The sequence below is a fragment of the Streptomyces aquilus genome (assembly GCF_003955715.1).
Taxonomy (GTDB): domain Bacteria; phylum Actinomycetota; class Actinomycetes; order Streptomycetales; family Streptomycetaceae; genus Streptomyces; species Streptomyces aquilus.
In genome coordinates this window covers 6,149,192-6,262,766 of record NZ_CP034463.1, presented here as the reverse complement: position 1 = coordinate 6,262,766, position 113,575 = coordinate 6,149,192, and the positions used below count along the sequence as shown (strand labels likewise).

Annotated in this window: 106 protein-coding genes, 3 tRNA genes, 1 pseudogene and 1 riboswitch (2 of these 111 cut by a window edge); of the genes and pseudogenes, 38 read left to right on the top strand and 72 right to left on the bottom strand. The window is 70.3% G+C overall.

The features are described from left to right. The 8 genes from EJC51_RS28915 to EJC51_RS28880 form a co-directional block, all read right to left on the bottom strand. Positions 1-663, bottom strand: the 5' portion of a protein-coding gene (locus tag EJC51_RS28915) for a UDP-N-acetylmuramate dehydrogenase (protein ID WP_126273766.1). The gene continues 393 nt to the left of window position 1, outside the view; 663 of the gene's 1,056 nt are visible here — the first part of the coding sequence; it begins with the start codon at positions 661-663; its stop codon lies beyond the left edge, outside the window. 454 nt (positions 664-1,117) lie between these two features. Next, the gene (locus EJC51_RS28910) at positions 1,118-2,560 is read right to left on the bottom strand and encodes an MFS transporter (RefSeq protein ID WP_166682914.1); all 1,443 of its coding nucleotides are present in this window, start codon (positions 2,558-2,560) and stop codon (positions 1,118-1,120) included. Positions 2,561-2,638: 78 nt separating this feature from the next. Continuing rightward, positions 2,639-3,208, bottom strand: a complete 570-nt coding sequence (locus EJC51_RS28905; RefSeq protein WP_207924783.1) for a TetR/AcrR family transcriptional regulator — start codon at positions 3,206-3,208, stop codon at positions 2,639-2,641. 115 nt (positions 3,209-3,323) lie between these two features. Next, on the bottom strand, positions 3,324-3,752 hold the full coding sequence (locus tag EJC51_RS28900) for a MaoC family dehydratase (protein WP_097267757.1): 429 nt from the start codon (positions 3,750-3,752) through the stop codon (positions 3,324-3,326). Positions 3,753-3,760: 8 nt separating this feature from the next. After that, the gene (locus tag EJC51_RS28895) at positions 3,761-4,213 is read right to left on the bottom strand and encodes a MaoC family dehydratase N-terminal domain-containing protein (protein ID WP_126273764.1); all 453 of its coding nucleotides are present in this window, start codon (positions 4,211-4,213) and stop codon (positions 3,761-3,763) included. A gap of 190 nt (positions 4,214-4,403) precedes the next feature. After that, complete coding sequence (rpmG, locus tag EJC51_RS28890; protein ID WP_003948671.1) at positions 4,404-4,568, bottom strand: 50S ribosomal protein L33; 165 nt, start codon at positions 4,566-4,568, stop codon at positions 4,404-4,406. Between the two features lie 90 nt (positions 4,569-4,658). After that, positions 4,659-4,731, bottom strand: a tRNA-Met gene (locus EJC51_RS28885). A gap of 46 nt (positions 4,732-4,777) precedes the next feature. Next, positions 4,778-4,850: transfer RNA gene (locus tag EJC51_RS28880), tRNA-Thr, on the bottom strand. Positions 4,851-5,088: 238 nt separating this feature from the next. On the opposite strand from EJC51_RS28880, the gene EJC51_RS28875 reads away from it, so the two are divergent. Further along, positions 5,089-6,345, top strand: a complete 1,257-nt coding sequence (locus tag EJC51_RS28875; protein ID WP_126273763.1) for an amidohydrolase family protein — start codon at positions 5,089-5,091, stop codon at positions 6,343-6,345. Between the two features lie 298 nt (positions 6,346-6,643). Further along, positions 6,644-7,300 carry an NAD(P)H-binding protein gene (locus tag EJC51_RS28870; protein ID WP_126273762.1) on the top strand — a complete coding sequence of 219 codons (657 nt, stop codon included), beginning with the start codon at positions 6,644-6,646 and terminating at the stop codon, positions 7,298-7,300. 94 nt (positions 7,301-7,394) lie between these two features. On the opposite strand, the gene EJC51_RS28865 is transcribed toward EJC51_RS28870, so the two are convergent. Then, the gene (locus tag EJC51_RS28865; protein ID WP_126273761.1) at positions 7,395-7,607 is read right to left on the bottom strand and encodes a hypothetical protein; all 213 of its coding nucleotides are present in this window, start codon (positions 7,605-7,607) and stop codon (positions 7,395-7,397) included. A gap of 137 nt (positions 7,608-7,744) precedes the next feature. After that, positions 7,745-7,826, bottom strand: a tRNA-Tyr gene (locus tag EJC51_RS28860). 237 nt (positions 7,827-8,063) lie between these two features. On the opposite strand from EJC51_RS28860, the gene EJC51_RS28855 reads away from it, so the two are divergent. Further along, a complete protein-coding gene (locus EJC51_RS28855) occupies positions 8,064-8,552 on the top strand; it encodes a YajQ family cyclic di-GMP-binding protein (protein ID WP_079312080.1) in 489 nt (162 codons plus the stop codon). A gap of 100 nt (positions 8,553-8,652) precedes the next feature. On the opposite strand, the gene EJC51_RS28850 is transcribed toward EJC51_RS28855, so the two are convergent. Beyond that, positions 8,653-8,919, bottom strand: coding sequence for a GlsB/YeaQ/YmgE family stress response membrane protein (locus EJC51_RS28850; protein WP_126273760.1), 267 nt, complete (start codon positions 8,917-8,919; stop codon positions 8,653-8,655). A gap of 190 nt (positions 8,920-9,109) precedes the next feature. Here EJC51_RS28850 and EJC51_RS28845 point away from each other — a divergent pair, with 190 nt between their 5' ends. Further along, positions 9,110-10,378, top strand: coding sequence for an APC family permease (locus tag EJC51_RS28845; RefSeq protein ID WP_126273759.1), 1,269 nt, complete (start codon positions 9,110-9,112; stop codon positions 10,376-10,378). A 196-nt stretch (positions 10,379-10,574) separates the two neighbouring features. On the opposite strand, the gene EJC51_RS47860 is transcribed toward EJC51_RS28845, so the two are convergent. The 13 genes and pseudogenes from EJC51_RS47860 to EJC51_RS28780 all read right to left on the bottom strand — a co-directional run bounded on the left by EJC51_RS47860 (position 10,575) and on the right by EJC51_RS28780 (position 23,101). Next, positions 10,575-10,754 (bottom strand): hypothetical protein, encoded by a 180-nt coding sequence (locus EJC51_RS47860; protein WP_165951200.1) that lies wholly within the window; start codon positions 10,752-10,754, stop codon positions 10,575-10,577. Between the two features lie 142 nt (positions 10,755-10,896). Next, positions 10,897-11,295 carry a YccF domain-containing protein gene (locus tag EJC51_RS28835; protein ID WP_126273757.1) on the bottom strand — a complete coding sequence of 133 codons (399 nt, stop codon included), beginning with the start codon at positions 11,293-11,295 and terminating at the stop codon, positions 10,897-10,899. Then, a complete protein-coding gene (htpX, locus tag EJC51_RS28830) occupies positions 11,292-12,155 on the bottom strand; it encodes a zinc metalloprotease HtpX (RefSeq protein ID WP_126273756.1) in 864 nt (287 codons plus the stop codon). The genes EJC51_RS28835 and htpX overlap by 4 nt, the downstream gene beginning before the upstream one ends. A 196-nt stretch (positions 12,156-12,351) precedes the next feature. After that, a complete protein-coding gene (locus EJC51_RS28825) occupies positions 12,352-13,863 on the bottom strand; it encodes an NADH-quinone oxidoreductase subunit N (RefSeq protein ID WP_126273755.1) in 1,512 nt (503 codons plus the stop codon). Beyond that, entirely contained in the window at positions 13,860-15,434 is a 1,575-nt protein-coding gene (locus EJC51_RS28820) for an NADH-quinone oxidoreductase subunit M (protein ID WP_126273754.1), read from the bottom strand. The genes EJC51_RS28825 and EJC51_RS28820 overlap by 4 nt, the downstream gene beginning before the upstream one ends. A 6-nt stretch (positions 15,435-15,440) precedes the next feature. Next, the gene (locus tag EJC51_RS28815) at positions 15,441-17,435 is read right to left on the bottom strand and encodes an NADH-quinone oxidoreductase subunit 5 family protein (RefSeq protein ID WP_126273753.1); all 1,995 of its coding nucleotides are present in this window, start codon (positions 17,433-17,435) and stop codon (positions 15,441-15,443) included. Further along, a complete protein-coding gene (gene nuoK, locus EJC51_RS28810) occupies positions 17,432-17,818 on the bottom strand; it encodes an NADH-quinone oxidoreductase subunit NuoK (protein WP_126273752.1) in 387 nt (128 codons plus the stop codon). Before nuoK (EJC51_RS28810) ends, EJC51_RS28815 begins: the two co-directional genes overlap by 4 nt. Before the next feature lie 244 nt (positions 17,819-18,062). Beyond that, positions 18,063-18,708 (bottom strand): annotated as a pseudogene (locus EJC51_RS28805) (NADH-quinone oxidoreductase subunit J family protein); the annotation flags it as partial. Then, positions 18,705-19,253: a NuoI/complex I 23 kDa subunit family protein gene (locus EJC51_RS28800; RefSeq protein WP_059192945.1), complete on the bottom strand. Its 549-nt coding sequence runs from the start codon at positions 19,251-19,253 to the stop codon at positions 18,705-18,707. The gene EJC51_RS28800 and the pseudogene EJC51_RS28805, both read right to left, overlap by 4 nt. A 2-nt stretch (positions 19,254-19,255) precedes the next feature. Continuing rightward, a complete protein-coding gene (locus EJC51_RS28795; protein WP_126273751.1) occupies positions 19,256-20,224 on the bottom strand; it encodes a complex I subunit 1/NuoH family protein in 969 nt (322 codons plus the stop codon). Next, the gene (locus EJC51_RS28790; protein ID WP_126273750.1) at positions 20,221-22,068 is read right to left on the bottom strand and encodes an NADH-quinone oxidoreductase subunit C; all 1,848 of its coding nucleotides are present in this window, start codon (positions 22,066-22,068) and stop codon (positions 20,221-20,223) included. The genes EJC51_RS28795 and EJC51_RS28790 overlap by 4 nt, the downstream gene beginning before the upstream one ends. Further along, positions 22,065-22,706: an NADH-quinone oxidoreductase subunit B gene (locus EJC51_RS28785; RefSeq protein WP_126273749.1), complete on the bottom strand. Its 642-nt coding sequence runs from the start codon at positions 22,704-22,706 to the stop codon at positions 22,065-22,067. The genes EJC51_RS28790 and EJC51_RS28785 overlap by 4 nt, the downstream gene beginning before the upstream one ends. Beyond that, positions 22,697-23,101 carry an NADH-quinone oxidoreductase subunit A gene (locus EJC51_RS28780; RefSeq protein WP_097267723.1) on the bottom strand — a complete coding sequence of 135 codons (405 nt, stop codon included), beginning with the start codon at positions 23,099-23,101 and terminating at the stop codon, positions 22,697-22,699. Before EJC51_RS28780 ends, EJC51_RS28785 begins: the two co-directional genes overlap by 10 nt. 228 nt (positions 23,102-23,329) lie before the next feature. On the opposite strand from EJC51_RS28780, the gene EJC51_RS28775 reads away from it, so the two are divergent. Together EJC51_RS28775 and EJC51_RS28770 are read left to right on the top strand one after the other, a co-directional pair. After that, positions 23,330-24,556 (top strand): sensor histidine kinase, encoded by a 1,227-nt coding sequence (locus EJC51_RS28775; protein ID WP_126273748.1) that lies wholly within the window; start codon positions 23,330-23,332, stop codon positions 24,554-24,556. A 131-nt stretch (positions 24,557-24,687) separates the two neighbouring features. Then, positions 24,688-26,034, top strand: a complete 1,347-nt coding sequence (locus tag EJC51_RS28770) for a sensor histidine kinase (RefSeq protein ID WP_126273747.1) — start codon at positions 24,688-24,690, stop codon at positions 26,032-26,034. Positions 26,035-26,423: 389 nt separating this feature from the next. Here the strand turns inward: EJC51_RS28770 and EJC51_RS28765 are convergent, their stop codons facing one another. Then, entirely contained in the window at positions 26,424-27,548 is a 1,125-nt protein-coding gene (locus tag EJC51_RS28765) for a quinone oxidoreductase family protein (protein WP_126273746.1), read from the bottom strand. Between the two features lie 312 nt (positions 27,549-27,860). Between EJC51_RS28765 and EJC51_RS28760 the strand changes: the two genes are divergently transcribed. From EJC51_RS28760 to EJC51_RS28750, 3 genes are all read left to right on the top strand, one after another. Then, on the top strand, positions 27,861-28,520 hold the full coding sequence (locus EJC51_RS28760; protein ID WP_279631443.1) for a LuxR C-terminal-related transcriptional regulator: 660 nt from the start codon (positions 27,861-27,863) through the stop codon (positions 28,518-28,520). 266 nt (positions 28,521-28,786) lie between these two features. Further along, on the top strand, positions 28,787-30,715 hold the full coding sequence (locus EJC51_RS28755; protein ID WP_126273744.1) for a 2-oxoacid:acceptor oxidoreductase subunit alpha: 1,929 nt from the start codon (positions 28,787-28,789) through the stop codon (positions 30,713-30,715). Continuing rightward, positions 30,708-31,787, top strand: a complete 1,080-nt coding sequence (locus EJC51_RS28750; protein WP_126273743.1) for a 2-oxoacid:ferredoxin oxidoreductase subunit beta — start codon at positions 30,708-30,710, stop codon at positions 31,785-31,787. Before EJC51_RS28755 ends, EJC51_RS28750 begins: the two co-directional genes overlap by 8 nt. Positions 31,788-31,854: 67 nt before the next feature. On the opposite strand, the gene EJC51_RS28745 is transcribed toward EJC51_RS28750, so the two are convergent. Then, positions 31,855-32,085, bottom strand: a complete 231-nt coding sequence (locus tag EJC51_RS28745; protein WP_399585775.1) for a hypothetical protein — start codon at positions 32,083-32,085, stop codon at positions 31,855-31,857. A gap of 224 nt (positions 32,086-32,309) precedes the next feature. After that, complete coding sequence (locus tag EJC51_RS28740; RefSeq protein WP_126273742.1) at positions 32,310-32,699, bottom strand: winged helix-turn-helix transcriptional regulator; 390 nt, start codon at positions 32,697-32,699, stop codon at positions 32,310-32,312. A 91-nt stretch (positions 32,700-32,790) separates the two neighbouring features. Here EJC51_RS28740 and EJC51_RS28735 point away from each other — a divergent pair, with 91 nt between their 5' ends. The 4 genes from EJC51_RS28735 (at position 32,791) to EJC51_RS28720 (ending at position 36,476) form a co-directional block, all read left to right on the top strand. Continuing rightward, positions 32,791-33,645 (top strand): SDR family oxidoreductase, encoded by an 855-nt coding sequence (locus tag EJC51_RS28735; protein ID WP_126273741.1) that lies wholly within the window; start codon positions 32,791-32,793, stop codon positions 33,643-33,645. A 115-nt stretch (positions 33,646-33,760) separates the two neighbouring features. Continuing rightward, positions 33,761-34,783, top strand: a complete 1,023-nt coding sequence (gene rarD / locus EJC51_RS28730) for an EamA family transporter RarD (protein WP_126273740.1) — start codon at positions 33,761-33,763, stop codon at positions 34,781-34,783. 114 nt (positions 34,784-34,897) lie between these two features. Continuing rightward, positions 34,898-35,383, top strand: coding sequence for a VOC family protein (locus tag EJC51_RS28725; RefSeq protein ID WP_126273739.1), 486 nt, complete (start codon positions 34,898-34,900; stop codon positions 35,381-35,383). A gap of 142 nt (positions 35,384-35,525) precedes the next feature. Further along, a complete protein-coding gene (locus EJC51_RS28720; protein WP_126273738.1) occupies positions 35,526-36,476 on the top strand; it encodes a M28 family metallopeptidase in 951 nt (316 codons plus the stop codon). Positions 36,477-36,515: 39 nt separating this feature from the next. Here EJC51_RS28720 and EJC51_RS28715 read toward each other — a convergent pair whose 3' ends face one another. Continuing rightward, positions 36,516-37,970 carry a tetratricopeptide repeat protein gene (locus tag EJC51_RS28715; RefSeq protein WP_126273737.1) on the bottom strand — a complete coding sequence of 485 codons (1,455 nt, stop codon included), beginning with the start codon at positions 37,968-37,970 and terminating at the stop codon, positions 36,516-36,518. A 215-nt stretch (positions 37,971-38,185) separates the two neighbouring features. Between EJC51_RS28715 and EJC51_RS28710 the strand changes: the two genes are divergently transcribed. Both EJC51_RS28710 and EJC51_RS28705 read left to right on the top strand, forming a co-directional pair. Next, positions 38,186-38,686 carry a DUF6668 family protein gene (locus EJC51_RS28710; protein WP_126273736.1) on the top strand — a complete coding sequence of 167 codons (501 nt, stop codon included), beginning with the start codon at positions 38,186-38,188 and terminating at the stop codon, positions 38,684-38,686. Between the two features lie 82 nt (positions 38,687-38,768). Continuing rightward, positions 38,769-39,353 (top strand): flavodoxin family protein, encoded by a 585-nt coding sequence (locus EJC51_RS28705; RefSeq protein ID WP_126273735.1) that lies wholly within the window; start codon positions 38,769-38,771, stop codon positions 39,351-39,353. 1 nt (position 39,354) lies between these two features. Here EJC51_RS28705 and EJC51_RS28700 read toward each other — a convergent pair whose 3' ends face one another. From EJC51_RS28700 to EJC51_RS28680, 5 genes are all read right to left on the bottom strand, one after another. Then, positions 39,355-40,272 (bottom strand): ABC transporter permease, encoded by a 918-nt coding sequence (locus EJC51_RS28700; protein WP_126273734.1) that lies wholly within the window; start codon positions 40,270-40,272, stop codon positions 39,355-39,357. Next, positions 40,259-41,227 carry an ABC transporter ATP-binding protein gene (locus EJC51_RS28695; RefSeq protein ID WP_126273733.1) on the bottom strand — a complete coding sequence of 323 codons (969 nt, stop codon included), beginning with the start codon at positions 41,225-41,227 and terminating at the stop codon, positions 40,259-40,261. The genes EJC51_RS28700 and EJC51_RS28695 overlap by 14 nt, the downstream gene beginning before the upstream one ends. Before the next feature lie 38 nt (positions 41,228-41,265). Then, positions 41,266-42,459 (bottom strand): LolA family protein, encoded by a 1,194-nt coding sequence (locus EJC51_RS28690; RefSeq protein WP_126273732.1) that lies wholly within the window; start codon positions 42,457-42,459, stop codon positions 41,266-41,268. A gap of 257 nt (positions 42,460-42,716) precedes the next feature. Next, on the bottom strand, positions 42,717-43,607 hold the full coding sequence (locus EJC51_RS28685) for a CHRD domain-containing protein (RefSeq protein ID WP_126273731.1): 891 nt from the start codon (positions 43,605-43,607) through the stop codon (positions 42,717-42,719). A gap of 192 nt (positions 43,608-43,799) precedes the next feature. After that, positions 43,800-44,810, bottom strand: a complete 1,011-nt coding sequence (locus EJC51_RS28680; protein WP_059192970.1) for a polyprenyl synthetase family protein — start codon at positions 44,808-44,810, stop codon at positions 43,800-43,802. A 207-nt stretch (positions 44,811-45,017) separates the two neighbouring features. Here EJC51_RS28680 and EJC51_RS28675 point away from each other — a divergent pair, with 207 nt between their 5' ends. From EJC51_RS28675 to EJC51_RS28665, 3 genes are all read left to right on the top strand, one after another. Next, positions 45,018-46,520 carry a peptide MFS transporter gene (locus EJC51_RS28675; protein ID WP_126273730.1) on the top strand — a complete coding sequence of 501 codons (1,503 nt, stop codon included), beginning with the start codon at positions 45,018-45,020 and terminating at the stop codon, positions 46,518-46,520. 19 nt (positions 46,521-46,539) lie between these two features. Beyond that, the gene (locus EJC51_RS28670; protein WP_126273729.1) at positions 46,540-48,540 is read left to right on the top strand and encodes a CocE/NonD family hydrolase; all 2,001 of its coding nucleotides are present in this window, start codon (positions 46,540-46,542) and stop codon (positions 48,538-48,540) included. Positions 48,541-48,762: 222 nt separating this feature from the next. Then, a riboswitch (cyclic di-AMP (ydaO/yuaA leader) is annotated at positions 48,763-48,945 on the top strand. Between the two features lie 3 nt (positions 48,946-48,948). After that, on the top strand, positions 48,949-49,395 hold the full coding sequence (locus EJC51_RS28665; protein WP_097267674.1) for a transglycosylase SLT domain-containing protein: 447 nt from the start codon (positions 48,949-48,951) through the stop codon (positions 49,393-49,395). Positions 49,396-49,486: 91 nt separating this feature from the next. On the opposite strand, the gene EJC51_RS28660 is transcribed toward EJC51_RS28665, so the two are convergent. Next, complete coding sequence (locus tag EJC51_RS28660; RefSeq protein ID WP_126273728.1) at positions 49,487-50,293, bottom strand: HAD family hydrolase; 807 nt, start codon at positions 50,291-50,293, stop codon at positions 49,487-49,489. Positions 50,294-50,466: 173 nt separating this feature from the next. On the opposite strand from EJC51_RS28660, the gene EJC51_RS48875 reads away from it, so the two are divergent. Beyond that, positions 50,467-51,072 (top strand): hypothetical protein, encoded by a 606-nt coding sequence (locus EJC51_RS48875; protein ID WP_165951201.1) that lies wholly within the window; start codon positions 50,467-50,469, stop codon positions 51,070-51,072. A gap of 14 nt (positions 51,073-51,086) precedes the next feature. Here EJC51_RS48875 and EJC51_RS28650 read toward each other — a convergent pair whose 3' ends face one another. Beyond that, positions 51,087-52,283 carry an FAD-dependent oxidoreductase gene (locus tag EJC51_RS28650; RefSeq protein WP_126273727.1) on the bottom strand — a complete coding sequence of 399 codons (1,197 nt, stop codon included), beginning with the start codon at positions 52,281-52,283 and terminating at the stop codon, positions 51,087-51,089. Positions 52,284-52,357: 74 nt separating this feature from the next. Beyond that, a complete protein-coding gene (locus EJC51_RS28645) occupies positions 52,358-53,596 on the bottom strand; it encodes a carboxylate--amine ligase (protein WP_126277167.1) in 1,239 nt (412 codons plus the stop codon). Positions 53,597-53,838: 242 nt separating this feature from the next. Here EJC51_RS28645 and fahA point away from each other — a divergent pair, with 242 nt between their 5' ends. The 8 genes from fahA (at position 53,839) to EJC51_RS28605 (ending at position 63,422) form a co-directional block, all read left to right on the top strand. Next, positions 53,839-55,065, top strand: a complete 1,227-nt coding sequence (gene fahA / locus EJC51_RS28640) for a fumarylacetoacetase (RefSeq protein WP_126273726.1) — start codon at positions 53,839-53,841, stop codon at positions 55,063-55,065. Between the two features lie 260 nt (positions 55,066-55,325). After that, positions 55,326-56,267, top strand: coding sequence for a M56 family metallopeptidase (locus EJC51_RS28635; protein ID WP_126273725.1), 942 nt, complete (start codon positions 55,326-55,328; stop codon positions 56,265-56,267). A gap of 164 nt (positions 56,268-56,431) precedes the next feature. Continuing rightward, positions 56,432-57,220 carry a GntR family transcriptional regulator gene (locus EJC51_RS28630; protein ID WP_097267661.1) on the top strand — a complete coding sequence of 263 codons (789 nt, stop codon included), beginning with the start codon at positions 56,432-56,434 and terminating at the stop codon, positions 57,218-57,220. 116 nt (positions 57,221-57,336) lie between these two features. Next, entirely contained in the window at positions 57,337-57,564 is a 228-nt protein-coding gene (locus EJC51_RS28625; RefSeq protein ID WP_030347217.1) for a 4Fe-4S dicluster domain-containing protein, read from the top strand. Positions 57,565-57,579: 15 nt separating this feature from the next. Further along, positions 57,580-58,923, top strand: a complete 1,344-nt coding sequence (locus EJC51_RS28620; RefSeq protein ID WP_126273724.1) for an ABC transporter substrate-binding protein — start codon at positions 57,580-57,582, stop codon at positions 58,921-58,923. Continuing rightward, positions 58,920-59,825 carry an ABC transporter permease gene (locus tag EJC51_RS28615; RefSeq protein WP_126273723.1) on the top strand — a complete coding sequence of 302 codons (906 nt, stop codon included), beginning with the start codon at positions 58,920-58,922 and terminating at the stop codon, positions 59,823-59,825. Before EJC51_RS28620 ends, EJC51_RS28615 begins: the two co-directional genes overlap by 4 nt. Continuing rightward, positions 59,809-60,609, top strand: coding sequence for an ABC transporter ATP-binding protein (locus tag EJC51_RS28610; RefSeq protein ID WP_126273722.1), 801 nt, complete (start codon positions 59,809-59,811; stop codon positions 60,607-60,609). Before EJC51_RS28615 ends, EJC51_RS28610 begins: the two co-directional genes overlap by 17 nt. A gap of 11 nt (positions 60,610-60,620) precedes the next feature. Continuing rightward, positions 60,621-63,422, top strand: coding sequence for a fumarate reductase/succinate dehydrogenase flavoprotein subunit (locus EJC51_RS28605; protein ID WP_126273721.1), 2,802 nt, complete (start codon positions 60,621-60,623; stop codon positions 63,420-63,422). Positions 63,423-63,440: 18 nt separating this feature from the next. Here EJC51_RS28605 and recQ read toward each other — a convergent pair whose 3' ends face one another. Next, on the bottom strand, positions 63,441-65,447 hold the full coding sequence (recQ, locus tag EJC51_RS28600; protein WP_126273720.1) for a DNA helicase RecQ: 2,007 nt from the start codon (positions 65,445-65,447) through the stop codon (positions 63,441-63,443). Between the two features lie 239 nt (positions 65,448-65,686). Between recQ and EJC51_RS28595 the strand changes: the two genes are divergently transcribed. After that, entirely contained in the window at positions 65,687-66,175 is a 489-nt protein-coding gene (locus EJC51_RS28595; RefSeq protein ID WP_126273719.1) for a hypothetical protein, read from the top strand. Positions 66,176-66,238: 63 nt separating this feature from the next. On the opposite strand, the gene nuoN is transcribed toward EJC51_RS28595, so the two are convergent. The 14 genes from nuoN to EJC51_RS28525 are packed head-to-tail and all read right to left on the bottom strand — an operon-like array spanning position 66,239 to position 82,296. After that, positions 66,239-67,888: an NADH-quinone oxidoreductase subunit NuoN gene (gene nuoN / locus EJC51_RS28590; RefSeq protein ID WP_126273718.1), complete on the bottom strand. Its 1,650-nt coding sequence runs from the start codon at positions 67,886-67,888 to the stop codon at positions 66,239-66,241. Next, positions 67,885-69,456: an NADH-quinone oxidoreductase subunit M gene (locus tag EJC51_RS28585; protein WP_126273717.1), complete on the bottom strand. Its 1,572-nt coding sequence runs from the start codon at positions 69,454-69,456 to the stop codon at positions 67,885-67,887. Before EJC51_RS28585 ends, nuoN begins: the two co-directional genes overlap by 4 nt. Before the next feature lie 5 nt (positions 69,457-69,461). Next, entirely contained in the window at positions 69,462-71,426 is a 1,965-nt protein-coding gene (nuoL, locus tag EJC51_RS28580) for an NADH-quinone oxidoreductase subunit L (protein WP_126273716.1), read from the bottom strand. A gap of 15 nt (positions 71,427-71,441) precedes the next feature. After that, positions 71,442-71,741 (bottom strand): NADH-quinone oxidoreductase subunit NuoK, encoded by a 300-nt coding sequence (gene nuoK / locus EJC51_RS28575; protein WP_003974374.1) that lies wholly within the window; start codon positions 71,739-71,741, stop codon positions 71,442-71,444. After that, complete coding sequence (locus tag EJC51_RS28570) at positions 71,738-72,577, bottom strand: NADH-quinone oxidoreductase subunit J (RefSeq protein ID WP_126273715.1); 840 nt, start codon at positions 72,575-72,577, stop codon at positions 71,738-71,740. Before EJC51_RS28570 ends, nuoK (EJC51_RS28575) begins: the two co-directional genes overlap by 4 nt. After that, the gene (gene nuoI / locus EJC51_RS28565) at positions 72,574-73,203 is read right to left on the bottom strand and encodes an NADH-quinone oxidoreductase subunit NuoI (RefSeq protein WP_126273714.1); all 630 of its coding nucleotides are present in this window, start codon (positions 73,201-73,203) and stop codon (positions 72,574-72,576) included. Before nuoI ends, EJC51_RS28570 begins: the two co-directional genes overlap by 4 nt. Next, complete coding sequence (nuoH, locus tag EJC51_RS28560) at positions 73,196-74,557, bottom strand: NADH-quinone oxidoreductase subunit NuoH (protein ID WP_126273713.1); 1,362 nt, start codon at positions 74,555-74,557, stop codon at positions 73,196-73,198. The genes nuoI and nuoH overlap by 8 nt, the downstream gene beginning before the upstream one ends. Next, positions 74,554-77,058, bottom strand: a complete 2,505-nt coding sequence (locus tag EJC51_RS28555; protein WP_126273712.1) for an NADH-quinone oxidoreductase subunit G — start codon at positions 77,056-77,058, stop codon at positions 74,554-74,556. The genes nuoH and EJC51_RS28555 overlap by 4 nt, the downstream gene beginning before the upstream one ends. Further along, positions 77,055-78,404 carry an NADH-quinone oxidoreductase subunit NuoF gene (gene nuoF / locus EJC51_RS28550; RefSeq protein WP_126273711.1) on the bottom strand — a complete coding sequence of 450 codons (1,350 nt, stop codon included), beginning with the start codon at positions 78,402-78,404 and terminating at the stop codon, positions 77,055-77,057. Before nuoF ends, EJC51_RS28555 begins: the two co-directional genes overlap by 4 nt. After that, a complete protein-coding gene (gene nuoE, locus EJC51_RS28545; protein ID WP_126273710.1) occupies positions 78,404-79,321 on the bottom strand; it encodes an NADH-quinone oxidoreductase subunit NuoE in 918 nt (305 codons plus the stop codon). Before nuoE ends, nuoF begins: the two co-directional genes overlap by 1 nt. Next, positions 79,318-80,640, bottom strand: coding sequence for an NADH-quinone oxidoreductase subunit D (locus EJC51_RS28540; protein ID WP_059192994.1), 1,323 nt, complete (start codon positions 80,638-80,640; stop codon positions 79,318-79,320). The genes nuoE and EJC51_RS28540 overlap by 4 nt, the downstream gene beginning before the upstream one ends. Then, positions 80,637-81,371, bottom strand: coding sequence for an NADH-quinone oxidoreductase subunit C (locus EJC51_RS28535; RefSeq protein ID WP_126273709.1), 735 nt, complete (start codon positions 81,369-81,371; stop codon positions 80,637-80,639). Before EJC51_RS28535 ends, EJC51_RS28540 begins: the two co-directional genes overlap by 4 nt. Continuing rightward, a complete protein-coding gene (locus EJC51_RS28530) occupies positions 81,368-81,922 on the bottom strand; it encodes a NuoB/complex I 20 kDa subunit family protein (protein ID WP_030494814.1) in 555 nt (184 codons plus the stop codon). Before EJC51_RS28530 ends, EJC51_RS28535 begins: the two co-directional genes overlap by 4 nt. A 14-nt stretch (positions 81,923-81,936) precedes the next feature. Beyond that, positions 81,937-82,296 (bottom strand): NADH-quinone oxidoreductase subunit A, encoded by a 360-nt coding sequence (locus EJC51_RS28525; protein WP_007383963.1) that lies wholly within the window; start codon positions 82,294-82,296, stop codon positions 81,937-81,939. A 725-nt stretch (positions 82,297-83,021) separates the two neighbouring features. On the opposite strand from EJC51_RS28525, the gene EJC51_RS28520 reads away from it, so the two are divergent. After that, a complete protein-coding gene (locus tag EJC51_RS28520; RefSeq protein ID WP_109497682.1) occupies positions 83,022-83,840 on the top strand; it encodes a C40 family peptidase in 819 nt (272 codons plus the stop codon). A gap of 289 nt (positions 83,841-84,129) precedes the next feature. Next, entirely contained in the window at positions 84,130-84,753 is a 624-nt protein-coding gene (gene def / locus EJC51_RS28515; RefSeq protein WP_126273708.1) for a peptide deformylase, read from the top strand. Here def and EJC51_RS28510 read toward each other — a convergent pair whose 3' ends face one another. After that, positions 84,754-86,064, bottom strand: a complete 1,311-nt coding sequence (locus tag EJC51_RS28510) for a geranylgeranyl reductase family protein (protein WP_373559679.1) — start codon at positions 86,062-86,064, stop codon at positions 84,754-84,756. A gap of 97 nt (positions 86,065-86,161) precedes the next feature. On the opposite strand from EJC51_RS28510, the gene EJC51_RS28505 reads away from it, so the two are divergent. Continuing rightward, entirely contained in the window at positions 86,162-86,686 is a 525-nt protein-coding gene (locus tag EJC51_RS28505; protein WP_126273707.1) for a GNAT family N-acetyltransferase, read from the top strand. Positions 86,687-86,799: 113 nt separating this feature from the next. Next, positions 86,800-87,111: a PASTA domain-containing protein gene (locus EJC51_RS28500; protein WP_126273706.1), complete on the top strand. Its 312-nt coding sequence runs from the start codon at positions 86,800-86,802 to the stop codon at positions 87,109-87,111. 31 nt (positions 87,112-87,142) lie between these two features. On the opposite strand, the gene EJC51_RS28495 is transcribed toward EJC51_RS28500, so the two are convergent. After that, on the bottom strand, positions 87,143-87,838 hold the full coding sequence (locus EJC51_RS28495) for a demethylmenaquinone methyltransferase (RefSeq protein ID WP_126273705.1): 696 nt from the start codon (positions 87,836-87,838) through the stop codon (positions 87,143-87,145). Between the two features lie 157 nt (positions 87,839-87,995). On the opposite strand from EJC51_RS28495, the gene EJC51_RS28490 reads away from it, so the two are divergent. Next, positions 87,996-89,009: a chitinase gene (locus EJC51_RS28490; RefSeq protein ID WP_126273704.1), complete on the top strand. Its 1,014-nt coding sequence runs from the start codon at positions 87,996-87,998 to the stop codon at positions 89,007-89,009. Here EJC51_RS28490 and EJC51_RS28485 read toward each other — a convergent pair. The 4 genes from EJC51_RS28485 to EJC51_RS28470 all read right to left on the bottom strand — a co-directional run bounded on the left by EJC51_RS28485 (position 89,006) and on the right by EJC51_RS28470 (position 94,457). Further along, positions 89,006-89,452, bottom strand: coding sequence for an imidazolonepropionase-like domain-containing protein (locus EJC51_RS28485; protein ID WP_126273703.1), 447 nt, complete (start codon positions 89,450-89,452; stop codon positions 89,006-89,008). The two genes, EJC51_RS28490 and EJC51_RS28485, sit on opposite strands and share 4 nt — an antisense overlap. Next, a complete protein-coding gene (gene mqnC / locus EJC51_RS28480) occupies positions 89,452-90,651 on the bottom strand; it encodes a cyclic dehypoxanthinyl futalosine synthase (RefSeq protein WP_126273702.1) in 1,200 nt (399 codons plus the stop codon). Before mqnC ends, EJC51_RS28485 begins: the two co-directional genes overlap by 1 nt. Positions 90,652-90,741: 90 nt before the next feature. Continuing rightward, positions 90,742-91,467: a prepilin peptidase gene (locus tag EJC51_RS28475; protein WP_126273701.1), complete on the bottom strand. Its 726-nt coding sequence runs from the start codon at positions 91,465-91,467 to the stop codon at positions 90,742-90,744. Then, positions 91,464-94,457, bottom strand: coding sequence for a BTAD domain-containing putative transcriptional regulator (locus tag EJC51_RS28470; protein ID WP_126273700.1), 2,994 nt, complete (start codon positions 94,455-94,457; stop codon positions 91,464-91,466). The genes EJC51_RS28475 and EJC51_RS28470 overlap by 4 nt, the downstream gene beginning before the upstream one ends. Before the next feature lie 510 nt (positions 94,458-94,967). On the opposite strand from EJC51_RS28470, the gene EJC51_RS28465 reads away from it, so the two are divergent. From EJC51_RS28465 to EJC51_RS28455, 3 genes are read left to right on the top strand one after another with little or no spacing between them, the layout of a single operon-like run. Continuing rightward, positions 94,968-95,453: a hypothetical protein gene (locus EJC51_RS28465; RefSeq protein ID WP_244362892.1), complete on the top strand. Its 486-nt coding sequence runs from the start codon at positions 94,968-94,970 to the stop codon at positions 95,451-95,453. Then, complete coding sequence (locus EJC51_RS28460) at positions 95,441-96,514, top strand: hypothetical protein (protein ID WP_126273698.1); 1,074 nt, start codon at positions 95,441-95,443, stop codon at positions 96,512-96,514. The genes EJC51_RS28465 and EJC51_RS28460 overlap by 13 nt, the downstream gene beginning before the upstream one ends. 49 nt (positions 96,515-96,563) lie before the next feature. After that, positions 96,564-97,589: a DUF8094 domain-containing protein gene (locus EJC51_RS28455; protein ID WP_126273697.1), complete on the top strand. Its 1,026-nt coding sequence runs from the start codon at positions 96,564-96,566 to the stop codon at positions 97,587-97,589. Between the two features lie 17 nt (positions 97,590-97,606). Here EJC51_RS28455 and EJC51_RS28450 read toward each other — a convergent pair whose 3' ends face one another. From EJC51_RS28450 to EJC51_RS28430, 5 genes are all read right to left on the bottom strand, one after another. Next, the gene (locus EJC51_RS28450) at positions 97,607-98,260 is read right to left on the bottom strand and encodes a hypothetical protein (RefSeq protein ID WP_126273696.1); all 654 of its coding nucleotides are present in this window, start codon (positions 98,258-98,260) and stop codon (positions 97,607-97,609) included. 41 nt (positions 98,261-98,301) lie between these two features. Beyond that, the gene (locus EJC51_RS28445; RefSeq protein WP_126273695.1) at positions 98,302-102,837 is read right to left on the bottom strand and encodes a DUF6531 domain-containing protein; all 4,536 of its coding nucleotides are present in this window, start codon (positions 102,835-102,837) and stop codon (positions 98,302-98,304) included. A gap of 95 nt (positions 102,838-102,932) precedes the next feature. Next, positions 102,933-103,406, bottom strand: coding sequence for a hypothetical protein (locus tag EJC51_RS28440; RefSeq protein WP_126273694.1), 474 nt, complete (start codon positions 103,404-103,406; stop codon positions 102,933-102,935). Beyond that, positions 103,403-103,846, bottom strand: a complete 444-nt coding sequence (locus EJC51_RS28435; RefSeq protein WP_126273693.1) for a contact-dependent growth inhibition system immunity protein — start codon at positions 103,844-103,846, stop codon at positions 103,403-103,405. Before EJC51_RS28435 ends, EJC51_RS28440 begins: the two co-directional genes overlap by 4 nt. A 228-nt stretch (positions 103,847-104,074) precedes the next feature. Next, on the bottom strand, positions 104,075-104,722 hold the full coding sequence (locus EJC51_RS28430) for a hypothetical protein (protein ID WP_126273692.1): 648 nt from the start codon (positions 104,720-104,722) through the stop codon (positions 104,075-104,077). Between the two features lie 121 nt (positions 104,723-104,843). Here EJC51_RS28430 and EJC51_RS28425 point away from each other — a divergent pair, with 121 nt between their 5' ends. After that, entirely contained in the window at positions 104,844-105,179 is a 336-nt protein-coding gene (locus EJC51_RS28425) for a hypothetical protein (RefSeq protein ID WP_126273691.1), read from the top strand. A gap of 14 nt (positions 105,180-105,193) precedes the next feature. Here the strand turns inward: EJC51_RS28425 and EJC51_RS28420 are convergent, their stop codons facing one another. From EJC51_RS28420 to EJC51_RS28375, 10 genes are all read right to left on the bottom strand, one after another. After that, positions 105,194-105,607: an SsgA family sporulation/cell division regulator gene (locus EJC51_RS28420; RefSeq protein WP_126273690.1), complete on the bottom strand. Its 414-nt coding sequence runs from the start codon at positions 105,605-105,607 to the stop codon at positions 105,194-105,196. Between the two features lie 296 nt (positions 105,608-105,903). Continuing rightward, the gene (locus EJC51_RS28415; RefSeq protein WP_126277166.1) at positions 105,904-106,365 is read right to left on the bottom strand and encodes a TadE/TadG family type IV pilus assembly protein; all 462 of its coding nucleotides are present in this window, start codon (positions 106,363-106,365) and stop codon (positions 105,904-105,906) included. A gap of 5 nt (positions 106,366-106,370) precedes the next feature. Continuing rightward, positions 106,371-106,832: a TadE/TadG family type IV pilus assembly protein gene (locus EJC51_RS28410; protein ID WP_244362890.1), complete on the bottom strand. Its 462-nt coding sequence runs from the start codon at positions 106,830-106,832 to the stop codon at positions 106,371-106,373. 3 nt (positions 106,833-106,835) lie between these two features. Further along, positions 106,836-107,285 carry a TadE family protein gene (locus EJC51_RS28405; protein WP_097274434.1) on the bottom strand — a complete coding sequence of 150 codons (450 nt, stop codon included), beginning with the start codon at positions 107,283-107,285 and terminating at the stop codon, positions 106,836-106,838. A gap of 55 nt (positions 107,286-107,340) precedes the next feature. After that, on the bottom strand, positions 107,341-107,592 hold the full coding sequence (locus EJC51_RS28400; RefSeq protein WP_059193204.1) for a hypothetical protein: 252 nt from the start codon (positions 107,590-107,592) through the stop codon (positions 107,341-107,343). Between the two features lie 86 nt (positions 107,593-107,678). Further along, entirely contained in the window at positions 107,679-108,602 is a 924-nt protein-coding gene (locus tag EJC51_RS28395; RefSeq protein ID WP_166682913.1) for a type II secretion system F family protein, read from the bottom strand. Beyond that, positions 108,599-109,594 carry a type II secretion system F family protein gene (locus EJC51_RS28390; RefSeq protein WP_126273689.1) on the bottom strand — a complete coding sequence of 332 codons (996 nt, stop codon included), beginning with the start codon at positions 109,592-109,594 and terminating at the stop codon, positions 108,599-108,601. Before EJC51_RS28390 ends, EJC51_RS28395 begins: the two co-directional genes overlap by 4 nt. A 2-nt stretch (positions 109,595-109,596) precedes the next feature. Continuing rightward, entirely contained in the window at positions 109,597-110,904 is a 1,308-nt protein-coding gene (locus tag EJC51_RS28385; RefSeq protein ID WP_126273688.1) for a TadA family conjugal transfer-associated ATPase, read from the bottom strand. Beyond that, complete coding sequence (locus EJC51_RS28380) at positions 110,901-111,770, bottom strand: hypothetical protein (protein ID WP_126273687.1); 870 nt, start codon at positions 111,768-111,770, stop codon at positions 110,901-110,903. Before EJC51_RS28380 ends, EJC51_RS28385 begins: the two co-directional genes overlap by 4 nt. Positions 111,771-111,787: 17 nt before the next feature. After that, complete coding sequence (locus EJC51_RS28375) at positions 111,788-112,510, bottom strand: hypothetical protein (protein ID WP_126273686.1); 723 nt, start codon at positions 112,508-112,510, stop codon at positions 111,788-111,790. A gap of 408 nt (positions 112,511-112,918) precedes the next feature. Between EJC51_RS28375 and EJC51_RS28370 the strand changes: the two genes are divergently transcribed. Beyond that, positions 112,919-113,575 carry the 5' portion of a hypothetical protein gene (locus EJC51_RS28370; RefSeq protein ID WP_126273685.1) on the top strand. 249 nt of this gene lie beyond the right edge of the window, so the window shows 657 of its 906 coding nt (coding positions 1-657); the start codon lies at positions 112,919-112,921; the stop codon falls past the right edge of the window.

Genomic DNA, 113,575 nt, shown 5'->3' with positions numbered 1-113,575 from the left:
CGCGCGCAGCTTCAGTACGGTCGCGCGGGCGTCGGCGAGGGGGACGCGGTCGCCGGGTTCGACGCCGAGGGCGCGGGCGGTCTCGGCGTACTTGAGAGGGGCGGAGAGGCCGCCGGCGTCCTCGAGCTCGAAGTGGACGCGGAGGACGACGTACCGGTCGGGGTCGGCCTTGAAGCGGCTGTGACGGTACGAGAAGGCGCAGTCGGCGTTGGTGAGGGTGACGGTGTCGCGGGTGACGCGGTCGTAGGCGATCACGTGGGTGATCGTGGCGGAGACCTCCTGGCCGTAGGCGCCCACGTTCTGGATGGGGGTCGCCCCGGCGGAGCCGGGGATGCCGGCGAGGCACTCGATACCGGCGAGTCCGGCGTCCACGGTGCGGGCGACGGCGTCGGTCCAGACCTCACCGGCGGCGAGCTCCAGGTGGGTGCCGTCGAGTTCGATGCCCTTGGTGGCGATGAGCAGCGCGGTCCCGTCGAACCCCTTGTCGCCGATGACGAGGTTCGATCCACCGCCGATGAGCAGGAGGGGCGTCCCGGTGTCGTCGGCCTCGCGAACGGCTTCGATCACCTCGGCGTCGGTGGTGGCGGTGACCAGCCGGGTGGCGGGACCGCCGAGACGGAAGGTGGTGAGCGGGGCGAGGGGGGCGTCGTGTCGTTCCTGCACGGGTCAAGGGTACGTGGGCGCTGCCGTTGGGCTGTGCGGGGCGGGGCGGGGCGGGGCGGTGGGGGTTCGCGTTCGCGCGGGCGGGGCGTTGTGGGGCGGGGCCGCGTCGGGGGGTGTCCGTCCTCGGAACGGCGCGGAATCGGTCACTTATGAAGGGCGCCCGTGTTGACGCGCCAACCGCTGCGGGCGGACATCCCCCGACACCTCCCCTTCCCGCCGTACCCGGGTGCCCCGCATCACTCAGCCCGTCCGGCGTTTGAGGACGAGGCCCCTTCAGGGCCGACGGGGGTCCAGGGCGCGGAGCCCCCTGGTGGGGTCGAAGGGGCAGCGCCCCTGGGGATGGGAATGGGTAAGGGCGGCGGGGGCGAAACCCATTGGCCCGCACCGCCCCGGGCGCCTGGCACGCGAACGGCCCCGCCCCCCCGTGAGAGGAGCGGAGCCGCATGCGCCCTGCTCAGGCCGCGACCGTCTCGCGTACCGACGCCATGTCCTCCACCGTCACGTCCCGTCCGCCACGCCCCCGCGGAATCAGCAGCGCCGCCACACCCGCCAGCGCCACAACCCCCGCCCCGGTCACCAGCGCGGGCCGCAGTCCCTCGACGAACGTCTGGCCGGTCTCGTATCCACCCTGCGCCGAGAAGATCGACCCCATGATCGCGATCCCCAGCGCGCCACCGACCTCACGCAGCGCGTTGTTCGCCCCGGAAGCGATTCCCTGCTCCGAAGGCCGCACGCTGGACATGACCAGGTTGGAGGCGGGGGCGAAGAACAGCCCCATGCCGATTCCGCTGATGATCAGACCGGGCAGCTGGACGCTGTACGACGCGTCGACGGTGATGACCGACGCCAGGTACCCGAGCCCCGCCGCCTGGAAGAAGAGGCCGGTGGCGACGACGGGGCGGCCGCCGATCCGGTCGGAGAGGATGCCGGCGATCGGCGCGACGAGCATCGGCATGCCCGTCCACGGCAGCATCCGCAGCCCCGCCTCGGTCGGCGAGTACCCGAGCACCCCCTGCATGTACTGACTGAGCAGGAAGATCGACCCGAACATGCCCAGGAACATCAGCAGACTGGCCGCGTTGATGCCGGAGAAGGCCCGCGAGCGGAACAGCCGCATCGGCAGCATGGGGTTCTTGGCGCGGGTGCTGTAGATCACGAAGCCGGCGAGGAGGGCGGCCCCCGCGAACAGGGCAGTGAGGACCAGTCCGTCCGTCCAGCCGTCCGCCGGGCCGCGGACCAGGCCGTAGACGATCCCGAAGAGCCCGCCGCTGGCGAGCAGCGTGCCGGGGATGTCGAGCGGGGCGCCGGTGCCGTACGACTCGGCGAGGCGGAGTCGGGCCAGCGGCAGCAGGGCGACGCCCAGCGGAACGTTCAGCCAGAAGATCCACTGCCAGGAGATGTGCTCGGTCAGGCTCCCGCCGATCAGCGGTCCGGAGGCCACGGCGAGTCCGTTGACCGCGCCCCAGATGCCGTACGCCATTCCGCGCTTGGCGGCGGGCACGGCCGCGGTGAGGAGGGTGAGGGTGAGCGGCATCATGATGGCCGCGCCGACGCCCTGGACCGCGCGGGCCGCGATGAGGCTGTCGATGCCGGGCGCGAGGGCCGCTCCCGCGGAGGCGGCGGTGAAGATCGTCAGGCCAGTGAGGAAGAGCCGTCGGCGGCCGAAGCGGTCGCCGAGCGCCGCGCCGAACATGAGGAGGACGGCGAAGGTGAGGGTGTAGGCGCTCACCGTCCATTCCAGGTCGTGCAGCCCACCGCCGAGGTCCTCACGGATGGAGGGCAGGGCGGTGGTGACGACGAGGTTGTCGAGGGCCGCCATGAACCCGGCGACGCTGGTGATGACGAGGGCCCAGACCACTCCCCCGGGTGACGTCTTCTGTGCGACTTGCTGTGACATTGCTCCCCCAGAGCTCCCGGATAGTTATCGATTACTAACTTTCACGCCCATAAAAAGGCGCCGATGACGCCTCGTGACTCACTTGTGCAGCCGACCCGTGGCCCGCGCCGACGGGTACAGCCCCTCCCACACCCGGTGCTCGGGCGGGAACCCCATCGCGACCAGGCAGTTGATGAGCATCCCGTACGCCAGGAAGTTCGTCGTCTCCCCCGCGTCGGCGCCCAGCGGCAGATGGACCGTGTCCCACAGCCGCATCCAGCCCTCTCGCACGGCCGCCCCGAACTCGTGGTCGCCCTCCTCCTCGGCGGCGCCCACGGCGACGTACATCTGCATCTGCATCAGCAGTTGCTCCGGATGCTCCGCGATGACCTTGGTGTACGCGTTCGCCATGGCATGCAGGGCTTCTTCGCCCTGGAGCCCTTCGGCGGCCTCGTCGAAGGTGCGGATGGTTTGTTCCACACACCGCTCCGCCGCCGCCAGGAAGATCGCCTTCTTGCCGGGGAAGAGCCGGAAGAGATACGGCTGCGAGACCCCGACCCGCTTGGCGATCGCCTCGGTCGAAGTGCCGTGGTATCCGCCGCGGGCGAACTCGATCGTCGCCGCGCGGATCACGCTCTCGCGCCTCTCCTCTGCGCTCATCCTGACCATGCCCAGTAAGTTAGTACTCAATCACTAACTACGTCAAGGGGTGGCGTGCCGGAGAACAGGTAAGGGGCGCCCCGCCATGGAGGGCACCCCTTACTCAGCTTCAGCATGCTGTCCGTCAGGCCAGCCGCACGACCGCCCGGGACATCCCCAGCACCTTCTGCCCGGCGCTGGTCGCGGTCAGGTCCACGCGGACCGTGTTGTCGTCGAGCTTGGCCGCGACCTTGCCGCTGACCTCGATCACGGCGCCCTGGTCGTCGTTCGGGACGACGACGGGCTTGGTGAAGCGGACGCCGTACTCGGCGACGGCCCCCGGGTCGCCGACCCAGTCCGTCACCACGCGGATCGCCTCGGCCATGGTGAACATGCCGTGCGCGATGACGTCCGGCAGTCCGACCTCCTTGGCGAACTTCTCGTTCCAGTGGATCGGGTTGAAGTCCCCGGAGGCGCCCGCGTACTGGACGAGGGTGGCACGGGTCACGGGAAAGGTCTGGGCGGGCAGCTCCGTGCCGACCTCGACGTCGTCGTATGCGATCTTCGCCGTCATCGTCTTCCTCACGCCTCCTCGGCCGCGCGCGCGACGAGCTTGGTCCAGGCGGTCACCACGTGCTCGCCGGCCTCGTCGTGGACCTCGCCGCGGATGTCCAGGATGTCGTTGCCCGCCAGGGACTTGATCGCCTCGATCGTGGAGGTGACCGTCAGCCGGTCGCCCGCGCGGACCGGGCGGGTGTAGGCGAACTTCTGGTCGCCGTGCACCACACGGCTGTAGTCCAGGCCCAGTTGCGGGTCGGCGATGACCTGGCCCGCGGCCCGGAAGGTGATCGAGAACACGAAGGTCGGCGGGGCGATCACATCGGGGTGACCGAGCCCCTTGGCCGCGTCCGGGTCGGTGTACGCCGGGTTGGCGTCCCCCACGGCCTCCGCGAACTCACGGATCTTCTCCCGGCCCACCTCATAGGGGTCGGTGGGCGGGTAGGTCCGCCCCACGAAGGACTGGTCGAGCGCCATGGACTCGGCACCTCCTGATCGCTGGGTACTGGGTTCTGGACACGGGCCGTATCGGCGCACGGAGTACTGGGGTACTGGAGTACTGAGGTACTGGAGTACTGAGGTACCTGAGTACTGGCCGGTATCGGCCCATCAACGACGCGAGGCCGCCCCCCTGACTGCTGGGGGCGGCCTCGCGTACGAGCCTGATTTATCGCGTCTCGCGGTGCGCGGTGTGCGCGTTGCAACGCGGGCAGTGCTTCTTCATCTCCAGTCGGTCCGGGTTGTTACGCCGGTTCTTCTTGGTGATGTAGTTCCGCTCCTTGCACTCCACGCAGGCCAGCGTGATCTTCGGGCGGACGTCGGTGGCAGCCACGTGAGTGCTCCTTGACGAACGGATAGGACATATTTAACGCAAAGAAGAGTAGCCGATCGAAGGACCGACCCCACAATCGGCTACTGTCAGTAGCGGTGACCGGACTTGAACCGGTGACACAGCGATTATGAGCCGCTTGCTCTACCGACTGAGCTACACCGCTGAGATGCGATCCGTCCCCGCCTCGCGACGGGAACCTCACACACCAGAGCCCCAATACGGAATCGAACCGTAGACCTTCTCCTTACCATGGAGACGCTCTGCCGACTGAGCTATTGGGGCGAGCGATGAAGACATTACACGGTCCGCAGCGGTTCACCCAAATCCGTTTCGAGGCCCCGCGCGCGCCCGCTCCGGCACCCCTCCCACCAGCCTCCGAGGCCTCTCCCGTACGGCGGACCACACCGGTACGACTATTGCGCTCCTCCGCGCCGTGAGCGGATCGCCACCCTAGGCTCGACTCACTCTGCGTGATCTTGCGTCCCCGCCACGAGCCTTGACCTTGAGCCCCTGGAGCGCGATGCCCGACAGCCAGCCGCAGCCGCCCCCCTCGTCGTCCTCGCCCGGCGCCTCCGACACCACCTCACTGCTGCTGTGCGGGGCACGGCTGACCGACGGCAGGACCGTGGACGTACGGCTCGGCGGCGGGCGCATCGAGGCGGTGGGCACGGCGGGCAGCCTGGCGGCGGGCGGCACGCGCGCGTGCGGGACACGCGTGGACCTGAGCGGCTATCTGCTCCTCCCGGCCCCCGTCGAGCCGCACGCCCACGGCGACACCGCGCTCTCCGCGGACACCGGCGGGCCGGTCTCGTACGACCCCCAGGACGTCCAGCGCCGCGCGACCGAGGCCGCGCTGCTCCAACTCGGCCACGGGGCCACCGCGTTGCGGGCCCATGTGCGGGTGGGCGACGTCCAGGGGCTGGGCGCGCTGGCCGCCGTGCTCCAGGCCCGGCGTTCGCTGCGCGGGCTCACCGAGCTGACCGCGGTGGCGATGCCGCGGCTGCTGACCGGCGTGGCCGGGGCGGACGGGCTCGCGATGCTGCGGGACGCGGTGAAGATGGGCGCCTCGGTGGTCGGCGGCTGCCCCGACCTCGACCCGGACCCCACCGGCTATGTCCAGGCGGTCCTGGACGTGGCCTCCGAGCACGGCTGCCCGGTCGACCTCCACACCGACGCCGGCGACCCCGCCCGCCTGTCCCGCCTCGCCGCCATGGCCGGCGGCCTGCGTCCCGGCGTCACCCTGAGCCCCTGCGGCAGCCTCGGCCGCCACCCCTCCGAGATCACCTCCCGCACCGCCGACCAGCTCGCCGCGGCCGGCGTGGCGGTCGTATGCCTGCCCCAGGGCGGCTGCGGAGGCGTGGAACGGCGCGGCACGGCTCCCGTACGGCTGCTGCGCGCCGCCGGTGTGCGGGTGGCGGCCGGGAGCGGCGCGCTGCGGGACGTGTCCAACCCGGTGGGCCGCGGGGACCCGTTGGAGGCCGCGTACCTCCTGGCCTCGCGACACGGCCTGCGTCCCGAGGACGCGTACGACGCCGTCAGCGTGTCCGCGCGCGCCGTGCTGGGGCTGCCCGAGGTGCGCGTGGAGGCAGGTTTCCCGGCCGAGCTGCTCGCGGTGCGCGGGGAACGGCTGGCGGGGGCCCTGTCGCTCGCCTACAGCCGCATCGTGGTGCATCGGGGGCGGGTGGTGGCGCGGACGAGCGCGGTACGGGAGTTCTGCGACTCGGCGGCTGCTGTCGAGTTGGGGTTGCCTCGGCAGGGGCGGGTTGAGCCTTCTTAGGGGGTGCGGGGGTGCGGGGGTGCGAGTGCGGGGTGCTGGGGTGCTGGGCACGCTGAGGCGCTGGGGGCGGGTGGCCTCGGACGGGCGTGAGCGTGAGGGGCGACGGTGGCGGTGGCAGTGGCAGTGGCAGTGGCGGCGGGTGCCGAGCCGGCCGGCCGGGTCGAGGGGCGACGGGTGCCGTCGTGACGGCCGGGTCGGAGGTCAACTCCCCCGGCCGGCGCGGTCGTACGCCTGATGCGGGCGCGTGCCGGACACGGCCGTACGGCGAATGTCGGCGTACGGGCGTACGGTCGAAGGCATGCGCATCGTCATCGCTGGTGGTCATGGTCAGATCGCGTTGCGGCTGGAGCGCCTGCTCGCCGCGCGCGGGCACGAGGTCGCGGGCATCATCCGCAAGGCGGAACAGGGTGACGCCCTGCGGGAAGCCGGTGCCGAACCGGTCCTGCTGGATCTGGAGTCGGCCTCCGCCGAGGAGGTCGCGGCCCATCTGCAGGGCGCGGACGCGGCGGTCTTCGCGGCGGGCGCGGGTCCGGGCAGCGGCGTGGCCCGCAAGGACACGGTGGACAAGGGCGCCGCGGTGCTGTTCGCGGACGCGGCGGTCCGGGCTCGCGTACGGCGTCACGTGGTCGTGTCGTCGATGGGCGCCGATCCCGAGCACAAGGGCGACGACGTCTTCGACGTCTATCTGCGGGCCAAGGGCGAGGCCGACCGGTACGTCCGCGGCCTCGACGCCCTGGACTGGACGATCCTGCGCCCCGGCCAGCTGACGAACGACGCCGGCACCGGTCTCGTGCGCCTGGAGGCCCACACGGGCCGTGGCCCGATCCCGCGCGACGACGTGGCCGCCGTCCTGGCCGAGCTGCTGGAGACGCCGGCGACGGCCGGCCTGACCCTGGAACTGATCGGCGGGTCGGTGCCGGTGTCCGTGGCGGTGAAGTCGGTGGCCGGGAACTGAGGGCGGGGAGGCGGCGCCTGCGGGGGCCGAGGGGGATGTGCGGAGCCGGGGAGCCGTGCGGGAGCTGGGGAGCTGCCCGGGGCCGGGCCCGTGGCTAGAACAGCTGCATCTGCCCGGGGAACTCGGGAACGGCGTAGCCGTCCAACGCGGGCTGCGCGGCTCCCAGTTGAGCGTGCCGGCGGGAGCCCGCGCAGGAAGTGAGTTCGCCGCTCTCCCGGGCCCCGGGCGGGTCGTGCCGCGCGTAGCGCCCGGCGACCACGGCGATCTCACGCTGACATTCGGGGCAGTTTCTGCGACGGCTGGACATGGGGTCAGTGTGCCCCGGACGAGCGTTCGCCCCACATCGTGAGGCACATCACCACTCGCCTTCCTCACAAGGCCCAGGCATACGAAGAGACCCCCTCCACTCTGCGTTTCCGCAGTTGGAGGGGGTCTTCCCCAGTGTGGCGGCGCCAGGATTCGAACCTGGGAAGGCTGAGCCGGCAGATTTACAGTCTGCTCCCTTTGGCCGCTCGGGCACACCGCCGGGGTTTGCTGCCCTTCGAACCGCTTTTCGGCGGTGCTCCGTGGCAACGACGTAAACAATACCCGATGGAGAGGGGTGCTTCGCCACCCGATTGATCAGCGCTCGGGGGACGCCGGGTGGCTAGGCTTGTCCGGATGCGGCCCGGGAACTGTGCCCGGCTCGGCGGCAGCCCCACGCACGCCGAAACGCACCCGGTACGCACCCCGATACGCACCCCGATACAAGGAGCCACAGGACATGGCCGACTCCAGTTTCGACATCGTCTCGAAGGTCGAGCGGCAGGAGGTCGACAACGCCCTCAACCAGACCGGCAAGGAGATCTCCCAGCGCTACGACTTCAAGGGCGTCGGCGCCTCCATCTCGTGGTCCGGCGACAAGATCCTGATGGAGGCGAACTCCGAGGACCGGGTGAAGGCCGTTCTCGACGTCTTCCAGTCCAAGCTGATCAAGCGCGGCATCTCGCTGAAGGCCCTGGACGCCGGCGAGCCGCAGCTCTCCGGCAAGGAGTACAAGATCTTCGCGTCGATCGAGGAGGGCATCTCCCAGGAGAACGCGAAGAAGGTGGCGAAGATCATCCGCGACGAGGGCCCGAAGGGCGTGAAGGCCCAGGTCCAGGGCGACGAGCTGCGCGTCAGCTCCAAGAGCCGTGACGACCTTCAGGCCGTCATCAGCCTGCTCAAGGGCAAGGACTTCGACTTCGCCCTGCAGTTCGTGAACTACCGGTAGTCCACGGCCGGTTCACGGTCTGCGCCGTGTCGTACGAGGAAGGGTGGACACCTGGCCGGTGCCCACCCTTCTCGCCTGCTGGCTGCGGTCCGGGGGTGGATCAGTCGCGCGAGTTGCCGAACAGGATGCGGTAGCCGATCAGGAGCACGAGAGATCCTCCGATCGCCGCGGCCCAGGTCGTGCCGTCGTAGAAGTCCTTCGTGATCGGGTGGTCCAGCCAGCGGGCCGAGATCCAGCCGCCGATGAACGCGCCCGCGATGCCGATGACGGTCGTGCCGATGAAGCCGCCCGGGTCGCGGCCCGGCAGCAGGAACTTGGCGATGGCTCCGGCCAGAAGCCCCAGGATGATCCAACCGATGATGCTCATGCCCTGAACCTGCCCTTCCGCGCTGTGCCTGCACTGTTCCGGCCCTGTGATCTACGTCCGGTCGGACTGTGCGCCTCGGCGGGTGCGCGGGTGCGTCCCCACTGCGGCGGCAGCGCGAGTTCGTGCCGTGTTGATGAAGAGGACGTCACGGGTGCACCGGTTGGTTGCACTGATCAGTAGGGTGCGGCGCATGGCACCTTCCCCACCCCGTTCCGGCTCGGATTCGGAACTGCGACGCACCCTCGGCGTGGGTGACGCCGTCGTCATCGGGTTGGGCTCGATGGTCGGCGCCGGCATCTTCGCCGCGCTCGGCCCCGCGGCGCGCGCGGCCGGTTCCGGGCTGTTGGTCGGGCTGGCGGTCGCCGCGGTGGTCGCCTACTGCAACGCCACCTCGTCGGCCCGGCTGGCCGCGCTGTATCCGGCCTCCGGCGGCACGTATGTGTACGGGAGGGAGCGGCTCGGTCCTTTCTGGGGTTATCTCGCGGGCTGGTCGTTCGTGGTCGGGAAGACGGCCTCCTGTGCGGCGATGGCGCTCACCGTGGGCGCGTACGTCTGGCCGGGGCAGGCGCACGCCGTGGCGGTCGCGGCGGTCGTGGCGCTGACCGCGGTGAACTACGGCGGTGTTCAGAAGTCCGCTCTGCTCACGCGGGTGATCGTGGCGGTCGTGCTCGCTGTCCTCGCTTCCGTCGTGGTGGCGTGCCTGGGGTCGGGGGTTTCCGATGCCGGGCGGCTGAGCAGCGGGGCCTCCGGCGGTGCGGGTGGCGTGCTGGAGGCCGCCGGTCTGCTGTTCTTCGCGTTCGCGGGGTACGCGCGTATCGCGACCCTCGGGGAGGAAGTGCGGGATCCCGCGCGCACCATCCCCCGCGCGATCCCGCTGGCTCTGGGGATCGCGCTGGCCGTGTACGCGTGTGTGGCGGTGGCTGTCCTTTCCGTGCTGGGGACCGAAGGTCTCGGGCAGGCCGGTGCACCGCTGACCGACGCCGTGCGGGCGGCCGGGGTGCCGGGCCTGGTGCCGGTGGTCCGGGTTGGCGCTGCCGTGGCCGCGCTGGGCTCGCTGCTCGCTCTGATCCTGGGTGTCTCACGGACGACGCTGGCCATGGCACGTGACCGGCATCTGCCCGGCGCTCTGGCGGCTGTGCACCCGCGTTTCCAGGTGCCGCACCGGGCGGAGCTGGCCGTGGGCGCGGTGGTCGCGGTGCTGGCCGCCACGGTGGACGTGCGGGGCGCTATCGGGTTCTCCTCCTTCGGGGTGCTGGCGTACTACGCGGTGGCCAACGCCTCGGCCTGGACACTCGATTCGGCTCCGGCGAGGCGGGCGGTGCCGGCGGTGGGGCTTCTCGGGTGCGTGGTGCTCGCGTTCGCGTTGCCGGGGGTGTCGGTGGTCGCGGGCGCGGGTGTGCTGGTTGTGGGTGTGGTGGCGTACGGAGTGCGGCGACGGGTGGGCGGGGCGTCGCGGTAGGGCGGTCGGTCGGCGAGGACGGCTGACGCTCCGAAGGACGTGGCTCTGGACCGGCGTTCGGCGCAGTGGCGGGGTTGGCGCCGTATGGACGTCGGTGCGGGTGCGGGTGCCTGTGTCGATGTGGATGTCGGCGTCGGCGTCGGCGTCGATGTGGATGTCGGCGTCGGCGTCGGCGTCGGCGTCGGCCGGATGTATCTCAGGCCGTACGAAGGCGTGAGTCGCCGGATATGTCCACGGGGCGCGGCTGCCTCGGCTCGGTGCGGCGGCCGTGGCTCTGGCGGCTGCGGTCCTCGATCTCTGGTGGAGTGCGGGCCCACAGGCGGGCGTTGCACATCCTGGCTGCCCCCTGTGCCCGCACCTGCTCGTGCGCGGTCATGTGTTCATGATGCAGGCGGGCACTGACAATCGGGGCGGCCTGTGGACAACCGTCAGACTGTGGACAACCGCTGGACCGTGGACAACCGCTGGACCGTGGGCAACCGCTGGACCGTGGGCAACGGCCGCAGTCTCCGGGAGTCCTACCAGCCCGACGACGCGAACGGCCTGTCGGTCGAGACGATTTCGCGGCCCAGCGGGAACAACGACACCGGGATCAGCTTGAAGTTGGCGATGCCGAACGGGATGCCGATGATCGTGACGCACAGCAGGAGTCCGGTGATGATGTGGCCGAGAGCCAGCCACCAGCCCGCCAGGATCAGCCACAGCACGTTGCCGATGCAGGACGGGGCGCCGGCGTCGCGGCGCTCGACCGTCGTGTACCCGAAGGGCCACAGGGCGTAGATGCCGATACGGAAGGCCGCGATGCCGAAGGGGATGCCGATGATCGTGACGCACAGCAGCACGCCGGCCACGAGATAGCCGAGGAACAGCCAGAAGCCGCTCAGGACGAGCCATATGACGTTCAGGATTGTCTTCACTGTTGGCGACCTGCCATCTTCTCGAGGCGGGCAATGCGTTCCGCCATCGGCGGGTGCGTGGAGAACATCTTCGAGAATCCCTGGCCCGGGCGGAAGGGGTTCGCGATCATCATGTGGCTCGCGGTCTCGATGCGGGGCTCCGGGGGCAGCGGCAGCTGCTTCGTGCCGATCTCGAGCTTGCGCAGCGCGCTGGCCAGAGCCAGGGGGTCCCCGGTGAGTTGGGCGCCGGAGGCGTCGGCCTCGTATTCGCGGGAGCGGCTGATGGCCAGTTGGATGAGGCTCGCGGCGAGCGGGCCCAGGATCATGATGAGCAGCATGCCGAAGATGCCGGGGCCGTCGTCGTCGTTGGAGCGGCCGACCGGGATCAGCCAGGCGAAGTTGACCAGGAACATGATCACGGAGGCGAGGGCGCCGGCGACCGAGGAGATCAGGATGTCGCGGTTGTAGACGTGACTGAGTTCGTGGCCGATGACGCCGCGCAGTTCGCGCTCGTCGAGGATGCGCATGATTCCCTCGGTGCAGCAGACCGCGGCGTTGCGCGGGTTGCGGCCCGTCGCGAACGCGTTCGGCGCCTCTGTCGGGGAGATGTACAGGCGCGGCATGGGTTGACGGGCTTGGGTGGAGAGCTCTCGGACCATGCGGTACAGCGCGGGGGCCTCGAACTCGCTGACAGGGCGGGCGCGCATCGCGCGTAGCGCCAGCTTGTCGCTGTTCCAGTACGCGTACGCGTTGGTCCCCAGAGCGACCAGGACCGCGATCACGAGCCCCATACGGCCGAAGAAGCTGCCGATGACGATGATGAGTGCGGACAGTCCCCCGAGGAGTACTGCGGTCCTGAGCCCGTTGTGCCGGCGGTGCACGGTACGCCCTCCAAGTCGTGCAGCAGGGGAACCCTTTGCTTGCTGATCTGCGGTCCTTCTGGTGTAGGTCCAGTGGACCCTCCCGTTCTGGTCAACGCCAGGCGAGAGCCGCTAGTTCCCTTGTGCGTGCGGGGCGGGGTGTGAGCCGTCCGGGTGAGGGCCCGGAAGCGGCCTGGTCGTGCGGTGGTGGGTGCCCTCAGAAGAGTCCGGTGTCGGCGAAGCGCAGGACCAGTTGGGGAGCGCCCGACAGGGCGAGGCCGAGGACGCCGGTGAGGGCGAGTGCGGCGGTGAGGGGCGCGGGGACCTTGTGGCGTACGGCTTCGCCCTCGGGCGCGCGGAACAGCAGTGCCGTCCACTGGAGGTAGTAGTACAGCGCGATCACTACGTTGGCGGCCATGACGACCGCGAGCCAGCCGAGGCCGGCGTCGACGGCGGCGGAGAAGACGGTGACCTTGGCGAAGAGGCCGATGATGCCCGGCGGGAGTCCGGCGAGGCACAGCAGGAAGAACGCCAGGAGGAGCGCGGCGAGGGGGTTGGTGGCGTAGAGGCCCCGGTAGTCGCTGACGCGGTTGCGGGACTTCGTACGGCCCACCAGTGCGGCCACCGCGAAGGCACCGAGGTTCACGGCGGCGTACATGAGGGCGTAGGCGACGGTGGAACCGATGGAGTGCTCGGCGTCGTCGGAGTAGGCGGCCGCGGCGATCGGCACCAGGAGGTAGCCGGCCTGGCCGACGGAGGACCAGGCGAGGAGGCGTACGGCGCTGTACGCGCGCGTGGCCTGCTGTCGGAGGGCGCCGACGTTTCCGACGGTCATGGTGAGGGCGGCCAGCGCGGCCAGCGCCGGGCCCCAGACATCAGCGTACGAGGGCAGGGCGACGACGGTGAGGAGGATCAGGCCGGAGAAGCCGACCGCCTTGCCGACGACCGACAAGTAGGCGGCGATCGGAAGCGGGGCTCCTACATAGGTGTCCGGAACCCAGAAGTGGAAGGGCACGGCGGCCGTCTTGAAGGCGAAGCCGATGAGGGTGAGGACCACGCCGGTCTGGGTGAGGGTGTGGAGCTGGCCGTCGACGTGCTGGACGCGGTCGGCGATCTGGGTGAGGTAGAGGGTGCCCGTGGAGGCGTACACGAAGCTGATGCCCATGAGGCTGACCGCGGTCGCGGTGACCGAGGACAGGAAGAACTTGAGGGCCGCTTCCGAGGACTTGCGGTCACCTTGGCGCAGGCCCACGAGGGCGAACGCCGGCAAGGAGGCGACTTCCAGGGCGACGATCAGGGTGGCCAGGTCGCGGGAGGCGGGCAGGAGGGCGGCACCGGCGGCGGAGGAGAGCAGCAGGAACCAGTACTCCCCTTCGGGGAGTCCCTTGTCGGCGTCCTTGAGGGCCGTGACCGACAGGAGGGCGGCCAGCAGTGCTCCGCCGAGCACCAGGAGCTGGAGGACGAGGGTGAAGCGGTCCGCGGTGTAGCTGCAGACGTCGGCTTCGCCGGACAGGCAGAGGGTGGCTCGGTCGCCGTCCAGGAGGGGCAGCAGCATGAGCGCCGAGGCGGCCAGGCCCGCGACGGACAGCCAGCCGAGCAGTGCCTTCTTCGCGTCACCGACGAAGAGATCCGCTACGAGGACGACGAGGCCGACGACCGCCGTGATGGTGGGCGGTGCGATGGCGAGCCAGTCGACCGACTGGACGAGGTTCGCGGCCAGGGAGCTCATCGGGTGCCTCCTGCGAGGAGCTGCTGCACGGCCGGGTCGGTCAGGCCCAGGAGGGCCTTGGGCCACAGGCCGGCTACGACGGTGAGGGCGACGAGCGGCGTCCAGGCGGCGAACTCGTACGTCTGGACGTCGGCGAGCTTCGGCGCGTCCTGCGGTACGGCGCCCATGCAGACGCGGCGGACCACGGCGAGGAGGTAGGCGGCCGTGAGGAGGGTGCCGAAGGCCGCGATCGCCATGAAGGTGAGGAAGGCGGGGCGGCTGAGGTCGTCGGCGGGGTCGAACGCGCCGAACAGGGCCAGCATCTCGCCCCAGAATCCGGCGAGGCCGGGCAGGCCGAGGGAGGCGACCGCGGCGAACGCGAGCAGGCCGCCGAGGCGCGGGGCCTTGCCGTAGAGCGCGGCGCCGGTCTGTTCGGCGAGGGTGTCGAGGTCGGTGGTGCCCGTGCGGTCCTTGAGGGCGCCGACCAAGAAGAAGAGCAGGCCGGTGATGAGGCCGTGGGCGATGTTGGCGAACAGGGCGCCGTTCACGCCGGTCGGGGTCATGGTGGCGATGCCGAGGAGGACGAAGCCCATGTGGCCGACGGAGGAGTAGGCGATGAGGCGCTTGAGGTCGCCCTTCGCGCCCTGTTTGGCGAGGGCCAGGCAGGCCAGGGACCCGTAGATGATCCCGACCACGGCGAAGGCGGCGAGATAGGGCGCGAAGTCGGCGAAGCCGTCGGGGGCGATCGGCAGCAGGATCCGGACGAACCCGTACGTGCCCATCTTCAGCAGGACGCCGGCCAGCAGAACCGAGCCGACGGTCGGCGCGGCGGTGTGGGCGTCGGGCAGCCAGCTGTGCAGCGGCCACATCGGCGTCTTGACCGCGAGCCCGAGACCGATCGCCAATACGGCGATGACCTGCACGGATGTGGTCAGCGACCGGCCGTTGTCAGTGGCGAGTGCCACCATGTCGAACGTGCCCGCCTTGATTCCGATCAAGAGCAGGCCCAGCAGCATGACGACCGAACCGAGCAGCGTGTACAGGATGAAGCGCCAGGCGGCCGCGGTCCTGCCCTCGCCGCCCCAGCGGGCGATGAGGAAGTACATCGGGATGAGCACCATCTCGAACGCCAGGAAGAACAGCAGCAGATCGAGGACGGCGAAGGTCGCGAGGGTGCCGGACTCGAGGACGAGCAGCAGTGCGACGAAGGCCTTCGGGGTGGGGCCCGCAGGCATCTTGAAGTACGAGTAGAGCGCGCAGAGGAAGGTCAGCAGCGCGGTCAGGACCAGAAGGGGGAGGGAGATGCCGTCGATGCCGAGGTGGATGCGCACGTCGAGTGCGGGGATCCAGCTGATGTCGGTCGTGGCCTGCATCTTCGACGGATGGTCGTGGTCGAAGCCGAGCGCGAGGACGATCGCGGCGACGAGAATCGCGCCGGTCACCGTCACACCGTGCCGGAGCACGGCCTGCTCGGGTGACTTCCCCTTCAGCCCGGGCGGGGCGGGCAGCAGAGCGGCGACGGCACCGAGGAGCGGGCCGACGACGACGAACGCAAGAAGGAACTGCATCACGGACTCGTTGATATCGATCACGCCTGCTCACGCTCCCGTGGCGACGAGGACTGCGGCGACCACCAGGACGACGGTGCCGGCGAGCAGCGCGCTCACATAGGTCTGCACATTGCCGGTCTGGGCCCGCCGTACGGCCCAGCCAAGCGCCCGGGGCGTGGCCCCCGCGCCGCGCACGTACGTCTCGACGACCTCGCGGTCGAGGAACCGGACGAGCGTGGCGCCGGCCAGGACCGGGCGGACGAAGAGGGCCGAGTAGACGGCGTCGAGGTGGAAGCCGACGGCCGCGTGCCGGTGCAGCGGACCGAGCAGAAGCCGGCCGGGATCGGCGGGGTCGGGCGCGTAGGCGATGTCCCCGTACGCCGGCTCGTGGCTGGCGATGGCCTCGGCCTCGACGAGGCCGGCGTCGCCCTCCGGGTGGGCGGCGACCGCGCCCAGCGGCACGCGGGCCGCGAGCGCGGTGGTGTGCCGCCAGGCGGCGTAGGTGACGATGCCGCCGACCAGGGCGACGCCCGTACCGACGACGGACGTGGTGAGGGTCGGGGTCAGGTCGCGGCCGTCGAACCAGTCGGGGAGCACCCGGTAGGCGAGTCCGCCGACGGCGAGGGACGGGACGGCGAGCACCCAGAGGACCACGTTCATGGTGAGGGGCTGGCGGCCGTGGTCGGGGGCCTCGGCGCCCTGGCCGCGGAAGGCCAGCAGCCACAGGCGCGCCGCGTAGGCCGCGGTGAGCAGGGCCGTGAGCAGGCCGGCGACGAGGACGACCCAGCCCGCCGCGCCGGGGGCGTGCTCGGTGTGGCCGGTGGCGACGTGCTCGGCGGCGCCGAGGACGGACTCCTTGGAGAAGAAACCGCTGAACGGCGGGATCGCGGCGAGCGCGAGGAGCGCCACGGTCATCGTCCAGTAGGCGTCGGGCACGCGGTCGCGCAGATGGCCCATGCGGGACATGGCGGCCAGTGAGTTGGTGCCTGCGGCGTGGATGATCACGCCCGCCGCGAGGAACAGCAGCGCCTTGAAGGCCCCGTGCGACAGGAGGTGGAAGACGGCGGCACCGCGGTCGCCGACGGCGAGGGCGCCGGTCATGTAGCCGAGCTGGCCGATGGTCGAGTAGGCGAGCACGCGCTTGATGTCGTCCTGGGCGAGCGCGGCGAGCGCCGAGCCCGTCATCGTCACGGCTGCCATGACGGCGAGGACGACCATCGCGGCCTGCGAGGCCTCGAAGACGGGGAGGAGACGGGCGACGAAGTAGACGCCGGCGGCCACCATCGTCGCGGCGTGGATCAGCGCGGAGACGGGCGTGGGGCCCGCCATCGCGTCCGGGAGCCAGGTGTGCAGCGGGAACTGCGCCGACTTTCCGGCCACGCCCGCGAGAAGCAGCAGGGCGATCAGGGTCGGGTGGTCCAGTCCCCCGCTCGCGACGGCACCGAGCACCTTCGTGATGCGGAACGACCCGGCGTCGGTGGCCAGCGCGAACAGGCCGATGAGGAAGGGGACGTCGCCGAGCTTGGTGACCAGGAAGGCCTTGATGGAGGCGGCTCGGGCCTCCGGGGTCTCCCAGTAGTGGCCGACCAGGAAGTACGAGCAGATGCCCATGACCTCCCAGCCCACCAGCAGCACCATCAGGTCGCCGGAGTAGACGACGAGGAGCATCGCGGAGGTGAAGAGGGAGACCAGAGCCGCGTACGACGGGTAGCGCGGGTCGTCGCGCAGATAGCCGGTCGAGTAGATCTGCACACAGCTCGCGACGAGGCCGACCAGGACGGCGACGAGGGCGGCGAAGCCGTCGATGTGCAGGGCGAGTTCGATCGGGACCGAGCCGGTGGGCGTGAGCTCGGTGGCGGCGTTCACCGCCTCGTCCCCGCCCTGGCGTACGGCGACGATCGCGGCCAGTACGAGGGAGGCGAGCGTCGGCAGTACCGCGAGCGGGCGGACGAACCCGGGGGCCGTGCGCCCCAGGAGCAGGCCGATGGCCGCGCCGAGGAACGGAAGGAGGGGGACGAGGACGGCGAGGGTGGTGGTGGTCACGCGGTGGCCTCAGCCTTCTCGGCCGCGGTGGCGTCGCCGTCGGAGTCGGGGCCTTCGGGCTCGTGGCCCTCGGCGGTGTCGCGGAGCTTGTCGATGTCCGAGGTGCCGCGGTTGCGGTAGACGGCGAGGACGATCGCCAGGCCGATGCCGATCTCGGCGGCGGCGATGGCGATGGTGAACAGGGTCAGGGCCTGGCCGGAGTGCAGGGTCTCCTCGGCGGTCCGGCTGAGCCAGACGTCGAAGGCGACGAGGTTGAGGTTGACGGCGTTGAGCATCAGCTCGACCGACATCAGGACCAGGATCGCGTTGCGGCGGGCGAGGACGCCGTACAGGCCGGTGCAGAAGAGGAGGGCGGAGAGTACGGCGGGATAGGCGAGGTGCATCAGCGGGCGCCTTCCTGCTCGGCCGACTCGGCTGCCGTGCCCGGCTTGGTTCCGGCGGCGGGCTCGGCTCCTGTGGCCGGCTTGGCTCCGCCGACGGGCTCAGCTCCTGTGGCGGGTCCCGTGCCTGCGGCGGGTCCCGTGCCTGCTGTGGTCCCCGTGGCCGCGGTGGATCCGATGCCTGGCGTGGATCCAGTAGCCGTGGTGGATCCGGGGCCGATGGTGGATTCAGCGCCTGCGGTGGCCCGAGTTCCCGTGACCGGCTCTTTTCGCCGGATCGGGTGATTGCGGGAATCCGGGACGGATGGGGAACCACCGGACACGGGCCGGGAGTTCACAGGGGGCGAGGCCGACTCCGCCTGCGCCTTGCGGGACAGGACGATCGCGCCGACCAGCGCCGCGAGGAGCAGGACGGAGAGGGCCTCGAAGGGGAGCACCCAGTTCTGGAAGAGGCTCGCTCCGGTGGCCTCCGTCGAGCCGGCGGCGGGGCCGTCCAGATCGATCCAGGTCGTGCGGAAGGCGTCGACGACGACCCAGATCAGGGCGGCGGCCGAGGCGACGGCGACCGTGAGGGCGGCCCAGCGGTTGCCGGAGTCGGCGTCCGGGGAGCGGCCGATGGGGGCCTTGGTGAGCATCAGACCGAAGAGGAGGAGCACGACGACGGAACCGACGTAGATGAGGACCTGCACCCAGGCGATGAACTCGGCCGTGAGAAGGAGGTATTCGACGGCGAGACCCCCGAGGGCCACGACCAGCCACAGGGCGGCGTGGACCAACTGCCGGGTGGTGACGGTGACGAGGGCGGCGCCGAAGGTCACCAGGCCGACGAGGAGGAAGGCGATCTCCACACCGGCCGGGGAGAGGAAGCCATGGGTTTCGGCGGCGAGGCTCACGACTCTCCCTCCTGCTGTTCCGCCTGGGCGGCCAGCTTCTCGGCGGTCTTGCGGGCGGCGGCGATCTCCTTCGGCTCCTCGGCGGCGGGGTCGAGGGCCGGCGGGGCCGGGACGGTCCACATCCACTCGCGGAGCTTGTCGCGCTCGTGGGTGAGGTCGCGGATGTCGGTCTCGGCGTACTCGAACTCCGGGGACCAGAACAGGGCGTCGAAAGGACAGACCTCGATGCAGATACCGCAGTACATGCACAGGGAGAAGTCGATGGCGAAGCGGTCGAGAACGTTGCGGCTGCGCTCGCGGCCACCGGGGGCGGCGGGCGGGACCGTCTCCTTGTGGGAGTCGATGTAGATGCACCAGTCCGGGCACTCCCGGGCGCAGAGCATGCAGACCGTGCAGTTCTCCTCGAACAGGCCGATGACGCCGCGCGTGCGGGGCGGGAGGTCGGGCTGGACGTCGGGGTACTGCTCGGTGACGGTCTTCTTCGTCATCGTGCGGAGGGTGACGGCCAGGCCCTTGGCGAGGCCACTGCCAGGAATGGGGGCCATGGTTACTGGATCACCACCTTGACGATGCCGGTGAGGGCGATCTGGGCGAGAGAAAGGGGGACGAGGAGGGTCCAGGAGAACTTCTGGAGCTGGTCCTCGCGGAGACGGGGGTAGGTCACGCGGAGCCAGATCACGACGAAGGCGAGGACGGCCGTCTTCAGGAGGGTCCACACCCAGCCGAGGCCGTCGGCGCCCCAGGGGCCGTGCCAGCCGCCCAGGAAGAGGACGCTGGTCAGGCCGCACAGGACGATGATCCCGGCGTACTCGGCGAGGAGGAACAGGGCGAAGCGGAGGCCGGTGTACTCCGTGTACGCGCCGAAGATGATCTCCGAGTCGGCGACGGGCATGTCGAAGGGCGGGCGCTGGAGTTCGGCGAGGCCGGCGATGAAGAAGACGATCGCGCCGACGATCTGCCAGGGCAGCCACCACCACTCGAAGGCGTCGACGATGCCGGGGAGGGAGACCGTGCCGGCCGCCATCGCGACGGAGGCGGCGGTCAGCAGCATCGGGAGTTCGTAGGCGAGGAGCTGAGCGGCGGTGCGGAGGCCGCCGAGGAGGGAGAACTTGTTGGCGGAGGCCCAGCCGGCCATGAGGGAGCCGAGGACGCCTACGCCCATGACGGCCAGGACGAAGAAGATGCCGGCGTCGATGACCTCGCCGACGGCGCCCTCGCCGGGGCCGATGGGGATGGCCAGGAGGACCAGGAGGTAGGGCAGGAGGGCTACGGCGGGGGCGAGTTGGAAGATGCGGCGGTCGGCGCCCGCGGGTACGACGTCTTCCTTCTGCGCGAACTTCACGCCGTCCGCGACGAGTTGGGCCCAGCCGTGGAAGCCGCCGGCGTACATGGGACCGAGGCGGCCCTGCATGTGGGCCATGACCTTGTGCTCGGTCTGGCCGACGATCAGGGGGAAGGTGAGGAAGACGACGAAGACGATCAGGAGTCGCAGGGCGACGTCGAGAGCGTCGTTCACTGCGGGCCTCCTGCGGGGTCTTCGGGGGTGTTGCGGGCGTTGGGGGTGTTGCAGGCGTTGCGGGAACCAGGGGCGTCAGGGGCACCGGGCCTGGCGGGAGTCTCGGGGACCTCGGTGGTCCCGGGAGACTCGGGGGCGCCGGAAGACGCGGGGTGGCCGGGAGGCTCGGAGTCGCCGACGGAGGTGCCGGGTGCCTCCAGCGCTTCAGGCGCCGCTTCGGGGGCGGAGGTCTGATCGGCCTGGGCCTCGGGGCCTGGACCGGGCTCGGACTCCGGACGCGGCTCGGCCTCGGACTCCGGACGCGGTTCGGCGTCGGGCTCAGGGCGCGGTTCGGTGTCGGTCCCCGGACGCGGCTCGGCCTCGGACCCCGGACGCGGGTCGGTGTCGGGCTCAGGGCGCGGTTCAGTCCCCGACCGCTGCTCGGCGTCGGTTTCCCGCCCGGCGTCCGTCCCCGGCTCCGCGTCCCTCCCGGCCCCGGTGTTGGACTCGGCAGCCCGTCCGGATTCGGGTTCGTCGAAGGCTGGGCGGGCGTGGTGCCACGGGGCGTCGGCGCTGCGGGGAGCGCGCGAGGTGGGCTTCGGGGGCGTGGCGGCCGGGGTCGGTTCGTCGGCCGGTGTGGTGCCGGAGGGCGTGGTGCCAGGTGCGGGGTGTTGGCTCGCGGAGCCTTCGGAGGCGCTGCGGGAGCGACGCGGACCATTGGGGACGGCGCCAGAACCGGCGCCCAGGGCGCCGGCGCCCGGGGCGTCGGTGGCTGCGGCGTCGGTGGCTGGGGCGTCGGTGGCTGGGGCGTCGGTGACCGAGCTCTCGCTCGGAGTGTCGGCACCGCCGGCTGCCGTTTGGCTCGCCGAGCCCTGGTCCGCTGTACGCGACCGGCGCGGACCAGCTGGCGCGGTACCCGGCACAGCCGACGTCTCCGTCTGGCTCGCCGAACCCTCCGCCGCCGAACGCGACCGACGCGGACCCGCAGCCGAAGCCCCCGGCACCGCCGACCCCTCCACCTGACTCGCCGAACCCTCCGCCGCCGAACGCGACCGACGCGGACCCGCAGCCGAAGCCCCCGGCACCGCCGACCCCTCCACCTGACTCGCCGAACCCTCCGCCGCCGAACGCGACCGGCGCGGGCCGGCAGCCGGAGTGGTAGGCGGAGTGCTCGGCGCGCGCGTGCCCTCCGTCTGGGTTGCCGAGCCCTCTGATGTCGTGCGGGTTCGGCGGGTGGGGCGTTCGGGCGTTGTCCGTGTGCCGGCTGTGCGGGTGGGGCGGGTTGGGGCGGGCGGGAGTTGGCCCTTTTGGGGGCCCCAGTCGTTGGGGTCGGGGACGCCTGGGGGGAGCATCTGGCGGCGCTTGGGGCCGCCGTGGTCCGACTCGCCCGGTTCCTTCGCGCCGGGCCAGGCCTTGGCGACGCGGGCGGCGAGGACGAAGTCCTTGCGGAGGGGGTGGCCTTCGAAGGTTTCCGGAAGGAGGAGGTGGTCCAGGGCCGGGTGGCCCTCGAAGACGACGCCGAACATTTCGTGCGTCTCGCGTTCGTGCCAGGCGGCGCCGGCGAAGACGTGGACGGCGGTCGGCAGGGTCGGGGACTCGTGCGGGACCGTCGTACGCAGGAGGAGGCGGCGTACCGGGGAGAGGGCGGCGAGGTGGGCGGCGACGCGGAAGCCGGTGCCGGGTTCGTCGACCGCGCTGAGCCAGTCGAAGTAGGTGCAGCCCAGGTCGTCGCGGGCCGTCTGGAGGGCCGTGATCCAGGCAGTCGGAGGGACGTCGACGGTGAGGACGTCGTAGGACTCCTCGGCGGTGGCGTCGGGGCCGAAGAGTTCGTCGGTGGGGGCGGGGAGCCAGCCGGTCGTGGTCATCGTTCCTCCCCCGGGGTGGGAGAGGGGGCCTTCAGCAGGCCGCTCTGGAGGGCGGCCGGGGAGGGGCGGGCGGGGGTGCCGTTGCCGTAGCGCTCCCCCAGCGACTCGCGGGCGATCTTCTCCTGGAGCTTGAGGATGCCCTGGAGGAGGGCCTCGGGGCGGGGCGGGCAGCCGGGGACGTAGACGTCGACCGGGATGATCTGGTCGACGCCCTTGGTGACGGAGTAGGAGTCCCAGTAGGGGCCGCCGCAGTTGGAGCAGGCGCCGAAGGAGATGACGTACTTGGGTTCCGGCATCTGTTCGTACAGGCGCTTCACGGCGGGGGCCATCTTGTCCGTCACCGTGCCCGACACCACCATGAGGTCGGCCTGCCTCGGGCCCGGCGCGAAGGGGATCACGCCGAGGCGGATGAAGTCGTGGCGGGCCATCGACGCGGCGATGAACTCGATGGCGCAGCAGGCGAGGCCGAAGTTGAAGACCCAGAGCGAGTAGCGGCGGCCCCAGTTGAGGACCACCTTCATCGGCTCGGGAGCCAGGCGGGCGAGGGCGCCGAGGCGCTTGGGCTCCGGGAGCAGCACCGGTTCCGGCGAGGTCGGGTCGGGAGTCGGGGCGGAAGTCACGTCCGGCGTCACGTCCATGTCAGGACGCCCTTCTTGTAGGCGTACAGCAGGCCCACGGCCAGGAAGCCGAGGAAGATGAACATCTCGACGAGGGTGGTGGCGCCGTAGCCGGGGGCGGCGAAGATCGTGGCCCAGGGGAACAGGAAGATCGAGTCGACGGCGAAGATGACGTAGAGGAAGGCGTAGACGTAGTAGCGGACCTGGGTGTGGGCCCAGCCCTCGCCGACGGGGTCGACGCCGCACTCGTACGTCAGGAGTTTCTCGGGGGTGGGGACCACCGGGCGCAGCAGTCGTCCGGCGCCGAAGGCGACCGCGACGAACAGCACGCCGACGACGGCGAGCAGCCCGACGACCGAGTACGACTGGAAGTAGTCCGAGTAGTCCGACGCGGCGACAGTGGTCGGTTCTCGCACGTCCGCCCCTCGCTCCCTGTGATCAACGCCGTTCGACGATCTGTACGCACGGGAGTCTAGGGCCTGCTAAAGAGCGCGTAAGCAGCCCGTCACTGCTTGAGATGCCCGTATGGGAGAGGAAGGGAGAGAGGAAGAGGAGACGAAGGGGGACAGGGTGGGGTTTTCCCCCGGGTGGCGCGGCGGTCCGCCTCATGGCGCCGCGGCGCGCCGCGCGGCACGCTAACCCATATGACCGAACGCCCCAGCCCTTCACCGGCCACGACCTACCGGGACGACGCCTTCGACGGCCGGCCCGAGCCCCTGCCGCCCGTCCGGTTCGCCTATGACGCGCACACCTGGAAGGAGATCGCGCATCTCCTGCTGAACCTTCCGGTGGCGTTGGTCGGGTTCGTCTATGTGACGACGGTGCTGTTCACCGGCTTCTGGCTGGCCGTGACGGTGGTCGGCTTCCCGTTGCTGGCGGTCGGGCTGATGGGGACGCGGAGGCTGGGGAGGCTGGAGCGGCGGCGGGCCCGGGCGCTGCTCGGGGTGCGGATCGACGAGCCGAGTCCGTTGCCGCTGCGGAGCCGGAACGCGGGCTTCGTCCAGAAGCTGTGGATGAGGGTGAAGGACCCGGTGGGCTGGCGGACGACCCTGTACAACTTCATCCGGCTGCCCTGGGGCATTCTCACCTTCACCGTCACGCTGACGTCGCTGTTCGTGCTGTGGCCGGTGCTGCCGTACCTGGCGCGGGGGCTGACCAACGCCGACCGGGCGATGGTGCGGGGGCTGCTGTCGCCGTCGGACGAGCTGGAACGTCGTATCGCGGAACTGGAATCGGACCGAGGAGTCGTGGTCGATACGGCCGCGGCGGATCTGCGGCGGATCGAGCGGGATCTGCACGACGGGGCGCAGGCCCGGCTGGTCAACCTCGCCATGGGGCTGGGGCTGGCGAAGGAGAAGCTGCTGGAGGACCCGGAGTACGCGCAGGCGATGGTCGCGGAGGCGCACGGCGAGGTGAAGCTGGCGTTGCAGGAGCTGCGGGATCTGGCGCGCGGGATCCATCCGGCGGTGCTGACCGACCGGGGGCTGGACGCGGCGCTGTCGTCGGTGGCGTCGCGGTGCACGGTGCCGGTGAAGGTGACCGCCGACCTGGACTCCCGGCCGGCCGCGGCGATCGAGGGCATCGCCTACTTCACCGTCTCCGAGCTGCTGCAGAACATCAGCAAGCACAGTGGGGCGAGGTCGGCGTCGGTGGAGGTGTGGCGGTCGGGCGACCGGTTGCTGATCCAGGTGTGGGACGACGGCCGGGGTGGCGCCCGGCTCGACGGCGGCACCGGTATGCGGGGGCTCGCGGAGCGGCTGGACGCGGTCGACGGGTTGTTCGTCATCGACTCGCCGGAGGGCGGGCCCACGACGGTGACGGCGGAGCTGCCGTGGCGGGACCGGTCGGCTCAGGACGCGCGGCGGGGGTAGGGAAAACCCCCCTCCCAAGACGCCGATGAACTCCATGGTCCGCTGACCTGCGGTCGAGCAGGGTGGAGATACGACAGGCAACCGGTACGACACCCAGGCACGGGACGCGGGACGAGAGAAGGACGACGTCGATGGCCACGGATTACGGACAGAGCGGACAGAGCTACGGGTTCTTCGAGGAGCCGCGGCGGCGTCGGCTGCCGGCCGGGCTGCGAGCGCCGTTCGAGGGGCGCACCTGGCGCGAGTTCGGATATGTGCTGCTCAGCCTGCCGGTCAGCATCCTGCTGTTCACGTACGGCGTCACGATGGTCGCGCTCGGTGCCGGGCTGCTGGTGACGTTCCTCGGGGTTCCGGTGCTGGCGGCGGGGCTGGCCGGGTGCCGCGGGTTCGGGGCGATGGAGCGGGCGCGGGCCCGCGGGCTACTGGGCCTGGAGGTCGCCGATCCGGAGCCGCTCCGGATGCGGGGGCACGGGTTCCTGGCCTGGATCGGGGCGGTGCTGAAGAGCGGTGCCTCGTGGCGGGCGCTGCTGTACTCGGTGATCCAGTTGCCGTGGTCGGTCTTCTCGTTCGTGGTCGCGGTGAACTTCTGGGCGTACGGGTGGGCGCTGCTGACGTATCCGCTGTGGTTCTGGCTGTTCCCGGCGTACGGCGGGCAGGACGGGCTTCAGCTGTACGGCGACGAGACGCATCACATCTATCTCGACAACCCCTTCGAGATCGGCGTGACGGCGTTGGTGGGGCTGTTGTTCACGCTGGCCACGCCGTGGATCGTGCGGGCGCTGACGCAGGTCGACCGGGTGCTGGTGCACGGGCTGCTGGGGCCCTCGCGGCTGGCGACGCGGGTGGTGGAGCTGGAGTCGGACCGGGGGGTCGTGGTCGACACGGCCGCGGCGGATCTACGGCGGATCGAGCGCGACCTGCACGACGGGGCGCAGGCCCGGCTGGTGGCGCTGGCGATGGATCTGGGGCTGGCGAAGGAGAAGCTGACGGAGGATCCGCAGGCGGCGGCGCGGATGGTGGACGAGGCGCACGGTGAGGTGAAGACGGCGTTGCAGGAGCTGCGGGATCTGGCGCGCGGGATTCATCCGGCGGTGCTGACGGACCGGGGGCTGGATGCGGCGCTGTCGGCGGTGGCGTCGCGGTGCACGGTGCCGGTGCAGGTGGAGGTGGACCTGGTGGAGCGGCCGGCGCCGGCGATCGAGGGGATCGCGTACTTCACGGTGTCGGAGCTGCTGCAGAACATCAGCAAGCACGCGCGGGCGACGTGGGCGGGCGTGGATGTGTGGCGGGTGGAGAACCGGCTGATGTTGCAGGTGGTGGACAACGGGGTGGGCGGGGCGAGTGCCTCCGGCGGGTCGGGGCTGGCGGGGTTGACCGAGCGGCTCGACGCGGTGGACGGGATTCTGGTGGTGGATTCGCCGGTGGGGGGGCCTACGCGGATCACTGCGGAGTTGCCTTGGCGGGGGGAGCGGGGCTGACGGGGGGCGGGGCTGAGAGGGGTCAAGGTCGGTTGGCGTCGGTTGGGTCGGTTGGGCTGGCGGGGCTGGCGGGGCCTTTTCCTCGCCCCCGCCGCCCCTACCCGTCCCATCCTCCAGGGGCTGCTGCCCCTTCGACCCCGCGTCCCTGGGGGCTGCCGCCCCCAGACCCCCGCTTCGGCCCTGAACGGGCCTCGTCCTCAAACGCCGGACAGGCTGAGTGACACGGGCCTGCGAGGAAAAGGCGACGGGCTGGGTGGCGGGGGCCGGCGAAGAAGAGGCTACGGGCTGGATGGCGGGGCGGCGAAGAAGAGGCGGCGGGCTGGATGGCGGGGGCCGGCGAAGAAAAGGCGACAGGCTGGTGACGCGGGCCGGTGAAGAAGAGGCGGACGTCAGGCTCTGGCGGACGGCGGGGTTGTGGATGCGGCCACTTTCAGGACCGTCTTTCCTCTGTTGCGGCCCTCCCCCAGGAGGCGGTGGGCCTCCGCCGCGTCGGTCAGGTCGAGTTCCTCCGTGATGTCCAGCCGTACCGCTCCCGCGGCCACCAGGTTCAGCGCGTTCAGGGCATGGGTGCGCAGGGTTTCGGGGGCGCGGCGGGCCAGGTCGCCGATGTTGTAGCCGGTCAGGGTGCGGTTGTTCTTCCAGAGCGGGAGGACCGGGAGGTGCAGGTCGGGGTGGCGGGCCGCCTCCCCGTAGACCGCGACCCGGCCGAAGGGGGCCAGCACGTCGAGGCTCGCCAGGCGGGTCGGCCCGCCCACCGGGTCCAGTGCGACGTCGACACCGCGGCCCGAGGTCGCCGCCGTCACCGCCGCCGGGAAGCCGTCCCGGACGAAGACCTCGTCGTAGCCGAAGGCGGCGCGGGCGTACGCGGCCTTTTCCGACGTGCTCACCGTGCCGTACACCGCCCGCGCCCCCAGCGCCCGGGCCAGCTGTGCCGCCACGCCTCCGACACCGCCCGCGGCGGCGTGGATCAGGACCGTGTCGCCGGGCGCGAGGCGGGCCGCCCCGGCCAGGACGCCGTACGCCGTGGTCAGGACGAGCGCGGCGGCGCCGCCGGTGCGCAGGTCCAGGGCGTCGGGGAGCGGGAAGGCGAAGGCGGCCGGGACGACGACGTACTCGGCGTAGCCACCGCCGTCGGGGAGATACGCGGCGACCCGGTCCCCGACGGACACGTCCGCGGCTGCCCTGTCCCCGACCGCCACATCCGCGGCCGCCCTCTGCCCGACCGACACATCCGCGACCGCCCTCTCCCCCGCCGAGCCGTCCGCCGCGGTCCTCGCCCCCGGCGACACCTCCCCGGCCGCCCTCTCCCCCACCGCGGCCACCACCCCCGCCGCCTCCAGCCCCGTCACCGTCTCCCCCTCCGGCTCGCCGAAGTCTCCGAGGCGGTGCTGGATCTCCCCGTAGTTGACCCCGGCGTACGCGACGCGGAGGAGGATCTCGCCGGGGCCCGGGGTGGGGGTGGGGAGGTCGACGAGGTGCAGTACCTCCGGTCCACCGGTCTTGCTGAACGCCATCGCCCGCACAGGGCCTCCCCCTCGTTCGCAGGGCGCCTCGCACCCCGATGTTCGACAACCGCGATAACCGCGATAACCGCAACAACCACGGCGACCGCGGCGACCAGCCGTTACGTAGGCGCGAACCCTCTCCTGACGTGCCCGCATTCCCTGCCGGCGGGTCGCCTCGGCTCTTTTCACATGCCGTTCATCGGGTTCGAATCCCGTCGCTCCGGCACGAGCCGTTGGGAATACTGGAATGCTGGACTTTGCCCCGTCGGGGAGACGGGTGCGGAGTCGGGCTCTGGGGGGCCGAGGATCGTGGAGGACAGGGTGCGGGTGGTCATCGCCGAGGATTCAGTGCTGCTCAGGGAGGGGCTGACCCGGCTGCTGACCGACCGTGGGCATGATGTCGTCGCGGGGGTGGGGGACGGCGAGGCGCTGGTCAAGACCATCACCGAGCTCGATGAGCAGGGGGCGCTGCCGGACGTGGTGGTGGCGGATGTACGGATGCCTCCGACGCACACCGACGAGGGGGTGCGGGCGGCCGTACAGCTGCGCAAGGCCCATCCCCGGCTCGGGGTGCTCGTGCTGTCGCAGTACGTCGAGGAGCGGTACGCGACCGAACTTCTCGCCGGGTCCAGCCGTGGCGTCGGCTATCTGCTCAAGGACCGGGTAGCCGAGGTGCGTGAGTTCGTGGACGCGGTGGTACGGGTCGCCGAGGGCGGTACGGCGCTGGACCCGGAGGTCGTCGCGCAGTTGCTGGGGCGCAGCCGCAAGCAGGACGTGCTCGCGGGACTCACCCCGCGGGAGCGTGAGGTGCTGGGGCTGATGGCCGAGGGGCGGACGAACTCGGCGATCGCCCGGCAGTTGGTGGTGAGCGACGGGGCGGTGGAGAAGCACGTCAGCAACATCTTCCTGAAGCTGGGGCTGTCTCCGAGTGACGGGGATCACCGTCGGGTGCTCGCGGTCCTCACCTATCTGAACTCCTGATGAGCTGACACCGTGTCAGCCGTATGGGTGCGGCGGTCAGCAAGGCCGACACCCGCAGGCAGAACCGAACGGGAGCACTGCGCGTCTTGTAGGGAAGCGCCGGGGGGCGAGTAAATCATGACAAGTCAGGGCGACGGGGCGTCTCAAAATCGTGTCCATCATGCGATTGGCCACAGGAAGGCGACCCTTACGGACGTAGGGTTGATCCAGGGAAGGCCTGCGGGAAGGCCTGTCCCGGACAGCCGCCTCGAGGGAGGTCCAGTTCAGTGACCAGCCAGGTCAGTAGCCCAGCGGAGCAGGCCGACGAAGCCGTCGTGGGAGAGCAGCGCAAAGCAGCAGGAACGAAGGACGTCCGCCGCCTCGACCGGGTGATCATCCGCTTCGCGGGGGACTCGGGCGACGGCATGCAGCTCACCGGCGACCGCTTCACCTCCGAAACGGCCTCCTTCGGCAACGATCTGTCCACTCTCCCCAACTTCCCCGCCGAGATCCGGGCGCCTGCCGGCACGCTGCCGGGAGTCTCGTCCTTCCAGCTGCACTTCGCCGACCACGACATCCTGACCCCGGGTGACGCACCGAACGTCCTGGTCGCGATGAACCCGGCCGCCCTCCGGGCCAACATCGGCGATCTGCCACGCGGCGCCGAGATCATCGTCAACACCGACGAGTTCACCAAACGGGCGATGCAGAAAGTCGGGTACTCCGAGAGTCCCCTGGAGGACGGGTCGCTCGACGGGTACAGCCTCCACCCTGTACCTCTGACGACACTCACGGTGGAGGCACTCAAAGAATTCGACCTGTCCCGCAAAGAGGCCGAGCGCAGCAAGAACATGTTCGCGCTCGGCCTCTTGTCGTGGATGTACCACCGGCCCACCGAGGGCACGGAGCGGTTCCTGGCCTCGAAGTTCGCCAAGAAGCCCGAGATCATGAAGGCGAACCTCGCCGCCTTCCGTGCGGGCTGGAACTTCGGCGAGACGACCGAGGACTTCGCGGTCTCGTACGAGGTCGCCCCAGCGGCCACCGCCTTCCCGGTCGGCACCTACCGCAACATCTCCGGCAACCTGGCCCTGTCCTACGGACTGATCGCCGCGTCCCGCCAGGCGGACCTGCCGCTGTATCTGGGCTCGTACCCGATCACCCCGGCCTCCGACATCCTGCACGAGCTGAGCAAGCACAAGAACTTCGGCGTCCGGACCTTCCAGGCGGAGGACGAGATCGCCGGCATCGGCGCGGCGCTGGGCGCGGCGTTCGGCGGTTACCTGGCGGTGACCACGACCAGTGGTCCGGGGGTGGCGCTGAAGTCCGAGACGATCGGTCTCGCGGTGTCGCTGGAGCTGCCGCTGCTCGTCATCGACATCCAGCGCGGCGGGCCGTCCACCGGTCTGCCGACCAAGACCGAGCAGGCGGACCTGCTCCAGGCGATGTTCGGCCGCAACGGCGAGGCACCGGTCCCGGTCGTCGCCCCGCGCACCCCGGCCGACTGCTTCGACGCGGCGCTGGAAGCCGCCCGGATCGCGCTGACCTACCGCACCCCGGTGTTCCTGCTCTCCGACGGCTACCTGGCCAACGGCAGCGAGCCATGGCGCATCCCGGAACTCGACGAACTCCCGGACCTGACCGTGCAGTTCGCGCAGGGACCGAACCACACCCTCGCCGACGGCACCGAGGTCTTCTGGCCGTACAAGCGCGACCCGCAGACCCTGGCCCGCCCCTGGGCGGTCCCCGGCACACCTGGCCTGGAGCACCGCATCGGCGGCATCGAGAAGCAGGACGGCACGGGCAACATCTCCTACGACCCCGCCAACCACGACTTCATGGTCCGTACCCGGCAGGCCAAGATCGACGGCATCGACGTACCCGATGTCGAGGTCGACGACCCGCACGGAGCGCGGACGCTGGTGCTGGGCTGGGGATCGACGTACGGCCCCATCACCGCCGCCGTCCGCAGACTGCGCGCGGCCGGCGAGTCCATCGCCCAGGCCCACCTGCGGCACCTCAACCCGTTCCCGAAGAACCTCGGCACGGTCCTCGGCCGCTACGACAAGGTGGTGATCCCCGAGATGAACCTCGGGCAGCTCGCCACGCTGATCCGGGCGAAGTACCTGGTCGACGCCCACTCGTACAACCAGGTCAACGGAATGCCGTTCAAGGCCGAACAGCTCGCCACGGCTCTCAAGGAGGCCATCGATGGCTGAGACGTCCACGGAAGGCACGGGCACGATCGAGGCGCTTTCCCTCGTCCCCAAGGCCGAGGGACGCCAGGCGATGAAGGACTTCAAGTCCGACCAGGAGGTGCGCTGGTGCCCCGGCTGCGGGGACTACGCGATCCTCGCCGCCGTCCAGGGCTTCATGCCCGAACTCGGCCTCGCCAAGGAGAACATCGTCTTCGTCTCCGGCATCGGCTGCTCCTCCCGCTTCCCGTACTACATGAACACGTACGGCATGCACTCCATCCACGGCCGCGCCCCCGCCATCGCCACCGGACTGGCCACCTCCAGGCGGGACTTGAGCGTGTGGGTGGTCACCGGCGACGGAGACGCCCTCTCCATCGGCGGCAACCACCTCATCCACGCCCTGCGCCGCAACGTCAACCTCAAGATCCTCCTCTTCAACAACCGGATCTACGGCCTGACCAAGGGCCAGTACTCCCCCACCTCCGAGGTCGGCAAGATCACCAAGTCGACGCCGATGGGCTCCCTCGACGCGCCCTTCAACCCGGTGTCCCTCGCCATCGGCGCGGAGGCCTCCTTCGTCGCCCGCACGGTCGACTCCGACCGCAAGCACCTCACTTCGGTACTGCGGGAGGCCGCTGCCCACCCCGGCACCGCGCTCATCGAGATCTACCAGAACTGCAACATCTTCAACGACGGCGCCTTCGAGGCCCTCAAGGACAAACAGCAGGCCGAGGAGGCGGTGATCCGCCTCGAACACGGGCAGCCGATCCGCTTCGGCGCCGACGGCGCGAAGGGCGTCGTACGGGACCGGCTGACGGGTGATCTGAAGGTGGTGACGGTGACGCCGGAGAACGAGGCCGACGTCCTGGTCCACGACGCCCACGCGGCGTCCCCGACCACGGCCTTCGCCCTCTCCCGGCTGGCCGACCCGGACACCCTGCACCACACCCCGATCGGCGTGCTGCGGTCCGTGGACCGCCCGGTGTACGACACGCAGATGGCGGACCAGCTGGACACGGCGATCGAGCAGAACGGCAAGGGGGATCTGGCGTCGTTGCTGGCGGGTGGGGACACCTGGACGGTTGTCGGCTGACGTCTCTTCCGAGCTTCCGAAGGACGGGGCCTGGGTGCGGATCGCGCGCCCAGGCCCGTTCGTCAGGTCAGGCGTCGGGGATGTCCTGCTTGGCCCTGATCAGTGTCTCGCGGGTGATCACGACGATGCGTTCGTAGTCGGCGCGGGCGGCGTCGGAGGGAAGGTGGGGGTCGAGTTCGGCGGTGGCCTCGGTGCCGATGACGGCGAAGTTGCCGTCGGTCAGTTCGAAGACGTCGGGGCAGGTCTCGCCGGTCACGCTGCCTCGTTGGCGGGGGGTCCAGCCCAATCTTCGGGAGATGAGACGGACTTGGGGTTCGTCGAACACCACGATGGGCTCCTCTGCGGGGGTGCAATGCACGACTCGCCGACGACAAGATCGTCACATAGGCGCACTTGACGCCGGCTACTCATAGATGACCCGCCAAACCTCGCTTTAGACCCACTCGTTAGCGTGATCACATCAGTGGCGAACCCATCACCCGCCACGAACACGATCTGGCGGCGCCGCTCCTCGGACACCGCTCAGGCGCGGTTCTTCGTCTCGTCGTACACCTGCCGCGCCTTCTCCACGTCCCCCATCCGCTTCTCCGTCCACACCGCGAGCCCCCGCACCTGTTCCGCCGCCTCGCGGCCCAGGTCGGTGAGGGAGTAGTCGACCCTCGGGGGGATCACCGGGTGGGCGTCGCGGTGGATCAGGCCGTCGCGTTCCAGGGTCTGGAGGGTCTGTGTCAGCATCTTCTCGCTGACGCCCCGGCCGTAGCCGCTGACCGCGCGGCGCAGCTCGCTGAAGCGGTACGGGCGGTCCATGAGCTCGATGAGGATCAGGACGCCCCAGCGGCTGGTGACGTGTTCCAGGACGAGGCGGTACGGGCACATCGCCTCGACATCCGCCTCAGTAGCACTTACTGCCATGCAAGTACCTTACTTCAAAGTGGGTACTTTCCAGCAGTTAGCGCATCTCCTACGGTTAGTGCATCCGCACCCCACAAGGAGAACGCAGATCATGAGCATCGTCGTCACCGGAGCCAACGGCCACCTGGGCCGCCACGTCATCGAGCAGCTGCTGGAGAAGGTGCCGGCCGACCAGGTCACCGCGGTCGTGCGCAGCGCGGAGAAGGGCGCCGGGTTCGCCGCGCAGGGCGTGCGGATCGCCGTCGCCGACTACAACACCCCGGAGACGTTCGACGACGTCTTCGCCGCCGGCGACAAGGTGCTCCTCATCTCGGGCAGCGAGGTCGGCAACGACCGCCCCGGCCAGCACACCGTCGTGATCAACGCGGCCAAGGCCGCCGGCGTCGCCCTCCTCGCCTACACCAGCGCCCCCGGCACCCTCAGCGCCGCGCTCGCCGACGACCACCGCGCCACCGAGAAGGCGCTCCTCGCCTCCGGCCTGCCCTACGTGCTGCTGCGCAACGGCTGGTACCACGAGAACTACACCGAGAACCTCACCCCCGTCCTGGAGCACAACGCCGTCGTCGCCGCCGCCGGCGAGGGCCGGGTGTCCTCCGCCGCGCGTGCCGACTACGCCGCCGCCGCGGTCGCGGTGCTCACCGGCGAGGGCCACGAGAACCAGACGTACGAGCTCGGTGGCGACACCGCGTGGAGCTTCGCCGAGTACGCGGCCGAGCTCAGCAAGCAGACCGGCAAGGAGATCGCCTACAACGCGGTGCCCGGCGAGGTCCTCGTCGGCATCCTGACCGGTGCCGGGCTGCCCGAGCCGTTCGCCCAGGTCCTCGCCGGCGTGGACGCCTCCATAGCCAAGGGCGAGCTGGTCGTCGACTCGGGCGACCTGTCGCGCCTCGCGGGCCGCCCGACGACCCCGCTGGCCGACGCGATCGCCGTCGCGCTCAAGGGCTGACACCGCCGAAAGGCTCTCACCCCCGCCCGTCATGACCGTATAGCGATACGGGCATGACAGGCGGGGGCGCTCGGCGCTACCTTCTTGCAGGCGACGAACGTGAGAAGGAGGGCCCGTGACCGAGAAGCCGAGCGCCGAGCGGCGCATAGGACTGCTGAACGGCTTCGCGGCGTACGGGATGTGGGGGCTGTTCCCCCTGTACTTCCCGCTGCTCAAGCCCGCCGGGCCGTTCGAGGTGCTGGCCCACCGGATGGTGTGGTCGCTGCTCGTCGTGGCCCTGGCCCTGCTCGTCCTGCGCCGCTGGCGGTGGGCCGGCGAGCTGCTGCGCCAGCCGCGCCGCCTCGCGCTGATCGCGGTCGCCGCGGCCGTCATCGCCGTCAACTGGGGCGTCTACATCTGGGCCGTGAACAACGACCGGGTCGTCGAGGCCTCCCTCGGCTACTTCATCAACCCGCTGGTCACCATCGCGATGGGCGTGCTGCTCCTCAAGGAGCGGCTGCGGCCCGTGCAGTGGGCGGCGGTCGGGGTCGGGGCCGCCGCGGTGGTCGTGCTGACCGTGGGATACGGGCGGCCGCCGTGGATCTCGCTGATCCTCGCCTTCTCCTTCGCCACCTACGGCCTGGTGAAGAAGAAGGTCAACCTCAGTGGCCTGGAGTCGCTGGCCGCCGAGACCGCGCTGCAGTTCCTGCCCGCGACCGGCTATCTGATCTGGCTGGCCTCGCACGGCGACGCCACCGTCCTCACCGAGGGCCCTGGCCACGCCGCGATGCTCGCCGGGACCGGCCTGGTCACCGCGCTCCCCCTCATCTGCTTCGGCGCCGCCGCGATCCGCGTGCCGCTGTCCACGCTCGGTCTGCTCCAGTACCTGGCGCCGGTCTTCCAGTTCCTGCTCGGCATCCTCTACTTCGGCGAGGCCATGCCGCCCGAGCGCTGGGCGGGCTTCGCGCTGGTCTGGCTGGCACTGTCGCTGCTGACCTGGGACGCCCTGCGCTCGGCCCGCAGGCTGAGGGCGGAGGTCAGCAGGCCCGCCGCCACCCTCGCGACCGGCACCACGAGCGCCGCGCGGAAGGCCGAGAGCGTCGCACAGAAGGCCGAGAGCGTCGCCGCCGGACCCGAGCCGGTCGACGCCAAGCCGTAGCCGCCGGTCACCGCCCGAGTAGGCGCCCACGAAGAGCAGCATCCCGAGCTCGGCCCGCACGACCGAGGCCCTTTAGGACAGTTCCAGGCCTACCGCGGCGCTATAAGTGATCCCATGTCGCAGACAACACCCCCACCCGCGCCCGACCCCACCCCCGTGCACTGGAAGCTGGTCATCGACTGCGCGAACCCGCAGTCCCAGGCCGACTTCTGGGCCGCCGCGCTGCACTACGAGATCGAGGACAACGACGCCCTGATCCAGCGGCTCCTGGAACTCGGCGCGCTGCCGCGCGAGGCCACCGTCGAGTTCCACGCCCGGCTCGCCTTCCGCGACCTGGTGGCCGTACGGCATCCCGCGGACCCGTACGACAAGGACAGCGGCACCGGGCTCGGGCGGCGGCTGCTGTTCCAGCGGGTGCCGGAGGAGAAGACCGTGAAGAACCGGCTCCACCTCGACCTCCACCCCGGTGACGGGCTGCGCGAGGCCGAGGTCGGGCGGCTGACCGGGCTCGGCGCGCGGGTGCTGCGGGAGGTGAAGGAGCCCTCGGGAGCGTGGGTGGTGATGGCGGACCCGGAGGGGAACGAGTTCTGCGTGCAGTGACCGGCCACGGGGATGCCGCCCGGTATACGAACATCCCTGTCCTGATACCGCTCTTGACGGAGAGTCAGCCACAGCTTCACCATCCAGGCACCCCAATCACTGTGGAATCCCTGTGATTCCCAAGGAATTCGGAGCCCCCCACATGAAGCTCTCGGTTCCCGGACGCGCCACGGCCACCGCCGTCACCGCGGCCGCGACTCTCCTGATCGGCGGATCCATAGCCGGGGCGGCCCCCGCCCCGCACCCCGCGGTGGCCGCCGCCCCGGACATCCCCCTCGCCAACGTCAAGGCGCACCTGACCCAGCTCCAGTCCATCGCCACCGCCAACGGCGGCAACCGCGCCCACGGCCGCGCCGGCTACAAGGCCTCGCTCGACTATGTGAAGGCGAAGCTCGACGCGGCCGGATTCACCACCACCATCCAGCAGTTCACTTCCTCCGGCCGCACCGGCTACAACCTCATCGCGGACTGGCCGGGCGGCGACACCAACCGGGTCGTCATGTCCGGCTCGCACCTCGACAGCGTCACCGCCGGACCCGGCATCAACGACAACGGCTCCGGCTCCGCGGCCGTCCTGGAGACCGCGCTGGCCGTCTCCCGCGCGGGCTACCAGCCCACCAAGCATCTGAGATTCGCCTGGTGGGGCGCGGAGGAGCTGGGCCTGGTCGGCTCCCGCTACTACGTCAACAACCTCTCGTCGACGAACAGAGCGAAGATCAGCGGCTACTTGAACTTCGACATGATCGGCTCCCCCAACCCCGGCTACTTCGTCTACGACGACGACCCCGCGATCGAGAAGACGTTCAAGGACTACTACGCCGGCCTCGGCGTCGCGACGGAGATCGAGACCGAGGGCGACGGCCGCTCCGACCACGCCCCGTTCAAGAACGCCGGGGTGCCGGTCGGCGGGCTGTTCAGCGGCGCCGACTACACCAAGACGGCGGCGCAGGCGGCCAAGTGGGGCGGTACGTCGGGACAGGCCTTCGACCGCTGCTACCACTCGTCCTGCGACACCACGTCCAACATCAACGACACGGCGCTGAACCGGAACAGCGACGCGATCGCGTACGCGGTGTGGGCGCTGTCCTCGTAGCTGTCCTTGTAACCCGCGCTGCCCTTGTGACCCGCTTGGCTACTGGCTGAGCTTGCGGGCGCGGTCGGCGAGGCGGTTCATACGGGCGTGGGCGGACTCCAGCTGCTCGATGTCCTCGGCCGCCGGACCGTCCTCGCGTGTCAGCTCGGTCCACAGTCCGATCAGGTCCACGCCCATGCGCAGGCCCAGCTCCGGGTCGCGTACGGCACGCCAGGCGGTCGCCGCGCTCTGGACGTTGCCGTACGCGGCCTCCGCGTCCCGGGCGCGGCGACGGGTCCTCGCCAGGTCGAGGGAGAGCCCGAAGGCGCGCACCGGCTCACCGGCCAAGTAGGCGATGTACGCGGTGAGTTCGAGCAGCCGCAGCACCTCGGGGTGCTCCGCGCCGAGCGTCCCGGTGGCCTGTGCCACGGTCTGCTCGGACAGCCGCGCGGCCTCCTCCGTCCGGCCCTCCTTGACGGCCTCGTTGATCCGGGCCATCGGCTCGGCGAGCATCGCGGTGCCGCCACCGTCGTAGGCGGTCGCCGGGTCGTCCCCGAGCACCGCCTCAGCGACGGCGTCGAAGCCGCGCGGCGGGGTGGGCTTGGGGTCGGGGTCGTCGAGACGGGCGGACGCGCCGAGGTCGAGGACGGGCTTCGGCGCGGAGGGCGCAGAAGGCACGGAGGGCGTGGAGGGCACGGAGGGCGTGGACGGCACGGAGGGCGTGGACGGCACGGAGGGCACGGAGGGCACGGAGGGCGTGGAGGCCGGCTGGGGTTCGGCGTCCGCCGGGGATGCGTCCGTCCGTGGCGCGTCCATCACCGGCGGGGGGCCGAACTGCCCCGTCGGGGGCGCGACGGTGCCGGGCGCCGCCTTCTCCACCCACTCGGGTACGGCCCGCAGCCGGAACGTCGGCGCGGCGTCGCGGGGCGCCTGCCCTTCGCTCTCCGCCTCGCGGAACGTCGGCGCGGCGTCGCGCGGCGCCTGCCCCTCGCTCTCCGCCTCCGTGTCCGCGTCCGTCGCGGCCTCCTCCGGGAGGGATCGCAGGAGGAACGTCGCAGGTTCGGCGGGGGCGCGAAGGAGGTGGGTGGGCTTGTCGCGCTGGGGCTGGTCGTCGGCCATGGGTGAGGCGGGCCCCGGTGGTGTGACCGGCGCCGCGGGCACCGGGGCCAACTCCTCCTGCCCCGCGGCGGTCGGCCACGCCGTCTGTCCCACCCCGGCCGGCGGAGCCGTGAGCCGCGGCTCCGCCGTGAACCGGCTGGAACCGTCCCGCTCGATCAGCAGGGCGACGACATAGCCGATGCGCTCGTCGCGGACCGTCGCATGGACGGGATGGCCGGTGGCGAGGGCGATGCGGTGCAGGTGGTTCAGGACGGTCTGCTGGATCTCCTCGCCCGCGACCGCGCCGACCGGCACCCCGCCGACCGTGGCACCTCCGGGTCCGACCAGCACGTCGAACGGCGCCGCCGCGAGCACGGCACCCTGCTGTTCCCGCTTCTCACGGCCAAGTCGCGACATCGTTCCCTCACTCGGTGCGTCGGGGAGTGGGCGGACGGCGTGTTCGCGTTCCATGGTGCTCCCTCCGGCCGTCGGCCTTCCGCTCCCCGGCGTCAAGAGCCGGTCGTACACGTACTGTTGAGTAGTCTCTCCGCTCGCTCCCGGTACTCACGTCACCGTGGCGTCACAGACTCGTCCCAGGCGGGCCGGGAGAAACCTCGGGAAGGAGACCGTACGTGCAGCAGGGACCGGAGATCTGGATCCGCGGGCCGGTGACCGTGCCGCAGGACCCACCGCCGGAGCCCTCCCCCACCACCACGGCACGGCGTTTCTCCTGGGTCGGCACCCACGGCGGGGCCGGCACCTCCACTCTCTCATTCGTCTACGGCGGCCACGACTGCGGCCGGGACTGGCCCGGCCCCGCCGATCCCTCGTCGGTGCTGCTCGTGGCCCGCACCCACGCGTCCGGGCTGGCCGCCGTGCTGGGCGCCCTGGAGGTCTTCCGGCGCGGCGCGGCTCCCCAGGGGCTCGACCTCGACGCGGTGGTGCTGGTCGCGGACGCGCCGGGGCGGCTTCCGAAACCGCTCGCCCAGCACGTGAAGGTCATCGAGTCGGTGATCGACGTGTACCGGGTGCCGTGGGTCCCGGCCTGGCGGCTCGGCGACCTGTCCGGGCATCCGCCGCGCGAGACGGCGTCGTTGGCCCGGCTGACGGGCGCCGCCGGGCGGGTGCGCTGAGGAGCCCCTTGGACAATTGCTTGCGTGTGCATATGATGCAGGTGCAGGTAATCGTCGTACGCCACTACCGCCTGGAGTCCTCATGACCCGCAGCTTCCTGTTCCTCCTGGCCAGCAGCCGCAGCGACGGCAACACCGAGCTGCTGGCCCGGCGGGCCGCCGAGCAGCTGCCCGCGGACGTCGAGCAGCGCTGGATCGACCTCGCGAGGCATCCGCTGCCCGACTTCGAGGACCTGCGGCACGACAGCGACCATGTGCGGCCGACGGACGGGGCCACGGGGCTGCTCTTCGACGCCACCCTCGCCGCGACGGACATCGTGATCGCGTCGCCGCTGTACTGGTACTCGGTCTCCGGCCAGGCCAAGCGCTACCTCGACTACTGGTCGGGCTGGCTGCGCACCCCCGGCATCGACTTCAAGGCGACGATGGCGGGCCGCACCCTGTGGGGCGTCACCGCGCTCGCCCATGAGGAGTTCGAGGTCGCCGACCCGCTGGTCGGCACCCTCAACAACTCGGCGGCATACATGGGGATGCGGTTCGGCGGGGTGCTGCTCGGCAACGGCAGCAAGCCCGGTGACGTGCTGCGGGACACGGAGGCGCTGGCGCGCGCGAAGACGTTCTTCGCGCAGGAGGCACCCCTCGCACGCTTCCCCTACGAAGAGGCCTGAGCTACGCCGTGATGTCCTTCGTCGTGAACCTCGCCCATGCCGCCGAGCCGAACACCGCCGCGTACAGGGCCTGGAGGCCGAGGTTCTTCTGGAGGTCGTCCCAGTAGACGGGCTCGCGCATGAGGTCGGCGAAGGACAGCCAGTAGTGCGAGAAGAAGTACGGCTGGAGCGCGTGCAGTTGGGGGATCTGGTCGAGGATCTGGACCGTGATGAGCAGGCCCACGGTCGTGGCCATCGCCGCGATGCCGCTGCCGGTGAGCGTCGAGACGAACAGGCCGAGGGCCGCGACGCCGGTCAGTGACGCGGCGACGACCAGGGCGATGAGGAAGGCCCGGCCCAGCCCTTCGGCGAAGGTGATCCGCGTACCGGAGATGGTCGTCAGATCGCCCAGCGGGAAGAGCAGGGCGCCCACCGCCAGTGCCGAGACCGCCACGACCAGGGTGGCGACCACGCAGAACGTCATCACCGTCGCGTACTTGGTGAGCAGCAGGCGGGTGCGGCCCGCCGGGGCGACGAGCAGATAGCGCAGGGTGCCGGCGTTGGCCTCGCCCGCGATCGCGTCGCCCGCGATGACGCCGATGGCCATGGGGAGGAAGAAGGGGAGGGTCGCCGCCAACGCCGTGAACACCAGGAAGAGGCCGTTGTTGGTGACCTGGGAGATGAAGGCGGGGCCTTCTCCGCCGCGGCCCTGGCCTACGCCGCCGCCGTCGCTGGTCTCGATCTTGATGGCGATGCCTACGAGGATCGGCACTGCCGCAAGTACGGTCAGGAGAGCCAGGGTGCGCCAGCGGCGGAAGGTGGTGAGTAGTTCGTTGGCGAAGAGAGTGCCTCGTAGGGTTGTTCGGCGGCTGACGGTCTGATGTGGCTGGGCGCGCAGTTCCCCGCGCCCCTTGAGGTCCGTCATCTCAGCCGGCGACATCGAAGCCCTCCCCTGTCAGCGCCACGAATGCGTCCTCCAGGGAAGCCCGTTCCAACCCGAATCCTCTGACTCGCACCCCTGCCTCCACCAACGCGGCGTTGATGTCCGCCAGTTCGCCCTCCGGGGGCTCTGCCGTCACGCGGTCTTCCGTGATGACCACATCCGCCGCTCCCTGCTCCTTCAGCACCCTCGCCGCCTCCCCCGTGTCCGGCGTCGTCACCACCAGGCGGCCCTTGGCCGCCAGGTCGGTCACCGGGCCTTGCGTGATCAGGCGGCCCTGGGCCATCACCGCCGCGTGCGTGCAGACCTGCTCGATCTCGTCGAGGAGGTGGGAGGAGAGGAAGACCGTGGTCCCGTCGGAGGCCAACTCCCTCACCAGGGAACGGATTTCGCGCATGCCCTGGGGGTCGAGGCCGTTGGTGGGCTCGTCCAGGACCAGGAGTCTGCGGGGCTGGAGGAGGGCTGATGCCAGGCCCAGGCGCTGTTTCATGCCCAGCGAGTACGCCTTCGCCTTCTTGCCGGCCGCCGCCGACAGGCCCACCCGGTCCAGGGCCGAGGCGACGCGGGCGCACCGGGTGCGGGGGTCGGCGGTCGGGTCGGCGGCGTCGTAGCGGATCAGGTTGTCGCGGCCGGAGAGAAAGCCGTAGAGGGCCGGGCCCTCGATCAGCGCGCCCACGTGCGGGAGTACGGCCCGGGTGGCGCGCGGCATGGGCCGGCCCAGGACGCGGGCCGTGCCCGAGGTCGGCTCGATCAGGCCCATCAGCATGCGGATGGTGGTGGTCTTGCCGGAGCCGTTGGGGCCGAGGAAGCCGAAGACGCTGCCCGCCGGGACGGTCAGGTCGAGACCGTCGACGGCGAGCTGCCCGCCGCGGTAGCGCTTGGTGAGCGCGCGGGTGTGGATGACGCTGTCACCCGCGCCCTCGGGATGCGGCTCCGTGGCGGGCGGTTGGTCCATCGGCTCCCTCGATTCGTCCCCGAGCGTGCGTACGGCGGCTACTTCGCCGCGTCCGCCGCCTTCACCAGCGCGTCCTTGGTCACGGCGCCGACGTAGACCTTGCCGTCGTCCGTGATCAGGGCGTTGACCAGCCGCGTCTTGAAGACGGTGCCCTCGCCGAACTTGCCGCTCGCCTTGTCGCCGAGCGAGTCGAGGAAGCCGCCGAAGTCGCCGCCGACCTCGGAGCCGGACGGGATGCCCTGGCCGCCGGTGTCGAAGGTGGCGATGGAGTCCCAGCCGTCCCCGATGACGTTCAGCCCGTCGAGGCCGCTGAGCCCCTCCGCCCCGCGCTTGCCCTGCGGGGCGGCGGTGCTGTCGCTGTCCTCCTCCGTGACCTTCGCGCCCTTCGGCGGGGTGAAGTCGAAGGTGGACGCGGCCGGCTTGGCGAAGCTGACCTGGGTGAAACCGGCGTCGACGACGGCCGCGCCGCCGCTCGACGGGGTCAGCGTGAACTTCAGCGGCATCCCGGTCTTGGCGTCCACGGCGACGGTGATCTGACCGATCGTGGACCCGTCGTCCTTGGGCTTGATGACGAGCCGGTACGCGTCCCGGCCGGCCACCTGCGCGGTGCCGTCGACCGTCACGGACGTGGTGTCGTCGACCGCCTTGAGGGCGTCGTCGGCGAGGTCCTTGGGCGTGGCCGGCGCTTCCTCGTCGTGCTTCGCGCTCTCGTCGGCGGTGCCGTGGAAGACCTCGTTGGACTTGCTGTCGTAGCCCCAGACGTCCTTGCCGTTGTGGATGAGGCTGTACTCGGCCGCGTCCTCCAGGACCGAGACCTTCTGCTTGTCGGGGCCGTCGGAGGCGACGCGCAGGGTGTGGGTGCCGGTGGCGAGTTCGGTCAGCTTGGTGGAGGGGTCGGCGGACGACCCGTCACCGCCGGAGCGCGAACCGCCGCCCGTGAAGGCGTCGCCCAGGCCGCCGAAGTCGGGCAGCCCCAGATCCGTGGTGATCTTCACGGTGCCGGACAGCTGCTGTACGTCCGACGCGGCGATCTTCTCGACGAGTTCCTGGGCGCTGATCTTCGGCAGGTCGGGGTCGCCGGAGTCGGCGAGTGCCGGGACGAGCCCGATGGTCGCCGCGGCCACCCCCACGACCGCGACCGGGACGACGTACCGCGCGGCCTTGCGGCGCCCGGCGCGCAGGTCGTCGGCCTCCTCCGCGAGCGTGTTGTCGTCGGATTCGTACGGTGCCATGTGTGCCTTACCTCCGTCGTCGGCGGCGGCGTCCTTCGAAGCCCTCCCGTGTGGGAGGTGCCCCCTCGTCCATCCCGTAGCCGCCATTCTCACCCGAATCGGTGAGGATTGGTGTTTTCCCGTGGTTCCCATCTGACCAAATCGGCGCGGTCCGGGCGTCAGCCCGCGGGCTCAACTCCGCGTACACCTGGGGTATGACACACGGAGGCGGCGCCTCCCCCGACCCGTAGGGGTAGGCGCCGCCTGATGATCGTGGATCAGTCGCGCAGGAACACGTAGTCCGCGTGGTACGGCACCCCGATGATCTCCCCCGGCGTGCAGGTGCCGGCCGGGGCTACGCCGCCGACGGTGTTGAGCCGCAGGATCTCGGTCGTACGGGCCAGCAGGCCGTGGTGCTTGCCGGACTGAGTGGCCTTCAGGTCCAGCTCCGCGATGTTGCCGTCGCCGTTCGGGGTCCGGGACAGGACGGCGCCGGTGACCGCGCTGCCGTCGGGCGCGACCCACTGCGGCGTACCGGAGTTGGGGGCCACGAACGAGTGTGCGATACGGCCGCCGAGCACGGCGCTGACGTCCCGTTGGGCGAACGCGTAGCCGCCGCCGGTGGCCGCCTTGCACTCGTAGATCTGCTCGCCCTTCACCACGGACGCCTGGAAGTTCTTCAGCGCGCCGCGGAAGTCGAACCCGGCGACGGTGACCTTGTGGAGCTGGCCGCGGACGGCACCGCCGGGGAACTGCTTGGTGTGCAGGTTGGCGTAGAACGACCCCGGGTCGGACTTCAGCGCGTCGAGCAGCGCCGCGTCCGTCACCTTCACGGTGCCGGTGACACTGTGCCGCCCGGCCTTGCCGAGCAGCTTCGTGAAGTCGACCTTGACGCCACCGTTGGTCCCCTTGGCGCCCTGGTGGATGTGCAGGGCGGTGGGCCGGTCGAGCCCCCGCCACTTCACGGCGACGGAGACCTGGTCCCCGTCCACCTTGACGAACTCCAGCGCGGCCCCGTCCGCGTCCCCCGCGGGCACCTCGTTGGCACCGCGCAGGCTGGTGGCGAGGACGGTGGCGGTTTCGGTGGTGTTCCCGCCGGTGGCGAAGGCCGAGCCGGGAACACCGGCAACGGCCAGGGCAACAGCACTGACGATCAGCGTCTTACGCATGAACTCGTCTCCCCGTTGAGAAGAGCCGGCACCCCCTGCGCCGGCTTCCGAGGAGACATACGGGACGGATCTCAGCTTGGACTCAGTCCAGCCATGTGAGGGGCATCACACTGACGCTCCTCAGGGGCGCGGGGAACTGCGCGCTCAGCCCCCGCGAACCCGCACCCGGCAACGCACATCAAGCCGCAGAACCTACCCCGCGCGATGCACCACGGCGTCACAAAGCTCCGTCAGCGCGGCCTTCGCATCACACTCCGGCAACGGCGCCAACGCGGCGCGCGCCTCCTCCGCGAAGCGAACCGTGTCCCGCCGGGCCTGCTCCAACGCGGGATGCGCCCGCAGCGCGGCCAGCGCCTCCGCGAGCCGCTCGTCGTCCGCGAGGTCGGAGTCCAGCAGCTCGCACAGCGCCGCGTCCTCGGCCAGCCCCAGCCGCGCCGCGCGTTCCCGCAGCCGCAGCACCGGCATCGTGGGGATGCCCTCGCGCAGGTCCGTGCCGGGCGTCTTGCCCGACTCGTGGCCCTCGGAGGCGATGTCGAGGACGTCGTCCGCGAGCTGGAAGGCGACGCCCAGCCGCTCCCCGTACTGGGTGAGCACGTCGACCACCGACTCGTCGGCGCCCGCCATCATCGAGCCGAACCGGCAGGAGACGGCGATCAGCGAGCCGGTCTTGCCGGCGAGGACGTCGAGGTAGTGCTCGACCGGGTCCCGGCCGTCCACCGGCCCGGCGGTCTCCAGGATCTGTCCGGTCACCAGCCGCTCGAACGCCTCGGCCTGGATGCGGACCGCCTCGGGTCCGAGGTCGGCGAGGATCTGCGAGGCGCGGGCGAAGAGGAAGTCGCCGGTGAGGACGGCGAGGGAGTTGCCCCAGCGGGCGTTCGCGCTGTCCACGCCCCGCCGGACGGCCGCCTCGTCCATGACGTCGTCGTGGTAGAGCGTCGCCAGGTGGGTCAGCTCGACGACCACCGCCGAGGGCACCACGCCGGGCGCATAGGGGTCACCGAACTGGGCAGTGAGCATCACGAGAAGCGGCCGGAAGCGCTTGCCGCCCGCGCGGACGAGATGCTGCGCGGCCTCCGTGATGAAGGGGACCTCGCTCTTGGTGGCTTCGAGCAAACCCTCCTCGACAGCAGCCAATCCGGCCTGGACATCGGCTTCGAGAGCCTGGTCCCGCACGCTCAGCCCGAACGGCCCGACGACGGTCACGAGGGGTCTCCTGTCTGCTGGTGTCTTCTGGCGATTACGCGGTATGTCGATAGGTCGCTGCCTTCACTCAAGTCAGCGTATCCGGTCACCTTTCGATCACCGTCGCCCCCCACCAGTACAGCGGGGGCGGTATCGGATCACGCCCGGTATGTTTCTGATCACCTGAAAAGTACGGATATTCATCGACTCACCCGGAAGCAGTAGAGCGTGTCTCGAACCACCGTCGATGTCGACCCCGGAAACCAGCCGCCCCCCGAGGACGACACCGCCTTCTTCGGCCAGCCGAAAGGCCTGCTCACCCTCTCCGGTCTGGAGGTCTGGGAGCGCTTCTCGTTCCTGGGCATGCAGGCCATCCTCGTCCTGTACTTCGCCGACGCGGTGGCACACGGAGGCATGGGCATGGCGGCCGGAACCGCCGCCTCCGTCTCCGCGGCCTACGGCACCCTCGTCTACCTGGTCTCCGTCGCCGGCGGCTGGCTCGCCGACCGCATGCTCGGCTCGTACCGCGCGGTGCTGTGGGGCGGGATCCTGATCGCCTGCGGGCACTACTCCATGGCGGTGCCGACCGCGACCATGACCTGGGTGGGCCTGGGGCTCATCAGCGCGGGAACAGGCCTGCTCAAACCCAATGTGGCCACCATGGTCGGCAAGCTCTACCGGACCGACGACGAGCGGCGCGACGCCGGGTTCGCGCTCTACTACATGGCGATCAACATCGGCGCCTTCGCGGGTCCGCTGATCACCGGCTGGCTCGGTGACCACAAGGGCTGGCACTGGGGTTTCTCGGCCGCCGCGATCGGCATGACCTTCGGGCTGATCCAGTACGTCGCCGGGCGCCGTCACCTGGCCGGGCGCAAGCACGCCGCCGAGTTCGCGCTCGCGCCGGAGGCGATGGGGCGCGCGGTGCGGCTGATCGTCGTGGGCGTGGTGGTCGTGGCCGTGGTCGCCGGGCTGCTCGGGGGTGTCGGCTGGCTGACCATGGACCGGTTCGTCGACCTGCTCACGCTGATCTCGGTGATCGCGCCGGTCGTCTACTTCGCGGTGATGTTCCGCAGCCCCCGGGTCACCGCCGAGGAACGCGGCCGGCTGAAGCCGTACATCGTCCTCTTCCTGGCCTCGACGGTTTTCAACTTCATCCTCTTCCAGGCCTACAGCACGATGATGCTGCTGGCCTCGACGAACGCCGAGACCACGATCCTCGGCTTCGACTTCCCGGCCAGCTGGTACGCCTCCGCGCTCGGTGCCTTCGAGGTCGGGCTCGCGCCCTTCGTGGCCGCCCTGTGGGTGCGGATGGGGCGCGGTCAGCCGCACGCCTCCAACAAGATCGCCATCGGCGTCGTGCTGGGCGGTCTGTCGTTCCTGCTGATGGTCCTGCCGACCTCCGGGCACTCCTCCGACGACTACCTCATGTCCGCCTGGTGGATCGTCGGGTCGTACCTGCTGCTGGGGCTCGGCGACATCCTCCTGGAGACCTCGGGCATGTCGGCCACCACCAAGCTCGCCCCGGCCGCCTTCTCCAGCCAGACCATGTCCCTCTGGTTCCTCTCCCTCGCCCTCGCCAACGGCATCCAGGCGCAGACGGTGAAGCTCTACGACGACGTCTCCCACCCGGCCTACTTCGGCGTCAACGGCGCGATCGCGGTGGCCGCGGGCCTCGCGGTGATGGCCGCGGCACCCTGGCTGCGCCGCACCATGCACCCCGTCCACTGAAGCGAACGGGATCATCCTCATGCACATCCGTACGTCCTTCCCCTACGAGACGACCCACGAGGACCTGCGCATCCCGCTCCCGGACGGGACACAGCTGTACGCGCGCGTGTGGCGACCACTCACCCAGGAACCGGTACCCGCTCTGCTCGAATACCTGCCCTACCGCCTGACCGACTGGACCGCGCCCCGCGACTTCCAGCGCCATCCCTGGTACGCGGGCCACGGCTACGCCTCCGTGCGCGTCGACGTCCGCGGGCACGGCAACAGCGGCGGTCTGCCGACGGACGAGTACTCGGCGACGGAGCTGGCCGACGGGGTCGAGGTGGTCAACTGGCTGGCGGCGCAGCCCTGGTGCGACGGCAAGGTCGGCATGTTCGGCATCTCCTGGGGCGGCTTCAACTCCCTCCAGATCGCGGCCCTCGCACCCGAGCCGCTCAAGGCGGTCGTCACGGTCTGCTCCACGGACGACCGCTATGACAACGACGTGCACTACATGGGAGGTTCCGTCCTCGCCGTCGACATGCACGCCTGGGCCGCGACCATGCTGGCCTTCGTCTCCCGGCCGCCGGACCCGCGGTACGCGGGCCTGGCCTGGCGGGACATGTGGCTCAAGCGCCTGGAGCACGTCGATCCGTTCATCCACACGTGGCTGGACCACCAGACCAGGGACGCCTACTGGCGGCACGGCAGTGTCTGCGAGGACTACGGCGCGATCGACGCGGCGGTCCTGGCGGTGGGCGGCTGGCACGACCCTTACCGCGACACGGTGCTCAGGCTGGTCGAGCACCTGCCGCCGGACCGGGTCCGCGGGCTGATCGGCCCCTGGTCCCACCAGTACCCCGACCGCGGGCTGCCGCCGGGCCCGGCGATCGGCTTCCTCCAGGAGACCCTGCGCTGGTGGGACCAGCACCTCAAGGGCGTCGACACCGGCGTCCTGCGGGAACCCCTGCTGCGGTCCTGGGTCAGCGACTCCCACCGCCCCGCCACGGTCTACGACACGCTCCCGGGCCGCTGGGTCGGCGAGCCGGCCTGGCCCTCCCCGCACGTCACGACGGTCTCGTACGGCCTCCAGGGCGCCCCTGTCCTCGTCCGCTCCCCGCAGCACACGGGCGTGGACGCCGGGCGTTTCTTCCCGTTCGGGAACGACGCCGACCTGCCGCCGGACCAGCGGGAGGAGGACGCCCGGTCGGCCTGCTTCGAGTTCGCGGTGGGTGAGGAGACGTGGGTGCTGGGGCGGCCCCGGGTGCGGTTGCGGGTGACGTGCGAGGTGCCGCGCGGGCAGGTGATCGCACGGTTGTGCGATGTGGCGCCGGACGGGTCGTCGACGCTGGTCACCCGGGGCGTGCTGAACCTGTCGGCGCGGCACGGGCGGGACCGGGCGGTGCCGTGGGAGCCGGGGGCGAGCGGGGAGGTCGTCTTCGAGCTGAACGGCATCGGGCATGTCTTCCCGCCCGGGCACCGCATCCGGCTCGCGGTCTCCTCCGCGTACTGGCCGTGGATCTGGCCGCAGCCCGAGTCCGACGCCGGCTTCACACTGGACCCGGCGGGCAGCTTCCTCGAACTGCCGGTCAGGACACATGACGTGGACTCGGACACCGGCATCGGCTTCGGCGAGCCCGAGCAGTCGGAACCCCTGGGCGTGAACTACCCGGCCACCCTCGACGAGCCCCGCCCCGAGCGGCTGGTCGTGCGGGATGTCGCCAAGGGCGAGTGGCGGCTGGAGGTCGACCCGCGCTACGGCGGCACCCGCTTCTACCCCGACGGCCTGGAGTTCACCGAGGACGCGCTGGAGACGTACACGATCCAGGAGGCGGACCCGCTGTCGGCCCGCGCCCGTTCGGACTGGTCGATCCGGCTGCACCGGCCGGAGCTGGGCTGGGACACCACCGTCCGCACCCGCTCGGAGATCACCTGTGCGGCGACCGAGTTCCTGACGTCCAACGAGGTGATCTGCACCGAGAGCGGTGAGGTGGTCTTCCACCGGACCTGGGAGAAGCGGATTCCACGGACCGCCGGTTAACCGCCAGTTGAGGGTTGATTGCCCGATTTGCCGTTCTCGTTCTCCGCGGTGAGTTGGCTCACTTCACCCTGCCCTCACCCTGTCCGAAAACCCCGGAATTCCGGGGCGCGCAAGCCGGACACCAAGGTCAACAGGTGCGATCTGTGAATCCGGTACTTGTTTCGGACATGTGCAGTCGCATACGTTCCGGGCCCGGGCGGACGCCGAATCCTGCCGCCGCCCGTAGACCGCTCACCTCACCCAGAGAACTTCACGGCAGGAGCGGGGGACCCAGGTAAGTCGCCGGGCCGGACGTCTTCGGACGCGCCGGTACGGCTTGGGGTGAAGTCATGCCTTCTTCGGCATGGCCGGGCAGCTCCCGCCCGAACCCGACAGCTCACCTCGCAGGCGCCGGAGAGGAACTTCGTCATGCGTCTGTCCCGCAAGCTCGCCGTCACCGGTGCCGCCGTCGCCGCACTCGCCTTCCCCGTCGTCGGCGCGACCACCGCGTCCGCGGCCACCACGACCACGGTCACCGCCACCTCGCTCGGCTACTCCGACACCCTCGACGGCTGGATCCGCGCCTCGCTCCAGGTCATGGCGCAGAACGGCATTCCCGGCACCTACGACGGCATCTACCGCAACGTCATCCGCGAGTCCTCGGGCAACCCCTACGCCATCAACAACTGGGACTCCAACGCCGCCGCGGGCACGCCCTCCAAGGGCCTGCTCCAGGTGATCGACCCGACGTTCAACGCGTACCACGTGGCCGGCACGTCGTGGGACTCCTACGACCCGGTCGCGAACATCACCGCGGCCTGCAACTACGCGGCCGCGGTGTACGGCTCGATCGACAACGTGTACGGCGCGTACTGAGGTCTGCCGAGGGCTGATTGAACAGTCTCTCGTCGGGGACTGCTTGAACAGCCTTTCGCCGAGGGCTGGTTGAAGAGCCTTCCGCAGGGGCCTAGTGGAAGAGTCTTTCGAGGACGACGGCGATGCCGTCGTCCTCGTTCGACAAGGTCACCTCGTCGGCCACGGCCTTGAGTTCGGGGTGGGCGTTGGCCATCGCGACGCCGTGGGCCGCCCAGTCGAACATGGGGATGTCGTTGGGCATGTCGCCGAAGGCGAGGGTGTCCCGCGGGCCCAGGCCGAGGTACTCGGCGGCCAGCGCGAGGCCCGTCGCCTTGGTGATGCCGCATGGCTGGAGTTCGACGGTGCCGGGGCCCGACATCGTCACCGTGGCGAGGGAACCGACGACTCCGCGCGCGGTCGCCGCCAACTCGTCGTCGGTCAGGGCCGGGTGGCGCAGCAGCACCTTGCTGATCGGCTCGCACCACAGGTCGTCGCGGCGGCCCACCCGCACGGCGGGCAGCGTCGGGTGCGGCATCAGATACCCCGGCTCGATGAGCGTGAGCCCGTCGACCCCGTCCTGGTCCACGGCCGCGTACACCTGCCCCACCTCGGCCTCGATCTTGCCGAGCGCGGTCTCGGCCAACTCCCGGTCCAGGGTGACCGACCACAGCAGACGGTCCACGCCGGCGTCGTAGACCTGCGCGCCCTGCCCGCACACCGCGAGTCCGGTGCTGCCGAGGTCGTCGAGGAGCGGCCGCACTCTCGGGGCCGGTCGGCCGGTCACCACCAGATGCCGGGCCCCGGCCGACGTCACCCGCGCGAGTGCGGCGAGCGACCGGTCGGAGAGCGTGTCGTCGCCCCGGAGGAGGGTCCCGTCCAGGTCAGTGGCGACGAGTGAATATGCGGTGGGTGCGGCCATGATCAGAGAATACGGATGGAATCCCCCGGCGACTCGACGCGAACCGGACGGCCGCAGCTTTCACATCCGTCGACGGCGACTCCGGTTGGGAGTTGACGGCGGCTCCGGTTGAGAGTCGGAGGGGAGCCCGCACACCACCGGTTGCGTCGGTCGGTGGGTGAGATGCTCGCGAGATGACCGATCACCCGGAGACCTTCCTGAACCATCTGCGGACCGCCGCGGTCGGCATCCTCGAACGCTTCCCCGAGCAGCTCAGGCCCGAGATCTACGCTCTGTCCTTCCGCATCTGGCGCATCGACGGCGACGACCGCCACCCGTACGTGGCCATCGGCTACAACACCGAGAGCCAGTACGAGCGCGAGAGGTACCCGGGTGACGAGGGCGAGGTCCGCTGGAACTACGCCTACTGGCTCCTCGACGGCTTCGAGATGCTCGGCAACATCCCCGAGGACCCGGTCGGCAGCCGGGTGTACGAGGAGGAGGTCAAGCGGCTCGGCGCCTGGTACGACGGCGAGTTCGACCTCGACCGGGTCCTGGACGACGACGACCTGAGCGCCCGCACCGACCTCCTCCGCCGGCACTTCCACGACGCCGTCATCGACCTCGCCCGCCACCTCCACGCCGACGGCGTGATCGAGAAGACCCTCGGCCGCCCGCTGCCGGTCGTCGTCTTCGACATGGAGTGCCCCGGCTGGGAGGCCCACGCGACGGAGTGCGCCAACCCGCCGGAACTGATCGAGGAGTTCACGGCATGGCTGCGGGAGTCCGGGGAGATCTGATCCGCCGCCCGGCCCTACCCGTGCGCCGCCGCCAGATGCCGCGCCAGCCGCGGTGAGGCGAACTCCGTGCCGCACACGAAGCGCATCACCGGTCCGTACGACGACGCCGACGGGAGGCCCGTGAAGTACAGGCCCGGCACCGAGGAGACGTATCCGGCGCCGAGCTTGGGCGCGCCGCGGCTCACCGCGAGTCGGGTGCGCAGTTCGGGGCCGAGGAAGTCCATGGCCGCGAGGTCGACGCGGTAGCCGGTCGCGGCTATGACGTGGTCGGCGGCCAGGCGCTCGGTGCGGCCGGTGTGGGTGAGGACGGACAGGGACGGGTGGCCGTCCGCGGAGTCGGCCTTGAGGACGCGGCGGACCTCGCTGACCCGGACCTTGTCCTCGAAGCGGTCGCGCAGCCACCAGGCGCCGAGTGGACCGAGGACGCGGCGCACCAGGTAGTGGCGGGCCCCGGCCGGGAGGCGGCGGTAGGGGTGGGGGTAGTAGCTGAGCGCCCACAGGGACCAGGCGCGGCCGAACGGGGACTCCGGGCGCAGCCGGGGCTGCTTCCAGGGCGGGGCCCCGAAGGCGACGCTGCCCCGGCCCCGCGCCACGACCCTGACCTGGGCGCCGGCCTCCGCCGCGAGGGCCGCCGTCTCCAACGCGGACTGACCGGCCCCGACGACGATGAGTTCACGGCCGGAGAAGCGGCTGAGGTCGTGGTGCTGGGAACTGTGGGAGACGGGGCCGGTCGGGCTGGGCCCGTCGGGCAGGGTCAGCTCCGGGGGCAGATGCGCGAGGCCCGACAGCCCGGTGGCGACGACGACCGCACGGGCGCCGAACGACTCGCCCGAGTCCAGCTTCAGTGCGAAGCCCTGGCTCTTGTCGCGGTCGACGGACACGACCCGCACCCGCTCCAGCTCGGGCACCAGCTTCTGCTGGAACCACGCGCCGTAGGCGATGAAGGTCTCCACGGGGATGATGTCCTCGTCCGTCACCAGCCGCGGTATGCCCACCGCGTCGCAGTAGTCGACCAGGCCGTGGCCCGGCTGCGGGGCGTCGAGGCTGGAGGCCACCGGGGTGGACTTGAGGAGCATGCCGGCGGGCATGTGGTCGCGCCAGCTCACCATGGGTTCGCCGAAGACGCGGACCGGGATGCCGCGGGCCCTGAGATGTGCGGCGGTCGACAGCCCGTAGGGCCCGGCGCCGATGACTGCGACTGGTCGGATCACGAAGTCCCTCCCCAGGACATCACTTCGTCACTTCGTGGTGGTGCGTGTGCTGTGGCCGCGCGCCTCTCGGCGGGTCAATGGGCGGCGGCGCCGCGGTGGTTGGTCCGCCACAGCTGATACAGGTGCTTCGCGCCCGGTCGTACGAAGCGCGCGAGCATCGTGAGGAACGGCAGCGGGTCGTCACCCGCGAACCAGGCCAGCTCGGTCCCGCTCGCCCGCCCCGGCGCGTGCGGCGTCGTATAGCCGCTGCGGCGGTAGGCGAGGAGGGCGGGCAGGTCGATGTTCTCCACGATGTACCGGTGCCCGGCCCGCTGTTCCCCCTCCGGAACGGAGCGGCCGGTCAGATCCAGATGCATGGCGCGGACGACGTCCACCCCCGACTCGTTCTCGAAGAGCCGGAACTGGGCGCCCATGCGGGGGTTGAAGTCGAGGAGCTTGTACAGTCCGTCGCGCCGGTCGAAGCGCAGGTCCAGGTCGATGATTCCGGTGAAGCCGATCTGTTTGATGAAACGCGCGGCGAGGTCCGCGAGTTCCGGATTGTCGACGACGTACGCGTTCGCCGTCATTCCCGCGTGCGGCGGCCAGGAGCGGACCTTCACGCCGGTGAACATCGCGAGCGGGGTGGAGTCCGCGTCGAAGTAGGCGTGCACGATCCAGTCCTCGGCCTCCTCCCTCGGCAGGTACTCCTGGAGGATCACCGCGGGCCGCTCGCCCCAGTCACGGGCCAGGGCGAGCAGCCCCTCCCGGGTGCCGATCCGGGTCGTGCCGTTCACGGCCGGCCGGGTGCGCCGTACGAACGCTTCCCGGTTCTTGGCCACCACCGGGAAGCGGGCCTTGTCGGCGAACGCGACGATGTCGTCGTAGGACTCCGGGAAGGCGGCCGTCGGGCTGGGTATGCCGTGTTCCACGCAGAGTTCGTGCAGCCCCTGCTTGCTGGCCAGCCGGCGCGGCAGGCCGCGCTCGACGGGCGGCACGAGGAAGCGGGCGCCGAGTTCGACGCGGTGCTCGGCGATCAGCACCGCGGCCTCCTCGTCGGTGGGCACCAGGACGGCCGGCCGTCCGATCCTGCGGCCGATCCTGAGCAGGCCCGCGACGAGACGCTCCGGCTCCTCCGTCCCCGTCGTCGGCCAGACGAAGGCCTTCTCCAGGTAACGGGACGTGGCGGCGGGCGTGTAACGGTCCTCCGTGATCGCATACATCGGGACGCCGAGACGGCCCAGGCTGCGGATCGCGCCGACCCCGCCGTGGTGCAGCGGATAGTCGCCGAACTTCACGATCAAGCCCGGTACCTCTCTGTCGGGCTCGAACGGCACACGCACGTCTGCACTCCTGGCCACGGGTCCCCCCACGTGTCCCGTCCACGGAACGGCCCCATCCCGCCCGTTGTCCCCAAAGGAAGCTAAGCCGGAATTGCCGCCTCCGACCGATGCTTATCAGGACATTGCTAACTCTTTAGGCACTGCCGAGACAGGTAACTCAGCCGTAACGTGTGGCGCGACCACATGCGTACGCAGTGCTCCGACCTACGAAGCGATGGAGAGCGAGGCCGCACCCCATGCCCCCCTTCGATCTGCCCGAGAGCGACCCCTTCAGCCCGCACAACCTCCCCTACGGCGTCTTCTCCGCGCCCGGCGCCACCGACCGGACCGTCGGCGTCCGCCTCGGCGACCACGTCCTCGACGCGGGCGCGGCGGCCCTGGCACTCGGCTCGCCCTACGCCTCCCTCCTCGCCCGGCCCTGCCTGAACCCGCTGCTCGCGGCCGGCCGCACCACCTGGTCGGACGTCCGGCGCGCGCTGACGGCGTGGGTGACGGTGCCGGCCCATCAGTCCACCGTCGCGGAGTTCCTGCACCCCCTGTCGTCCGTGACCCTGCACCTCCCCTTCGAGGTCGCCGACTACGTCGACTTCTACTCCTCCGAGCACCACGCCCGGAACGTCGGCCGGATCTTCCGCCCCGACGCCGCGGACTCCCTCACCCCCAACTGGAAGCACCTCCCCATCGGCTACCACGGCCGCTCGGGCACGGTCGTGGTCTCCGGCACCGACGTCGTACGCCCCTCCGGGCAGCGCAAGGCCCCCACCGACCCGGCGCCGGTCTTCGGCCCCTCGGTGCGCCTGGACATCGAGGCGGAGGTCGGCTTCGTGGTCGGCACGCCGTCCCCCATGGGCTCCCCCGTGGCCCTGGCCGACTTCCGGGACCACGTGTTCGGCCTCTGCCTGCTCAACGACTGGTCGGCGCGTGACATCCAGGCCTGGGAGTACGTCCCCCTCGGCCCCTTCCTCGGCAAGTCCTTCGCCACCTCCGTGTCGGCCTGGGTCACCCCGCTCGACGCCCTGGAGGAGGCCCGGGTGGCCCCGCCCGAGCGGACGCACGAGCTGCTTCCGTACCTCGACGACACCGGCGCCGACGCCGAACCCGGCGGCTACGACCTCCGTATCTCCGTCGCCGTCAACGGCCACGTCGTCTCCGAACCCCCCTTCTCCTCCATGTACTGGACGGCCGCCCAGCAGTTGGCGCACCTGACGGTCAACGGGGCGTCCCTGCGCACCGGCGACCTCTACGGCTCCGGCACGGTGAGCGGCCCCGCGGAACGGGAGCGCGGCTCGCTGCTGGAGCTGACCTGGAACGGCCGGGACGCCCTCGAACTCCCGGACGGCAAGCGGACGTTCCTGGAGGACGGCGACGTGGTGACCCTGTCGGCGTGGGCCCCGGGACCGGACGGGGTGCGGGTCGGGCTGGGCGAGGTGGCGGGGCGGATCGTGGGGCAGGCCTTGGGATAGAGGGCGTCATGGGGAACCGAGGGAGTCGAGGGTGAGTTGAGGTGACGGGCAGGGGTGCCGTCGAGGTCTGCCATGAGCCGCCCGGCGCCGTCATACTGACGGCGACGGACGGTGTGCGCAGGACCCGGCACAACCCCGCACATCCCGGCACCACCCGCACAACCCGGCACCACCCGCACCCCCCGTCAGCACCCGCACCCCCCGTCAGCACCCTCTCGCCGTCCCTTCCCTTACGCCGACCAGGATCCGGAGCCCGTGGCATGACTGTCTGCCTGCTCCTGCTGAGCGCCGTCGCCCTGACGGCCGCCGTTCCGGTGCCGCGCGCGCTGACCCGGGCCGACTGGCCCGAGCGGGAGCCCGTGGTCGCGCTGTGGGTGTGGCAGTGCCTGGTCGCCACCGTGCTGATGTGCAACCTGACCGCCCTGGTCCTGGGCGCGGCCGCCGTCTTCCACACGGTCCGCGACCATGTCTTCGCCCCGGCGCCGCCTGCCGTGACCGCCGCCTACGACCTGTCCGCCGCCCCGGTCTGGGCCACCGTCCTCACCCTGCTCCTGGCCTGCGGCGCCGCCTGGACGACGGCGATGCTGGCCCGCGAGCTGGTCGAGGCCCGCCGGCGTCGCGGCCGGACGAGGGCGCACCTGCGCGAGCGCGCCCCCGAGCTCCCCGGCGGACTGGAGAAGGCCGCGCGCGGCCCGCTGCTGGTCCTTGAGGACGAGTACCCCGACGCCTGGTGGATGCCGGGCAGCCCACCGCAACTGGTGGTGACGACCGGGGCGCTGCACCGCCTCACCGACGTACAGCTGGACGCCGTCCTCACCCATGAGCGCGACCACGCCCGCGCCCACCACGACTGGCTGCTGCACCTGTCGACGGCCCTGGCCACCGGCTTCCCCCGGGTCCCGCTCTTCGCCTACTTCTGCGAACAGACCCACCGTCTGGTGGAACTCGCCGCGGACGACACGGCCTCCCGCCGCTGCGGCCATCTGACGACCGCACTGGCCCTGATCGAGCTCAACCAGCACCGGGGAGTGCTGTCCTGCGCCTCCAGCCACCGGCTCCTGGGCGAGCGCGTGGACCGGCTGCTCCAGCCGCGCCCCCGGCTGGGCCGCCGGCATCGAGCGGTCACGGCCACGGTGGCGGGGCTGGTGCCGCTGGTGCCGCTGCTGATCGCTTTCGGGCCGGGACTGACCGCACTGGCGTGAGCCGCGGCGCACCTCGCCGCGGGCCATCGTCCTTATCTCCCGCGGTGGCAGATCTTTCCCCCACCACCCGAAACTCCCAGGTCAACGGCTGAATCGACCGCCCGGCCAGTGGCGCAACACTCCCGCAACACTCCCTTCCCTACCTCCTCGGTATGGTTCCCGCCATGCCCCCTTCCGACCGCATCCGCGACCACGCCGGCCAGGGCGCGACCACCGTCGCCGCCCACCGCGCGCGGCGTCGGCTGCGCGCGGACCAGGCGCGGCAGCTCGCCGATCTCCTCCGTCACCAGCTCCTCTCCGGCGGCTTCGAGGACGGCACGCTCCCGCACGAGACGACCCTCGCCACCGACTACCGCGCCTCCCGCAACACGGTCCGCCAAGCTCTGGACCTGCTGCGCGCCGAAGGCCTCGTCGAACGCCTCCCCGGTGTCGGCACCGTGGTCGTCGCCCAGAAGTACCCCCACGGCCTCGACCGGCTGATGGGCCTCGCGGAGACCCTGCGCGAACACGGCACCGTCACCAACGAGGTCCGCACGATGGGCCCGGCCCCGGCACCGCACCCGGTCGCCGAACGCCTCCACGTCCCGCCCGGCACCGATGTCCTCTACATCGAACGCCTCCGCCGTCTCAACGGCCTCCCCCTCTCCCTCGACCTCACCTACATCCCGCTCGACATCGGCACCGCCCTGCTCGGCGCCGACCTGGAGAACACCGACGTCTTCCGGCTCCTGGAGTCGATCACCGGCCAGGGACTCGGCCACGCCGAGATCACCCTGGAGGCGGTGAACGCGGACGCCCACTCCGCCGCCGTACTCGAAGCCCCGCGCGGCGCGGCCGTCCTCATGCTGGAGCGCCTGACGCATCTCGCCGACGGCCGCCCCGTCGACCTGGAGTTCATCCGCTTCCGCGGCGACCGCATCACGATGAGCGGCCTGCTGCACCGGTCCCTCTGACCACCTCCCCCTCCACCCTTCACCCCTTCATCGTTCGGCAGGACCTCATCGGTTCACTGCCGCGCCGGAAATCTCAGCGAATCCCCATACATCTCAGGACATCCACGGAGACAGCCATGCCCTTGGCGCCCCAGCGGGCCGACGTGCCCGTGACCATCGACGAGTCGAAGTGCATCGACGGCTGCACGCTCTGCGTCGACATGTGCCCGCTGGACTCCCTCGCCATCGACGAGAGCAGCGGCAAGGCCTACATGCACGTCGACGAGTGCTGGTACTGCGGCCCGTGCGCCGCCCGCTGTCCCACCGGAGCCGTCACGGTCAACATGCCCTATCTGCTCCGCTGAGAGGTCCCGACTCCCATGAAGAACAAGGCAGTTGCCGCGGCCGCCCTCCTGCTGCTCGCCCCCCTGACGGCCTGCGGCGGCAACGCGGCGGCCGGTGACGGTTCCACGGTCACCGTGACCGTCGGCTACCAGTCCAGGACCATCAACACCGTCACCGCCGGCACCCTCCTCCGCTCGCTGGGCTCCTTCGAGAAGGAGCTGAACGCCCTCGGCGACGGCAGGACCTACAAGGTCGACTGGCAGGACTACGCCACCGGCGCCCCGATCACCGCCCAGATGACCGCCGGGAAGATCGACATCGGTTCGATGGGCGACTTCCCGCTCCTCATCAACGCGGCCCGCGGCAAGCAGCTCGGCAAGCCGACCCACCTGGTCTCCGTCACCGGCTACAACCTCCGCGGCGGCCTCAACACCATCGTCACCGCGCCCGACTCGAAGCTGGCCGCGCTGACCGACCTGCGCGGCAAGAAGGTCTCCACCAGCGTCGGCTCCGCCGCCGACGGCACCCTCGTACGAGCGCTCCAGCGCGCCGGCCTCGACCCGGACAAGGACATCGAGAAGCTCAACCAGCAGCCCGCGGTGGGCGCTTCGGCCCTGTCGGCGGGCAGCGCGGACGCGCTCTCCCAGTTCGTCGCCTGGCCCGGCCTGCTCACCTACCAGGGAAAGGCGAAGGCCCTCTACGACGGCGCCGAGCTGAACCTCCCCACCTTCCACGGCGTCACCGCCCGCGAGGACTTCGCGCGGCAACGCCCCACCGTCCTGGAGGCTTTCCTCAAGGCCCAGGCCGAGGCCACGGACTACCTGAACGACCACCCCGTCGACGCCGCCGAGAAGGTCGCGAAGGCCACCGGCCTGCCCGCCGAGGTCGTCTACCTCTACAACGGCGCCCACGGCATCTCCACCTTCGACCCCGCGATCAAGCCCCAGCTGGTCTCTGCGCTCAAGGACGACGTCGCGATCCTGAAGTCGGCCAAGCTGACCGGCGACATCGACGTGGACGCCTTCGTCGACGACCGCTACGTCAGGAAGGCCCTCGGCACGTCGTACGCCGAGCAGCTCACCGCCGCTCCGCCCGCCGCCGCGAGCGAGGTCTGGCCCAAGGGCGCCTCCGCGACCCGCGCCTTCAAGACGCCCGCCGAACTCCTCGCGTACGTCTCGGCCCACCAGGACGGCATCCGCGCCGCCTACGTCCCCGACGCCACCACGGGCACCCTCTGGTTCGCCGACAAGGCGGTCTGGGTGGCCGACGGCGACAAGCTGCTGCCCTTCGTCGCACCGGCGACCGCGAAGACGTACGTCGCCGAGCACGGCGGTGCCCGCGTGGTGACGTACGCCGACGCGCTGGAGCGGGCGTCGTGAGCCGGCCGCTGCCCCTCGCCGGCCGGTACGCCCTGCGGGTGGCCTCCCTGGTGGTCGCCCTCGGGGTGTGGCAGGCGCTGACCAGCCTCGACATCGACCTGTGGCTGCGCTTCTCGCAGTTCCCCACGGTCACCGACGTGGCCCACGCCTTCGCCGACCGGCTGGCCGGGCCCGACTTCTGGACCGACCTCACCGACAGCCTGACCCGCATCCTCAGCGGCTTCCTGCTGGCGGCGGTGCTCGGCGTGGCGACGGGCGTGCTCGTGGCGCGCTCCCGGCTCGCCGAGGACCTGCTCGGGCCGGTGCTGGAGGTCGTCCGCCCGATCCCGGCCATCGCCCTCGTACCCGTCGCCATCCTCCTGTTCCCCTCCAACGAACAGGGCATCGTCTTCATCACCTTCACCGCCGCCTACTTCCCCGTCCTGGTCTCCACCCGGCACGCGGTCCGGGCGCTCACGCCCGTGTGGGAGGAGGCGGTGCTGACGATGGGCGGCGGGCGGTGGCGGGTCCTCGGCTCGGTCGTCCTGCCGGGTGCGCTGCCCGGCATCTTCGGCGGGCTGTCGGTCGGCATCGGCGTCTCGTGGATCTGTGTGATCTCCGCCGAGATGATCTCCGGCCAGTACGGCGTCGGCTACCGCACCTGGCAGGACTACACCGTCGTCGACTACCCGGGCGTCTTCGTCGGCATGGTCACCATCGGCGTCCTCGGCTGGCTCACCTCCACGGCAGTGGAACTGCTGGGCCGCCGCCTGACCCGCTGGCTGCCCCGGACGTCGTACGCCACCGGAGGCCGACCGCGGAACGTCCGCGCGGTGCCTTCCGCACGGCAGCGCGAGTCCGCCGCGCCCGCTCCGAAGACCGGTTCCACGACCGAGGAGGCACGCGATGAGCACCTCGTCTGAGGCAGTCACGGGGAACTCCGCGTCCACCGAGGCATCCGTCAGGACGACCGCCCGCGGCACCCGTCTCACCCTCCGCGCCGCCACCCTCGGCCGCCCCGGCGCCCCCGCCGTCACCGGCGTCGACCTCGACGTCGCCCCCGGCGAGATCCTCACCGTCGTCGGACCGTCCGGCTGCGGCAAGTCGACGCTGCTGCGCACGCTGGCCGGGCTGCTGGCACCCCTCGACGGCGAGGCCGACCAGGACGGCCGACCGCTGACGGGCCCGTCCGCCGACCGCGCCCTGGTCTTCCAGGAGGACGCCCTGCTGCCCTGGCGCACCCTGCGGGCGAACGTCGAACTCCCACTCGCCATCCAGGGGTCGGCGCGCACCGACCGCAGGCGACAGGCCGAGTCCTGGCTCGCCCGCGTCGGGCTCGGCGAACAGTCCCGCCAACTGCCGCACCGCGTCTCCGGGGGCCAGCGCCAGCGCGCCCAGCTGGCCCGGGCGCTGGCCGGCCGGCCGCGCGCGGTGCTGATGGACGAGCCGTTCGGCGCCCTCGACGCCCAGACCCGCGCCGGCATGCAGGACCTGCTCGTGGAGGTGCTGCACGGCACGGGCGCGACCGTCGTCTTCGTCACCCACGACGTCGACGAGGCCCTCTTCCTCGGCGATCGCGTCGCGCTCCTCGGCAACGGCCGCCTCACCGCCGTACGCGAGGTGCCGCGCCCCCGCGACCGCACCGCGCGCGACGACCCGGCGCGGCTCGCGCTGCGGCGCGACGTCCTGTCCTCCCTCGGTTCCTGAAAGGCCCCTCGGTGACCAGCCCCGCGAACACCCCCCTGGCGATCCCCGCCCTCACCGACGCCGAGGAACTCTCCTGCGACGTCCTCGTCATCGGCGGCGGCACCGCAGGCACCATGGCCGCGCTGACCGCCGCCGAGCGCGGCGCCGACGTGATCCTCCTGGAGAAGGCCCACGTCCGGCACTCCGGCGCCCTCGCCATGGGCATGGACGGCGTCAACAACGCGGTCGTCCCCGGCCGCGCCGAGCCCGACGACTACGTCGCCGAGATCACCCGCGCCAACGACGGCATCGTCGACCAGTCCACCGTCCGCCAGACCGCCACCCGCGGCTTCGGCATGGTGCAGCGCCTGGAGTCGTACGGCGTGAAGTTCGAGAAGGACGAGCACGGCGACTACGCGGTCCGCCAGGTCCACCGCTCCGGCTCCTATGTGCTGCCGATGCCGGAGGGCAAGGACGTCAAGAAGGTCCTGTACCGGCAGTTGCGGCGGCGCGAGATGCGGGAGCGGATCCGCATCGAGAACCGGGTGATGCCGGTGCGGGTGCTGACGGCGCTCGACGACGGGCGGGCCGTGGGAGCGGTCGGCTTCAACACCCGCACGGGCGCCTTCGTGACGGTCCGCGCGGGCGCGGTCATCCTCGCGACCGGCGCCTGCGGCCGTCTCGGCCTGCCCGCCTCCGGCTACCTCTACGGCACCTACGAGAACCCCACCAACGCGGGTGACGGCTACGCCATGGCCTACCACGCGGGCGCCGAGCTCACCGGCATCGAGTGCTTCCAGATCAACCCGCTGATCAAGGACTACAACGGCCCCGCCTGCGCCTACGTCGCCAACCCCTTCGGCGGCTACCAGGTCAACCGGCACGGCGAACGCTTCGTCGACTCCGACTACTGGTCCGGCCAGATGATGGCGGAGTTCGCGGCGGAGGTGGCGTCCGACCGGGGGCCGGTCTACCTCAAGCTCAGCCACCTCCCCGAGGAGTCGGTCTCGGCGTTGGAGTCGATCCTGCACTCCACGGAGCGGCCCACGCGCGGGACGTTCCACGCGGGCCGCGGCCACGACTACCGCACCCACGACATCGAGATGCACATCTCCGAGATCGGCCTGTGCGGCGGCCACTCCGCCTCGGGGGTACGGGTCGACGACCACGCCCGCACCACCGTCCCCCGCCTCTACGCCGCCGGCGACCTGGCCTGCGTCCCGCACAACTACATGATCGGCGCCTTCGTCTTCGGCGACCTCGCGGGCGCGGACGCTTCCCAGTACGCGGCGTACGAAGGGGAGTTGCCCGCCGACCAGCTCCGCGAGGCGCACGAACTGATCTACCGTCCGCTGCGCAACCCGGACGGCCCGCCGCAGCCCCAGGTCGAGTACAAGCTGCGGCGCTTCGTGAACGACTACGTGGCCCCGCCGAAGTCGGGGGCCCGGCTGTCGCTCGCCCTGGAGTCCTTCGAGCGGATGCGGGACGACATCGCCGCGATGGGCGCCCGCACCCCGCACGAGCTGATGCGCTGCGCCGAGGTCTCCTTCATCCGCGACTGCGCGGAGATGGCCGCGCGTGCGTCCCTGGCCCGCACGGAGTCCCGCTGGGGCCTCTACCACGACCGCCTCGACCACCCCCGTCGCGACGACGCCTCCTGGTTCCACCACCTCGATCTGCACAAGTCCCCCTCTGGTGCGATGGAGTTCACGGCCCGTCCCGTGGCTCCCTATCTGGTTCCGGTCGAGGAGTTCACCCCGACCGGCGGCCCCTCCCGACACCTCGGCGAGGTGCACCCGGAGGACGTGGCGACGGCCGGGTCCAGGGACCGGGCGCCGGTGGCGGCAGGGGTGGCGGTGGCGGCGGGGGTGGCGGTGGCCGAGGACAGCGGCCCGGACCCTTCCGACCGCCATCCCGGGCTCGACGCCCGACCCGCCGCCGAGCACTCGGCCACCCGGCTCCTGGAGCTGGTGGCCCTCGCCGAGGAGGAGCCGGAACTCCACGCCCTGCGGCCCTACTTGACCGACCCTGCGGCCGCGGTGCGACGTGAGGCCGTCGCCGTGCTCACCGAGACCCTGCCCCCGGGCACCGGCCCCGCCCTGGCCGACGCGCTCCGCGACCCCGCCGTCGAGGTCCGTGCCGCCGCCGCGGCCTCGCTGCGCGAGCTGGTCGAGGCGCTCCCGCCCGAACCCGCCCTGCGCGAGGGCCTCGCCGTCGCCCTCCGCGAACCCGACCCGGTCGTGCGCGCTGCCGCCCTCGACGTCCTGCGTGCCCTGCGGCTGGGCGACACCGCGCTGTTCACGGGCTCCCTGACGGACGACGACATCGCCGTCCGCATCGAGGCCGTACGCGCCCTCGTCTCGGTCGACGCCGCCGAGGAACTGGCCCGCGCGGCGACGTCCGACCCGTCCCGCGAGGTCCGTGTCACCTTCGCCAAGGCCCTGGCGACGGTGTCCACAGGGCGCCTCGACGTCGTCCTGCCGGCGCTCGCCACGCTCACGGCGGACGCCGACGCCCTGGTACGAGGCGCCGCCTACGCCGCCCTGGGCACCACCGGTTGCCCCGGACCGCTCGCCGAGCGCGCCGTCGCCGCCTTGGCCGACGCCACCTGGCAGGTGCGCTCCGGAGCGGCGACCGCCCTCTCCGGAGCGGAGGCCGACACCGCCGTCCCCGCCCTGGCCAAGGCGCTCACCGACCCGAACGCCGATGTCCGCAAGGCGGCGGTCATGGCCCTGACCCGGCACAGGGCCACCGAGGCCGCCCGCGCCGCCCTGGCCACGGCCACGGCCGACTCGGACGCCGACGTCAGGGCGTACGCGTCGCGGGCGCTGTGACGGGTGCCGGGCCCACGGCTACGTCCAGTCGGGCTCCGGCTCCTCGTCCATCTCGGGCCAGTCGTCCGGTTCCGGCGCGGCCCCGTCGTCGGCCTTCTGAGCCTCCGCCGTCGGCTCCCCCATCCCGGCCAGCACGGCCAGGACGCCTTCCCCGTACGTCGCCAGCTTCTTCTCGCCGACCCCGCCGACCTCACCGAGCTGCCCCACCGACGTCGGCCAGACCGTCACGATCTCCCGGAGCGTGGCGTCGTGGAAGATCACGTAGGCCGGGACGCCCTGTTCCTTCGCCTGCTCGGCGCGCCAGGCCCGCAGCGCCTCGAAGGCGGGAAGCAGCGCCTCGGGCAGTTCGACCGCGGCGGGCTTCGACTTGCCCCTTCCGGAGGAGGACGAGGAGCCCGGCGTCTTCGCCACCGTCGGCTTCTTGGGTTCCTTCCGCAGCGGCACCTCCCGCTCCCGCCGCAGCACCGCCCCGCTGGCCTCGGTCAGCGTCAGCGTGCCGTACTCCCCCTCCACTGCGAGCAGCCCCTGCGCCAGCAACTGCCGTACGACACCGCGCCATTCGGCCTCGGTCAGCTCCTCGCCGATGCCGAAGACGGACAGCTGGTCGTGGTCGAACTGGATGACCTTGGCGGTGCGCCGGCCCAGCAGGATGTCGACGATCTGCACCGCGCCGAACTTCTGCCCCCGCTCCCGCTGGAGCCGCACCACCGTCGACAGCACCTTCTGCGCCGCGATGGTGCCGTCCCAGGTCTCGGGTGGGGTGAGGCAGGTGTCGCAGTTGCCGCAGCCCACCGGGTCCGGCTCCTGGCCGAAGTAGTTCAGCAACTGCCCGCGGCGGCACTGCGCGGTCTCGCACAGGGCCAGCATCGAGTCCAGGTGGGCGGCGGCGCGGCGGCGGAACGCCTCGTCGCCCTCGCTCGACTGGATCATCTTGCGCTGCTGTATGACGTCGTTGAGGCCGTAGGCCATCCAGGCCGTCGAGGGCAGTCCGTCGCGTCCCGCGCGGCCGGTCTCCTGGTAGTAGCCCTCGACCGACTTCGGCAGGTCGAGGTGGGCGACGAAGCGGACGTCCGGCTTGTCGATGCCCATGCCGAAGGCGATGGTCGCGACGACGACCAGGCCGTCCTCCCGCAGGAACCGGGACTGGTGCGCCGCGCGCGTGCCCGCGTCCAGGCCGGCGTGGTACGGGACCGCCTCGATGCCGTTCTTGGCGAGGAACTCGGCCGTGGCATCCACCGACTTGCGCGACAGGCAGTACACGATGCCGGCGTCGCCCTCGTGCTCCTGGCGCAGGAAGCTCAGCAGCTGCTTCTTGGGGTCGGCCTTGGGCACGATCCGGTACTGGATGTTGGGCCGGTCGAAGCTCGCCACGAAGTGCCGGGCGGCCGGCATGTTCAGCCGCTGGGTGATCTCCTGGTGCGTCGCGTGCGTGGCCGTGGCCGTCAGCGCGATGCGCGGGACGTCGGGCCAGCGCTCGCCGAGCAGGGACAGGGCGAGGTAGTCGGGGCGGAAGTCGTGGCCCCACTGGGACACGCAGTGCGCCTCGTCGATCGCGAAGACCGCGATCTTGCCGCGGGAGAGCAGGTCGAGGGTGGAGTCCAGCCGCAGCCGCTCGGGCGCCAGATAGAGCAGGTCCAGCTCGCCCGCGAGGAACTCGGCCTCCACCACCCGCCGCTCGTCGAAGTCCTGCGTGGAGTTCATGAACCCGGCGCGCACGCCGAGCGCCCGCAGCGCGTCCACCTGGTCCTGCATCAGCGCGATGAGCGGCGAGACGACGATGCCCGTACCGGGTCTGACCAGGGACGGGATCTGGTAGCACAGTGACTTGCCGCCGCCGGTCGGCATGAGCACGACGGCGTCGCCGCCCGCGACCACATGTTCGATGACGGCTTCCTGCTCACCCCGGAAGGCGTCGTACCCGAACACCCGGTGCAGCGCGGCCAGCGCCTCGCTCCCGGCCGCCCCGGCGGGCCCTGCCACCTCGGTCACCCCTGGCATCTCGCTGATCCCGCCCATCCCACCCATAGTCCTGTCCCCCGTACGTCGTCCCTCGACCACTGCCTCCACGATAGGGGCCCGCACCGACAGCGCCGGAGTTATCCACAGGCCCGTCCCGTGACGCTCCGCGTTCACTCCAATGGTCCGCGTCACATGGAGGCGCTCCGGCCTCCGGGGACATGCTGCTCAGGCGGGCAGGGGAGGCCCGCCTCCCGGACAGCGCGCCTCGACCGGTGCGCGCCCCTTCCGCTTCAAGGAGCCCTCGCATGTTCTCTCGGCCCCTCAAGGCCGCCGTCGCCGCGGCGATAGCCGGTGCCTTCTCCCTGACCGCCGCGCCCGCGCAGGCCGCGCCCGCGGACGACGCCTGGGCCGCCCTGGTCCCCACGTACGCGGCGACCGGCAAGTACGCGTACGAGCCCTTCGCCCCCACGGGCGGCTACGCGCGCACCAACGCGTGCGTGCCCCACATGGGCTACCACTACGTCAACGGGCAGCTGCTGGCCGACCCCGCTGTCGATCCCGCCAAGCCCGAGGCCCTGCTGTACGAGGGCGGATCCACCACCAGCACCCGCAAGCTGGTCGGGGTGGAGTGGATCGTTCCGGACACGGCCGTGACCACGGCCCCGACGCTGTTCGGTCAGACCTTCTCCCACGACACGGTGCTGAAGGTCTACTCGCTGCACGCGTGGATCTACAAGAGGAACCCCGACGGACTCTTCACGGCCTTCAACCCGACGGTGACGTGCCCGGCCTGAGCGCACCCGAAAGGGCCCCGGTCCCACAAGGGGAGACCGGGGCCCTTCGCAGCCGACCGCGGGTCAGCGCACGAACACTCCCGCCTGGTTGGCCAGGTCCAGGAAGTACTGCGGCGCCACACCGAGCACCAGCGTGACCGCGACACCGACGCCGATCGCCGTCATCGTCAGCGGCGACGGCACGGCGACCGTCGGGCCCTCGGGCCGCGGCTCGCTGAAGAACATCAGCACGATGACGCGGATGTAGAAGAACGCCGCGATCGCCGACGAGATCACACCGACCACGACCAGCGGTGCCGCGCCGCCCTCCGCCGCCGCCTTGAACACGGCGAACTTCCCGGCGAACCCGGAGGTCAGCGGAATGCCGGCGAAGGCCAGCAGGAACACCGCGAACACGGCCGCGACCAGCGGCGAACGGCGGCCGAGCCCCGCCCACTTGGACAGGTGCGTGGCCTCGCCGCCGGCGTCGCGGACCAGCGTGACCACCGCGAACGCGCCGATCGTCACGAACGAGTACGCGGCCAGGTAGAAGAGGACGGACGACACCCCGTCCGGCGTGGTCGCGATGACGCCCGCGAGGATGAAGCCCGCGTGCGCGATCGACGAGTACGCCAGCAGCCGCTTGATGTCGGTCTGCGTGATCGCGACGATCGCGCCGCCGAGCATGGTGACGATGGCGACGCCCCACATGACCGGCCGCCAGTCCCAGCGCAGACCGGGCAGGACGACGTACAGCAACCGCAGCAGGGCACCGAACGCGGCCACCTTCGTCGCCGCCGCCATGAACCCGGTCACCGGCGTCGGCGCGCCCTGGTAGACGTCCGGCGTCCACATGTGGAACGGGACCGCGCCGACCTTGAACAGCAGGCCCATCACGATCATCGCGCCGCCGATCAGCAGCAGCGCGTCGTTGCCCATGGTGTCCGCGAGCGCCGGGTCGACGTTCGTGACCGTGCCGTCGACGACCTGCGCGATCGTGGCGTACGACACCGAGCCCGCGTAGCCGTAGAGCAGCGCGATGCCGAACAGGGTGAACGCGGAGGCGAAGGCGCCGAGCAGGAAGTACTTGACCGCGGCCTCCTGCGACATGAGCCGCTTGCGGCGGGCCAGCGCGCACATCAGGTACAGCGGCAGGGAGAAGACCTCCAGGGCCACGAACAGCGTCAGCAGGTCGTTGGCCGCGGGGAAGATCAGCATGCCGGCGACGGCGAAGAGCAGCAGCGGGAACACCTCGGTGGTGGTGAACCCGGCCTTCACGGCCGCCTTCTCGCTGTCGCTGCCCGGCACCGAGGCGGCCTGGGCGGCGAAGGAGTCGACCCGGTTGCCGTGCGCCTCGGGATCGAGCCGGCGTTCGGCGAACGTGAACAGGCCGACCAGGCCCGCCAGCAGGATGGTGCCCTGAAGGAAGAGCGCCGGTCCGTCGACGGCGATGGCGCCCATCGCCGCGATCCCGGCCTTCGTCGTGGCGTACCCGTCGGCCGCGAGGGCGACGACCGCGGCGAAGGCGGCGGCCAGTGCCACGGCGGACAGGAACACCTGGACGTAGTACCGCTGCTTGCGCGGGACGAACGCCTCGACGAGCACCCCGACGATCGCCGCACCGACGACGATCAGCGTGGGCGACAATTGTCCGTATTCGATCTTCGGCGCGTCGATCTTCGAGATCGGATCGGCCGCGGTTGTCCACAGGCTGTGGACGGCTGTTGCGCTCACTTGGCCGCCTCCACCTCGGGCTGGGGGTCCTTCTTCTGTACGTCGGACAAGGTCGACTTGACCGCCGGGTTGACGATGTCCGTGACCGGCTTCGGATAGACCCCGAGGAAGATCAGCAGGACGATCAGCGGTGCGACGACCACGAGCTCACGGACCCGCAGGTCCGGCATCGCGGACACCTCGGCCTTCACCGGGCCCGTCATCGTCCGCTGGTAGAGGACGAGGGTGTAGAGCGCGGCGAGCACGATGCCGAAGGTGGCGATGATGCCGATCACCGGGTAGCGGGAGAACGTGCCGACCAGCACCAGGAACTCACTGACGAACGGCGCGAGTCCGGGCAGCGACAGGGTCGCGAGGCCACCGATCAGGAACGTGCCGGCGAGCACCGGGGCGACCTTCTGCACACCGCCGTAGTCGGCGATGAGCCGCGAGCCGCGCCGCGAGATCAGGAAGCCCGCGACCAGCATCAACGCGGCCGTGGAAATACCGTGGTTGACCATGTAGAGCGTCGCGCCGGACTGGCCCTGGCTGGTCATCGCGAAGATGCCCATGATGATGAAGCCGAAGTGCGAGATCGACGCGTACGCCACCAGCCGCTTGATGTCCCGCTGGCCGACGGCGAGCAGCGCCCCGTAGACGATGCTGATCAGCGCCAGGACGAGGATCGCGGGCGTCGCCCACTTCGACGCCTCCGGGAAGAGCTGGAGGCAGAAGCGGAGCATCGCGAAGGTGCCGACCTTGTCGACGACCGCCGTGATGAGGACGGCGACCGGGGCGGTGGCCTCGCCCATCGCGTTGGGCAGCCAGGTGTGCAGCGGCCACAGCGGCGCCTTCACCGCGAACGCGAAGAAGAAGCCCAGGAACAGCCAGCGTTCGGTGTTGGTCGCCATGTCGAGCGAGCCGTTGGCCCGCGCCTCGGCGATCTCCTGGAGGCTGAAGTTCCCGGCGACCACGTACAGGCCGATCACCGCGGCCAGCATGATCAGACCGCCGACCAGGTTGTAGAGCAGGAACTTCACGGCGGCGTACGACCGTTGCGTGGACGCCGCCTCCTCGCCGTGCTCGTGGGCCCGGTCCCCGAAGCCGCCGATGAGGAAGTACATCGGGATCAGCATGGCTTCGAAGAAGATGTAGAAGAGGAAGACGTCGGTGGCCTCGAAGGAGATGATCACCATCGCCTCGACGGCCAGGATCAGGGCGAAGAAGCCCTGCGTCGGCCGCCACCGCTTGCTGCCGGTCTCCAGCGGGTCGGCGTCGTGCCAGCCCGCCAGGATGATGAACGGGATCAGCAGGGCGGTGAGCGCGAGGAGCGACACCCCGATGCCGTCCACACCCAGTTCGTAGCGGACTCCGAAGTCCGCGATCCAGGAGTGGGATTCGGTGAGCTGGTAGCGGTCGCCGTCCGGGTCGAAGCGGACCAGGACGGTGATCGCGAGGGCGAGGGTGGCGAGCGAGACGAGCAGCGCCAGCCACTTGGCGGCGGTGCGCTGCGCGGCCGGTACGGCGGCCGTGACGACCGCCCCGATCGCGGGGAGCGCCGCCGTCGCTGTCAGCAGAGGAAAGGACATCGGTATCAGACCGCCCTCATCAGCAGGGTCGCGGCGATGAGAACCGCCGCACCGCCGAACATCGAGACCGCGTACGACCGCGCGTAGCCGTTCTGGAGCCTGCGCAGCCGTCCGGAGAGGCCGCCGACCGAGGCCGCCGTGCCGTTGACGACTCCGTCGACCAGGGTGTGGTCGACGTACACCAGGGACCGCGTGAGGTGCTCGCCGCCGCGGACCAGGACCACGTGGTTGAAGTCGTCCTGGAGCAGGTCGCGCCGGGCGGCCCGGGTGAGCAGCGACCCGCGCGGGGCGACGGCCGGGACCGGGCGGCGCCCGTACTGGAGCCAGGCGATCGCGACGCCGATGACCATCACCGTCACGGTGGCCGCCGTGACCGTGGCCGCGCTGATCGGCGCGTCTCCGTGGCTGTGCCCGGTGACGGGCTCCAGCCAGTGCAGGAAACGGTCACCGATGCTGAAGAAGCCGCCCGCGAAGACCGATCCGAAGGCCAGCACGATCATCGGGATCGTCATGGAGCGCGGCGACTCGTGCGGGTGCGGCTCCGCGTGCTCGCCGTGGTGCTCGGCGGCGGGCTCCGCGCTGGGCGCCTCCGGGGAGCGGGTCGGCTGGTTCCTCCAGCGTTCTTCTCCGAAGAACGTCATCAGCATCACGCGCGTCATGTAGAAGGCGGTGATGGCCGCGCCCAGCAGGGCGCAGGCGCCGAGGATCCAGCCCTCGGTGCCGCCCTTGGCGAAGGCCGCCTCGATGATCTTGTCCTTGGAGAAGAAGCCGGACAGACCCGGGAAGCCGATGATGGCGAGGTAGCCGAGGCCGAACGTCACGAAGGTGACCGGCATGTACTTGCGCAGGCCGCCGTACTTGCGCATGTCGACCTCGTCGTTCATGCCGTGCATGACCGAACCGGCGCCGAGGAACAGCCCGGCCTTGAAGAAGCCGTGCGTCACCAGGTGCATGATCGCGAAGACGTAGCCGATGGGGCCGAGGCCCGCGGCGAGGACCATGTAGCCGATCTGCGACATGGTCGAGCCGGCCAGCGCCTTCTTGATGTCGTCCTTCGCGCAACCGACGATCGCACCGAACAGGAGCGTGACGGCACCGACGACGGTGACGACGAGCTGCGCGTCCGGGGCGAGGTTGAAGATGTTGGCGGAGCGGACGATCAGGTAGACGCCCGCGGTCACCATCGTCGCGGCGTGGATCAGGGCCGAGACCGGGGTCGGGCCCTCCATCGCGTCCCCGAGCCAGGACTGGAGCGGCACCTGGGCGGACTTGCCGCAGGCGGCGAGCAGCAGCATCAGGGCGATGCCGGTGAGCGTGGCCTCGGAGGCGCCGGTGACGAGTCCGGGCTCCTCGTGCGAGCCGAGGACGGGGCCGAAGGCGAACGTCCCGAACGTCGTGAACATCAGCATGATGGCGATCGACAGGCCCATGTCGCCGACGCGGTTGACCAGGAAGGCCTTCTTCGCGGCGGTGGCGGCGCTGGGCTTGTGCTGCCAGAAGCCGATGAGCAGGTAGGACGCGAGACCCACGCCCTCCCAGCCGACGTACAGCAGCAGGTAGTTGTCGGCGAGGACGAGGATCAGCATCGCCGCGAGGAACAGGTTCAGGTAGCCGAAGAAGCGGCGGCGCCGCTCGTCGTGCTCCATGTACCCGACCGAGTACAGGTGGATCAGCGAGCCGACGCCCGTGATCAGCAGCACGAACGTCATCGACAGCTGGTCGAGGCGGAAGGCGACGTCCGCCTGGAAGCCCTCGACCGGGACCCAGCTGAACAGGTGGCTCGTCAGGGTCCGGTGTTCGGCGTTCTTGCCGAGCAGGTCGGCGAAGAGGACGAGGCCGAGCACGAAGGAGACGGCCGCGAGCAGGGTGCCGATCCAGTGGCCGACGCGGTCCAGGCGCCGGCCGCCGCACAGCAGTACGGCCGCTCCGAGCAGGGGCGCCGCCACCAGCAGCGCAATCAGGTTCTCCACGATTCTTCCGACCCCTCAGAGCTTCATCAGGCTGGCGTCGTCGACCGACGCCGAGTGGCGGGAACGGAACAGGGACACGATGATCGCGAGCCCGACCACGACCTCGGCGGCGGCGACGACCATCGTGAAGAACGCGATGATCTGGCCGTCGAGATTGCCGTGCATCCGGGAGAAGGCGACGAACGCGAGGTTGCAGGCGTTGAGCATGAGCTCGATGCACATGAACACGACGATCGCGTTGCGCCTGATCAGTACGCCGGTGGCGCCGATCGTGAACAACAGGGCCGCGAGGTAGAGGTAGTTGACGGGGTTCACTTCGACGCCTCCTCGGCCCGCTTGAGGTTGGCCGGCTCGACCGCGGTGCGCTCCAGGCGTTCCTCGGAGCGCTGCTCCAGCGCCTTGAGGTCGTTGAGCGCCTCCTGGGAGACGTCCCGGATCTGGCCGCGCTCGCGGAGCGTCTTGCTGACCGTGAGCTCCGACGGGGTGCCGTCGGGCAGCAGGCCCGCGATGTCCACGGCGTTGTGCCGGGCGTAGACGCCGGGGGCCGGCAGCGGCGGTACGTGCTTGCCCGCGCGGACGCGCTCCTCGGCCAGCTCGCGCTGGGTCTTGGCGCGCTCGGTGCGCTCGCGGTGGGTGAGCACCATGGCGCCGACGGCGGCCGTGATCAGCAGGGCGCCGGTGATTTCGAAGGCGAAGACGTACTTGGTGAAGATGAAATTCGCGAGGCCCTCCACGTTGCCGTTCGCGTTCGCCTGCGCCAGGCCGTTGAACTCCGTGAGCGAGGCGTTGCCGATGCCCGCGATCAGCAGGATGCCGAAGCCGAGCCCGCAGAGAAGGGCCAGCCAGCGCTGGCCCTTGATGGTCTCCTTCAGGGAGTCGGCGGCCGTGACGCCGACGAGCATCACCACGAAGAGGAACAGCATCATGATCGCGCCGGTGTAGACGACGATCTGCACGATGCCCAGGAAGTAGGCGCCGTTGGCGAGGTAGAACACCGCCAGGATGATCATGGTCCCGGCGAGCGACAGCGCGCTGTGCACGGCCTTCTTCATGAACACGGTGGCCAGGGCGCCGAGCACGGCGACGGTGCCGAGCACCCAGAACTGGAAGGCCTCGCCGGTCGAGGTGGAGTAGGCGGCGAGATTGCTCATGCCGTCGCCTCCTCTTCCTCGGACGCGCCCGAAGGGCTTGCCGATGGATGCAGCTCGCCCTTGGACACGGCGACCTGCTGGACCGTGCCGGGCGCGGCCTCGGTCACCAGGCCCCGGTAGTAGTCCTGCTCGTCGGTGCCCGGGTAGATCGCGTGGGGCGTGTCGACCATGCCGTCTTCCAGACCGGCGAGCAGCTGCTCCTTGGTGTAGATCAGGTTCGCGCGGCTGGAGTCGGCGAGCTCGAACTCGTTGGTCATCGTCAACGCGCGCGTGGGGCACGCCTCGATGCACAGGCCGCACAGGATGCAGCGGGCGTAGTTGATCTGGTAGACGCGGCCGTACCGCTCGCCCGGCGAGTAGCGCTCCTCGTCCGTGTTGTCGGCGCCCTCCACATAGATGGCGTCGGCGGGGCAGGCCCAGGCGCACAGCTCGCAGCCGACGCACTTCTCCAGGCCGTCCGGATGGCGGTTGAGCTGGTGCCGTCCGTGGAAGCGGGGAGCGGTGGTCTTCTGCTGCTCCGGGTACTGCTCGGTCAGCCGCTTCTTGAACATGGCCTTGAAGGTCACGCCGAAGCCGGCGACAGGGTTCATGAAACCGGGCTTGGTCTCCTTGGGCTCCTCAGCCATCGGACGCCTCCTTTCCATCCAGAGATCCGTCGTCACTCTGAGTATTCACGCCACCACTGACAATCAGCTCCCGCTCCTGCCGCGAGCGACGCCTCGGCACGGCCGGCAACTCCTGTCCGGGCAGCGGCGGTACGGGGAATCCGCCGGCCATCGGGTCGAATCCGACGGCCGCCGCGGGCTCGTCCTCCTTGGACTTGCCGCGGAACATGTCGGCGACGAAGGAGAGCAACAGCAGGACCAGGACACCGCCGCCGATGTAGAGGGCGATGTCGGCGAAGTCGTAGTTCTCGTTCCTGAGGGTCCGCACGGTCGCGACGAGCATCAGCCACACCACGGAGACCGGGATCAGAACCTTCCAGCCGAGCTTCATCAACTGGTCGTAGCGGACGCGAGGGAGCGTGCCGCGCAGCCAGATGAAGAAGAACAGCAGCAGCTGGACCTTGATGACGAACCAGAGCAGCGGCCACCAGCCGTGGTTGGCGCCCTCCCAGAAGGTGCTGATGGGCCAGGGGGCCCGCCAGCCGCCGAGGAAGAGGGTCACGGACACCGCCGAGACCGTCACCATGTTCACGTACTCGGCGAGCATGAACAGCGCGAACTTGATCGACGAGTACTCGGTGTTGAAGCCGCCGACGAGGTCGCCCTCGGACTCCGGCATGTCGAAGGGGGCGCGGTTGGTCTCGCCGACCATCGTGACGATGTAGATGATGAAGGAGACCGGCAGCAGGATGACGTACCAGCGGTCCTGCTGCGCCTCGACGATCGCCGAGGTCGACATCGACCCGGAGTAGAGGAACACCGAGGCGAAGGCGGCGCCCATGGCGATCTCGTACGAGATCATCTGCGCGCAGGAGCGCAGGCCGCCGAGGAGCGGGTAGGTCGATCCGGAACTCCAGCCGGCGAGCACGATGCCGTAGATGCCGACCGAGGCGACCGCGAGGATGTAGAGCATCGCGATCGGCAGGTCGGTGAGCTGCATCGTGGTGCGCTGGCCGAAGATCGAGATCTCGTTGCCGGCCGGGCCGAAGGGGATCACCGCGATCGCCATGAAGGCCGGGATGGCCGCGATGATCGGCGCGAGGATGTAGACCACCTTGTCCGCGCGCTTGACGATGACGTCTTCCTTGAGCATCAGCTTCACGCCGTCGGCGAGCGACTGGAGCATGCCCCAGGGGCCGTGCCGGTTGGGGCCGATGCGCAGCTGCATCCAGGCGACGACCTTGCGCTCCCAGACGATGGAGAACAGCACGGTCACCATCAGGAACGCGAAGCAGAAGACGGCCTTGACGACAACGAGCCACCAGGGGTCGGTGCCGAACATCGAGAGGTCTTCCGCCGCGAGGGACGGGCTCATGCCTCCACCTCCTTGGGGGCTTCGGCTGCGGGCGTCGCCGGGCCGATGCGGACGAGAGAGCCGGGCAGCACACCGGCGTCGGAGGCGACGCCCCCGCCCACGGAGTTCAGCGGCAGCCAGACCACGCGGTCGGGCATCTCGGTGACCTGGAGCGGGAGTTCGACGACTCCGGAGGAGCCGGTCACGGCCAGGACGTCGCCGTCCTTGACGCCGACCTCGGCGGCGGTCGCGGCCGACACGCGCGCGTGGGCGGCGTGCCGGGTGCCCGCGAGCGCCTCGTCGCCCTCCTGGAGGCGGCCCTGGTCGAGCAGCAGCCGGTGTCCGGCGAGGACGGCCTCTCCTGCGGCGGGCCTCGGCAACTGGGCCGCCGTCTCCAGCGGTTCGGTGGCCCGAGGGCCGTCCCAGGCGCCGAGCCGGTCGATCTCGCCGCGCACGGTCCGCAGGTCCGGCAGACCCAGGTGGACGTCCATGGCGTCGGCCAGCATCTGCAGCACGCGCGCGTCGGTCGGCGCGAGGCGGCGGGTCATCTGGTCGGGCTTGAGCGCGGCCTCGAAGAAGCGCACCCTGCCTTCCCAGTTGAGGAAGGTGCCGGCCTTCTCGGCGACCGCGGCGACCGGCAGGACGACGTCCGCGAGCTCGGTGACCTCGCTGGGCCGCAGCTCCAGCGAGACCAGGAAGCCGACCTCGCCGAGCGCCTCACGCGCGCGTGCCGGGTCGGGCAGGTCGGCGACCTCGACGCCGGCGACGAGCAGCGCCTGGAGCTCGCCGGTGGTGGCGGCCTCGATGATCTGCGTGGTGTCCCGGCCGTAGCGGTGCGGGAGTTCGGCGACGCCCCAGGCGGCGGCGACCTCCTCACGCGCACGCGGGTCGGTGGCCGGACGGCCGCCCGGCAGCAGCGTCGGCAGCGCACCGGCCTCGACGGCACCGCGCTCCCCCGCCCTGCGCGGGATCCACACCAGCTGGGCCCCGGTCGCGGACGCGGCCCGTACGGCGGCGGTCAGTCCGCCCGCCACGGCGGCCAGCCGCTCGCCGACGACGATGACCGCGCCCTCGGCCCGCAGCGCCTCGGCGGCCTGCGCGCCGCCCTCCTCCAGGCCGACGCCGCCCGCGAGCGCGTCCAGCCACTCGGTCTCGGTGCCGGGGGCGGCCGGCAGCAGCGTGCCGCCCGCCTTGGTCAGGCCGCGCGTGGCGTACGTGGCCAGCGAGAAGACCTTCTGTCCGTGCTTGCGCCAGGCCTTGCGCAGCCGCAGGAAGACACCGGGCGCCTCCTCCTCGGCCTCGAACCCGACCAGCAGGACCGCGGGGGCCTTCTCCAGCGCGGTGTACGTGACGCCCGTACCGTCGAGGTCGCGGCCGTGGCCGGCGATCCGGGCGGCCAGGAAGTCGGCCTCCTCGCCGCTGTGCACGCGCGCGCGGAAGTCGATGTCGTTGGTGTCGAGCGCCACGCGCGTGAACTTGCTGTACGCGTAGGCGTCCTCGATGGTGAGCCGGCCGCCGGTCAGCACACCGGTCCGGCCGCGCGAGGCGAGCAGGCCCTGCGCGGCGATCTCCAGCGCCTCCGGCCAGGAGGCCGGGACGAGGTCACCCTCGGGGTTGCGGACCAGGGGCGTCTCCAGCCGGTCGCGCTGCTGCGCGTACCGGAAGGCGAACCGCCCCTTGTCGCAGATCCACTCCTCGTTGACCTCGGGGTCGTTGGCGGCGAGCTTGCGCATGACCTTGCCGCGCCGGTGGTCGGTGCGGGTGGCGCAGCCGCCGGAGCAGTGCTCGCACACGCTCGGCGTGGAGACCAGGTCGAAGGGGCGGGAGCGGAAGCGGTACGCCGCCGAGGTGAGCGCGCCGACCGGGCAGATCTGGATGGTGTTGCCGGAGAAGTACGACTCGAACGGGTCACCCTCACCGGTACCGACCTGCTGGAGCGCACCGCGTTCGACCAGCTCGATCATCGGGTCGCCCGCGACCTGGTTGGAGAACCGGGTGCAGCGGGCGCACAGCACGCACCGCTCACGGTCGAGCAGCACCTGCGTGGAGATCGGCACCGGCTTCTCGTACGTCCGCTTCTTGCCCTCGAAGCGGGACTCGGACTGGCCGTGCGACATGGCCTGGTTCTGCAAGGGGCACTCGCCGCCCTTGTCGCAGACCGGGCAGTCGAGGGGGTGGTTGATGAGGAGGAGCTCCATCACACCGTGCTGCGCCTTCTCGGCGGCCGGCGAGGTGAGGTGGGTCTTCACCACCATGCCGTCGGTGCAGGTGATGGTGCACGACGCCATCGGCTTGCGCTGGCCCTCGACCTCGACGATGCACTGGCGGCAGGCGCCGGCCGGGTCGAGCAGGGGGTGGTCGCAGAAGCGCGGGATCTCGATGCCGAGCTGCTCGGCGGCCCGGATGACCAGGGTGCCCTTGGGCACGCTGATCTCGGCGCCGTCGATGGTCAGCGAGACGAGATCCTCCGGCGGGACCGCCGCCTCTCCCCCGCCCGAGGGAGCGCTCGTGGTCACCGTCATGCGTTCACCTCCGTGCGGGAGTCGGCCCAGACCGTGGACTTGGCCGGGTCGAAGGGGCAGCCGCGGCCCGTGATGTGCTGCTCGTACTCCTCGCGGAAGTACTTCAGCGAGGAGAAGATCGGCGAGGCGGCGCCGTCGCCGAGGGCGCAGAACGACTTGCCGTTGATGTTGTCGGCGATGTCGTTCAGCTTGTCGAGGTCGGACATGACGCCCTTGCCGGCCTCGATGTCGCGCAGCAACTGCACCAGCCAGTACGTGCCTTCGCGGCAGGGCGTGCACTTGCCGCAGGACTCGTGGGCGTAGAACTCGGTCCAGCGGGTGACGGCGCGCACGACGCAGGTGGTCTCGTCGAAGCACTGCAGAGCTTTGGTGCCGAGCATGGAACCCGCGGCACCCACTCCTTCGTAGTCAAGAGGGACGTCGAGGTGCTCGTCGGTGAACATCGGCGTCGAGGAGCCGCCCGGCGTCCAGAACTTGAGCCGGTGCCCGGGTCGCATGCCGCCGCTCATCTCCAGCAGCTGGCGCAGTGTGATGCCGAGCGGGGCCTCGTACTGGCCGGGGCTGGCGACGTGGCCGCTGAGCGAATAGAGCGTGAAGCCCGGGGACTTCTCGCTTCCCATCGACCGGAACCATTCTTTGCCCCGATGCAGAATCGCGGGAACCGACGCGATCGATTCGACGTTATTCACCACAGTCGGGCAGGCATAGAGGCCTGCGACCGCAGGAAAGGGGGGACGGAGCCGCGGTTGACCACGACGGCCTTCGAGCGAGTCGAGGAGTGCGGTCTCCTCACCGCAGATGTACGCGCCCGCGCCCGCGTGCACGGTGATGTCGAGATCGAGCCCGCTGCCCAGGATGTTCTTCCCGAGGTAGCCGGCCGCGTAGGCCTCGCTCACGGCCGAGTGCAACCGCCGCAGCACTGGCACCACTTCACCGCGCAGATAGATGAAGGCATGCAACGACCTGATGGCATAACACGCGATGATCATGCCCTCGATGAGGCTATGCGGGTTCGCGAAGAGGAGCGGAATGTCCTTGCAGGTTCCGGGCTCCGATTCGTCGGCGTTGACAACTAGATAGTGCGGCTTTCCATCCCCCTGGGGAATGAACTGCCATTTCATTCCCGTGGGGAATCCCGCGCCGCCGCGACCGCGCAGACCGGAGTCCTTGACGTACGCGATCAGGTCGTCCGGCGACATCGCGAGCGCCTTGCGCAGGCCCTCGTATCCCTCGTGCCTCTTGTAGACGTCCAGCGTCCAGGACCTGTCCTCGTCCCAGAAGGCCGACAGCACGGGTGCGAGCAGCTTCTCGGGGCTGGTGTCTTTCAGCTCGGGTGCCAAGGTCATCACTCCCCCTCCTCGGCGACAGGCCCCGCCGGGTGGGTCGGGTCGGAGGCCGACGTGTCCTGCGGCGCGTCGTGCGAACTCAGATGCTCGGTCGGTGACGGCTCGTGCACGGTCCGGTCCTGCGGCGCCCTGTCCTGCGGCGCGTCGTGCGGACCGGCGTCAGGCGTGCCGGCGTCGTGCGGACCGCCGTCGCGCGGATGGACCACGCGTGCGGGTGCGGCCTCTCCCCTGGCCAGGCGGAGGCCCACCAGCGAAGCGGGTCCTGCCGCGCCGCTTGCCTCGACGGCACCTGGCCGCTCGTCGGGGAAGCCGGCGAGGATCCGCGCGGTCTCCTTGAAGGTGCACAGCGGCGCCCCGCGCGTGGGCTGCACCGGACGGCCCGCGATCAGGTCGTCGACGAGGCGTTTCGCGCTGCCCGGGGTCTGGTTGTCGAAGAACTCCCAGTTGACCATCACGACCGGCGCGAAGTCGCAGGCCGCGTTGCACTCGATGTGCTCCAGCGTGACCTTGCCGTCCTCGGTGGTCCCGCCGTTGCCGACGCCCAGGTGCTCCTGGAGGGACTCGAAGATCGCGTCGCCGCCCATCACCGCGCACAGTGTGTTGGTGCAGACGCCGACCTGGTAGTCGCCGCTCGGCCGCCGCCGGTACATCGTGTAGAAGGTGGCGACCGCGGTGACCTCGGCCGTGGTCAGGCCGAGCACGTCCGCGCAGAACTGCATCCCGGTGCGCGTGACATGGCCTTCCTCCGCCTGCACGAGATGCAGCAGCGGAAGGAGCGCGGACCGGGAGTCGGGGTAGCGGGCGATGATCTCGCGCGCGTCCGTCTCGAGGCGGGCTCGGACGTCGTCCGGGTAGGCGGGCGCGGGCAGTTCGGGCATGCCCAGGCTGACGCCCCGCTCCGAAGAAGAGGTGGTCACCGGTCGACGCCTCCCATCACGGGGTCGATGGACGCGACGGCGACGATGACGTCGGCGACCTGGCCGCCCTCGCACATCGCCGCCATGGCCTGAAGGTTGGTGAAGGACGGGTCGCGGAAGTGGACCCGGAAGGGGCGGGTGCCGCCGTCGGACACCGCGTGCACCCCGAGTTCGCCCTTGGGCGACTCGACGGCCGCGTACGCCTGTCCCGGCGGTACGCGGAAGCCCTCGGTGACCAGCTTGAAGTGGTGGATCAGGGCCTCCATGGAGGTACCCATGATCTTCTTGATGTGGTCGAGGGAGTTGCCGAGACCGTCGGGGCCGAGCGCGAGCTGGGCGGGCCAGGCGATCTTCTTGTCGGCGACCATGACCGGGCCGGGCTGGAGCCGGTCCAGGCACTGCTCGACGATGTGCAGCGACTGGCGCATCTCCTCCAGGCGGATCAGGAACCGCCCGTAGGAGTCGCAGGTGTCGGCGGTCGGGACCTCGAAGTCGTAGGTCTCGTAGTCGCAGTAGGGCTGCGACTTGCGCAGGTCGTGCGGCAGGCCGGTGGAGCGCAGGATCGGGCCGGTGGCGCCGAGGGCCATGCAGCCGGCCAGGTCGAGGTAACCGACGTCCTGCATACGGGCCTTGAAGATGGGGTTCCCGGTGGCGAGCTTGTCGTACTCCGGGAGGTTCTTCTTCATCTTCTTCACGAACTCGCGGATGTGGTCCACCGCGCCGGGCGGCAGGTCCTGGGCGAGTCCGCCGGGGCGGATGTACGCGTGGTTCATCCGCAGGCCCGTGATGAGCTCGTAGATGTCGAGAATCATTTCACGATCACGGAATCCGTAGATCATGATCGTGGTGGCGCCGAGTTCCATGCCGCCGGTGGCGATGCACACCAGGTGCGAGGACAACCGGTTCAGCTCCATCAGGAGCACTCGGATGATCTTGGCGCGCTCGGTGATCTGGTCCTCGATGCCGAGGAGCTTCTCGACGGCGAGACAGTAGGCGGTCTCGTTGAAGAAGGACGTCAGGTAGTCCATGCGCGTCACGAACGTGGTGCCCTGCGTCCACGTGCGGAACTCGAGGTTCTTCTCGATGCCGGTGTGCAGGTAGCCGATGCCGCAGCGGGCCTCGGTGACCGTCTCGCCCTCGATCTCCAGGATCAGGCGCAGCACTCCGTGGGTGGACGGGTGCTGGGGGCCCATGTTGACGACGATGCGCTCGTCGTCGGCGCGGGCCGCGGACTGGACGACCTCGTCCCAGTCGCCACCGGTGACCGTGTAGACGGTGCCCTCGGTGGTCTCGCGGGGGGTTGCGTGCGAAGTGCTCACGAGTACGACCTCCGCTGGTCCGGAGCCGGGATCTGGGCGCCCTTGTACTCGACGGGGATGCCGCCGAGGGGGTAGTCCTTGCGCTGCGGATGGCCCTGCCAGTCGTCCGGCATCATGATCCGCGTCAGGGCCGGGTGACCGTCGAAGACGATCCCGAAGAAGTCGTAGGTCTCGCGCTCGTGCCAGTCGTTGGTCGGGTACACGGAGACCAGGGACGGGATCTTCGGGTCGGCGTCCGGGGCGCTGACCTCCAGGCGGATCAGCCGGTTGTGGGTGATCGAGCGCAGGTGGTAGACGGCGTGCAGCTCGCGGCCCTTGTCGTGCAGGTAGTGGACGCCGCTGACGCCCGTGCAGAGCTCGAAGCGCAGGGCCGGGTCGTCGCGCAGGGTGCGGGCGACGCGCAGCAGGTGCTCGCGCTCGATGTGGAAGGTGAGCTCGCCGCGGTCGACGACCGTCTTCTCGATGGCGTTGTCGGGCAGGAGGCCCTGTTCCTCCAGGGCTCCCTCCAGCTCGTCGGCGACCTCGTCGAACCAGCCGCCGTAGGGGCGGGCCGCGGGTCCCGGGAGACGGATCGAGCGGACGAGGCCGCCGTAGCCGGAGGTGTCGCCGCCGTTGTCGGCGCCGAACATGCCGCGCTGGACGCGGATCTCCTCGCCACCCTCGCCCCGCTGTCCGGGAAGGTTCGAGGCGCCCAGGTCCTTCTCGGGGTTCACCCCGTTCGCGTCGCTCACCGCAGCAGCCCCTTCATCTCGATCGTGGGCAGGGCCTTGAGCGCCGCTTCCTCCGCCTCCCGGGCCGCTTCCTCGGCGTTCACGCCGAGCTTGGAGCCCTGGATCTTCTGGTGGAGCTTGAGGATGGCGTCCATGAGCATCTCCGGCCGCGGCGGGCAGCCGGGGAGATAGATGTCGACGGGGACGATGTGGTCGACGCCTTGCACGATCGCGTAGTTGTTGAACATGCCGCCCGAGGAGGCGCAGACCCCCATGGAGATGACCCACTTGGGGTTCGGCATCTGGTCGTAGACCTGCCGCAGCACCGGCGCCATCTTCTGGCTGACCCGGCCGGCGACGATCATGAGGTCGGCCTGGCGGGGTGAGCCGCGGAAGACCTCCATGCCGAAGCGGGCCAGGTCGTAGCGTCCGGCGCCGGTGGTCATCATCTCGATGGCGCAGCAGGCCAGGCCGAAGGTGGCCGGGAAGACGGACGCCTTGCGCACCCAGCCCGCGGCCTGCTCGACGGTGGTCAGCAGGAAACCGCTCGGCAGCTTTTCTTCGAGTCCCATGAGTTAAAGGCCCCTCAGTCCCATTCCAGGCCGCCGCGCCGCCATACGTACGCGTACGCGACGAAGACGGTGAGCACGAAGAGCAGCATCTCCACGAGCCCGAAAACACCCAGGGCGTCGAAGGTGACGGCCCAGGGGTAGAGGAAGACGATCTCGATGTCGAAGACGATGAAGAGCATCGCCGTCAGGTAGTACTTGATGGGGAAGCGCCCGCCGCCGGCCGGCGTGGGGGTCGGCTCGATCCCGCACTCGTAGGCCTCGAGCTTGGCCCGGTTGTACCGCTTCGGACCGATCAGCGTGGCCATGACCACGGAGAAGATCGCAAAGCCTGCCCCGAGGGCTCCCAGTACGAGGATGGGCGCATACGCGTTCACCGCTCCTCGCTCCTCTCAGTCGGCACTGACTGCTGGCGATGGCGTCGGGTTCACTTCCCCCTCACGTGCCCCACGAGCCCCGTTCGTCCCGACGAAGATCGCGAACATGTGAAGCAGGTCACAAGCCCAACTGACCCGCATCTTATGCCCGCCGGTCTGTGATCTGCGACACGGGGTATTGCACAAGCTTTGTGATCTCCACCACCTGACGAAGGATCATGAAGTCGGATGAGCGGTGATCTTCGTACGTGAAGCGTCCGAGCGATCACCAGAGGTGACATTTTGGCTCGTCGGCGCAGTTGAGGAGGGGTGCGGGAGCGACGTCTCCATATCAAGAGTCTTCACGTGCATGCAAATTGGCGCTGGACATCACCGCTTGATAGTGCGCGGCGTTCACACCCGCGAGGGGGTCGCGGGGCGCGATGTGGACGCGTGCGCGCGTTCACGAGCGGGTGACGGCGAGGGGTGCGCGCGTGACGCAGCCGCTGCCGTAACCGTTGCGTGACCTCCACCACATCGATGAGAGGTCTCTGAGAACCGGGCTTGGCCACCGGTCCCAACCGATGGTAGGCGCGGGGCAATTCGGGCGTAACGATGAAAGACCGTGATCACGGCCATGATGGGCTGTGCCCGCAATGTCCGTTACGGCGTCAATAAAGAACGCCACGCCCGGGATTCGAGGGACTGGTTGAACAACTGTGGCGCAGGACACGTTTCTTGAAGGTATGGAGGAGCCCCTGATACCGGTTGTTCTCATGTCCCACACCGCTCACATACGCAGCCACCGGAAACCCCGCCGCAGCGCGACGACTTCGCTCGCCGTGCGTGCCGGTGTTGCCGGTGGCGTCCTCAGCATGGCGGCGGCGGGCGCGTCGGCCTCGGCGAGCGCCGCCGAGACGACGCAGACGCTCGAACTGCCCACGCTCACGGCCGACCTGGCCGCCCAGGTCGCCCAGTCCGCGGACGCCACGCAGCAGGCCGCCGCGAACTACGAGCTGGAGGCCGAGCGTGACGCGGCCGCCGCCGCGGCCGCCAAGGAGGCCAAGAAGGACCTCGCCGAGGCGAAGAAGAAGGCGGAAGCCAAGAAGAAGGCCGAGGAGGCCCGCAAGGCCGCCGCCGAGGCCGCCGCCTCGCGTTCCTCGGAGCGGACCACCCTCTCCGCGTCCACGACCGCCTCGGCGCCCGCCAGCGGCTCCGTCGCGACCGTCATCGCCTTCCTCAAGGCCCAGGTGGGCGACGCCTACGTCATGGGCGGCACCGGCCCCAACGCGTGGGACTGCTCCGGCCTGGTCCAGGCCGCGTTCAAGCAGGTCGGCGTCGACCTGCCGCGCGTCTCGCAGGACCAGTCGATGTCCGGCACCGACGTGTCCCTGTCCAACCTGCAGGTGGGCGACGTCCTGTACTGGGGCGCCAAGGGCTCCGCGTACCACGTGGGCGTCTACATCGGCAACGGCCAGTACCTGGACGCGGCCAACCCGTCCAAGGGCGTTGTCATCCAGGACCTGTCCGGTTACCCGGCGACGGGTGCCGTGCGCGTACTCTGACAAAACGCGCACGCGCGCACAGAACGTCGGAAGGGCCGCAGCCGCTCGGGGGCAGCGGCCCTTCCGCCTGTCCCCGTGGCGGTCCGAACGGTCCGCGTCCGACAGCGCGTTGAGGCGAGCGCGCCGGCCGCGGCTCTTACCGGCCAGGAAGCGTCTGCGGGTGTGGCCGAGGGGCCGTTGTGTGTGGTCTGTTGTCAGGGGCGACGGAGGGTAGGGAGCGGCCTCGGAGGCCGGAAGCCCGATGACCCACCGCCCTCAGCGACACCACACCCCGAGGAGAAACGCACTCATGCCCAGTGTGTTCGTACAAGGCAGGCCCGTTGACTCGTATCCGCCGCTCGCGCCCGACGCCCGCCGCGGAAGGGTCCGGCGCATCACGGAGGTCGGCGAGCAGGTCCTGCACAAGCCGTGCCGGGACGTGACCGAGTTCGGGCCGGATCTCGCCGCCCTGATCGACGACATGTTCCTGACGATGTACATCGCGGACGGGGCCGGCCTCGCGGCGAACCAGGTCGGCGTCGATCTGCGGGTGTTCGTCTACGACTGCCCGGACGACGACGGGGCCCGGCACGTCGGGCACATCGTCAACCCGGTGCTCGACGAGGCCCCGGCCGGACGCAGGCTCCTCGACGACCACGAGGGCTGCCTGTCCGTCCCCGGCGCCGTGATGGACGTACCGCGCCCGGACCGGGCCGTCGTGCGCGGGTACGACAAGGACGGGGCACCGCTCGTCATCGAGGGCACGGGGTACTTCGCCCGGTGCCTGGCGCACGAGACGGACCACTGCGACGGGCACGTCTACCTGGACCGGCTGTCGAAGCGCGAACGCAGGGACGCGCTGCGTCAGGTGGCGGACCGGCGGGACGAGGTGTTCGCCCGCCGGAGCGCCAACATCGAGGCTCTGGACGGCTAGTTACGCCTTCGGCGCCACCTTGCTCAGCCCGTTGATGATCCGGTCCATCGCGTCGCCGCCCGTCGGGTCGGTGAGGTTGGCCAGCATCTTCAGGGTGAACTTCATGAGCAGCGGGTGCGTCAGGCCGCGCTGGGTCGCGATCTTCATGACCTTCGGGTTGCCGATGAGCTTCACGAAGGCGCGACCCAGCGTGTAGTAGCCGCCGTAGGTGTCCTTGAGGACCTGCGGGTAGCGCTGGAGCGCGATCTCACGCTGGGCCGGCGTGGCCCGCGCGTGGGCCTGGACGATGACGTCGGCGGCGATCTGGCCGGACTCCATGGCGTAGGCGATGCCCTCGCCGTTGAAGGGGTTCACCAGGCCGCCGGCGTCGCCGACGAGCAGCAGCCCGCGCGTGTAGTGCGGCTGGCGGTTGAAGGCCATGGGGAGGGCCGCGCCGCGGATCGGCCCGGTCATGTTCTCCGGCGTGTAGCCCCACTCCTCCGGCATCGAGGCGCACCAGGCCTTCAGCACCTCGCGCCAGTCCAGCTCCTTGAAGGAGTCGGAGGTGTTGAGGACGCCGAGGCCCACGTTGGACGTGCCGTCGCCCATGCCGAAGATCCAGCCGTAGCCCGGCAGGAGGCGCGGCTCGGGGCCGCGGCGGTCCCACAGCTCCAGCCAGGACTCCAGGTAGTCGTCCTCGTGGCGCGGCGACTCGAAGTACGTCCGTACGGCGACGCCCATCGGGCGGTCCTCGCGGCGGTGCAGGCCCATCGCCAGGGAGAGGCGTGTGGAGTTGCCGTCGGCGGCGACGACCAGCGGGGCGTGGAAGGTGACCTCGCGCTTCTCGCCGGAGTCGCCGAGCTTGGCGTGGACGCCGGTGATGCGGCCGGTGCGGTCGTCGATGATCGGGGCGCCGACGTTGCAGCGCTCGTACAGCCGGGCGCCCGCCTTCTGGGCCTGCCGGGCGAGCTGCTCGTCGAAGTCGTCGCGCTTGCGGACGAGGCCGTAGTCCGGGAAGGAGGCGAGTTCCGGCCAGTCGAGCTGGAGCCGGACACCGCCGCCGATGATGCGCAGGCCCTTGTTGCGCAGCCAGCCGGCTTCCTCGGAGATGTCGATGCCCATGGCGACGAGCTGCTTGGTGGCGCGCGGGGTGAGGCCGTCACCGCAGACCTTCTCGCGCGGGAACGCCGTCTTCTCCAGCAGGAGGACGTCGAGACCGGCCTTGGCGAGGTAGTACGCGGTCGTGGAGCCGGCCGGCCCCGCGCCGACGACGATGACGTCGGCGGTGTTCTCGGAAAGGGGCTCGGGGTGGGGCTCGGTCACGGCGGTCACGGCGGGATCTCCCCAAGTTCGAAATCTGCGTGCCGACTAGCACTGGACATGGGCAGTCTATTCAGCACGATTGATCACCCGGCTGAAGGGCTGCCCCGTGAACCGAGCTCTCCCCGTAGTACGGCTGCGTGTCCCCACCGACGAGGACGCCGTCGCCTGGCACCGGCTCTTCGACGACCCGGACGTCATGGAGTTCCACGGGGGCCGTTCCGCGGAGCTGTACGTCTACGAGGAACTCACCGCCCGCCAGCGCCGGCACGACGCCGAGCTGGGCTTCTGTCTGTGGACCATGCTCGACGAGGACGACCGGGTCATCGGCTTCACCGGCGCGCAGCCGTGGCCGCAGGAGTGGGGGCCGAAGGGCGAGATCGAGATCGGCTGGCGGCTGGGGCGGGCGTACTGGGGCAAGGGGTACGCCACCGCCGCCGCGCGGGAGACGCTGGAACGGCTCCGGGCGGCGGGCGTGCCGGACGTGGTGGCGATGGTCAGACCGGGCAACGAGCGCTCGGTCGCGGTCGCCCGGCGCCTCGGCATGGAGCTCGCGGAGACCTTCCCGCACCCGCGGCTCCCGGAGGACGCGCTCTGCTTCCGGCTCGACCTGCGAGACGGTCACACACGGTAACCAACTGTCACAGATAGCCACTTGGCGCTTCCGGACGGCACCCCCGGGCGGTTACCCTTCAGATACCGCTGGGGGTGACATCTGTGCGCATAACACCGCAAAAAACACCCGAAGTGCGCGTACCGCGACTGGTCGGCCTGATGGCCATGGACGCGCGCCGGACGGCAGAGGCGACCGGCCTCTTCCTGAACGCTCCGGACCGGCCCGACTTCCGTCAGACCGTCGTCGAGTACGTCGTACGGCAGTACCCGCAGCCCAATGCCGAGGTGCCGCGTGATTCCGTGATCTACGTGTGGTTCGACTTCGGCGAAGGGGAGGGCGGCGGCGGAGTGCGCGAGCCGCGCGTCCCCAGGCCCCCCACAGGTGGCCTCCAGCGTGAGCTGGACGAGCCGGGAGACCCGTACGTGTCCGTCAGCTCTGCGTGAAGCGGGACGCCGGACCGGCCTGAAGCCGCCGTCAGACCTGCTTGAAGCCCCGGTGCAGGGCCACGACCCCGCCCGTCAGGTTCCGCCACGCCACCTTCGACCAGCCGGCCTTCTGCAGATGCCCGGCGAGCGCTGCCTGGTCGGGCCAGGCGCGGATCGACTCGGCGAGGTAGACGTACGCCTCGGGGTTCGAGGAGACCGCGCGCGCGACCGGCGGGAGGGCGCGCATCAGGTACTCGGTGTAGACCGTGCGGAAGGGCGCCCAGGTCGGGTGCGAGAACTCGCAGATGACCACCCGGCCGCCGGGCTTGGTCACCCGGTACATCTCGCGCAGCCCGGCGTCGAAGTCCTGCACGTTGCGCAGCCCGAAGGAGATGGTGACGGCGTCGAAGGTGTCGTCCTTGAACGGCAGCCTCGTCGCGTCGCCGGCCGTGAGCGGCAGCCACGGGTGCTTCTTCTTGCCGACCTGGAGCATGCCGAGCGAGAAGTCGCAGGGCACGACGTACGCCCCGGTCTGCGCGAACGGCAGCGAGGAGGTCGCCGTACCGGCCGCCAGGTCCAGGATCTTCTGGGCGGGCCGGGCGTCGACCGCCTTCGCGACCTCCTTGCGCCACACCCGGTCCTGGCCGAGCGACAGCACGTCGTTCGTCAGGTCGTACCGTTCCGCCACGTCGTCGAACATCGAGGCGACTTCGTGCGGCTGCTTGTTCAGGGAAGCGCGGGTCACGGGCCCATTCTTGCAGCCGCCCTCACAGAACAAGCCTCGGCCTCTGCTTCGCCGCCACGTCCTCCACCCATCCGCACGCCGGCACGAACCCCGCGATCAGCACCCAGCCGATCCCGAACGTGACGACAATGCACTTCCCGGACATCAGGGAGGCTTTATGGGTCGGAAACTCGGGTTCCTGAGGCCGGCGGCGGGGCTCGGTTGCCTGTTCGCCCTGGCCACGGCGGGGTGCTCGGCGGACACCGACGCGGCGTCCGACGCGGCGCCGCCGAAGAGCTCCGCGGCACCGTCGCCGGCGTCGTCCGTCACCTCGTACGCCCCCTACGTCAGCGCCACCGAGGCCTCCGGCACCGACTCCGCCGGGGCGCCGACGACGTACAACCTGGCCTTCGTGATCTCGGACGGCAGCAGCTGCACCCCGAAGTGGGACGGCACGACCGCGATCGACAACTCGGCTGTGGTGTCCCGGATTTCGGCGCTCAAGCAGGACGGGGCGAGCGTGCGGGTCTCCTTCGGCGGGGCGTCCGGTCCGGAGCTGGCGGAGGTCTGCGACAGTGCGGAGGAGCTGGCGGAGGCGTACGGCGACGCCCTCGACGCGGCCGGTTCCACCCAGGCCGACTTCGACATCGAGGGCGACGCGCTGACCGACTCCGACTCGGTGGAGCTGCGGTCGGAGGCGATAGCGCTGCTCCACGAGGAGCGCGGCGGCGTGACCGTGGCCTTCACGCTGCCCGTGATGCCGTCGGGGCTCGACGACGACGCCCTCGCGTTGCTGGAGTCCGCCAACAACAGTGCGGTGCAGGTCTCGACGGTCAATCTCATGACCATGAACTACGCGGAGTCGTACGACGGGGACATGGGCGACTACGCGATCACCTCGGCGAAGGCCGCGCACAGGCAGTTGCGGGACGTCTTCGGTACGTCCGCCGCGACCGCGTGGGGTGGGATGGCGCTCACGTCGATGATCGGCACGAATGACGTGGACGGGGAGACGTTCACGCTGTCCGATGCCGCTCAACTGCGGGAGTTCGCGGAGGAGAAGGGGGTGGGGTGGGTGTCGATGTGGGCGACGTTCCGGGATCAGGAATGCACCGGGGACGCGGATGCCCTGGTCAACTGCAGTGGGGTGGCGCAGAGTTCGGGGGCGTTCGGGGAGGCGTTGGCGGGCTAGCGACGCCGGTGGACCAGCCGTCCGGCGCACACCGTCGCGATGCACTCGCCGTCCTCGGCGAACACGGCGAGGTCGGCCCTGCCGGTCTGCCGGATCAACGTCCACTGCACCCGCGGCAGCACCACCACGTCGTTGCGCTCGGCCGCCGCGCGGAGTTCGGGGGTGTCGGCGTACTCCTCCAGGACCGCCACCGCCCCCGACCTCAGCACGGCGTGGATGCGCTCGCGTGGACTCGGAGCGTCCGGAAGGGGACCCTCGTGGATGCGCGCGGGCCCCAGAACACCCGGCCAGGTGCGCACGCGGACGTCCGGGAAACGCTCGCGCAGTTCCGCCAGCGTGCCCACGGCGGCGATCCGATTCTGCTCCACCAGGACGGCGCCGTCCTTGATCGGCTCAGCCGTCCACGTGAGCCGCACCTCGTCCGCGGCATGCAGCGTGCGCACTAGTTGGACGCGAGGATCTTCAACTCGGGGTGCGCGGTGCCGCCCTCGATCGCCGTCGACGAGATGTGGGACATGACGCGCGCGTCCACCGGGTCGTTCGCCGGGTCGTCGTGGACGACGAGGTGCTCGTACGTCGTGGAGCGCTGGGCCGGGGTCCGCCCCGCCGTGCGGATCATGTCGATCATTTCCTGGAGGTTGGAGCGGTGCTTGGCACCGGCCGCCGAGACGACGTTCTCCTCCAGCATCACCGAGCCGAGGTCGTCCGCGCCGTAGTGCAGCGTCAGCTGGCCCGCGTCCTGGCCCGTGGTCAGCCAGGAGCCCTGGATGTGGGCGATGTTGTCCATGAAGAGCCGGGCGACCGCGATCATCCGCAGGTACTCGAGGATCGTGGCCTGGGTCCGGCCCTTGAGGTGGTTGTTCATCGGCTGGTAGAGGTACGGGATGAAGGCCCGGAAGCCCCCGGTCCGGTCCTGCACGTCACGGATCATCCGCAGGTGCTCGATGCGCTCGGCGTTCGTCTCGCCCGTGCCCATGAGCATGGTGGAGGTGGACTCGACGCCCAGCCGGTGGGCCGTCTCCATGATCTCCAGCCAGCGCTCGCCGGACTCCTTCAGCGGCGCGATGGCCTTGCGCGGCCGCTCGGGCAGCAGCTCCGCACCGGCGCCGGCGAAGGAGTCGAGACCGGCGGCGTGGATCCGCTGGATCGCCTCCTCCACACTGACCTTGGAGATGCGGGCCATGTGCTCGACCTCGCTCGCCCCCAGGCTGTGGATGACGAGCTGCGGGAACGCCTCCTTGATGGCGGCGAAGTGCTTCTCGTAGTACTCCACGCCGTAGTCCGGGTGGTGCCCGCCCTGGAACATGATCTGCGTGCCACCGAGCTCGACGGTCTCGGCACAGCGCCGCAGGATGTCGTCCAGGTCGCGCGTCCAGCCGTTCTTCGTGTCCTTCGGCGGCGCGTAGAAGGCGCAGAACTTGCACGCCGTGACGCACACGTTCGTGTAGTTGATGTTCCGCTCGATGATGTACGTCGCGATGTGCTCCGTACCCGCGTACCGCCGGCGGCGTACCGCGTCGGCGGCGGCACCCAGCGCGTGCAGCGGGGCGTCGCGGTAGAGGTCGAGCGCCTCTTCAGGGGTGATCCGCCCACCGGCGGCGGCGCGGTCGAGGACGGACTGAAGGTCGGCCTTCTCGGTCACCGGAGCGTCCCTTTCGTCAAGGGTTGTGGACGGAAGCATCCATGTGCACGGACCCGGCCAGCCTACGCCAGGCCGACTTCCGGACCGACGTCAGGCCGCGTACGCCCCGATCAGCACGCCCAGGAACGCCCCCATGATCAGGAACGGGCCGAACGGGATCGCCGTCTTCCGCCCCGCTTTCCGTACGACGATCAGCGCGCCCCCGTACAGCGCCCCCAGCAGGAACCCGGCGAACGTCCCGAGCATGACCGTCGCCCAGCCGTACCAGCCGAGCACCGCCCCCGTCCCGAGCGCCAGTTTCACGTCGCCGAAGCCCATGCCGGCCGGGTTGATGAGGAAGAGCACGAAGTAGCCGCCGCCGAGGGCGAGGGAGCCGAAGAGGGCGTGGAGCCAGTCGCCGGTGTGCTCGGGCACGAACGCCATCACGCCGAGCAGGGCGAGCGCGGCGGCGGCGAAGGGCAGGGTCAGCGGGTCGGGCAGCCGCTGCACCTTCAGGTCCACGACCGCGAGCAGCACACCGACCGGCGCCAGCAGCAGCCAGACGCCGATCTCGGGCCGGGTGCCGGTGGCGGCGGCGAGGGCGGCGCAGACGACGGCGGTGACGAGGGAGAGGAGGGCGGTGGAGGGGCCGTAGGACTGGGGGCAGAGGGTGCAGCGGCCGGGGCCGAGCCACCCCCGTACCGAATGCCCGCCGGGGCACGCCTCCCGCCACGGCTCCCCCGCGGGTGCCGAGAACCGGTAGGCGGCTCTCGGCAGCAGCGCGCCCGCCGCCGCGCCCCACAGCGCGGCGGCTGCCATGAGGAGCCAGGTACTCATCCCACGGCCGCGACGCCGTCGCGCCACGTCGGCAGCAGCTCGTCGAGCAGCGCTTCGGTGCGCGGCGGCAGCCCGCGGGCGCCGCTGCGGGAGATCAGGTCCGCGGCGAGGGCCTGGAGACGGGCGGTGTCGCCGGTGGCGTGGGTGGCGCGGAGCAGTTCGTGCCAGAGGCGCTCGTCGCCCGGCGCGGAGTTGAGGGCCGCGTTCAGCGCCTCGATGGCCTTCTCCGCGCGGTCCTTGACCAGGTGGAACTCGGAGAGCGCGAGGCCGATGTCCGCGACCAGCAGCGGGAGTTGGGCGTCGATGATCTCGTGGGTGAGCCAGCGGTAGCGTCCCTCGGGCCGGTCGGCGAGGAGCGGACCGCGCACCAGCACGAGCGCGTCGGTGAGCAGCCGGCCGCGCACGACCCGGCTGTCGACGCCGCGTCCCTGCGTGGCCTCGTGGTAGAGCGAGCGCAGTACGTCGAGGTCCGAGACGACGGACTTGGCGAGCGTGAGCCGTCCGGTGGAGTCGGCCTTCAGGCGCGGGCTGCCGTCGGGGTCGGTGCCGAGCCAGGCGCGCAGCCGGTCGAGCAGGGCCTCGCGGACGTCGTCGGTGACACCGCGCGGCCACAGCGCCGAGGACAGCACGCGCGGGTGGACGCCCTCACGGTGCAGGAGCAGCAGGGCGAGCGCCTCGTGGAGGAGGGCGCTCCGGTCGCCGTCCGGGGTGTCGAGACCGATGATCTCGTACGGCCCCACGAGGCGCGCGTACACAGCGGGCCGCCCCTGCTCGCTGATGTCGACGAGGAACGGCGGCGCGGTGGCCGGTCCCTGCGGTTCGCGCTCGGGGTCGGACTCGACGAACAGCTCGACGACCGCGCGCTGCAACGGCACGGGCAGCAGCTGGGCGTCGAGTTCGAGGCCGAGCAGCGGGGCGAGCAGCTTGCCCTCGCCGGTGACCTCCATCTCCCAGGCGGCGCCGGGCAGATCGCCGCTCTCGGTGCCGACGAGGTAGCCGATGCCGAGGCGGCTGGCGTCGGCGGCGAGTTCGGCGAGCTTCATCGCGTCGTCGGCGGACGGCTCGGCGGCGAGGAGGACGAGGTGCGGGGCCCAACGGGTGTGCTGGGCGGGCCCGGTGCGCCCGGTGAGGACCGAGTCATGACCGGCGGCGCCCAAGGCCCCCCGCCGCTGCCGGGTCTCGGCGTCCATCGTCTCGATCAGGTCGTCGACGCTGTCGAGGTGGCGGAGCCGGTTGGGAGCGAGCGGCGTGAGGTCCTCGCCGAAGCCGACGAGGGTGATGGTCATGCGGTCCGACCAGCCGTTGGTGGCGAGTTCGGCGGCGACGGAGGCGAAGACGGCGGCGCGGTCGGCCTCGCTGCCGGAGAGGGAGACGAGGCCGGGCACCGATTCCAGGTTCAGCAGCAGCCGGGAGTCGTCCATGGTGCCGAGGCTGACCAGGCCCGGGTACGGGGCGGCGGCGTCGACGTCCTCGTACCGCTCGGCGTCGGTGCGGGCGAGCATCCAGAACGTCTGGTCCTGTCCGAGCTGCCAGGGCGCGGGCGGGTTCCCGGACGGCTGGGCGAGCTGGAGGTGGAGGTCGCCGTTGCCGCTGAGCCAGGCCGCGTACGCGGTGGGCAGCGGGCGGGACTCGGCACCGAGGGACGCGGCGAGTCCGCGCAGGGAACGGTCGAGCAGGCGTACGCCTTCGGGATCGGCGCCCACGAGAAGGGCGTCCTGCGCGTCGGCGGCGTCCCCGGTCGGCGTGGGCGGCTCCATGCCGCGCCGCCCGCCGACGGCACCGAACGCCGACTGCCACAGGGCCTGCCGGCGACGCCGGCCGAGGGCGCCGAGGAGGCCGGCGGCGAGGAGGGGGGCTCCGATGAGGGCCTGCGGGAGGCCGAAGGAGGATTCCTCGCTGGAGGAAGCGGCCTGCTGGTGCTGCTCGTGGCTGGGCTGCTGGTCGGGGGCGGGGCGCTGTTCGGGGAGGGAGACCTGGGAGGCGCCGGTACCGCCGCCGCTGCCCTGTGCGTGGTCGCCGCCCTGCTGGTGGCCGCCGCCTTGCGCGTGGTCGCCGGTCTTGCCGTAGTCGTGGATCTGCTGCTGGGCGGCGGAGCCACCGGCGGCCTCGGGCATCTCGACGAGGTCGCCGCCGCGCGCGTCGCCCGGCATCTCCATGATCCAGCCGGGGCGGATGAGGCTGGCCTCGGACAGCTTGGAGCCGTCGGGCTGCACACGGTCCTTGTTGAGCTCGAAGATCTCCTTGTACCGGCGGCCGTCGCCGAGGTGGCGCTCGGCGATCTCCCAGAGGGAGTCGTGGTGCCGGCCCTCGGGGGGCTGGATCCGGTAGTACTTCGTGTCGTCGGACTTGGCGGTGCTGCCGCCTTGCGCGTCCGCGTGGGCGGCGGCCTGGGAGGCCTGCTCGGCGAGGGCGGCGGCGGTGCTGGCCGCCTGCTCCTGCTGCTGGGCGAAGAGGCCGGGGGTCTGCTGGGCGGCGGCGACGGTACCGCGCTGGTTGCCGTCGAGGCTGTGCTGCCCGATCTGCGACAGCCCCGGCGTGAGGCTGGCGGCCGTGGCGCCGACGAGGAGCAGTGCGGCGACGAGCTGCCGGGCGAGGATCTGACTGGGCCCGGCGCCCGGGACGCGCCCCGGTACCCCGACTCCCGAGACGGCGGCCTTTATCTCCACGAGCACACAGGCGGTGAACTGCGCCCAGGCGAGCCAGACGATGACGGTGAGGATGTGGAGGAAGGTGCCGACGGTGATCTCGTTCTGCAGCCACTCCAGCTTCGGCATCCCGCTCGGCAACGGCCACCCGACCGTCATGGCGAGCGCGCCAGGGACTCCGACGACCAGGACGGCGAGCGCGACGAACGCGAAGAACGCCTTCACGAAGTCCCCGAACGTACGCCGCCGGATCCGCACGGGCTGCGGGGTCCGGTTGCGCGGCGTGGCCGAGGTGGTGGTGTTTCCCGTCGAGCTTGACGAGCTTGAGCTGCGGCGTCGTGCCATGGCGGGCGTCCTGGGTCGTGTGAGGAGGAGGTGGATACGAGGGAGTACGAGAGTGCACTGAGCGTACAGAGATCTTATGTACGGCGTCGAAGAGCGGGCAGGCCCTGTGGAAAACCCCGCTCGCGCTCCCCGCACAGTTCCTCACGACCTGCCGGACAGGCCGGAGTTGCCCTGCTTTCACCCCCTGAGCCATGTGCACCGTTCGCGACTGCCACGCGACACCCTCACGTTCCCCACACAATCCCCCGCAGCCCCACAGGGGTGCATTACCCGCCCCTGATAGCTTCGTTGTCTATTGCACACGCCGAACCTCGGGGGAGATCCATCGTGGCCCGCCGCACCCTGCCCGTCACCGCCGCCGCGTTCGCCACGATGGCGGCGCTTCTGCTCTCCGCGTGCGGTGGGGGTGGGGATTCGTCGTCGGATGACATCAAGGGGGCGGATACGGGGGCGGGGAGTCCGTCGGCTTCGGCTTCCGTGTCGGCGTCGCCTGCGGCGGACAGACCGGATGTGAGTCTTCCGAAGGATTTGGAGCTTGTCTTCGACTTCGAGAAGCCTTCGAACGCGGACAACGCCGCAGCCCTCGCCGATGCGGAGAACTACATCCGAGCGCTCAACCACGGCATCACGGAGCAGAACCCCTCCGACCCCGCCTATCAGTACTACTCCGCCGGGGACGCCGCCAGGTACGCGAACACCCAGATCAAGGATTACGTGAAGGGCGGCTGGACGCTCACGGGCACGGACCGCTACTTCCGGGCGGAGACCAGCGCGGCAGGCGACTCGAAGTCGGTGAAGCTCGTGCGCGTGGCTTTCTGCGAGGACCAGTCCAGGGTCTACGGCAAGGAAGTGCAGAGCGGAAAGGTCCTGAAGACCGAGGGAAGCTCCAACGACTTCCTCAAGTTCGACCTCCTCATGGCCTTTCCGAAGGGCTCGCAGGTGTGGCGCGCCCAGCAGATCACCGTGAAGGAGAAGGCGACGGAATGCGCGGGGTGATCTCATTGCGGCGAGCGGGCTCGGTAGTTCTGGCCCTTACCGCGGGAGTCCTCGTCTGGGGTGCGGGCGCCGCGTCCGCCGCCAAGCCCGTGCCCGGCGGTCACGACACCACTGAGAGCAGCGCCGACGGGAAGACCCTGTTGGCCTCCGCCGGCCAGTCCCGTATCAAGGTCACCCAGGTCAGCGGCCCCAAGGGCGGCAAACGTGGTGCGGTCTCCTCCGTGGACGTCAACTGGAAGCCGCCGGCGTGCTGGTACGAGCCGGTCTTCACACCCGCGTCACTGAAGGACTTCTCGGAGAACACCGGTGTCGGGGACGTCGGCATCCACGAGTACTGGGCCGGCAAGGAACTTTGGACGGACTACTACCGGGACGAGAAGTCCACGATCAACTACTTCGAGGAGGGGAAGTCGGTCGAGGGCTACAAGAACTACAACCTCGGCCAGGACGGCTACTTCTGGCGCAGCGTGGCCCCGGACATCTCCGACCCGGACTCCTGGGACTGCACCCGCATCATGTTCTGGCAGCCGGCAGGCCAGATCCCGAAGATCGCCCACGCGCCGACCCCCGAGACACTGGCGGACTACGCCTACAACAGGGTGCAGGTTCCCGACACCGAGATCGAGCTGAAGCCGGCCACCAAGTCCACGGTGAACCTGCCCACTTGGGTCTGGCTGGACAAGGGCACCTTCCAGGAAGTCAAGGTCCGCGCCGAGCTCCCGAACACGGGCCTGTGGGCGGAGACGACGGCGAAGCCGATCGCCCTGCATCTGAACCCCGGCACGGAGGACGCCCAGACCTTCCCCGCCTCCGGCGACTGCGAGATCAACGCGGACGGCTCGATCGGCACCCCGTACTCCACGGGCGACGCCGACAAGACCCCGCCCTGCGGCATCCGTTACCTGAAGGCCACGAACGGCACGCCGTACCAGCTCTCCGCGTCCGTGACCTGGCAGATCACCTGGGAGGGCTCGGACGGCACCGGCGGCGATCTGCCGGACGGCACGTTCGAGACGACGCAGGACATGAACGTCCAGGAGATCCAGGCGATCAACCGCTGACCTTTCAGAAACCGGCCGTGCCCCACACCCTGAGGAGAAGAGACCCTCGATGACGCCGTCGTCGTACCGCACCCGCCCCTGGACCAACCCCGCGCTCGGCATGGCCACCGCGGTCGCCGTGGTCACCCTCACCGCATGCGGCGGCGGTGCGAGCGCCGACGGCGCGAACGGCGACGCCTCCGCGAGCGCCGCCGCGCCTCAGGGCGTACTGACCGCGAAGGCCGCCGCCTCGGTGGTCGACCACTACGAGAAGGTCAACAACAAGGCCAACGCGGCGCTCGACAAGGAGCTTCTGGGCACGGTCGAGGCCGGCCAGCTCTACGCCATGGACAAGGCGAGCTACACCCTCATCGCGACCCTCTCGAAGAAGGACCAGAAGGCCTACCGCTCCCCGTTCACCTACCAGGACCGGCGGTACGTGATCCCGGCGAAGGGCACGGCCACGTGGTTCGCGGTCCAGGCCAAGTCGAGCGACACCGGGCACAACTCGTCGTTCATGGTCTTCGACAAGGTGGACAGCGCCTACAAGTTGGTGCTGACCGTGTGGGCCGAGGACGGAGAGGCGTTGCCCGAGCCCGCTCTCGACAAGAACGGCCTCGCCGAAGCCGTGAACCCCGGTACGAAGGTCGGCAAGTTCGCCCCGCCCGACGTGGGCGCAGCTTACGAGGACCTCCTTGAGACCGGGGGCGCGAAGGCGGGCAAGAACCTCGCCTCCACGACACTGGTCAAGCAGGCTCTGAAGACCTACAAGGACAGCAGCACCAACGGCACGGCCGACGGCATTGCTACCAAGAAGTTCTTCACCAAGCCCCCCGCCGACCCGAGCGTGTACGCGCTGCGGACCGCAGACGGCGGGGTCCTCGCCCTCTTCCCGCTTGCGCACACCCAGGAAATCCTGCTGAAGGAGGCCTACCGCTCCAGCCGTTCACTCGTACCCAGCGAGGAACAGTCGGCTCTCGGCGCCGCCAGGGGCGATCTGATCACCGACCGGTTCGAGGGGAAGGGCATGGCCGAACTGACGCCGACGGCCGCGCGGATCACGGCTCTCGATTGGCAGCACGTCGATTCCCGGTGAGCGGACACCTCGATTCGTCATGCCCGATCATCAGCCGCCAGCAGCTCTTCCAGCCACTGATCGTAAGCTCGGAAACCCGCTTTGCCGTATTCCGGTGCATCCGAGTCCGGACGGAGAATGTCCGGCAAGCAGGAGACCCGCCACATCCTGAAAATGTCCGTTGGCATGGTTCGGCTCGTCGGGCAGGCCAACTCGGACGCGATTCGCAGCACTTCAGCGATCCGAGCCGCCCCTTGCCTGGCCTCCGTGCCGGCCGCGATGGCGGCTGTGATCAGAGCCTGCAAGAAATACGTCAGTTGCAGGTCCGCCGCCATGCGGCACATGCGCCTCACCACAGCGGGCTCTTCGAGGCGTTCAAGGGGCTGTGGAACTCCCGTGACGCCGGCGGACCACAGCAGCAGGAACGCCGCGGGCACCTCGTGATCACGGAATCGGCCCAGCTCGTCGACGATCGCCATGGCCGCGTCGCTGAACCGGCAGACCGAGCGGATTCCATCGAGCAGTCTTTCCACATCAGGCTGTCGGCGCGTCAGAAAGTCGCCCACCGAAACCTTGGAGAGCTCCCAGGTGCCGGTGGAGTTGACAGCGCCGACCTCCACCACGCCTCCCAGCGGCCCGAAGACTGCTCGTGCGAGCCTGTCCTCCGGGATGGGAGTGATCTGCTCGGACATGTCGATCCGCCTCACAACTTCGAACTTTCAATCCAGGGAAACTAGAACTGGCCCATCATGTGCTGGATGATCGCATCTCGCTGCGGCAGGGCCCTGGGCGACCCGGCATTCAAGATGTTCACGCCTTCCTCGGTGTCCACGAAATACTCCGGCTGCCGTCCGGCAGGGCCGCTGTGTTCCCGCAGGACCGAGTCCGCGAATGAACGGGGCACTTCTGTGCGCACCACCACGCCCTCGGGTCCGGCGTACTGTGTGGCAGCCCTGTTGAAATCGTCCGTCAGGTAGACACCGGCGTCCGGAGTGTATTCGCGCTGGAGGTCATTGGAACGCCCCAGCGAGAATTCGTCCCCGCTCCAGTTACGCGACCCGTGATAGAGCGTCACCATGTCCTCGTCGCAGGACATGAGGCCGAAGGGATCGATCTGCCGCCACGGGTTGGTCACGTACCCGTACGGGTTCGGAGCGGGACTCAGGCCGAGCGGGTCGAGCGTGGTGTAACGGGCGGTCTCAGGGTCGTAGTGCCGGTGATAGTTGTAGTGCAGGGCCGATTCCAGATCGTGGTACTGACCTGGGAACCTCAGCGGCGTGTACGCACTGCTCTGCTTGGGCCAAGCCGTGGCCCCCCACACCGTGCGCCGGGCCCGCCAGGCCACGTCGCCCTGTGGGGCGACCAGTTCGGTGGGCGTTCCGATCAGATCGGTGACGACCGCGAAGAACCTGGAGTCGATCTCCTCCTGCGTCGCTGAGTCGGTCAGCCGCTCGGTCTGGGTGATCGGCCGCAGCCCGTCGTACTCCCAGGTGAGGGTGACCGGATGCGGCATTTCGGGGCCGACGGCGGTCTGCTCGACAAGGGTCGGGCCGTCCCAGGTGAAGTCGGTCCTCTCCACGATGGTGCAACCGTCGTCGGCAAGCCGTTCCTTCGCGATACGACGACCGAGGGGATCGTAGACGTAACGCCACACCTTGCCGTCCGGCGTGACCACTGATGTCAGCCGGTCTTCCGCGTCCCAGGAATAACGCCATACGTCGGGCTTGCGGGACAGCCTCGTCCTGCGCCGCTCCACCACGCGCCCTGCCGGGTCGTATGTGTAGCGCACGGCACCCGCGTGATCCAGCCGCATGCCGGAGTACGAGCGTTCCCCCGCGGCCTCTTCGACGCCTCGGTAGCCCGACCAGGACGCCGCCGAGATCTGCCCGGCCGAGTCGTACGTGTAACTCTCCGAGCGGCCCTCGGCTTCGACTCCGCGGATGCGCCCCATCGCGTCGACGTCCAGGTCCACCAGGCCGTCGAAGGCGTCCTGAAGTCGGACGAGATGGCGATGCGGGCCGTACTCGTAGGTGCGGCTCTGTACCGGCCTACCGGCCGCCGTCCAGTGCTGGCCCACGGACCGCCCTGTCGAGTCCCAGACCTGGTCGAGGCGCAGAGCGTCGTCGATCAAACGCGCCGTCTCCTGCCCGGCCGGGTCATGGGCGAAGTCGACGGTGTGGCCGGAACTGCTCAGGCGCCTGGTACGGCCGAGGGCGTCACGGTCGTAGGTTGCGCGAACCCCGGTCGGCGTCACCCGCTCCACGCGGCGGCCCACCGCGTCGTACGCCGACGTCAGTCGGCGTCCGTTGACGTGCTCGCCGACGGTCCGTCCGAGGCTGTCCCGCTCCAGACGGAGGTCGCAGTCGGGGCTTTCGGCACGGATCAGCCGACCCATGGCGTCGTACGCGTACCTGGTGGTCTCGTCGCCGGTCGTCCTGGCGAGGAGCCGTCCCATGCTGTCGTACGCGTAACCGACGCTCTGCCCCGCTTGGTTGACCTTTCGCTCGAGTCGTCCGGCGCGGTCGCGTTCGTACACCGTGCACCGGTCGTCGAAGTCCGTCTCGGCGACGAGGCGGCCTGCGGAGTCGTAGGCGTACCGCCAGCGCAGCCCGAGCGGGTTGGTCACCTGGGTCATGCGCAGTGAGGAGTCGTACGCGAACTCGTACCGGGCGCCGTCGGGTCCTGTCTGTGCCGTCAGCAGGTCGAAGGGCCCGTACTCGAAGGTCGTCCGCGCACCTCCCGAGGCGCTGTGGGACGTGCAGTTGCCCTCGCCGTCATAAGTCCAGGTCTCCTGCGAGCCGTCTGGTGCGACGATGCGGGACACCCGGCCGTCGACGGTCCACAGCAGGCTGGTGGTGTTGCCCAGCGGATCGGTGACCCTGCTGAGCCTTCCGAACGGATCGTAGGAGCGGGTCGCCTGGTCGCCCAGCGCGCTGACCGTGCTGATCCGCAGGCCCGCGGGGTTGCACTTGACGCGTGTGGTCGCACCCAGGGGATCGGTGACGGAGACGAGGGCACCGCGCTCGTCGTAGGCGAACCGGGTGAGGGCGCCGTTCGGATCGGTGGTCGACACCCGGTTGCCGCGCTCGTCGTAGCAGTGCTCCCAGACCCCGCCGTCCGGCTGGACGATGCGGGTCGGCAGGTGGAGCGCGTTGTACTGCGCCGTGGCGGCACCGCCGTCGGGCAGCGAGACGCGGACCGGCCTGCCGAGGTCGTCGTTCTCGTAGCAGGTGGTGTTGCCGAGCGGATCGGTGCGCGAGAGGAGGTGGTGGTGCTCGTCGTACGTGCTGCGGGCGACGCCCCCGAGGGGGTCAATCGTGGCGACGACCTGGCTGTGGTCGTTGACGACGAAGCGGGTGACCTCGCCGTCGGCGGAGGTGTAGGTGGTGATGCTGGCGTCGGACCAGACCGGATCGGCTCCCTCGTAGGCGAAGGTGCCGCCGAGGTAACCGTGTGCACCGGTCTGGGAGACGCATCGGTTCAGGTCGTCGTAGGTGTACTTGTAGCGGACGCCGTTGCGATCGGTCCACGAGGTGAGGCGCAGTCGCTCGTCGTATGTGAACTTCAGGGCAAGACCGGAGGAGTTGACGACCTCAGCGAGATTGCCCTCGGTGTATCCATAGCGCCTGATCGTGACGTCGGAGCCGTCGTCCGCCGCGCCCGCCAGTTTCAGTTCGGTGACGCGACCGTCCTCCGTGGCGACGGTGAGGACGTAGCCACCGGAGTGCCGGACGGCCAGCGGGATGCCCGACTCGTCGTACTCGAAGCTGATGCTGTTGCCGTTGCGGTCGGTGATCTCCGCGATGGCGGCCGTGCCGTCCGACGTGGGCGCGCGGAAGCGACGGGACCTGCCGGTGAACGGGTCTTCGAGCAGGTAGTTGCCGTCGTCCAGTCGCAAGAGCGGCATGCGCGGGCCGTTCACGGGCAACCAAGGGCCCGTCACGGCGTCCGCGTTCCGGTAGACGAGCAGCATTCCGTCTTCCGTGACGAAGACGGTCTCGTCGTCGTCGATCTCGAGACGCTGATCGAGCGTGGAGGCCCAAGTCGGCCCGAACCACCAGCCGCAGCGATAGCCCGACGTCAGACGGCGGGTGAACTCCAGGGGCAGAGTGCCGGGAAGGGAGATGTCGGTCTCCGAGAGGAACACCTCACCGGTCGCCACATCGACGGGGTCGCCACAGCCGGTGATCTTGCTCTTGAGCCGGCTGTACGCGCCCTTCGCGCCGTCGGCCACAGCGGTCTTGGCGCTCTTTCCCAGCCCCTTGACGCCTTGGGCCATGCCCTTGAGCCCCAACTTGCCGAAGGTCTTCATCCCCTTGGCGAGGCCACCGAGTGTGGTCAGGCCCTTCATGCCGGGTATGCAATCCAGCGCGGCCAGGCCTACGTCCCACAAGGAGGCCTGGCCCTTGGAATATTTGTAGAGCGTGTCCGCGAGCACGACGAGGGCCGCGATCAGCACGATCGCCCCGAGGATCGGCCCACCGATGATCATCGCGATCACACCGACGACCGCTACGACGATCTTGCAGACGGCGACGATGTTGTCCCAGTTGTCCGTGAACCAGTCCCCGACCTCCTCCCACCACGACCGGTTCTGAATACCGGCGTCGGACGCCTCGTCGATCTTCGTCTTCGCGGTGTGCGCGGCCTCCTCACGCATCTTGCGCGCGTCCTCGGCCATCTTCTTCGCCGCCGCCAGCGCACCCTGCGCGTTGTTCACGTCCGTCTGCGCGCTGGTCTGCGCGGACTTGGCGTGCTGAGCATCCCGGGTGGCGGCACGGACCTTGCCCTCGTCCGGCTTGTCGCCGCCGGACTTGCTGCCGGTGGGATCGTCCTTGTACTTGTCGGCTTCCTTGTTCGCCCGCGTCACCCATGAATCGGCGGACGCGAGGCGGGAGTTGGCCGAGGACAGATCACTCTGCGCCTCACGCCCCTTAGCGAGAGCCCGGTCGGCCAACGCCTGGGCGCGCTCCAGCTTCGGCCAGAAGTCAGCGAGAGCGTCCCCGCACAACTCGTACGACTTCTTCAGCTTCTTCAGGTTCTTCGGAACGTCCCCGAACTCGTCCTTGAAGACCTCCGCCGACTTGCCCGCCCACTCCAGCAGGGTGTCCTCACCCGCCATGCCATTGACCAGACGGAGTGCATCCGAGACATCGTCGGCGAAGTCGTGCAGCGTCCTGGCCAGAATCTTGATCCGGTCCGGATCACCCGGCGTCGGATCCTTGTCCAGATCCAGGACATGCCAGTCCGTGGGCCGATGCCCCGCCATACCGCAACCCCCGTCACGCGCGCATCACGTTCAACAGCTATGTGCACACGCGAACCTACAGGGAACGGCCGTTCGGTGCGAGAAGCGGCATGCCATCAGGGCCGACGGTGACCGCGCAGCGCCCGCCACGCCTCGCCGACCGCCTCCAACGGCCGTAGCCACCACCACAGCAGCATCCTCCGCACCCTCCCGTACACCCACCGCCGCTTCAGCCATGGCGGCAGGTCCCGGAACGGTACGAACGTCAGCGTGTCGTCGATCGCGTGGTCGGCGGCACCGCCGAGGCCCTCGGCGCGCAGGGCCTCGTACAGCTCCGGGGTCAGGCGGCCGTCGAGGCGGGCCAGGTGGGCGATCGCGGTGAAGGGGAAGTCCCGGCCCCGGCCCGGCAGCAGCAGCTCCAGGGCGCGGATGATCCGCGGGGCAACCACCTCCGGCGGGCAGTTGAGGGCGAGGCCGATCACCGCGGCGCCCAGACGGTCGTCGTTGCGGTCGAGCGCGGCGTCCACTTCGGCCGGGTCGTCCATGCCGAGCAGGCCTTCGCCGGTTTCCCAGTTCCAGGCGCGTGTCATCGGGTCATCACGTTCGTGGGGAGGTGCGGAAGTGCGGAGAGGAAGGCGTCCACCTCTCGTTGCAGGGAGCGCGGGAGGTTGACCAGCACGGCCGCGGTGTCCCTCATCACGCCGGCCCAGCCAGGGGCCTCCGTCATGTCGGCCCAAGCTTCCGGCCGTCTGGTGACCACCGCGTAGAGCAGATCGTCGTCGTACCATCCGCCGGCCGCCTGGCGGGGTGCGGTGTCCCGGAGGATCTCCACGGCCAGTGGAAGCAGCCAGGGCAGGCCGACGTCCTGACCGATCAGGCGCGCTAGCTCATGCGGTTCGAGCAGACCGACCGGACGGCGGCGCAACTCATGGACGTTCCTGACCATGGCGGTCGTGGCCTGGGGCGGATCGGGCCAGCGTTGCCCATCGAGTTGTTCGAGAGATTGGCTGCGGTCGATGGGCTGAGGCACGGGGCGTGATCCTTTCCTGCTTGCTTGATGCTCGCGCTCCGTTTGGGGCGGCTCGGGATCGGTGGCTGCCAGGTCACCTCGAACCGCGAGGCGTCCAGCTCCGCGCGCAGGCGGTCGTACCACTCACGCAGGTCGTCCAGGTTCATCGAGCAGCACGCCCTCCAGTGCGTGGGCGTACGCCACGGACGCCCCCTGCCGCCGCCCGCCCCATCCCCGTCCCCGTCCCCGTCAACCGGTGAACCGGAACGTAGACGTGATCGCGTCGAAGATGTCGAAGAACGAGTCCGCGAGGTCCAGCACCTGGCTGCTGCCGCCCACCAGGGCGACCTTGCCCTCCTGGCCCGGGACGGGGATGTACGTCTGCATCAGGACCGCGCGGATCGTGCGGTTCAGGGCGTCGCCCGGTACGGCGATGTCCTCGATGCCGTACGTGCGGGCCGCCGGGCCCACGCCGGGGATGTCGACCGTCGTCACCTTGCGCCAGGAGTCGCCCTCCTTCTTCGCCTCCTTCACGGCGAGTTGGCTCGCGATGACGGACGGGTCGGTGGAGAGGGGCTCGCCGCGTTCGTTGCGGCCGCCGACCATCGACACCGTCACCGAGCCCGTGATCGGGGTGTCGCCGCCGAAGTTCTCCGCCATGCAGCCGCAGTACAGGGCGCCCGACTTCCAGGCGTCGGCGGCGGCCTTGCGGAGGAAGTCGTTGTAGACGTCCTTGTACTGCGCCAGTTCCGGGTGCTGGGCGATCCGGTCGTTCACCATGCGGCGGATCGAGTCGTCCCGGGACTCCGGGCGTACGTCGAACTCCCACCACGACTCGGGGACCTTGATCCGGAAACCCCCGCGCTCGACCGTGAGCGCCTCCATGTAGCGGGCCATGACGTCGACCTTCCCCGTTGTTCCGTACTAGTACGCGTTTGCTCGATCGCTCGCTGCAACCGTTGCGTTGTACCGTGCACGTCAGAGTACGAGATCGGGACCGGGACCGGGGGACGGGGACATGGGACAGAACGGCAAGAGTGACCTCTCACTCCCACTGACCGAGCTTGAGGACTACGGGCGCCGACTGCGGTCGATCAAGACCCGCCTCAACCACACCAAGAAGCTCTTCGAGCAGTACAAGGACGACATCGGCGACGGCAGCGTCAACGACGCCCTCGACGACTTCGAGTCCAACTGGGAGGACGGCCGCGAGGACATCACGCAGCAGCTCGACGCGCTGTCGAAGATGTCGGACGCCGTCGTCAGGGAGTTCAAGAAGCTGGACGACGAGCTGGCCAAGCAGGTCAACGACAAGATGAAGACCGAGGACAAGCGGCCGAAGAAGGAGAAGTAGCCGCGCTGTCGGGCTTACACGCCGCCCAGCAGGGCGGACAGACCCTCGTCGAGGACCGGTTCCAGCGGCTCGCCGCCCGGCTCCGTGATCGTGTACGTGCGCAGCAGGAAGCGGTGGAGCGTCGTCGCGTCGAAGAGGACGACCGCCACACCCTCCGGGGCGCGGAACTCCACCGCCGTGCGCTTCGGGTCGTACGGGCGGACGTGTACGTTCCCCACGCCCGCCGGGCCGCCCAGCCCCTCCTCCAGCAGGCTGCGCGCGAACGTCCAGGTCAGTTCCTCGCCGTCGAGCGAGATCCAGGCCGGGAAGAGGAGGTGGACCGCCAGCGGGTCGGCCGAGGTGTAGCGGAGGGTCAGCGTGACCGCCAGCTCCTCGTCGGCCGGGGTGAGCAGGCGGGCTCCGGTGGACTGTTCCAGGGTGAGGGACATGGCGGGCGGTCTCCGTTGCGGGGTGGGGTACGACGGGACGGGCAGGGCGGGCAAGGCGGCGGCGGATTGATGTCCGACGTACTTGTATGAGCACGCAAGTGGTCTGCGCATTACGCCGGTTACGCAAGATGCTGAAGTGATCTGCATCACGTTCCGTGCCGCCGGAGAAAGAACAGCACCACGCCTCATCGCGTATGCCCGCTCCCTCCCGTGGAACTCCTCGGGAGGGCATGCGTCAGCACATACAGGGGCTACGACGGCCCTGACTCACCCGTCGCACCGGCGCCGCGCCCGCCTCAGCCCACCTCGTTCTCCGCGACCGCCTGCCCGTGCACGACCACATCCCCGCCGTAGAACATCCCCGTGAACACCGGCGAGTACGTCAACTGCACCTCGACCTCGACCTGTTCCGCGTCCGCCGCCACGCAGTGCGTCGCGGCGATGTCCGCGCCGGACATGTTCATCTCGCGGGCGAACGCCTTCACGCGGGCGTCGCAGTTGCCGAAGTTGATCGGGGCGGGGCCGTTCTCGTCGTCGTAGAGGGATTCGAGGTCGATGTCCTGGGCCGCGTAACGGGCGGCCTGTTCGGCGATGTCGGCGGCGCGCTCGCGCTTGCTGATGGACAGGCCGCCGTCGATCACGAAGGCGGAGAGGGAGAGGAAGACGAGGGCGAAGATGATGACCGCGCCGGCGCCCGAGCCGCGGTCGTCCAGCGCGGACCGGCGGGCGGACAGCCAGCCGACGACACAGTCCCGCACGCCGTTCACGCCGTCCTCCGGAAGGGGTCCAGGGGTGAGCTGAAGCTGGCTGTCAGGGTCGTCGGGACGTCGAGGCCGAGCATGGCCAACCCCCGTACCTGACAGCTCACTTCCACCGTGAAGAAGGTGGCCGCCTCGAAGCCCGCGCTCGTCTGGTTGACCGTCACCGGGCCCGAGCAGACGTCCGCGAGGTCGGCCTCCGCCGCCTTGCGGGCCTCGGACATCGCCGTGGCGTGGTCCTTCTGGATCGATCCGGCACGCGCCGCGTCCCGCGCGGCGCCGTCGATCGCGCCCCGGCCGTCGACGAGTTGCCCGAAGGCGACCAGCACCAGGATGAACAGGATCATCACGGGGGCGAGAATCACGACCTCGACCGTGGACAACCCCCGGTCACGGCGGTCACGGCGGTCACCGTGGCCGAAGCGGTGGCCGAGCCGGTCGGCCACCCTGCGCAAGGAGGACTTCATCGTCTAGTTCCCGTCCTCCCGGACGAACCTCTCCACCGGCCCCTGCGACTGCGCGTGCACGGTCAGGTCCAGGCCCGGAAACACCGTCGGCACCTTCGCCGTGATCTCCACGCCCACCGTGTTCTGCTCGGGCTGGAGCATCGTCACGCGCGGCGACAGCACCAGCTGCGGGCCGAGTTGGCTGATGTAACTGTCCACGACGTCCTGCGCCTCCCCGCGCCAGCCGCCCGGCTGGGCGTCGGCCGTGGCGCGGGCCTTGCGGGCGCCCGCCTGGGCCGCCGCCTGGGCGACGTGGTCGGCGAAGAAGTACAGCGCGAACTGGACCGTCGCGAAGATCATGAAGAAGAGGACCGGGGTGAGCAGCACGAACTCGATCGCGGTCATACCGGAGTCGCCGCGGGCGGACGCCTCTTCCCGAGCCGTCCGCACCCTGCGGCGCACCCATCTGCCCACGTCCACGCACCGGCCCACGCGCAACCCCGTCAACTCGCCCCCGTCATCCGTGAGATCAGCAGGTCTTGCCCGCGTCGGCACCCTTGATGCAGTCGCCGACCTTGTTGGCGCCGTCGCTCAGGGCGGCGTTGATGATCGCGGCCACGACCCCGACGATCGCCACGACGACCGCGGAGATGATGACCCACTCGACCGCGGAGGCACCGCGGTCCAGTTCGCCGGAGCGGGCGCGCTCGACGCGCGCGCTCAGGAAGGTGACCAGGAAGTCCACCGCCGGGATCCCGGTGCTGAAGTTCCGTCCGTTCATGATGTGTTGTCCTCTCGGTACAGCGGTTGGCAGCAGTTGTGGAGACGGCCCAGAGGGCTTCCGGGGTTTCAGGGGCTCCAAGGGCTTCAGGAGACCTGGAAGACCCGCATGGCCGCCGGGAAGATCAGGAACACCAGGAAGCCGGCGCACAGCAGCAGCTGGGCCACGAGCATCGACTGCGACTTCTCGCCCGCGCTGCCCTCGATCTCGGCGAGTTCGCGGTGCCGCATGGTCTCGGCGCGGGAGGCGAGGGACTCGCGGACCTTGGCGCCGTCGTCCGCCACCAGGGCGAGCGAGGCGGACAGGTCCTTGAGCTCCTCCACGCCCAGCTCCTCACCGAGCGCCCCCAGCGCCTGCCACTGGCTGATGCCGGTGATACGGGCGTCGGCGAGGGCGTTGCGGATGCGCTGGGTGGCCCAGCCGTCGGAGACCTCCGCGGCCGCCATCAGGGCCTCGGGGAGGCCGCGGCCGCCGGCGAGGCTCATCGACACCAGGTCCAGGTACGCCCCGATCACGCGCCGCAGGTCACGACGCTTCTCGGCGGCGTCCCGTCGTACCTCCAGATCGGGCAGGAAGAAGAAGACCGCCGCGAAGGTGAGCGCCAGCCAGACCGGGATGATCGGGCTGCTGCCCAGGCTCAGCGTCCAGGCCACCGCGAACAGGAACGGACCGAAGAACAGGCCCGCGACCCCGAGCAGCACCTTCGTGGCGAGGAACTTCTCCCAGCTGCGGTCCAGGACGGCGAGGTCTGCGCGCAGCGACCGCTGCTCCCAGCCCTGCTGCATGTAGAACTCGGCGACGCGCATGCCGACATCGGCCCGGAGGGAGCCGATTCGGCCCTGGTCGGCGGCGGCGCGGGCGGACTCGTACGACGCCCCGCGCGCCCGCATCGCGTCGATCCGCGCCACCTGCGCGATCGCGCTCCGCTTCGACGGCATCAGGGCGCGGACGAGGACGTAGATGCCCAGGCCGATGACGGCGCCGACGACCAGCGGCATGGTCAGGTTCATCGACGTACCCCCTCTTCCTGCTGGAGCGTCTGGGGCGACTGGGACGACGGGTTGCGCGGCCGTACGAACTGGACCGACGACTCGTCCTTGATCAGGAAGCGTTCGGGCGTCTCGATCGTCGACAGCTTGCGCAGCCACCAGAAGCCGAGCGCGAACAGGCCGCAGACACAGGCGAGTACGAGCTGGCCGACGGCCGTGCCGTACGGCTCCACGAAGTCGCGGTTGAAGATGGACAGGCCCAGCACGAAGGCGATCGAGACGGCGACGACGATCTGCACCGAGCGGCGCGTCGAGGACCGCTGCGCCATCACGCGCTGCCGCATGTCGACCTCTTCACGGGCCGACTTGGCGAGCGCGCCGAGCACCTGTCGCAGACCGGGGCCGCGCAGGCGGGCGTTGAGGATGAGCGCCGCGACGATGATGTCGGCGGACGCGTCGTCGATCTCGTCGGCGAGATGCTGGAGCGCGTCGGGCAGCGGGGTGCGGGCGCGCAGGCGGTCGACCAGGGCGTCGAGGTGCGGACGCAGCACCGGGGCCGCCGCGCGCGCGGACGCCGGGATGGCCTGCTCCAGACCCACCGCGCCGGCGATGGTGTCGCGCAGGGACTCCGTCCAGGAGGCCAGTGCCTCCACCCGGCGCATGGCGGCCCGCTCCTCCGCGGCGCCACCGAACAGCCGGTCCCAGAAGAAGACGAGCACACCGGCCGCGATGCCGGCGACGGCCCAGCGGGTGAGCAGGAGGACGACGAGTCCGACGATGGCGGCGAGCGACCCGCGCTGCCCCGCGAACCGGATCAGTTCACTGGCCCGCTCGGCGGCCTTCTGCTTCTCGTGGTCGGGCTTGGCGGGCAGACCGCGTACGGCGACCAGGAGCAGCGCGAGTCCGCCGCCGACGGCGACACCGCAGGCCAGTGAGAAGAGGACGGTGGTGGAGAAGAGGCCGCCCATGGAGCCGAGCGAGCCCAAAGCCGCCAGATTGATTGCAGGATTCATGATTACCCCCACGTTCCCGTGGGCCGGTAGCCCTGTGCGATCAGGTCTTCCACGCAGGCGATCGGCGCGTGCGGCACGATCCGGCCGTCGTGCGCCTCGGCGAACACCTCGCTGGACAGCACCCGGCCGTCCACGCCGTTGACCTCGCGGACCGAGGTGACCATGCGCTGGAGGCGGCCGCCCGTCTGGTAGTTGTTGCGCCGCTGGATGAAGACGACGAAGTTCACGGCGCCCGCGATGAGCATCTGGCTGGCCTCGATGGGCAGTCGCTCGGAGGCCTGGAGCGCGTACGTGGAAATACGGTTGAAGACCTCGTGCGAGCTGTTGGCGTGGATCGTGGAGAGCGAGCCGTCGTTGCCCTGCGACATCGCGTTGAGCATGGTCACGATCTCGTCGCCGAGCACCTCACCGACGATGACGCGGGAGGGGTTCATGCGCAGCGAACGCCGGACCAGCTCGGCCATCGAGATCATGCCCTGGCCCTCGGAGTTGGGCAGGCGTTCCTCGAAGGCGACGACGTTGGGGTGCAGGTCGGGGAAGGTGTCGAGGCCGAGCTCCAGCGCGCGCTCGACGGTGATCAGTCGCTCGTGCGGCGGGATCTCGTTGGCGAGGGCCCGCAGCAGCGTCGTCTTACCGGCGTTGGTCGCGCCCGCGATCATGATGTTCTTGCGGGCGCGGACGGCACAGGCCAGGAAGTGCGCGACTTCGGGCGACAGGGTCCCGTTGCCGACCAGATCCGAGATGAAGACCTTGCCCATGCGGGCACGCCGGATGGACAGCGCGGGGCGCCGGGTGACGTCCATGACCGCCGACAGACGCGAACCGTCCGGAAGACGGAGGTCGAGCTGCGGGTTGGCGGAGTCGAAGGGGCGGGACGACAGACCCGAGTACGCGCCGAGCACCTGGATGAGCTCGATGAGCTCCTCGTCGGACTCGGCGACCGGGTCGCCCTTGACCTCGCGGCCGTCGGAGTAGCCGACGAAGACCTGGTCGTACCCGTTGATGTCGATGTTCTCGACGTCCGGGTTGTCGAGGAGGGGCTGGAGCCGCCCGACGCCGAACAGCGCGGCGTGCACGGCGGCGGCGTACTGCTCCTCGGTCTCCGCGTCGAGCGGGGTGCGCCCCGCGTTGATCTCGGTCCGCGCGTAGTCCTCGAGGATCTGGGCTATGACCGCGCGGGCGTAGTGCCGTTCGTCCTCGCCCGACATCGGCGTGACCCCGGCGACCTGGTCCTGACGCCGCTGCTCGGCGATCCGGTCGCCGGCGTCCTGCCGGAACCGCTTGACCAGTTGATGGTCGACAGCGGTCATCGCCCGGCCTCCGCATGGCCGTTCATCTGGCCGAGCGGCTGACCGTGCTGGGCCTGGGTGGGTACGGACCAGGCGGCCCCGTACTGCTGGTACAGGTCGGCGGTGACCTTGCGGGCGGAGCGGATGAGCAGCGACTTGTCGAGGCGCCCGCGCTTGCGGCCGGCCAACTGGTCGGCTCCGGCGGGGTCGTCGGCGATGGTGCCGACGACGCGGGCGCCGGTCTGGGCGTGCACGAGCATGTCGTTGACCTGGCCCGCGATCTTCGCCGCGTTGTTGGTGTCCGCGACGAGGACGACACCGATCATCGGGTTGCCCATGGTCGCGACGCCGCGCTGACCGCCGTGCAGCCTGTTGCCGAGGGCGGCGGCACGGTCACGCACGCGCGCGATGGCCTCCGGCTCGGTACGCGAGATGAGCAGCACGAGGGAGGCGTGCGGGAAGAGGTCCACGACGGGGGTCTCACCGGCGATGCGGCCGCAGTCGGCGATGACGTCGGCGGCGGCGTGCGGGGACTCGGCGAGGGCGGCGAAGGAGTGGCCGAGGGTCGGCCAGAGCCCGGCGAGACCGGCGGCCTGCTCGGCGTTGCCGAGACCGACGAGGACTTCGAGTCCGCCGCTCAACGGCTGGACGTGGTCCCAGATCTGGTCGGGGACCAGGCCGCGGCGCGCGGTGGCGGCGATGGACAGCATGCCGGTGTTCGGGTTGAGCGGGCCTCCGTGCGCGGCGGCACTGCGGTACACGAGGTCGCCGCCCGCGGGGTCGGTCTCGGCGAGCAGGACACGCCGCGGCCAGACCGCCGCGAGGGCGACGGCCGCGGTGGTGACGCCGGGGGAACCCTTGTCGGCGGCGAGAGCGATGAGCGCCATGGGACTGGGGCCGCCTTCTAGTTGCCGGAGACGTGCACGACGGCGACCGCACCGGCGGAGGCCGCCTTGGCCACGGCGGCGGCGTCGGACTGGTCGACGAGGAGCGTGAGCGAGAGGTTGCCGGTGCTCACGGTGGCGTCGTCGTCCGCGGCCACGGTGTTGACCTTCGCGCTGTCCACGATGAGCCCGCCGGACGAGGCCGCGGAGGAGGACGAGCTGTTGTCGTCCGAGCTGGAACTGGAGGAGCGGCTGTCCACGTTGTAGACGGCGACGGTGTCACCGGCCTTGATGTCCGACGGGTACTGGCCCTCCTTGAGGGCGACACCGACGGCGGCCTTGCCGGCCGGGAGGCTCTCGCCCTTGGCGAACATGTCGCCGATGACGACGGTGCCGGCGTAGATCGTCGACTTGGCCTTGTACGTCTTGAGGGCGTCCAACTGCGACCACTCGACGTAGTTGATGCTGTCGTCCTTGGCGACCAGCACGGACGTCGCATTGCTGGTGTTGACCGATTCGCCGGCCGGGATCTCCTTCGTCACCTTGACGACCTCGACCCGATCCCCGGCCTGCAACACCAGCATGGTCGCGCCCAGCGCCCCCACCAGAATCAGCAGCACCGCCAACGCGGCCAACGCCGGTTTGCGCTCGCGAGGCGGTGTGGGAAGGCGGTCACCGACCGACGGCTGAGCCGGAGCGGCGGAACGACCCTGACCCGCCCCCGTACGCTCTTGGATCTTCACGCAACCGCTCCCCGTACACCCAAGAAAAAGTCTGCCAAATAAGCTGGAAATTAGGACACTTCACCCAGGTCCACTCGACTCATGCGAATAGCCATCGGTGGGGTGAGTGTCAAGCCATGGCACCGTATCAGCCGCACATAAGCCCCTCAAGGCGCGTTCGAGGTCACGCATCTCACCCCGCACCCCGTTATCCATCTGCAACTTCAGGCGCGTGGTGCCCAGTTATCCGGGTGCCCGAAAGGGCTTGCCACCTGTGCGCGAGCGAACCGCGCACTCCCACCCCGTCCGGCCCGTGACGCGACGTTCGTCACCACCCGCCCATGAGGCCTGCACGATTCACTCACGAAGCCCGACGGGCACCGTGCCATGATCTTTGCTCGGTTTCACGGACACGGGGGCGTTGGACACATGGCAGACGCGGGCGCGGACCTTCTTCCGATCGGCGGGGCGGCACTGGCGTCCGACCCCCGGGTCCTGGCGGCGGCCCACGCGATCGGCGCCCGCACCGGCGTCGACTACACGAACGACGCGGCGGTGTCGGCGCTGCTGGCGGAGCGGCGCAAGGCGGCCCACGACGCCCAGCACCGGCCGTTGGCATGGCTGAGCGGCCTGATGATGGTGGCGGCCGTGGTCTGGGGTGTGGTGGCGCTGGACGTACCCGCACTCGATCGGAGGACGGCACTCGCGGCCGTCCCGGTCCTCCTCGTGGCCATCGCCATGTACACCCGGGTCCACAAGGGCTGGAAGCGCGAGCTGCTGCACCCCGCCCTCGCCGGTTACCGCGAGCTGCTGGGGGTGGCCTTGGCACACGGCCTGCCGTTGGCGCATGTGCCGCCATGGCTGGAGGGGCGGCCGGCTTACGACTCGACGAGCACGGACCAGATGGGGAACCGAAAGGGAGCGACGCCGATCCCGTCGTACCCGAAGGTGGACACGCCTGCCGCGCCCGCTTCAGCCGCCCCGGTACCCGTAGCCGTCCCTCCGAAGCCCGCCGCCGTCGCCGAATACGAGCGCATCGCCGACGCCGGCGGCTGGCACGACGAAGCGGGCTGTCTGCTGATCATC

Excerpts from the sequence above, each read along its gene's own strand:
- EJC51_RS28910 (WP_166682914.1), bottom strand. The coding sequence starts at position 2,560 with ATGTCACAGCAAGTCGCACAGAAGACGTCACCCGGGGGAGTGGTCTGG.
- EJC51_RS28905 (WP_207924783.1), bottom strand. The coding sequence starts at position 3,208 with ATGGTCAGGATGAGCGCAGAGGAGAGGCGCGAGAGCGTGATCCGCGCG.
- EJC51_RS28900 (WP_097267757.1), bottom strand. The coding sequence starts at position 3,752 with ATGACGGCGAAGATCGCATACGACGACGTCGAGGTCGGCACGGAGCTG.
- EJC51_RS28895 (WP_126273764.1), bottom strand. The coding sequence starts at position 4,213 with ATGGCGCTCGACCAGTCCTTCGTGGGGCGGACCTACCCGCCCACCGAC.
- EJC51_RS28875 (WP_126273763.1), top strand. The coding sequence starts at position 5,089 with ATGCCCGACAGCCAGCCGCAGCCGCCCCCCTCGTCGTCCTCGCCCGGC.
- EJC51_RS28870 (WP_126273762.1), top strand. The coding sequence starts at position 6,644 with ATGCGCATCGTCATCGCTGGTGGTCATGGTCAGATCGCGTTGCGGCTG.
- EJC51_RS28865 (WP_126273761.1), bottom strand. The coding sequence starts at position 7,607 with ATGTCCAGCCGTCGCAGAAACTGCCCCGAATGTCAGCGTGAGATCGCC.
- EJC51_RS28855 (WP_079312080.1), top strand. The coding sequence starts at position 8,064 with ATGGCCGACTCCAGTTTCGACATCGTCTCGAAGGTCGAGCGGCAGGAG.
- EJC51_RS28850 (WP_126273760.1), bottom strand. The coding sequence starts at position 8,919 with ATGAGCATCATCGGTTGGATCATCCTGGGGCTTCTGGCCGGAGCCATC.
- EJC51_RS28845 (WP_126273759.1), top strand. The coding sequence starts at position 9,110 with ATGGCACCTTCCCCACCCCGTTCCGGCTCGGATTCGGAACTGCGACGC.
- EJC51_RS47860 (WP_165951200.1), bottom strand. The coding sequence starts at position 10,754 with ATGACCGCGCACGAGCAGGTGCGGGCACAGGGGGCAGCCAGGATGTGC.
- EJC51_RS28825 (WP_126273755.1), bottom strand. The coding sequence starts at position 13,863 with ATGAGCTCCCTGGCCGCGAACCTCGTCCAGTCGGTCGACTGGCTCGCC.
- nuoK (WP_126273752.1), bottom strand. The coding sequence starts at position 17,818 with ATGCACCTCGCCTATCCCGCCGTACTCTCCGCCCTCCTCTTCTGCACC.
- EJC51_RS28800 (WP_059192945.1), bottom strand. The coding sequence starts at position 19,253 with ATGGCCCCCATTCCTGGCAGTGGCCTCGCCAAGGGCCTGGCCGTCACC.
- EJC51_RS28790 (WP_126273750.1), bottom strand. The coding sequence starts at position 22,068 with ATGACCACGACCGGCTGGCTCCCCGCCCCCACCGACGAACTCTTCGGC.
- EJC51_RS28785 (WP_126273749.1), bottom strand. The coding sequence starts at position 22,706 with ATGGACGTGACGCCGGACGTGACTTCCGCCCCGACTCCCGACCCGACC.
- EJC51_RS28775 (WP_126273748.1), top strand. The coding sequence starts at position 23,330 with ATGACCGAACGCCCCAGCCCTTCACCGGCCACGACCTACCGGGACGAC.
- EJC51_RS28770 (WP_126273747.1), top strand. The coding sequence starts at position 24,688 with ATGGCCACGGATTACGGACAGAGCGGACAGAGCTACGGGTTCTTCGAG.
- EJC51_RS28765 (WP_126273746.1), bottom strand. The coding sequence starts at position 27,548 with ATGGCGTTCAGCAAGACCGGTGGACCGGAGGTACTGCACCTCGTCGAC.
- EJC51_RS28750 (WP_126273743.1), top strand. The coding sequence starts at position 30,708 with ATGGCTGAGACGTCCACGGAAGGCACGGGCACGATCGAGGCGCTTTCC.
- EJC51_RS28740 (WP_126273742.1), bottom strand. The coding sequence starts at position 32,699 with ATGGCAGTAAGTGCTACTGAGGCGGATGTCGAGGCGATGTGCCCGTAC.
- EJC51_RS28735 (WP_126273741.1), top strand. The coding sequence starts at position 32,791 with ATGAGCATCGTCGTCACCGGAGCCAACGGCCACCTGGGCCGCCACGTC.
- EJC51_RS28725 (WP_126273739.1), top strand. The coding sequence starts at position 34,898 with ATGTCGCAGACAACACCCCCACCCGCGCCCGACCCCACCCCCGTGCAC.
- EJC51_RS28720 (WP_126273738.1), top strand. The coding sequence starts at position 35,526 with ATGAAGCTCTCGGTTCCCGGACGCGCCACGGCCACCGCCGTCACCGCG.
- EJC51_RS28715 (WP_126273737.1), bottom strand. The coding sequence starts at position 37,970 with ATGTCGCGACTTGGCCGTGAGAAGCGGGAACAGCAGGGTGCCGTGCTC.
- EJC51_RS28705 (WP_126273735.1), top strand. The coding sequence starts at position 38,769 with ATGACCCGCAGCTTCCTGTTCCTCCTGGCCAGCAGCCGCAGCGACGGC.
- EJC51_RS28700 (WP_126273734.1), bottom strand. The coding sequence starts at position 40,272 with ATGTCGCCGGCTGAGATGACGGACCTCAAGGGGCGCGGGGAACTGCGC.
- EJC51_RS28695 (WP_126273733.1), bottom strand. The coding sequence starts at position 41,227 with ATGGACCAACCGCCCGCCACGGAGCCGCATCCCGAGGGCGCGGGTGAC.
- EJC51_RS28690 (WP_126273732.1), bottom strand. The coding sequence starts at position 42,459 with ATGGCACCGTACGAATCCGACGACAACACGCTCGCGGAGGAGGCCGAC.
- EJC51_RS28685 (WP_126273731.1), bottom strand. The coding sequence starts at position 43,607 with ATGCGTAAGACGCTGATCGTCAGTGCTGTTGCCCTGGCCGTTGCCGGT.
- EJC51_RS28670 (WP_126273729.1), top strand. The coding sequence starts at position 46,540 with ATGCACATCCGTACGTCCTTCCCCTACGAGACGACCCACGAGGACCTG.
- EJC51_RS28665 (WP_097267674.1), top strand. The coding sequence starts at position 48,949 with ATGCGTCTGTCCCGCAAGCTCGCCGTCACCGGTGCCGCCGTCGCCGCA.
- EJC51_RS28660 (WP_126273728.1), bottom strand. The coding sequence starts at position 50,293 with ATGGCCGCACCCACCGCATATTCACTCGTCGCCACTGACCTGGACGGG.
- EJC51_RS48875 (WP_165951201.1), top strand. The coding sequence starts at position 50,467 with ATGACCGATCACCCGGAGACCTTCCTGAACCATCTGCGGACCGCCGCG.
- fahA (WP_126273726.1), top strand. The coding sequence starts at position 53,839 with ATGCCCCCCTTCGATCTGCCCGAGAGCGACCCCTTCAGCCCGCACAAC.
- EJC51_RS28635 (WP_126273725.1), top strand. The coding sequence starts at position 55,326 with ATGACTGTCTGCCTGCTCCTGCTGAGCGCCGTCGCCCTGACGGCCGCC.
- EJC51_RS28630 (WP_097267661.1), top strand. The coding sequence starts at position 56,432 with ATGCCCCCTTCCGACCGCATCCGCGACCACGCCGGCCAGGGCGCGACC.
- EJC51_RS28625 (WP_030347217.1), top strand. The coding sequence starts at position 57,337 with ATGCCCTTGGCGCCCCAGCGGGCCGACGTGCCCGTGACCATCGACGAG.
- EJC51_RS28620 (WP_126273724.1), top strand. The coding sequence starts at position 57,580 with ATGAAGAACAAGGCAGTTGCCGCGGCCGCCCTCCTGCTGCTCGCCCCC.
- EJC51_RS28610 (WP_126273722.1), top strand. The coding sequence starts at position 59,809 with ATGAGCACCTCGTCTGAGGCAGTCACGGGGAACTCCGCGTCCACCGAG.
- recQ (WP_126273720.1), bottom strand. The coding sequence starts at position 65,447 with ATGGGTGGGATGGGCGGGATCAGCGAGATGCCAGGGGTGACCGAGGTG.
- EJC51_RS28595 (WP_126273719.1), top strand. The coding sequence starts at position 65,687 with ATGTTCTCTCGGCCCCTCAAGGCCGCCGTCGCCGCGGCGATAGCCGGT.
- EJC51_RS28585 (WP_126273717.1), bottom strand. The coding sequence starts at position 69,456 with ATGTCCTTTCCTCTGCTGACAGCGACGGCGGCGCTCCCCGCGATCGGG.
- EJC51_RS28570 (WP_126273715.1), bottom strand. The coding sequence starts at position 72,577 with ATGAGCAATCTCGCCGCCTACTCCACCTCGACCGGCGAGGCCTTCCAG.
- nuoI (WP_126273714.1), bottom strand. The coding sequence starts at position 73,203 with ATGGCTGAGGAGCCCAAGGAGACCAAGCCCGGTTTCATGAACCCTGTC.
- nuoH (WP_126273713.1), bottom strand. The coding sequence starts at position 74,557 with ATGAGCCCGTCCCTCGCGGCGGAAGACCTCTCGATGTTCGGCACCGAC.
- EJC51_RS28555 (WP_126273712.1), bottom strand. The coding sequence starts at position 77,058 with ATGACGGTGACCACGAGCGCTCCCTCGGGCGGGGGAGAGGCGGCGGTC.
- nuoF (WP_126273711.1), bottom strand. The coding sequence starts at position 78,404 with ATGACCTTGGCACCCGAGCTGAAAGACACCAGCCCCGAGAAGCTGCTC.
- EJC51_RS28530 (WP_030494814.1), bottom strand. The coding sequence starts at position 81,922 with ATGGGACTCGAAGAAAAGCTGCCGAGCGGTTTCCTGCTGACCACCGTC.
- EJC51_RS28520 (WP_109497682.1), top strand. The coding sequence starts at position 83,022 with ATGGAGGAGCCCCTGATACCGGTTGTTCTCATGTCCCACACCGCTCAC.
- def (WP_126273708.1), top strand. The coding sequence starts at position 84,130 with ATGCCCAGTGTGTTCGTACAAGGCAGGCCCGTTGACTCGTATCCGCCG.
- EJC51_RS28490 (WP_126273704.1), top strand. The coding sequence starts at position 87,996 with ATGGGTCGGAAACTCGGGTTCCTGAGGCCGGCGGCGGGGCTCGGTTGC.
- EJC51_RS28475 (WP_126273701.1), bottom strand. The coding sequence starts at position 91,467 with ATGAGTACCTGGCTCCTCATGGCAGCCGCCGCGCTGTGGGGCGCGGCG.
- EJC51_RS28470 (WP_126273700.1), bottom strand. The coding sequence starts at position 94,457 with ATGGCACGACGCCGCAGCTCAAGCTCGTCAAGCTCGACGGGAAACACC.
- EJC51_RS28460 (WP_126273698.1), top strand. The coding sequence starts at position 95,441 with ATGCGCGGGGTGATCTCATTGCGGCGAGCGGGCTCGGTAGTTCTGGCC.
- EJC51_RS28455 (WP_126273697.1), top strand. The coding sequence starts at position 96,564 with ATGACGCCGTCGTCGTACCGCACCCGCCCCTGGACCAACCCCGCGCTC.
- EJC51_RS28450 (WP_126273696.1), bottom strand. The coding sequence starts at position 98,260 with ATGTCCGAGCAGATCACTCCCATCCCGGAGGACAGGCTCGCACGAGCA.
- EJC51_RS28445 (WP_126273695.1), bottom strand. The coding sequence starts at position 102,837 with ATGGCGGGGCATCGGCCCACGGACTGGCATGTCCTGGATCTGGACAAG.
- EJC51_RS28440 (WP_126273694.1), bottom strand. The coding sequence starts at position 103,406 with ATGACACGCGCCTGGAACTGGGAAACCGGCGAAGGCCTGCTCGGCATG.
- EJC51_RS28430 (WP_126273692.1), bottom strand. The coding sequence starts at position 104,722 with ATGGCCCGCTACATGGAGGCGCTCACGGTCGAGCGCGGGGGTTTCCGG.
- EJC51_RS28425 (WP_126273691.1), top strand. The coding sequence starts at position 104,844 with ATGGGACAGAACGGCAAGAGTGACCTCTCACTCCCACTGACCGAGCTT.
- EJC51_RS28420 (WP_126273690.1), bottom strand. The coding sequence starts at position 105,607 with ATGTCCCTCACCCTGGAACAGTCCACCGGAGCCCGCCTGCTCACCCCG.
- EJC51_RS28410 (WP_244362890.1), bottom strand. The coding sequence starts at position 106,832 with ATGAAGTCCTCCTTGCGCAGGGTGGCCGACCGGCTCGGCCACCGCTTC.
- EJC51_RS28400 (WP_059193204.1), bottom strand. The coding sequence starts at position 107,592 with ATGAACGGACGGAACTTCAGCACCGGGATCCCGGCGGTGGACTTCCTG.
- EJC51_RS28395 (WP_166682913.1), bottom strand. The coding sequence starts at position 108,602 with ATGAACCTGACCATGCCGCTGGTCGTCGGCGCCGTCATCGGCCTGGGC.
- EJC51_RS28390 (WP_126273689.1), bottom strand. The coding sequence starts at position 109,594 with ATGAATCCTGCAATCAATCTGGCGGCTTTGGGCTCGCTCGGCTCCATG.
- EJC51_RS28385 (WP_126273688.1), bottom strand. The coding sequence starts at position 110,904 with ATGACCGCTGTCGACCATCAACTGGTCAAGCGGTTCCGGCAGGACGCC.
- EJC51_RS28380 (WP_126273687.1), bottom strand. The coding sequence starts at position 111,770 with ATGGCGCTCATCGCTCTCGCCGCCGACAAGGGTTCCCCCGGCGTCACC.